This window comes from Kushneria phosphatilytica (assembly GCF_008247605.1).
GTDB lineage: Bacteria > Pseudomonadota > Gammaproteobacteria > Pseudomonadales > Halomonadaceae > Kushneria > Kushneria phosphatilytica.
On record NZ_CP043420.1, the window covers coordinates 2,350,896 to 2,465,319 of the forward strand.

The window sequence follows — 114,424 nt, forward strand, 5'->3', positions numbered from 1 at the left end:
AATACCGTATCGGAACGTATTGACCATATACAGGATCGGGTTGATCAGCGAAACCCCCTGCCAGAAATCGGGCAGCGTATGAATCGAGTAGAACACACCCCCCAGATAGGTCAGCGGTGTCAGCACAAAGATCGGCACGATCGAGATGTCATCGAACTTGTTGGCCAGCAGCGCGTTGATGAAGCCACCAATCGAGAACAGCAAGGCCGTCATGATGACCACACCAGCCGTCAGCAGGGGATGCACCATATGCAAATCGGTAAACAGCAGCGATACGATAGTGACAATAATCCCGACGCACAGGCCTCGCGCCGCACCGCCGACCACATAACCCGACAGGATCAACCAGTTGGGCATTGGCGAAATGATCAATTCTTCAACCGAACGCTGGAACTTGTTACCAAAAAAGGAAGACGCCACATTGGAGTAGCTATTGGTAATCACCGACATCATGATCAGTCCGGGCACGATATAGCTCATGTAATCGACCCCATCCATCTGGCCGACTCGTGAGCCGATCAGATTGCCGAAAATGATGAAATACATCGTCATCGTGATCGATGGCGGCAACAGGGTCTGCGGCCAGATCCTCATGAACCGGCGAATCTCGCGCACGATGATGGTCCAAAGGGCGATGAACAACTGACGCGTACTCATGACCGGATCTCCCCACTCTTCGGTGCCGACCCGCTGCTCTGCTCCACCAGGCTCACGAAAAGCTCCTCCAGTCGATTGGCGCGGTTGCGCATGGACACCACATCCACCCCCTGCTCGCCCAGCTGATTGAAGGCATCATTGAGGTGCTGGCCCTTCTCGATCGACAACATCAGCTGAGAGGCATCGACCTGCTCGAGCTCGAAGCCTGTCAGATTCGGAACAGTGTCGATCGGTCGTGCCAGATCGAGCAGGAAGGTCTCCCGGGTCAGCTGGGTCAGCAGATCCCGCATGGAGGTATTCTCGACAATTTCGCCGTGATTGATGATGGCGATATTGCGACACAGATTCTCGGCTTCTTCGAGATAGTGCGTGGTGAGAATGATCGAGGTACCCTCTTCGGCATTGATTCGCCGCATGAAGGACCACATGCTGCGCCTTAACTCGATATCCACACCCGCGGTCGGCTCATCGAGAATCAGCAGACGCGGCCGATGAATCAGGGCGCGAGCGATCATCAGCCGTCGTTTCATACCGCCGGAGAGCATTCTCGCGGTGGCATTGCGCTTTTCCCAGAGCCCAAGATCCTCGAGCAGCTGGCGACAGCGATCCTTGCATTCACGCATCGATAGACCGTAATAACCGGCCTGCGTCAGTACGATATCCTCGACCTTCTCGAACTGATTGAAATTGAACTCCTGGGGCACGACACCCAACTGATACTTGGCACGGGAAAAATCCCGGTCGATATCAATGCCGTGAATCCTGACTTCACCGGCGGTCTTGCGTACCAGTGAACTGACCACACCCAGCGTGGTCGACTTGCCCGCGCCATTGGGGCCGAGCAGCGCAAAGAAGTCCCCTTGTGGAACTTCCATGTCGATACCCTTCAACGCGTGAAAGCCATTATCGTAGACCTTGGTCAGGCCACGAATGGACAGGGCAGGTTCTGCCATGGGGAACTCCAGTCTCGACGAGCATCACCGATCCGGTGATACCCGATTACAGGCCATCGCCACGATCATCGCGATCATGTGAGGATCAACACCGATCGTGCAGGGGGCACGTAGTCTAGCATGTCATGGCGCGCTTAACGCCGCTGCAGGGAGAAATCGTTAGCAGACCATCCATATCAGGCATGGCGGGATCGAGCGAGGCCGGCCGCATCAGACCCATGTCCTGGATATCGGATCGAACAGGAAGAGAAAAAGGAATGGCGTCCCGTAGGGGGTTCGAACCCCTGTTACTGCCGTGAAAGGGCAGTGTCCTGGACCACTAGACGAACGGGACGCATTGGAGCGGGAAACGAGATTCGAACTCGCGACCCTCGCCTTGGCAAGGCGATGCTCTACCACTGAGCTATTCCCGCGATGCTCACATCGGTGAGATCGGAAAAAGTGGCGTCCCATAGGGGGTTCGAACCCCTGTTACTGCCGTGAAAGGGCAGTGTCCTGGACCACTAGACGAATGGGACGCACTGGAGCGGGAAACGAGATTCGAACTCGCGACCCTCGCCTTGGCAAGGCGATGCTCTACCACTGAGCTATTCCCGCTCTGCACTTCAATAAAGCTTGATTGGCGTCCCGTAGGGGGTTCGAACCCCTGTTACTGCCGTGAAAGGGCAGTGTCCTGGACCACTAGACGAACGGGACGTGATGCCTTCGCCTCATCGAAGTGGCGCGAATATTACCCACCTGACCTGAAGGTGTCAACCCGCACCACCCCCCTTCCAATCCATGCGGGTTGTCCCCATTGTGGCAGGGAAAACATGGTTAATGCCGTTGGGGCGCTTCGCCCGGACATTATTTGACGTAACGGCGCATTATTCTGCTGGAGGCTTGCATGGACAAGGTTACTCGTACCGACGCCGAATGGCGTGAGCAGCTGACCGATGAACAGTATCGGGTCACGCGCCAGGCCGGCACCGAACGCCCCTTTACCGGTGATTACCAGGTCGAACCGGTACAGGGCATCTATCACTGTGTCTGTTGTGGTGCGCCCCTGTTCGAGAACGAGCACAAGTTCGAAGCCCATTGCGGCTGGCCGAGTTTCGATCGTCCGCTGGCCGATGCCGCCGTTGAGGAGCATGAGGACACCAGCCTTGGCATGCGGCGCATTGAGGTCACCTGCCGACGCTGCGATGCTCATCTGGGACACGTCTTTCCCGATGGTCCACGCGACACCACCGGCATGCGCTATTGCATCAACTCGGTAGCACTGACCTTTCATCAGGGCGAATGATCCCGTCACGTCCAGCTGGTATTCTCTGCATCGGCCGGCCTGATGAAGGCCGCGCCGTGACCGGCATTGCTGCCGCTGAAAGCCCCTGAACGGAGATTTCGCCATGCTCGGCTGGTACCCCGGACACATGCACAAGGCGCGTCGCCAGATCAATGAGACGCTGCCGGAGATCGATGTCGTTATCGAGGTACTCGATGCCCGACTCCCCTACTCCAGCAGCAATCCCATGCTGGCAGAACTGACGCGCCACAAACCGACGCTCAAGATTCTTACACGTGCCGACCTGGCTGACCCGGAGATGACGCGCGTCTGGACCGAGCACTTCAATACGCAGGGCGATACCCGAGCACTGGCTGTGGTCACCACGGAGAGCAAACAGCTCAAGCGCATTGCAGGAGCATGTCGGGAACTGGCGGGCCATGTGCGCGCCGACCGCGATGTGCGAGTAATGGTGATGGGCATTCCCAACGTCGGCAAATCCACCCTGATCAACGGCCTGGCCGGGCGTGTGATTGCAAAAGTGGGCAACGAACCTGCCGTCACAAAGCGGCAGCAGAAGATTCGGATCTCCGGTGGCGTCGCCCTGACCGATACGCCGGGTGTACTCTGGCCACGCATCGAGGATCAGGCCAGCGCTTATCGGCTTGCCGCCAGCGGTGCCATACGCGATACCGCGCTGGAGTATACGGATGTTGCCACTACCATTGCCCTGGAACTGGTCGCACGCTATCCAAAAGCACTGAAACAGCGTTATCGGCTGGAAACACTCGGTGAAACCGGTGAAGAGTTCGTGGCAGCCATTGCCGCCAAACGTGGCGGCCTGCGCAGTGGCGGTGAAGTCGACCTGCACCGTGGCGCCGAGGTGCTACTGATGGATCTGCGCAGTGGCAAGCTCGGTCGTCTGACACTGGAAACGCCCGATGACATCATCCCCCCTGAAGTCCTCGCCGAGCGTCGCGATGCCGAGCAGCATCAACAAACCGGAGAAGACGCCAGCAGCTGATGGCCTGTCGCCGGTTTGCCTCTTGCCAACAGCGCGGTATTCTTGACCACTCGCCCTGCGGCGCTGGCGTCGATAGCCGCCTGCGGCCATGATCGCTCTCAACTCCGCGCTGGATAGCCAAACGCATGACCTCACCGATTCATAAATCCCGCAAGCTCGAACACGTCTGTTATGACATTCGCGGCCCTGTCCTCGAACACGCCAAACGCCTCGAGGAAGAAGGACACCGACTGCTCAAGCTGAATATCGGCAACCCCGCCCCATTCGGCTTTGAAGCCCCCGAGGAAATTCTTCAGGACGTGATGCGCAACCTGCCGACCGCCCAGGGGTACTGCGACTCCAAGGGCCTCTACTCGGCACGCAAGGCGATCATGCAGGAGTGCCAGCGCAAGGATATCCCCGGGGTCAGCATCGAGGATATCTACGTCGGCAACGGTGTTTCGGAACTGATCGTGATGGCCATGCAGGCCCTGCTCGATGATGGTGACGAAGTGCTCATCCCTGCCCCGGACTATCCGTTGTGGACGGCTGCGACCAATCTCTCCGGGGGGCGGCCGGTACATTACCTGTGCGACGAGCAGAACGAGTGGATGCCCGATATCGAGGACATGCGCTCGAAGATCACCGCTCATACCAAAGCGATGGTGATCATCAACCCCAACAACCCCACCGGGGCGGTCTACTCGGCCGAGGCCGTCCGCCAGATGCTGGCACTGGCTCGCGAGCATGATCTGATCGTATTCAGCGACGAGATCTACGACAAGATCCTCTACGACGGCACCGAGCATGTCTCTACCGCCGCACTGGCCGATGATCTGCTGATCCTCACGCTCAACGGTCTGTCAAAGAGCTATCGCTGTGCCGGCTTCCGCTCCGGCTGGATGATTCTTTCCGGCGAGCGCCGTCATGCCCAGGATTTCATCCAGGGTCTCGACATGCTGGCCTCGATGCGACTGTGCGCCAATGTCCCGGCCCAGCACGCCATTCAGACGGCATTGGGCGGCTATCAATCGATCAACGATCTGATTCTTCCTGGCGGACGACTACTGGCCCAGCGTGACATGGCCTGGCAGAAGCTCAATGCCATTCCGGGCGTCAGCTGTGTCAAACCGAAGGGAGCACTGTACATGTTCCCTCGACTTGACCCCGAGATGTACGACATCCGCGATGACCAGCAACTGGTACTCGATCTGCTGCTTGAAGAGAAGATCCTGCTGGTCCAGGGAACAGCCTTCAACTGGCCGGATCCGAACCATCTGCGCATTGTGACCCTGCCCTGGGTGGATCAGCTCGAGGATGCCATTGACCGGCTGGATCGTTTTCTCGCCCGACGTCGATGACGCCTAAACCATCCTTAACACATGATTGAAACAAAGCGACACAGGACTTATCTAAGGCGTTAGAAGCGACTTGTGTCGCGACTTCCCAAGCCCTTTCGGAGATCCATCACATGATGAGGATTGTCCTTTTTCTGGCCACCAACCTGGCCGTTGTGCTGGTCGCCAGCGTGACCCTGCGCATTCTGGGCGTGGACAGCTATCTCGACGGTGCCGGCGGCCTGAATCTCAACAGTCTGCTGATTTTCTGCTTCATCTTTGGCATGGCAGGATCGCTGATCTCGCTGCTGCTCTCCAAGAAGATGGCCAAAATGAGCACTCGGGCGCGCATCATCGAGCGCCCGGGCAACTCGACCGAACAGTGGTTGATCAGCACCGTAGGCGAACTCTCCCGAGACGCCGGTATCGAGATGCCCGAGGTCGGCATTTTCCCGGCACGGCAGGCCAACGCTTTTGCGACCGGCTGGAACAAGAATGCCGCGCTGGTCTGCGTGTCCGAAGGGTTGCTCGAGCAGATGCGCCCCGAGGAAGTACGCGCAGTACTGGGTCACGAGATCGGTCACGTGGCCAATGGCGACATGGTCACCCTGGCGCTCATCCAGGGGGTGGTAAACGCCTTTGTCATGTTCTTTGCCCGCATTGCCGCCATGGTGCTCGACAACTTCCTGCGCAGTGACGAGGAAGGGGGTGGACTCGGCTTCTTCGGCTATATCGCCGTCGTGTTCGCCTTCGAGATGGTCTTTGGCATCGCCGCCTCGGTGATCGTTGCCTGGTTCTCGCGCTGGCGTGAATATCGCGCCGATGCCGCCGGCGCCCGACTGGCAGGTAGTGGTGCGATGATCAATGCGTTGAACCGCCTCAAGGCGCAGAAGGATATGCAGGACGAAATGCCGGGCTCAATGACAGCCTTTGCGATCACGACCGGTCAGACTCGTCAGTTCATGGAGAAGCTGTTCGCCAGCCATCCTCCGCTCGATGATCGCATCCGCGCTCTCAAGGAAGCGGCTTACCGTCAGTAAACCGCATCGAATGTGCTTCCTTCCGGCCCGCCCCATGGCGGGCCTTTTCATGCTTTGGTCAGCCCTGCTTGCCTGCCAGCCGCAGCGAGAAGCCGGCACTGACAATGGTGTCACGCAGATCGCCGGCATTGTGTTTGAGACTGACCCGCAACGTCGAAAATTCACGCCGAGGCGGATACTCCTTGCGCATGCGATCAAACCCTTCGGCCATGCCGTAATGACGACGGTAGCGTTCCAGCAGTAGTGCATCGCGACGAATGTCGTAACATGCCCGGGCACAGAGTGTCAGCGCCTCAAGTGGCGGCGCCCAGCCGGTCAGGGTAATCCGGCGCAGCCAGGAATCCGGCTTGAGCTGACCAAGCCGCTTGCGAGCGGGCAAACCGAAGTGCCGGCTCATCGCTTCGTGAATCATGTCAGTCCCCAGCATCTTGCCATCCAGGCTGTAGCCGGCCACATGCGGGGTCGCGATATCCACCAGCCGGCAGAGCGCTTCATCAATATCGGGTTCCTGTTCCCAGACATCCAGAATGACGCGCAGATCGCGCCTGGTTTCCAGTCGACGACGCAAGGCAGAGGTATCGACACACTCGCCGCGCCCCGCACTGATCAGAATCTGATCAGGCCGCAGGGCGTCAATCCGTTCGGCATTCAGCAGATGATGGGTGGCATGATCACCGCTTTGTATCAACGGCGTATGCAGGCAGATCACATCGGCACGCTCGATCAGCGTATCGAGATCAACAAAATCCTCACGCCCTTCTGCCTCGGCCCGCGGCGGATCACAGATCAGACAGGGCATATCCAGCGCCTCAAGCCTGGCCTGCAAGCGACTGCCTACATTACCGGCCCCCACGATCCCCACGGTGCGCGAGTTCAGCGTCTCGCCATCCTGCTCGCTCATCAGCAGCAACCCGGATAGCACATAGTCGACCACGGACTCCGCATTGCTGCCGGGCGCACTGGCGAAGCCAATACCCTGCTCGCGCAGCCAATCGACATCAACATGGTCAACCCCAATGGTCGCCGTACCCACAAATTTTACCCGTGTTCCTGCCAGCAAATCGGCATTGACACGCGTCACCGAACGCACCAGCAGCACGTCAGCCTGCATCAGCTGCTCACGGCACATCTGTCTGCCCGGCAGACGCACGATCTCGCCATGATCGCCAAAGAACTCCTCAATCAGCGGGATGTTTTCATCCGCCACAATACGCATCACGCTCCCCTTTTCCGGATTCCGACATGATTGCTCGATGCACTACAGCGCCATCATACCGATCGACTTTGAGCCCTCTTCCACGGCCTTTACAATCAACGCCTCATGACCGGAGAGCAACATGCCCTGTGGTCTTCTCTCAACGGTGTGGAGTGACGAGTGATCATTCGCTGGGAAAGCGGCCACGACTATGTACTGGTGCATGTCCATCGCGACATGTTTGGCGACTGGATTCTCAGTCGCGCCTGGGGGCAGATCGGCACCGGCTATGGCGGTCTGCGCCATGCGCTGGCCGAAAGCTTCGACCAGGCCATGACCTGGGTCGACAGCATTGACCATATTCAGACCTCCCGCGGTTTCGAAAGGGTATGGAGCAGCGAGGATGACGACACACCCGAAGCCCGCCACGCCCTCGCTCAGCTGAATCAGCTCAGCGAGCAGTAAGCATCCCGCCACTGGCGTCGGGTCGAGCACCAGAAGGGCCAGCCAGCGTCACCAACGTTTGGCATGCTGACTCTCTGCCCGAACAGGAGACGGCCCCGGGCGCTGCTCATGATTCTTTTCGATGGCGAATCAGGAAGACATGATGAATGTCCGGGCGCCGTTCAAAATCCGGATCCAGCATGGCTTTTGAGCGCTCTTCCACATGAAAGCGCTCCCGCAGTGCCCCATCGAGTCGAAAGCGACGCTGATTGTTGGAGAACAACAGCGTGCCCTCCGGCGCCAGGAGCGCCATGCTCAGTTCAATCAACCGGACATGATCACGCTGCACATCCAGCACCTCTTCCATTTTTTTCGAATTGGAGAAGGTCGGCGGATCAAGAAAGATCAGGTCAAAGCTGTCACGTGCCTGCGCCAGCCACTGCAGACAGTCGGCACGTACCAGCTGATGGCGACGCTCATCCAGGTGATTGAGCCTGAAGTTCTCCCGCGCCCAGTCAAGATAGGTATTGGAAAGATCAACACTGACACTTGAACGCGCGCCTCCCAGGGCCGCATGAACGGTTGCCGTAGCGGTATAGCAGAACAGATTGAGAAAGCGCTGTCCTTTGGCATGTGTCCCCAGCCAGCGGCGCACCGGTCGGTGATCGAGAAACAGTCCGGTATCCAGATAGTCGCGCAGATTGACCAACGCCCTGATGGGCGATTCCACTACTTCCAGGCGCTGGCCCGACTCAGCCTGTCGCCCGTACTGCGACCGGCCGCTCTGTCGCTGACGACGTTTGAGATGAATGGCTTCCGGATCTACCTCGAGTACTTCGGGCAGTACCCCCAGAGCCTCCATCAATCTTTTTTCTGCCTGTTGCGGGTCAATCGAGCGCGGCGGCACGTACTCCTGCACATGTACCCGGTCGGCATAGCAGTCGATCGCCAGTGCATACTCCGGCATGTCGGCATCATAGAGCCGATAGCACTGCTCGCCGCTGCGTCTGAGCCATTTGGCGAGCCGCTTGCGATTCTTGCGCAGCCGGTTGGCGAACATTTGCGCGCCGGCAGAGTGACGGGCAGGCGCTTCAACCACTGGTGGTGATGCGCTTTCCTGCTTTTGGGCACCACGCTCTTCTTCGCTGTTTTCCGGCTCATCCGAACGCGCATGGATATCGATCAGCAAAAGCTTGCAATCCAGCTGGCCGTTCTTCAGCGCGTATTGCCGATGCGCTTTGAGCCCGAGCCGATGACCCAGCTCCGGATTACCGGTAAACAACGCCACCGACCAACCCGGGAAGTGGTGACGCAATGCACTGCCCAGCTTCTGATAGAGCACTACCAGAGCCGGCAGTTCACCCAAACGCTCCCCATAGGGAGGGTTGGTCATGATCAACCCACCCGGCAGATCGCGCATACCATGTGGCTGCGTCAGCGTCTCTGCTTCAGCGACAATGAATGACACCTGATCGGCCAGTCCGGCACGCTCGGCATTACTGCGCGCCGACCGGATAGTCCGTTTATCGCGATCTCGCCCCTGCAGTACGCTCTGACAGTCCTGACGTCCCTGCTCGGCACGCGCCTCGGCCTGTCGATGGATCTCCTGCCAGAGTGCTTCATCATGTTGCGCCCAGCCATGAAAACCGAACCGTCGGCGATTCAGATTGGGAGCAATATCACACGCCATCATGGCTGCCTCGATCACCAGTGTGCCGGAGCCACACATCGGATCGAGCAGCGCTTCACCCCGGGCCGCCCGTTCGGGCCAGTCGGCACGCATCAAAAGCGCGGCCGCCAGATTCTCCTTGAGCGGAGCCTGGCCACCTTCGCGTCGATAACCACGTAAATGAAGACTGTCGCCACTGAGATCGATCCCCAGTGTCAGGGTGTCGCGATGAAAATGAGCGTGAATACTGACATCCGCGGTTTTCGGCTCCACCAGCGGACGGCCTCTGCCCGCCGCTCTCATGGCCTCGACCACCCCATCCTTGACACACTGGGCGCCAAAACGGGTATGACGGATGCGCTCACTGGTGCCATGGAAATCCACCCGCAGCGTGACCGTTTCATCCATTTCTTCCGGCCAGTCAAACCCCGCTGACGCCCGGGTAATGGCCACCCCATCCGCCACGCCTTCCACCCGACCGAGCAGGCGAATGATGCGGTTGGCCAGCCGCGACCACAGGCACAGCCGGTAAAGCGTAGCCAGATCAGCTCGGCCCATCACGCGGGCACTGGAGGTCTGTGTCACGCTGGCGCCCAGGGCAGTCAGTTCCTCGACCAGAAGACTTTCCACCCCCCAGGGGCAGGTCGCCATGAAATCCAGCATTGCAACGGTATCGGGTTGTGGGTCAGTAGCGCTCATTGGCTCCGGATCATGTGATGCAGGCAATGGACCTGTCATATTTCTGAAAGGATTAAAAACGGCACATGCTTAGAAGAAAAGAATTTTCGACACCCCGGGGCTACTGGTTGATGATGACAGTGTAGCTACGCAATGCATATGCAGCTGTCATCCGCGGAACGCAGGCTCGCCCGACTGGCCGGGCGGGTGCATAAGTCCCTTATGCAAGAGGCAACCCGATGAAGCGACAGAAACGAAACCGTTCACAAAAAGCTTATATTCATGGTTACAAGGCCGGCATGTCCGGTCGCTCCAGGGACCAGTGTCCCAGTCAGGACATCAATTTGCGCGAGTACTGGATGAGTGGCTGGCGCGAAGGCCGTGAGGACAACTGGTCCGGTATGACGGGGATTGCCGGCATTCACAAGAATCCACGCGTACTCTAGTGTCCTCCGATACCCTGTTGGGCCCCTCGTTATCGCACTGCTCTCTCTTCCCGTGGCCCAGGGGACACCCGCAGAAGCAGTGAAACATCCGATTCAGGGAAGGCTCGAACTCATTCGAGCCTTTTTTCGTTCCATACCCGGACCAGCCCATGAGCAACATTGTGCTTCAGATGTAATTACGCCGGATTACCCGAGCGCTCGGGCACACTCCCCCACCAGCGCTGGCCCACGATAGATCAGTCCCGTATATAATTGTACCAGGTCGGCACCGGCCTCCCGCTTCTCTCTGGCATCCTCGGCATCGAGAATACCGCCAACGCCAATAATGGTCATGGTGGGCAGCCGGTCACGCAGCGCCGCGATCACTCGCGTCGAAGCTGCTTTTACCGGTGCCCCGGAGAGTCCTCCGGTCTCTTTGGCCAGGGGAGAACCCGCCACCGCAGTGCGCGATATCGTGGTATTGGTAGCGATCACGGCTTCCACGCCACTCCCGGCCAGGCAATGCGCTACCAGCTCGAGTTCCTCATCCGCCATATCGGGGGCAATCTTGACCGCCAGCGGCACATGCCTGCCATTCTGCACGTCCAACCGCATGGCAGTCTCCGAAAGTGCACTCAACAAGCGTTGCAGATGATCACCGAACTGCAGGTCACGCAACCCCGGAGTATTGGGTGAGGAGATGTTGACGGTGACATAGTCGGCATGCGCATGCACCACTTCCAGACAACTCAGGTAGTCGCTAGTGGCATCGGCGACATCAGTCGTCAGGTTCTTGCCGATATTGATACCCAGCACCCCATCGAAATGACGCCGACGAACATGCTCAACCAGCTGCTCGACGCCCCCATTGTTGAATCCCATGCGATTGATGATCGCCTGATGCTCGGGGAGTCTGAACAGCCGCGGCCGGGGATTGCCCGGCTGAGCCTTCGGCGTCACCGTACCCACCTCAACGAACCCGAATCCCAACGCACCCAGCGCATCGATATGCTCGCCGTCCTTGTCCAGCCCTGCCGCCAGCCCGACACGATTGGGGAAATGCAGCCCCATCAGTGTTACCGGTGCTTGTACCGCTTCGCCTCCCAGCGCATGGCTCAATCGGCAGCGATAGGCCATATCCAGCGCCGTCATGGTGATGCCATGAGCAGTTTCGGGATCGAATCGGAACAACAGGGAACGGGCAAGCGAATACATCTGGGGTCTCGACAGTAGGGATGCAGCAGTATACGCAGCCGCCATGCTCGCGTCACGGCGGCTGCCTTGCGCTTTACTCCTGTTCGACGCGCAGCGTATAGCTGTCGGTACCGGAACGAGCCGAGCCATATTTCTGACCACTGACACGCACGGTATAAACGCCGGGCTCAAGCTGCTTGCGAATATGGAAGTCGCCATCCAGCCCTTCGCCACTGTCACTGGCGACTACCTGACCATCAGCATTGATCACCTCGGCAGAGAGCCGGTAGCTGCCCTGAGTGGCACCAAAGGAGGAGCTTTCCACTACGACATCTCCCGCCTGCATGACCTCGAACTTCAGCACGTCGCCCTTCTCGCGAATCGAGACATCGCGCAGCAGCCGGTGCCGCATGGGGGTGGCGTCATTCGACTCGGCAGTCGCGGGAGCTTCAGCCTGACGGTTGTGGTTCCTGTCAGTGGCAGATGCTGCTGCGCCAGCGTCGCGGTCAGGTGTCGAACTCTCTGCCACGGCCTGCTCCAGCGCCTGACCACTGGGGCCGGGAGCGTCCGGTAGCGGACTGGGTGACGTTACCTCACTGGCACTACGCTGGGATGCCCCGACACCGGCCGTAGTCGCCTGAGGCGCCAGCCGTGGCGGATTCGAGGCCTGGCGCCGTTCGTCCTCGGCCGTGGTGGCCCCGGCCGGTGCCAACCGCTCGACCCGATTCTGATCTCCAAGGCCCTCTTGCCGGTCGAGATTCATAACGCGCACTGTCACACTCTGATGACCATTGCGAGCGGGCCCGCGACTGCGCCCCGTAATGGTCACCGCATACTTGCCCGGCGCCAGATCTTCACTCATTGCAACGCCGTTGGTACGTTCGCTGCCATCGGCCTGCTCGAGCACCACACCGTTGTCGTTTTTCAGTTCGGCATGCAGATCATAAGCCCCGGTCTCGCCCGGAAAACCACCAACCGCGATGCGATAGTGCCCCTGTTTGCTCACTTCAAAGTGATGCGTCAGTGGTTTGTCGCCCAGAAAGAGACTGCGGCTCTGACGGTCCGAGCTGTTATGAATCGAATCCGAAAAGTCCACCTGTGCTGCGGCCGCCTCGGCACGCTTGAGGGCCGCGCTCTTGTCCGCCAGTGCTGTCTGGCTGACCAGTACGCCCAGACTTACACCAACTCCCAGTACCAACCGAAATGTCCTGCCTGTCATCATCGTTGTCACCGACGGTCCGATTCGCTCCTCGACGCCCGCAGGACCGCTTGTGCCATGGCAAAAAAGCCATCGCTGCCCACGAGGTCTGCCAAAACCGGCCCAGCATACCAGAGCCGAACGCTGCTGCGAGGAATTGATTAGCCGGCGCTGGCGTCGACGACAACATGGGCGGCGGCTTCACCGGGCGCCGTCAGTTCTACCCGATCCCCAACGCTGAGCCGGGCCCCACTGCCCTCGAGAACAACCGCATTCTCGCCGAAGAAGGCCCCCGAGCGCCCGACATGGTGATACCCCATAAGAGTGGCCAGCGGCTCACCCTCCTCAACAATTTCGCCACTGCACTGATCCACGGTCGTCACACGACAGCGCTGACAAGGCTTGCAGAGCCAGAGGACAAAATCACGACCTTCCAGGCGCTGATGATAATGTTCGGCAAAGGCCTCGACGCCAGCGAGTACAATATTCGGACGAAAACGCGACATGGGCACGGGTCTGTGATGATGGGTTCTCAAGCGCGCATTGAGATCCTCGAGCGATTCGCAGGTGGCGATCAGCAGTGGAAATCCATCGGCAAAACCGGTCCGAGCCTCCAGTGACCCCAGTCGCTGCGGATCCACCAGACGGTGATTGTCCTCGGGGACGCGCTTGAGTCTCAGCGTCTCGCCATGCCACAGGCCCAGCACATCGGTCAGCCAGGCGGCGGCTTCATCCCCCTCATCGACACCGGCACAATGATCACGGAATATTTTCAGTGGCTCGGCCGGCCCAGTTGGTCGGCTCAGGGGCACAAACAGATGACGTCGATCAGGGGCACACAGGATAAGATGGTAAGTATCGAGATGTACCTCGATGGTTGCCATGATCGGTAACTCGCGCTGGGTAATGAAACGTCCGCTCTCGGTTGTCACCATCCAGCGGCGATCCAGCGCCAGTCCTTCGCCGGTCAGCTCGACGCTCTCGAGCGCAATGCCGCCCAGCGCCTTGACGGGATAGATGTTGAGCGCAGTGATTTCAGCCATGGTCAGGTCCCGTGATTGTCGTATCGGCGCCTTGCAATGAGCATCCGGCAGCACGTTTTTCTGATACCGTTTTATCAGCGCGGCGAAAGGTGTACAACGCTTCTGCGCTGCGGTCCCTTATCCCTGTTGCGGAAGATCTGACATGACTGATGAAAAGTCCGACACTACCCGAGATCGTTCTCATGACCATCCCCCGGAAGGTCATTCACTGGTCGGCAAGATCGCCGTAGGCGTCGCATTCCTGGGGATCCTGGCTTTTTTTGTATTTGCATTCCTGGTTGGCTGATCGCCATTGAAAAAAAACGCCGTCCCGAAGGACGGCGTTTCCGGCTTGCCTGCAGAGCACGGCGCTCAATTCTGGCTTTCAGCCAGCTCCCCGAGCGCTCGTACAGCTACGGTAAACAGGGCATAACCGGTCTGACTCCCCGAATGCACCTCCTCGAGCAGATCGCGCCAGCGGTTGATGCGGCTGCGATGCGCTTCGAGCCAGTGCTCGACCCGCTCATCCACCTCAAGAGGCGCCGATTCCAGACGCAACACACTGGAGGTCAGGGTGAGCTGCTGCCGATCGAGATCGTCACGTAATGCCTCGCGCGCCTGAGCCTCCCAATTGTCATGGACTTCAAGACGATTGATCTGATCGAGCATCCAGGGCAGCTGCAGTCGCTCACCGATGGCGAAATAGGTATCCGCCACTCGCTCGAGCTTCTCATTATCGTGGCGTGCCGTCTCGATGATGCCGAGCCCGGCATAGAGGCTATCGGTTGCCGCTACCTGGCTGGCCAGCTGCTCCGGTACCCCGGCCTCGATATATTCATCACGCAGCTTTTCCCACTGCTCGCGGGCACCACCACGCAACCGCTCACCGATGCTTTCCTGCAACTGACTGAGCCGTGAGGAAAAGTGCTCGATGGTATCGCGCACACCATGGCTGCCGGTCTGACGCAGAAAATAACGGGTTGCACGGCGTACCAGGCGTACCAGTGACAGCATCATGTCGTACTGCACGTCACTGTCGACCTGATAGTCGAGCGCTTCGATATCGCGCCACAGGCTCGGCAGGCTGAAGCTATCCCTGGCGATGACATAGGCACGCACCACATCGGCACTGCTGGCACCTCCGACATCCATCAGTCGACGTACAAACGGAATGCCCATGTGATCGACCACATCGCCGGCCAGCTGGGTCGCCACAATCTGTGATTTGAGACGATGGCGATACGCCTCATCGCGATAACGATCCAACAGCGTTGCCGGGAAAGCACGCTCGACATGCTGCTGGATATAGTCATCTTCAAGCAGCTCGGTATCTGCCAGGGTACTCTTGAGATCGATCTTGGCATAGGAGATCAGCACCGCCAGCTCGGGATGCGTCAATCCCTCACCATTGCGTTGCCGTTCCGCCAGGGTCTGATCGTCAGGCAGCGCTTCCAGCTCTCTATCCAGCATGCCGATCTCTTCGAGATCCCGCGCGAAACGCCGATAGGGCCCCATGTTGTCCCTCGACAAACGCCGCGACAGTGACAATGCCTGGGTCTGACGATAATTATCATCGATGACCAGATCGGCCACTTCATCGGTCATCTGCGAGAGCAGTTCATTGCGCTGCTTCTCGGTCATGTCGCCACGCGCTACCACATCATCCAGCAGGATCTTGATGTTGACCTCATGGTCGGAGCAATTGACGCCACCGGCATTATCGATGAAGTCGGTATTGACCCGAACCCCCTGATCGGCTGCTTCACGGCGCCCCAGCTGAGTGACTCCGAGATTGCCCCCCTCACCAATTACACGAGCACGCAGGTTGCAGCCATCGATACGCAGATTGTCGTTGGCCTTGTCACCGACATCGGCATGGCTCTCGCTCGATGCCTTGATATAGGTTCCGATACCACCGTTCCAGATCAGATCGACACTGGCACCCAAAAGCGCATGAATCAGTTCCGCGGGTGAAAGTCGGTTGGCACTGATACCGAAGCACTCTTTCATCTGCGGCGTTAGGCTGATCGATTTGGCATCACGCGAGAAGACACCCCCGCCCTCACTGATGATGCTGGTATCGTAATCCGCCCAGCTTGAACGCTTCAGGTTGAAGACCCGTTGACGCTCGGCGAACGAGGCAGCTTCATCGGGATTGGGGTCGATGAAGATGTGGCGGTGGTTAAACGCAGCCACCAGCGCAATTTTTTCCGACAGCAGCATGCCGTTACCGAAAACATCACCGGCCATATCGCCAATGCCCAGCACGGTGAAGCGATCCTGCTGGGTATTGATGCCGATTTCCCGGAAATGGCGCTTCACCGACTCCCAGGCGCCTCTGGCGGTGATCGCCATCGCCTTGTGGTCATACCCATGCTGGCCACCGGAAGCGAAGGCGTCGCCGAGCCAGAAGTGATACTCGTGAGCCAGCGCATTGGCAATATCCGAGAAAGTCGCCGTGCCCTTGTCCGCCGCGACAACCAGATAGGGATCATCGTCATCGCGACGCACCACATCACGCGGCGGTACCACTTCCTTCTCGACAAGGTTATCGGTCAGATCCAGCATGCCGCGAATCAGCGTCTGATAGCAGGCAATGCCTTCCTGCTGAATGGCGTCGCGATCACCGGTATCAGGCAAGCGCTTGCAGATGAAACCACCCTTGGCACCCAGCGGTACGATCACCGAGTTCTTGACCTGCTGGGCCTTCACCAGGCCGAGAATTTCGGTACGGAAATCCTCGAAGCGATCCGACCAGCGAATACCGCCGCGGGCAACCTTCGCATTGCGCAGATGTACCCCTTCCATGCGCGGCGAGCAGACGAACACCTCGTACATCGGCCGAGGCCGCGGGACATCGCTGAGCTGCCGGGTCGCCAGCTTGAACGAGAGGTAATCGCGCGGTGTGCCATCCTCGTTGGTCTGGAAGAAGTTGGTCCGCAGAGTCGCTTCGATCAGCTCGATATAACGCCGAATCAGGCGATCATCATTAAGGCTGGTGACTTCCTCGAGCTGGGCCTCGATCGCTTCACGGGTTTCGCCCTGACGTGTCTCATCGGCAGCCTCTTCCGGATTGAAGCGCTGTCGGAACAGCGTAACCAGCGCCCGGGTGATATCCGGATAGGCGGTCAGGGTATCGGCGATGTACTGCTGCGACAGTCCGAACCGTACCTGCTTGAGATAGCGGGCATAGGCACGCAGCATCGCCACTTCATGCCAGTCCAGGCGAGCGGCAATAACCAGGCGATTGAAGGTGTCGCTTTCGGCTTCACCGGTCCAGATGCGCGTGAAGGCTTCGATGAAGTCATCGCGCATCCGAGGCAGATCGATACCGGAATGACCCGGATATTCCACATCAAAGTCGTGGATCCAGTAGGAGCGGTCACTGCGTTCGATTTCGAAGGGTCGCTCGCCCAGCACGCGCAGCCCCATGTTCTCCAGCAGTGGGAGCACATCCGAGAGCGGGATGGGAGCCCCGCCATGAAACAGCTTGAGCTTGAAGTTGCTGCGATTCTCGACCTGGCGATAGAGGCTGATACCCAAAGGTGTACCGGCTTCCACCTTCTGGATGTAGGCAATGTCGTGAACCGCCGTACGAGGCGAAAACTCGTCGCGGTAGCTGCCGGGGAAGGCATCGCGATAGTGAATCATCAACTGATTGGCGGACTCTTCGCCGAAGCCTTCAACCATGGCTTCATGAAGCGCATCACGCCAGCTGCGTGCCAGCTCGATCACCTTGCGTTCGATTCGCCGGTCGTCGCGTTCAACCGGCTCATCGCCATTGAAACGCAGAATCAGCTGAATACGCGCCAGTACCGACTCCGAGAGATAGGTATTGAAGTCGCCAAAGGTGGCATCGAGCTCTTCGCAGAGCAGATTCTGAATGCGCACTCGCAGGTCGGTGGAAAAGACATCGCGCGGCACAAACACCAGGCAGGAATAGAACTTGCCTGAGCGATCCTCACGAATGAACACTCTGACCCGACGCCGTTCACGAATGCCGAGGATGCCCATCGCAGTGCGACGCAGCTCATCGGTCCCCATCTGGAAGAGATCCTCGCGCGGATAAACCTCGAGAATCTGCATCAGCTGTTTGCCGTTGTGCCCCTTGGGATCCACATTGGCGCTGGTCATGACCGTCGCGATCTTGCGTCGCAGTACCGGTATGTTGCGCGGTGTCTCATTGTAGATCGACAGGGTATAGAGGCCGAGGAAGCGACGTTCGCCAATCACCCGCCCGCTTTCGTCGAAGCGCTCGACGATAATGTAATCCGGGTAGGCCGGCCGATGTACCCGCGCGTGAAAAGCACTTTTGGCAAAGGAGATCAGCTCGGGAACCAGCACATACTCGCCGTTGTTTTCCGCCATGCTGGGCAGACGGTCCGGGCGTTCGTTATAACGTGGCAGATCGAGCCTGAGCACCCCCAGTTCGGAGTTGACGCAACGCTCGAGCTGCGGCTGGCCATCCTGTTCGTCGACGCGATACTCCTCGAACCCCAGGAAGGTGAAATGCTCATCCAGTAGCCAGTCGAGAAAGGCGCAGGCTTCGTCGACATCACGCTGCTCGATCGAGGCGGGACGGTGCTGGCGCAGTTCACTGATCGCTTCGCGTACCTGTTCCCGCATCGGTTCGAGATCGCCCACCGCAGTGCGCACTTCTCCCAGCACCTCGCGCAAGCTCTCGGCCAGCGACCCCAGGGTTTCACTATCGGTATGCCGATCGATTTCGATGTATACCACCGACTCCCGCGCTTCCGGCGCATCCTCGGCATTGGGGGCAGTCAGCCGCTGCAGCTCAAGCTGCTCGTTGCGCTCTACGGCGAAAACCGCGTTGTGAATGGCATGCACCGTAATATTGCGACGATTGAGCTCGATGCGGATGGAATCCACCACAAAGGCCATGTCGCGTCCCAGCACTTCAACAATAGTGTGGGTAGACTGCCAGCCATGCTCCTCGAAGTCGGGGTTGAAGACCCGAACCTTCGGTTGATCGAGCGATTCACGCTGCTGCAGAAAGTGCCAGGTCGACAGGGTCGCTCCATAGATGTCGTCAGGCTGGCGCTCGGCCAGATCATCGAACGATGCCGTAGCATAATAATGTCTGGCGAAAGCAATGACCTGTTCGGCCCGTTCGGCCGGCAGACGCTGCCGAAACTGCTTTTCGAGAGCTTCGAAGAATTCGTTGCGACTCTCGGATGCGACTTTTTGCATCGATCTACACTCCTCCCTGCTTGCGTCACGCGACCCTGGATGGCGCCGATCACATCATGTTGGATACTGCGCCCAGCTTAGCCCAGGAGAGGGGACGGTCCATAATGGGTTGCTCGATCCGTTATTGGTCATGAGCATCCGGCATGAGCTGGCGCGGTTGCCTGATCCCCGCGTCGACGCAGCAGCACACCACACTCGCAATGATCGGTCCAGGGGAACTGATCAAACAGGGCCAGTCGCTCAACGGTATGAGTTTGCGTGAGCTGCTCGAGATTGGCCGCCAGGGTCGCCGGATTGCAGGAGATGTAGACAATCTCGTCGAAACGGGCAATACGTGCGCAGCTTGCTTCGTCCAGGCCGGCACGGGGTGGATCGACCAGTACGGTGGCAAAGTCATGCTCCGTCAGTGCCAGCTCATTGACCCGGTTACCCTCTTTCTCGCCATCCAGCGCTGCGCCGAACTCCTCGCTCGACATCCGTACCACGACTGCATTATCGATCGCATTGCTCGCCAGATTGACCTGCGCCGAAGCGACCGACGTGCGAGATATTTCGGTCGCCGCCACGCGCCGGAAATTTTCCGCCAGTGCGATGGTGAAGTGACCATTACCGCAATAGAGCTCAACCAGGTCCCGTGAACGCCGCCCCCCGTGTCTGGCCCGGGTCACCTCGCGTGCCCAATGCAGCATCGAACGCGCGATTTCGGCATTGGGTTGAGTGAAACTGTTCTCCACCTGCTGATAGTGGAAGACCTGCCCGTCCACTTCGAGGTGCTCGGTGACATGATCCCGGGTCAGGACCCGGCGCTGCTTGCGTGCACGGCCGATAATGGCAGCATCCAGCTGTTGCTCCAGTGCGCGGGCCTCTTCGTCCCAGCGCTCATCGAGTCGGCGGTGATAAATCAGCGTGATCAGCGCCTCGCCCGTCAACGTGGTGAGATATTCCACCTGGAAGAGTCGGTGCCGCAGTATCGGATTATCCCGCACGGCCTCGATCAGCTGTGGCATCAGCTCATTGATCCGACGACTGGCGACCGGGTACTGCGTCAGTCGAATCACCGTTTTCTGCTTCGGATCGGCCGGATCGACTTCAAACATGGCGTGATGGAGGTCATCGCCGTCATGCCAGAGCCGGAATTCGCAGCGCTGGCGATAGTGGCTGGCAGGTGAAGCAAACACCTCGGGTGCGGGGGCATCGAAGCGGGCAAACTGCTCAACGATGCGCTGACGCTTGGCCTCGAGCTGCTCGGGATATCGATCGGGCTCGACGACGGGAACACTCACGGTAACGCTACTCCACAATGGACTGGCAGGAAGCACGTAGTGTAACCGTCGTCAACGTCCGACTGAACCGACAACGCCCGTGGTTGCGGCGTCGTCTTCAGGTCACCGGGGCCGGATTGAAGAGTGCCAGATCGTTTTTCAGCCCCCAGCGCTCGGTCCAGGTCGGCTTCCCACTGGCAGTCGCGATGATGGCTTCGAACATCTGCTGCCCTACTTCCTCGATACTGGCCTCTCCCATCGCTACCTGACCGGCGTTGATATCCATCAGGTCGTGCCAGCTCTGCGCCAGAGCATTACGCGTGGCCACCTTGAGCACCGGTGCCATGGCCAGGCCGTAAGGCGTACCGCGTCCGGTCGAAAACATATGGATATTCATGCCGGCAGCCAGCTGCAGCGTGCCACAGATGAAATCGCTGGCAGGCGTGGCGGCAAAATTCAACCCCTGGACCTTTACCCGTTCCCCGGGTGGTACAACCCCGCTGATCGGGCGGGTACCTGATTTGACGATCGAGCCCAGCGCCTTCTCGACAATGTTGGAGAGACCACCGCGCTTGTTGCCCGGTGTGGTATTGGCACTGCGATCGACACCGCCACCCGCAAGGTAATGATCATACCAGGCCATCTGATCGATCAGTTGTTGCGCTACTTCGTGATTGGCAGCGCGGGCCGTGAGCAGATGGATGCCATCGCGCACTTCAGTGACCTCGGAAAACAGCACCGTAGCCCCCGCCCGCACCAGCAGATCAGTGGCATGGCCGATCGCCGGGTTGGCAGTCACCCCGGAAAAGGCATCACTGCCACCACACTGTACCCCGACCACCAGCCCCGACAACGGGCATGGCTCTCGTCGACGCTCATTGAGTACAGCGAGTTTCTGGCGAGCCATCGCCACAATGGCATCAAGCATCTCGCCGAATCCCTCATGTTCCTGCAGACGCACCACCCATTGCTCGGCATCGCTCTGCTCGAAACCCTCTCCACTCAGCAGCCGATCGGGCTGGAGCTTTTCGCATCCCAGACTGACGACCATGGTTTGTCCGCCAAGATTGGGATTACGAGCGAGATTACGAACGGTACGAATGGGGATCGGCGCATCCGGTGCATCAATGGCCACGCCACAACCGTAGGTATGGTTCAGTGCGACCACATCATCAACGTTGGGGTACTCCGCCAGCACCTCGCGGCGAATACGCTCCACGGCGTGTTCCAGCACGCTGGCCACGCACTGCACGGTCGTGGTAATCCCGAGAATATTACGAGTACCCGTGCTGCCATCGGCGTTGCGATACCCCATGAAAGTATGGCCTTCCAGTGGAGATTGCTCGGGCAGCACCGCCGTCGCCATCGGCAGGTTATCCAGAGTGGGCGATGCCGGCATTTCCATGACGCCTTCATGCACCCAGCAGCCCTGAGCCAGTGGCTGGCGGGCATAACCGATGGCTACGCCATAGCGGATGATCGACTCTTCAATGGCAATGTCCTGCAGGGCCACCTTGTGCCCCTGGGGCACCCATTCGGTCAATTGCAGACCATTGTCCAGCGCGGTACCAGCGGGCAGCCCACCATCGTTGGCCACAATGGCCACATTGTCACGCTCGTTGATGCGAAGGATCAACGGCGCCTGCTGACGGTCGGATTCGATGAGGCGAGTCATCACACTTCCTCCTGTATGCTCGGCGATCCTGTCGTAGTCGAAAGCGCCAGAGCCTGAATGCGATGAATGACGTCATACAGGAAGCGATCCACCAGGACACCTCGGGGCAGCTGGTCACCGACCTGAAGTCAGTCGGATTCGCCGGGGGTTTCCAGTCGGCCGTGGTAGAGCCGCCAGGAGCGCCCCAGGTGATCCTGCATTGCCTGTCTGGCTCGGTCAGGCTCGCAATCGACAATGGCGCGATAAATCGCCCGATGTTCTTCCAGTACATTCTCCAGGTAACGCATCATTTCATCACGCGCCCCGAGGTCTTCAACGTGCGAACGCGGCACCATGGTTTCGCCGAAAAAGTCGTAGAAGCGCAGATAGACATGATTGCGACAGGCGGCACCGATCAGGCGATGGAACTCGAAATCCTCCTGCTTGGCCAGGTGTCGGTCGCCGATACTGCGCGCAAAGCGTGCCAGATTCTCCTCGAGTGCGCTGATGTCCTGCTCAGTGCGGCGCTGCGCCGCCAGCCCGGCCGCCTCGGTTTCAATCGGAATCCGAAACTCCAGAACCTGTACGATCTCGCTGGCCGTTTCCAGGCTCAACCCTTCCGTCATGAAAGACGTTGAGGCATGGCGGCGAATCACGAAGGCCCCGATCCCTCGCCGGGTTTCAACCAGACCGCGGGATTTGAGATGCGATACAGCCTCGCGTACCACCGTGCGACTGACATCAAACATCTCTCCCAGCTGACTCTCCGTGGGCAACCGATCACCAACCTTGAGCTGCTCACGCTGAATCATCTCTTCCAGCGCACCGACCACATAGGCCGACAGGTTCTGACGCCGCCGCGGCGGCGTAAATTGCGAATCAAGCGAGGTCATGAAGGCATCCGCTCAAAAGAAATTGGACTGTTCCCGAGCTGCCAGTATCACCTCCCGTGCAGGGCGGGGTCCAGGTGATGCCCCATGCGTCTGCCACATGATGCCCGTGTTATTGCGTCAATTGCCTGAAAATACCGATCAGCCGTTCCAGCTCTGCGCGTTCCTCGTCGGTTGGCATCACCAGGGGGGTACGCACACTGCCACCGGGATGGCCAATCAATTCGGCACCGGCCTTGATCAGACTGACCGCATAGCCGGGCTTGTGACCACGCAGTTCAACAAAGGGCACGAAGAATTTCTCGACCAGCCGAGACACCTGGGTAGTGCGCCCTTCACGCAACAGTCGATAGAACTTCAACGCTTCTTCCGGCACGAAGTTGAAGACCGCCGAGGAGTAGGTATTCACACCAATTGCCATATACGCTTCAGCAAAAATCTCTGCTGTCGGCACGCCCCCGATATAAACCAGCCGATCACCGACCGTCTTGATGATGCTATTGAGTGCCTGGATGTTGCCGACACCGTCCTTGAAACCAATCAGATTGGGACACTGGGTCGTCAGGCGCAGTACCGAAGCGGCATCGAGCTGACCATTGGCACGGTTGTAGAGCACCACACCCAGTTTTGTGGAAGCACAAACACGAGTGACATAATCGACCAGCCCTTCAGGAGGACACTCGGTCAGGTAGGGCGGCATCAGCAGCAGCCCGTCGGCGCCCTTCTCTTCAGCGATGCGCGCCTGTTCGATGGCATCTCGCACGTTGCGACCGGCACTGGACAGAATCGGCAGGTGACCACCGCAGATACGCACCGCCGAATTCACCACGGTTTCCACTTCTCTTGTGGTCAGTGAGAAGAATTCCCCGGTACCGCCTGCCACAAACAAAGCCGACACCTCATACTGCCTGAGCCACTCCAGACGTGCCTCATAGGAGGGCGCATCGAATTCGCCGGCTGTATCGAAATCGGTAATCGGAAAGGAGAGCAGACCATCGCCGAGAGCTGCGCGCAGTTGCTGATGATCGAAATGCATGTAGGCCTCCTGGGTAGTAATCATGACGGGGTATTCGCCACGAACCGTGACTTATCCTGTCGGCGCTGGATCAACGCACCATCGCCGGCCGCCCGGGATCAAAACGCCAGCCCGGAATCAGATACTGCATGGCTTTGGCATCATCGCGTCGTCCACCCTGCAGTGAGCGATAGCGCTGATGCGCCTGTTCGACGGCCGCCATATCAAGTTCAATGCCCAAACCCGGCATATCGGGAATGGCAATCCGGCCATCGCGAATTTCCAGCGGCGAACGGGTCAATCGTTGACCTTCCTGCCAGATCCAGTGCGTATCGATGGCCGTCGGGCGCCCTGGTGCTGCGGCACCGACATGAGCAAACATGGCCAACGAGATATCAAAGTGATTGTTGGAATGGCATCCCCATGTCAGCCCCCAGTCATTACACAGCTGCGCTACACGTACCGCACCGCTCGGGGTCCAGAAATGCGGATCGGCCAGCGGGATATCGATGGCGCCCTGCATGACGGCGTGGCCAAGCTCACGCCAGTTGGTGGCAATCATGTTGGTCGCCACCGGCAATCCGGTGGCCCGCCTGAACTCCGCCATGATCTCGCGCCCCGAGAATCCCTGCTCGGCGCGACATGGATCCTCGGCATAGGCCAAGGTATCGCCGAGCCCCCGGCAGAGTTTGATGGCCTCATCCAGTTGCCACGCGCCGTTGGGATCGACCGTAATGCGGGCCTCGGGGAAAGCGGTGGCCAGCGCCTGTACGGTTTCGATCTCCTGCTCACCGGATAGCACCCCACCCTTGAGCTTGAAATCCCGGAATCCATAGCGATCACGAGCTGCCTGAGCCAGCCGTAATATGGCGTCGGCATCCAGGGCCGGTTCATTGCGAATTCGATACCACTCGTGTGCGTCTTCAGCGCTTGAGCGATAGTCCAGATCGGTCTGACGTCGATCGCCGAGGTAAAAAAGATACCCCAGCACCGCGACCTCCCGACGCTGCATCCCCTCTCCCAGCAGCTCGGCCACAGGCACCCCGAGGAACTGCCCCAACAGATCCAGCAACGCGGATTCGAGCGCTGCCACGGCATTGATCCGTAGCTCGAATGTCCAGGCACCGTCACCGGTGGCTTCAAAGTCCGCTGCCTGCTGACCTCGGTGGAGTTCGCTGACGATACGGTTCAGCCGCGCGATCGATTGTCCTTCTACTCGACCAATGGCATGACGCAGGGTACGTTCGATGACCTCGCCTCCCGGTGCCTCACCAACGCCCACATGACCGGCGTTATCCTCCAGAATCACCAGATTGCGAGTAAACACGGGACCATGAGCACCGCCGATATTCAGCAGCATGCTGTCCTCTCCGGCGACCGGTATCACCTTCATGCTCGTTACGCGAGGGGCATCGTGAAACGTCGTCATGCAGACTCCTGTCCTGGCACTGACACAAGATCGTCCTGCTGCTTATGTATGATGTCATACAATTTATGGCACATGACGCTTTTCGCCAACCGAAACTTTGGTCGGTATGCCATCAATCACCTCTGAGGCGATAGCAGGCCCCTGCGGGCGTTTCGAGCAATAAACGGGGCACACAGGAGCCATCTGATGTGCAATACGCTACGATGCCTTCAATACTGTATTTAAATACAGTATTTTGGAGAACACCGTTCCTGCCTGCCTTTGGAGACTTTCATGGAGATCACACTGCTGGGGGCACCCCCTGCCAACGCTACCCACGGTTGCCTGCGGCACACCCGAACTACCAGCGGTTTTCCCTCGCCCGCTGATGAGTTTCGCGAGCCACCACTTGGCTATGGCGATCTGTTCGGCGCCGAATCAGCTTCGCTATTCTTCATGCGCGTCCGCGGCGCCTTACCCGAGCAGGGCTGGCACGATAACGACATTATCGCTGTCGAGCGGGATGCCTTTCCGTTCGATGGCGCCCTGGTCGTCATTGCACTGGATGGTGAACTTACCCTTCGTCAGCTGACGTGCCGACAGCAGCAATGGTGGCTATGCGCCCCGGGTGGTCATTATGCCGATCTCCCCATCGCCGGGAATGTACAGGAGCGGTTATGGGGTATCGTTCGTCACCACATTCACAGTTATTTCGATGAACATCAGCGAAGATCGGAGATCCGCATCTGAAAGAAGAGGCAGGCCATGTATGCGCTGATAGACTGCAATAACTTCTACGTCGCTTGCGAGCGATTGTTCGATCCCGCCTTATATGGCAAACCGGTAGGGGTACTCTCCAACAACGATGGCTGCATTGTGGCACGCAGCGAGGAGCTCAAGGCGCTCGGTGTCGCCATGGGGACGCCTGCCCATCTGCTACCACCGGAGCTGGCACACCATGGACTGGTACTGCGCTCATCGAACTACACGCTCTACGGAGATCTCTCCGAGCGGGTCCAGCGAGTGCTCGCCGCCGAAGTCCCGGAAGTCGACCCCTACTCCATCGATGAATATTTCCTCGACCTGAAAGGCGTCACAAAACCGCTCGAGCCCCTGGCCCAACGACTTGCCGGCCTCGTGGAGCGTCGGGTTGGTATTCCGGTCTCGGTCGGCATAGCGCCGACACGCACCCTGGCCAAGCTGGCCAATCATTGCGTAAAGCAAAGAAATCGCCATCACAGCGACATACAGGTCTTTCGCAAGGCCGATGATCCCGGCCTGATTCAGTGGCTGCAAAACATGCCACCAGGTGCAGTATGGGGGATCGGCGGACGGCTGAATGCCCGCCTGATGGCTCTGGGCATTGATACGGCTTTCAAACTGCGTAATGCCTCTCCTGGCTGGTTACGTCATCGTTTCAATGTCGTATTGGCACGCACTGCCAGCGAGTTGAAAGGCGACGATTGTCTGGCACCGGATGGCCTGCTTGCCGCTCGCCACAGCATCCGTTGCTCGCGCTCTTTCGGGCGAGTACTGACAAACCCCGCGCAGTTGGGAGAAGCACTGCGTTTTCATTGCGAACGGGCCGGCGTCAAGCTGCGCCGTGAAGGCCAGCTGGCCAGCCTGATCGGAATCAGCCTGACCCCGGGCCCTTTCGACCGGACACCACGTGGACGCAACGGCCATCGCCATGGCCTCTGTCACTGGCTAACGCTTCCCTTCCCGACAGCCGATACAGTCCGCCTCAACCTTTATGCACAACAGCTACTGAAACACCTTTATCAACCCGGTCAGCGTTATCAGAAAATTACCGTCATGCTGGAAGGGCTTTCACCCCAACAGGGTCATCAGCCCAGTCTGTTCGAGGGCAGCGAATCGGGTCAGCGTTTACAACTGATGAAAACGTGGGATGACATCAACCAGCGCTATGGCGCCACAGCTCTGACCCTGGGGCCACGCACCAGCAAGGCCGACTGGCAAATGCGCAGCGCCCGTCGATCCGGACGTTTCACGACCCATATGGCTGAACTGCCACAGGTCACCCTTCGCTGATAAAGTGTTGTTCATGTTCACTTCAGCATAACGAACTGGTCCTTTTTTCCCTACGCTACCGTCCGAGATGAGCTGGTGGCTGCTACTCTTGATGCTGCTGACCTGGTTCATTTGAATGAAACGATTAACACTCTGATCATGCAGGGAGACGCGCCATGGGAATGAAAGGCCAACGCACGGCTGCCGGCCTGATAGCGGCAGCAATGACCATGACTCCAATGGGGGTTGCAGTCGCACAGCAAACGCAGAATGACACCGGGGACCCATCGGCCGATGCTGTCCATCCGGTGATCAAACATTATGGCGGCGTTATTCCGCGCAGCGATGACAACACCAACCAACCCGATCCTGACAAAACCTATCATGTGATCTTCGATGTCTTTCACGGCGGAGATGATACTTCGAAGCTCAACCCGCAGCTGGATCGTCTGGCACGAGCAGTCAATGTGTTTGCCGCGCATGGTGTCGATCCCGAACATCTCGACTTCGTGGCCATTCTGCATGGTGGTTCGACCCGCAGCGTCATGACCGAAAAGGCCTACCAGCAACGATTTGGTGTAGAGAATCCCGATACCGATATCATTGCTGCGCTGGAAAAGGCCGGCGTACAGGTAGAGGTCTGCGGGCAGGCACTCAGTCGTCGCAACATCAGCGAGGAAATGGTCAATCAGCAGGTCGATGTCACGCCTTCTTCCCTGGTCACACTGGCCATGTACGGTCAGAAGGGCTATGCCTACGAACGGTTCTGAAATCGTTCGATAATATCACTCCGGGGGCATGATATTCCCACCTGACAGGTACTGTCAGGCGCTGGATGGCCCTGATGAGGTTCCACGTCACGGTCCCATGCCCCTTGCTGGCCTGGTAATATATACCAATGAAGCCGATCGGGTCGCATCATGTGCCTGTGACCCGCATTCAATGACCCACCTTGACCTTCAGCCATAAACAAGAGACCACCCCCATGGGAATAACCCGTCACTGGAAGCTTATCGCACTTTTCGGTGCTGCCCTTTTAATGCTATTGGCCGGCCTGATTGCCGCTCAGGAGGTGCAGGATCCCAATCCGCCACTTGAAATGGAGTACCCGGCAATCAGCCAGTATGGTGGAGTGGTCCCCCGAGACGATGACAATGAAGATGTGCCGGCTGTCAATGGCACCTACAAGGTCATTTTCGATGTCGACAGCGGCGCTTCCAGTCCATCGCAACTCAATCCCGGCCTCAAACGGGTTGCCAGAGCCATCAACGTTTTTGCGGCGCACGGCGTCAAGCCGGAACAGCTGCAGTTCGTCGCCATCATTCATGGTGCCGCTACCCGCAGTGTCATAACGGACCAGACCTATCGGGCCTGGTTCGATACGGATAACCCCAATACCGGATTGATCACGGCGCTGAAGAAGGCGGGCGTCAAGGTCGAAGTCTGCGGTCAGGCGTTAAGCCATTGGCGCATCGGGGATAACGACATCAATCGCGAAATCGCTATTGCACCGGCCGCACTGACCACTCTGGCTATTTATGGCATGCGGGGATATGCCTATGAGCGGCTATAACTGAGACTTTCCCGGCATGAAGCCCGACGGGCCAGAGCAGCTTTTGCAGTGGCCTCGGACCGTCGGGTTCAAATGAATGGCAGCGAATTGCTCAGGGCAGGACGATCTGCGCCTCCCTGAATTCGGCATAGAGATCAGGATAATCCTGCTGTAGTTGCTCAAGACGCACCCTGGCCTCGCCCGGGAGCAGAGCACGTAAATGCTGATATTCCTGATCGTCGAAATGACGTTCGATCAGCGGAAAGAGCTGTTCACGCTCCAGACGCAGATAGTGCCGGTGCGCATCGATATAGCCTTTCAGGCTCTCGGCGAACTGGCTGATGGGCACAATGGCATCCATCAGAATCATGTCGAGATCGTTGCTAAGCCGGCTCAGCCGCTCCTTGAGGGCTCGATAAACGTTGGCAGCCTCATAAACCAGCGCACCATTTTCACTGTCACGTTCCACCAGGCGCTCGGAGCACAAGCGTTCAAGTGGGACGATATATTCGTCCATATAGGCCAGAATATAGTCGAGGACCTCCCGCATCATGCGAAAATCGGGGCGTTCTCCCTCGGCCAGCATTCGGTGTCGTTGTAGCAGGACGTGCAGCAGGCGCGCCATGTTGGCGTGATCCTGGCGAAGCTGAGACATATCAAGCATGGCGGCTTCTCCGGAAGACGTCTTGGAAGATTCCAGTCTAGCCCGGTGATGTGACATTGTATTGCCATCGACTCATTCTTTGGTCGATATTCACGTAATGGAAAGTATCACCGGCAAATAGCTACTGCTGCTTCAGGTCAGCATTCTACGCCATCGCCTCAGCTCAAGCTGCTGACGTCGCGTATTGAGCTGCTCGGTCGTGATCTGACCGGGCAGCACGCTGATCCGGCCATTATCATCCTTCTTGAGCTCAAAATGACGACGGGCCCCCACCGGGCGCTTTTCCGAACCGAAAATGGCAATCAGTCGGATCTCGATACCCTGCAGGGTAATATCCCTGTTGGTGACGTTGCAGTCATCGTCAAGTTCGAGATCATGCATGCCGGCTACCTCCCGAATCAGACTGCCAAACGAGCCTCCTTCCATATACTGTCCCTTGTTCAGGGGGCCCTGGCGTGTCATTCGACTCAGTGGGTAGGGCGTATCGGTCTGGTCACTGTTTTGCTGACGCTGATCACCTTCGGAGTGTTGCTTATCCACAACATCGGTAATGTCGCCGAACCAGACGCCTTCAGAGGTTTCAAGCTGAGCGAAGATGGTCTCGACGAAAACCGCTTCCTGGCTCATGTTACTGATCAGACAGAGCGAGTCAGTATCCCGACCCCGCCCCCGGTTGATGATGATCTGAGGCTTGCGCTGCATGCGGAAATTGTGAAGCAGCAACTGAAGATAAACGAACCAGATCACGAACATGCCAAAGGTGCAGATGGCACTGAACAGGGAGGCGTTTGTCGTCAGCCACTGCCAGGAAACTCCAATCCATTCGAACATTCACTGCTGCCTCAATTCCCGGCATTCATGATTCGGTATTCACTGCGAGCGACCGTTTTCAGCATCCAGTGACGCCAGCCAGTCGAGCTTTTCGGCAATGCGCTTTTCAAGCCCACGATCAACCGGATGATAATAGCGTGTTCCAGCCAGCGGTTCGGGAAAGTAGACCTCTCCCGCTGCATAGGCATGCGGCTCATCATGTGCGTAGCGGTACTCGCGACCATGCCCCATCGACTTCATCAGTGCCGTTGGTGCATTGCGCAAGTGTACAGGCACATCGTGGGCGCCCGTCGATGACACATGTTGTCTGGCTGCATTATAGGCCTTGTAGACCGCATTGCTCTTGGGCGCACAGGCAATATAGACAATGGCCTGCGCTACGGCGAGTTCTCCCTCCGGCGTCCCCAGGCGCTCCTGGACCTGCCATGCTTCGAGCGCGAGCGTCAGCGCACGGGGATCAGCGTTGCCTATTTCTTCACTGGCCATGCGCACCACACGCCGTGCGATATACAACGGGTCGGCACCGCCATCCAGCATGCGGCAGAACCAGTACAATGCTGCATCCGGTGCGCTGCCTCGTACCGACTTGTGCAGCGCGGATATCTGATCGTAGAAAAGATCGCCCCCCCGATCGAGCCGGCGGGTACTTTCGCCCAGCACATCCTCAAGAACGGCCTCATCGATATGAGCAGCTTCTCCTTCACTGGTCGCTGAGGCCATGTCAGCGGCAATTTCGAGCAGGTTAAGTGCCCGGCGAGCATCCCCATCGGCCGCAGTCGCCAGCATGTCGCGGATGGTCTCGGGCACGTCCAGTGCCATATCGCCCAGGCCAGCCGACTCCATCAGAGCCCGGTCAATCACCTGACGCAGCTCATCATGGGTCAGTGGCTTGAGCACATGTACCCGAGCGCGTGACAACAGGGCATTGTTGAGTTCAAAGGAGGGGTTTTCGGTAGTCGCGCCAACAAAAATGAACACGCCTTCTTCAACCCAGGGCAAAAAGGCATCCTGCTGCGCCTTGTTGAAACGGTGCACTTCATCGACGAACAACAGTGTCCGGATACCGGACTGGCGACGCTGCTGTGCCTGCTCGGCAGCGCTGCGTATATCCTTCACACCAGCCGAAACGGCCGATAGCGTGGCAAAATGCGCCCGGGTCTGCGCGGCCATCATGCGCGCCAGTGTGGTCTTGCCTACCCCCGGTGGCCCCCACAGGATCATTGAGTAAAGCTGATCGTTTTCCAGTGCCCGACGAAGAGGTTTGCCCTCTCCAATGAGGTGAGTCTGGCCAACGTAATCCTGCAGGGTGAGAGGACGAAGACGCGCCGCCAGCGGCTGACCGGGCGGCGCATCCTTATCGAACAGATCACTCATGATCGGCGAGCCCGGCGCTCAGTGAGCCCGACGATCACGAATGACATCAGCCCCTTCAGGGATCTGGAACTGAAATCGACCGTCATCGATCTGCGGATTGATACTGATATCACTGAAGCTGATGCGTGTTTCCTGGCCAGTGCTATCGGTCAGGTCCAGGCCGGTGAGCCGTTCACCAGTGAACGTCATGTCCAGTGATTCGAACAGGGTTTCATTGGTCTTCGGAGAGAGGGTAAAGATCTCGGTGGTGCCCTGCTGCCGGCGCGTCACGTTATAGCTGCTCGTCAATTCATCCGCGCGCCCGGAAAGCAGCAACGCCGGCGTATGAGTGACCCGCTGGTCCAGGGGCCGAATAGTGACCTGCTGCAGGTCAGGATCATAGAGATAGACCTTCTGTCCATCGGAGACCACTGTCTGGCTGTAGGGGTCGCTCACCTCCCAGCGGAAACGGCCGGGGCGCGACAGCCACATGTGGCCGCTGGCGTTCTGCATGCTGCCGCCCTGCCCTCCCTGACTGAGCACCTGCTGCTCGAAATTCGCCGAATAGGTCTTCAGTGGCTCCAGCAGGTGGGTAAGCCGCTGCGCCGGAGTTACCGAGGAATCACTGGCCGCCCGGGCACCGGGGGCCATGGTCAACGACGCCAGAGTGGCAATCAACAGCGGTATCAGCCAGCGGCAAAACGGCCCTGATAGAATCCCCTGCAATGACCCGATACTCGATACACGACGATGACAACGATTATATGACATGCGCTATCCCTGTAACCTCATTCCTGACTTTCCACGGCCCGGCGTCTTGGCCGGGCCACCATGCGCGTCGACAAGTATCAATGATTTGGCGGAGGCGCAATCACTTCTCGCTGACCATTACTGCCCATGGACGATACCACCCCGGCGCTCTCCATCGCCTCGACCAGCCGGGCTGCGCGGTTGTAACCAATCTTGAAGCGGCGCTGCACTGCGGAAATGGAAGCCCGACGGGACTCGGTGACATAAGCGACTGCCTCATCATAAAGCGCGTCCTGCTCGGCATCACCGCCTTCACCGCCTTCCGCCTCAAGTCCGGTCAGAGCTTCGGCATTGACCCCGCCGGTCAGGATCTCCTCGACATATTCGGGCGTACCGCGGCGCTTCCAATCCTCGACCACCCGGTGGACCTCGTCATCGTCAACGAAGGCACCATGTACACGGGTCGGCATACCCGCGCCGGCCGGCAGATAGAGCATGTCACCATGCCCCAGCAGATTCTCGGCACCGCCCTGATCGAGGATGGTACGTGAATCCACCCGCGAGGAGACCTGGAAGGCCATGCGGGTCGGAATGTTGGCCTTGATGAGGCCAGTCACCACATCGACCGAAGGACGCTGGGTTGCCAGAATCAGGTGAATCCCAGCAGCGCGCGCCTTCTGCGCCAGCCGGGCAATCAGCTCCTCGACCTTCTTGCCGACAATCATGAACATGTCAGCAAACTCGTCGATCACCACTACGATATAGGGCAGTTTTTCCAGCACCGGCGGCTGCTGATGCATCTCCCAGGGCTGTGGCTCCCACAATGGATCGGCCACCTGGGCGCCCGCTCGTTCAGCCTCATCCAGTTTGGCATTGAAACCGGCCAGGTTACGCACCCCCATGGCAGCCATCAGCTTGTAGCGTCGTTCCATCTCGGCGACACACCAGCGCAGCGCGTTGGCCGCCTCCTTCATGTCAGTGACCACCGGCGCCAACAGATGCGGAATACCGTCATAGACGGACAGTTCCAGCATCTTTGGATCGACCATGATCATGCGCACATCTTCCGGCGTGGCCTTGAGCAGCATCGAGATCAGCATGGCATTGACCCCGACCGACTTGCCCGAGCCCGTGGTACCCGCCACCAGCAGGTGCGGCATCTTGTTGAGGTTGGCCACGACAGGGTTCCCGCCGATGTCCTGCCCGAGCGCCACCGTCACCGGTGATTCGGCATTCTGATAGGCATCAGAATCAAACACCTCACGCAGCCGAATCATCGCCCGCTTCGGATTGGGGATCTCGATCCCTACGGTGGGGCGCCCCGGGATCACTTCAACCACACGCACGCTCTTGACCAGCAGCGAACGCGCCAGATCCTTGGCCAGATTACTGATTTTCGAGACCTTCACGCCTGCCGCAGGCTTGATCTCGAACCGGGTGATCACCGGCCCCGGCCAGGTATCGACCACTTCAGCCTTGACGCCATACTCACGCAAGCGCACTTCCAGCAGTTCCGCCATCTCGGCGAGCTGCTCATCAGTGTAATTGGGCTGATGATCATCGGGAGGAGTTAAAAGCGACAGTGACGGCATGGCCCCTATCGGCTCTTCAGGAGAATCGCTTTCAGGACGCTGATTCTGAAGATGCTCTACCGTCCAAAGAGTTGGGCCATTATCAGCCGGTGCCTCCGGCATCTCATTCACTGCTGCCGGTTCAGGATCGACACCCGCACTCGCATGAGACGTTTCCGTATCATCGGACCATGCTGTCAAACCCGGGGGACGCGCATGCTGATCACGTGCCGCAGTCTCATCGGCAGCATTGCTCACTGGTGTATTACCGGCTTCGCCCCCTGCCTCCTGTTCGGGCTCCAGGGATGACGGCGCAGGAGAGCGCACCTCATCCTCCGTTGGCTCATCCCGTGGCTCGGTTGCGGGGCGAGCACTTGGCAGAATGGACGCCTCCTCATCCTCATCGCGTGCACTCAGCGGAGAAGAGGTGGTCGGCTCATCATCCTCGTCACGAGAAGCATACATGCCCGCACGATAGCCCATTGAAGCAACTGTCGCTGGCTCATCCGACGCGCTTTGCGTATAAGAGTGTTGCTGATGGGTTGTCGGCGCCTGCGGCGGTACAGGGCGTTGCGCAGATACCGGAGCCTCAGCCTTGTCATGCTCACGAGCGGACAGCTCGGCGCTCTGCTCAAATCGGCTTGAAGACGCCTGCGCCGAAGGTGATGAGGCCAGAGGCTCATCATCATCAGGCACAATCGGATCAGGAATCACCTCTGGAATACGGCGCCGGGTAACATCCACTCTTGCCGGCCGTTCACTCTCCTCCGATGTTTCCCGGTGTCGGGATGAGGAGGCCATCGCCGAATCATGAGCGTGCTCATCACGGGCATGGCTGACGAACTCATGTCCCTGTACGGAAGTATCCTCCCCCTCCTCATGGATCTGAGAAGCAGACGCAGCCGGCTGTGAAGCGATCGACTCATGATCGTCCGCCGACCGCTGCTCCGAAGCTGGAGTCTGCCGAGTCGTACGGGGAGAATCCTTTTCCGAGGCTTCTTCAGTCGTTGCGCCCGTTACCGACGAAAAGCCCGGTTCAATGCGCTGATGACGTGCAGATGGCGTCTGTGACGGCACCTCCCAGGGGATAGTGTTATCCGTGGATTCGGTCGACTGGAGCGCCGCTTCGGTATCTCGATCATCAGGCGTCGTATCCTGCTGCGACGGACTCGCTGTTTCCAGGTTCGGCCGAGCCGCCTGACGTTCTCCACGCCGCCAGAATCGCCAACGGGAAGTGCGGTCCGGCCTTTCTTCTGCCGCCTCGTCAACATCCTCGGCAACCGGCTCATCCTCGTCACCAAAGTCGAACTCTTCTTCAGCGATAGCGGCACGCTCCGCTCGACGCTCTTCACGTTGCTGACGACGACGTTTCGCGACACGCTCACTGGTGTTACCCACCATGACGCTGAACCAGAGTATCCCACGAAGACCGGTCCGCCCCACCTCGTCAATAATGGCCAGCCATGACATGCCGGTCAGAAGCGGAATACCGCACAGCAACAGACCGAGCGCAATCAGCGTCGTGCCATGTATACCCACCAGGGCGCCCAGCCCACTGGAAACACCCTCGCCGATAATGCCACCGGCCCCATAGGGCAGATCGCTCTCGGGACTGTAAAAATGCAGGGCGCCGATGGTGCAGGTTGCCACCAGCACCAGCAGCATCCCACCACCACGCACGGCCAGCGCCACCGGATCCCAGACCAGATGGGCCTCCTTGAGTCGCATCAATCGCCAGGCCCCGAATCCCAGGATACCCGGCCACCAGAGCGCGCTGGCACCAAACAGTGAATAGAGAACATCGGAAAGCCAGGCGCCCACCGGCCCCATCCAGTTCGAGACACTTTTCTCGGGACCGCTGTACGACCAGCTCGGATCATCGGGTGCGTAGCTGAAAAAGGCCAGCAGCAGGAATAGACAGGCCACCAGCAGCAAAATGACGGTGCCTTCCTTGGAAGCGCCCTGCAATCGGGCGCTCATGCGGCGAGCGCTGGCGCGCGCCTTTTGTGCGCGCGGTCCGGCTGATTTGCGATTACGCTCGTCATGACGCGTCCTGCGCTGACTCGCCTGCTTGCGGTTACTGGAATTTCTGGCACTCAACGGCCATCCCCCTTGCGCCATTTCGGCGTACCTCGTGTTCTGCCATCAGGGGGTATCCCGAATACCGGGCGTCAATCAGGCGCTACCGCGTGCGATCCATGACCCGGGATACCCGCAGACGGGTATCATACCTGGCCTGCCGGGCGCGGCACAGGGCCAGGTAGTGCCTGATTGAAATGCAACCCACGATTTCAGCTCTGCATGGCCTCTTTGTCCTCGCTGGCATGACGCTGACGGAACATGCCGATGCTCTTGAGCAGCGACTGCGACTGCTGATCGAGCTGGCGGGTGGTCTGCGTTGAAGCCTCGACCAGAGCGGCGTTATTCTGCGTCACATTGTCCAGCTCGGCCACGGCCGTATTGATCTGCTCGATGCCCGCCAACTGCTCGTCGGAGGCCTGATTGATATCCCGAACCAGGTGGTTCACAGCCTCGACCCGGTTCATGAACTCACCCATTCGGGCACCGATGGCCTGCACTTCCTCGTTACCAAGCTGAATGCCATTGACCGCATCACCAATCAGACGCTGAATATCCGCTGCCGCTTCGGCACTACGACTGGCCAGGCGTCGGACCTCCTCAGCCACCACGGCAAATCCCCGGCCATGCTCCCCGGCTCGAGCCGCCTCGACCGAAGCATTCAGTGCCAGCAGATTGGTCTGAAAGGCAATGGTGTCGATCACCCCCACAATATCGCGAATTTTTTCGGCATTGTCGTTGAGTGAACTCATGGAGCGCTCGGTGTGGCCGACCTGGGCACGGGTTTCCTCGGCCATGCGTGCCATGTCTTCAGTACGTGCGCGCCCCTGACGGGTGTGCTCGGTGTTCTGGCGCACCGTAGCACTGAGCTGTTCAATGCTGGCAGCAGTTTCTTCCAGGCTTGCAGCCTGGGATTCGGTTCGCCGGGAAAGATCGGTATTACCGTTACTGAGCGAATGACTGCTGGCATGAATGTCTCCGGCCACACCCCGTACTTCTCCTACAATACGATCAAGACCATCACCGATACCGTTCATGGCGGTAATCAATCGCCCGATTTCATCACGCCGACGAGTCGAGAGTCGGTGCCGGAGATCCCCCTCGGCCAATTGACGCGCCAGTTCTACCACGCTGCTCAGTGGGCGGGTGATCTGTCGGCGCATCAGCCAGTACAAACTGCCGGCAATCAGCAGTGACAACACCAGCGCGGCCAGCATGAGCTGCCAGCGTATCCGGGCGATGGCGGCATCGATTTCACTATCATGGGCGGTCGCGGCAATCACCCACTGCCAATCCGGATAGGCCTTGAAGTAAGTGGTCCGTTCGGCGCCAGCCCCACCACCCGGCAATACATACGACAGTGTGCCGCTATTGGCATCGAACATCGCCGACCAGATCTTCTTGCCATCAGCATCAGTCTGATCCAGCAACGACTGCCCCTCCTGCTCTCCTCCTGCGATCACCCGGCCCTGTTGCTTACCCGGTGCCGCATCAACAATCATGAAGCCCCCGGTCTCGCCCACTTTCAACTGACGAATTCGGCTTTTCAGATCATTGAGTTCACTGCGAATATCGATACCGATAAAACTCGCCCCAATTACCTTGCCGTTCTCATTGAACATCGGCTCATAGCGAGTGATATAGGGAATCCCGAACAGAGTGGCAATGCCGGAATAGGGCTTGCCCGCCATCAGCTGGGCGTAGCTGCGCGAATGCCTGTCCAGCAGCGTACCCATGGCACGCTCGCCCTGCTGATTCTTGAGTGAAGTCGCCACGCGAATAAAGTCATCGCCGGTGCGTGCAAAAATGGTGACCGGCGCCCCTGCCATGTCACTGAATGCATCGAGCCTCTCGGTATCCAGCGTCAATACGCCACGACGATCAGCCAGCACCGGCGCCGATTTGCCCTTCACCTCCATACGGCTGGCACTATCCAGTGTATAGGGTGGCTGCAACTGCTGACCTGTAAAGAGTTTCAGAAAATGTACTGTCTGCTGCTGCAGGCTGTGATCAAACAGGGCAATCATCTCGCTGACACGCTGGGTCTGTGCCTGCATGGCACTCTTTTGCTGAGTCCTGAGCATTTGCTCGATACGCGCGGAAAGCCCCCAGGCCAGAAGCAGAAAGCCTGCGATCACCACAATACCTGTCAATAACGCCATTCTGGCGCCTATCGTCATTTTTGACAGGCGTGAACGAAACATGAGTCGGGGCATGGCATGAATCCTTGTCATTAACGGTCAAGCGCCATCAGAAACAGGCGCAATGGTCGTCAATCACGGCATTTCTGCCATTTTCTTTAAGCAAAACTTATTGAAATCCCCTGCATCGAGTGACTCGATCCGGCTCGGCGCAGATGCTGTCATCCCGTATGATAGGGGGTGTCATCAGATCATCACGAGAGACCCATGGTGCCATGGCTGGCAGCCCTGCCGATTCAGTTTCCACCGGTCGATCAGGCCCTGCGCGAACCCGACGGTCTTTTGGCCGCTGGCGGCGCGCTGACGCCTGACTGGCTATTGGCCGCTTATGTGCGCGGCATTTTCCCCTGGTTTGGAGAATCGGATCCTATTCTTTGGTGGAGTCCGGACCCTCGCCTGGTGTTGTTCCCTGCCGAATTACGAGTGCGACGCAGTCTGGCCAAGCGATGGCGCAATGGCGGCTTCAGCGTCACGCTCGACTGCGCCTTTGACAGCGTCATTCATCATTGCGGGGCGCTACGTGCACAGCATGAGGGGACCTGGATCACCGACAGGATCCGCGCCGCCTATTCACGCCTGCATCGACTGGGTTATGCCCACAGCGTAGAGGTGTGGCAATCCGGAACGCTGGCAGGCGGCCTGTATGGCATCGCACTGGGACGGGTTTTCTTTGGCGAATCGATGTTTTCCCTTCAGCCGGATGCTTCCAAGATTGCGCTGGCAGAACTGACCCGCTACCTGCAGGCGCTCGACTTTACCCTGATTGACTGTCAGGTACACACTGATCATCTGGTCAGCATGGGGGCGCGTGAAATCGACCGAAACGAATTCATTCGTTATCTTGAACATGATGCCTGGATCGATCACCCACCTGCGCCGTGGGCACCGATCTGAAACACTTTCAAAAGCCTGTCGTGAGGTCTCGGCCAGTGTCCGACTCCCTTGTCGCTTCCGACACCCCCAGCAGCGCCAATCGTTATGCACTGCGTTTCTATCTCAGCACCGAACATGAGTGTGGGTACCTGAACGGACAGCAATCGACTTCACTGTTTCTCGATCCGGCTCTGCCCATGGACCGGGAAATTCATGGCGCCCTGCTGGTGCTCGGCTTCAGGCGCAGCGGTCAGCATCTCTATACCCCACACTGCCGAAAATGCCAGGCTTGTATATCGGTACGCGTTCCGGTCGAGGATTTCACGCCCGACCGAACTCAGCGGCGATTGATGAGACGCAACCGCGAGCTGACAGCACATGAAAGGCCTGCCAGATTCAACGCCGAGCACTACGCACTTTATGAACGCTACATTCGGGCACGGCATGCTGATGGCGCCATGTACCCGCCCAGCCGCAATCAATACTGCAGTTTTTTAACGCTTGAACATGACTGGGCCCGACTGGTCGAGTTTCGCCATGGCGGACAACTGGTGGCTGTAGCTGCCATGGATCAACTCGAACACGGGCTATCAGCCGTCTATACCTTTTTTGACCCGGATCCGAGCTGGCAGCGACACTCGCTGGGCAGTTGGGTCATCCTGTGGCAGATCGAACATGCCCGAACGCGGGGACTGCCCCACGTATACCTTGGCTACTGGATTCAGCAGAGCCGCAAGATGCGTTACAAGCAGAATTTTCAGCCACTGGAATATCTGCATGGACGTCACTGGCAACGCAGTATTCCCATACAGACATAAGTGTCGACTTTGAAAACGAGGGCACTTGCTTTTGCCCTGCCCCGCCGGATCAGGCAAAATATTACGCCGCACAGACAGCCCTGCCCGATCATGTCACCATGAGCGCAGTGGCAAATACGGCAACGATGCACTATAACCATCGGCATCGCCCCATTACCCCACAAGGAAGGACGCCATATGGCAAGAGAAGACCATATTGAAATGGAAGGTGTCGTAGTCGACACACTCCCCAATACCATGTTCCGCGTCGAACTCGAGAATGGTCACATCGTGACAGCACATATTTCGGGCAAAATGCGCAAGAACTATATCCGCATCCTGACCGGCGACAAGGTCAAGGTTGAGCTGACGCCCTACGATCTCTCCAAGGGCCGTATTGTCTATCGCTCTCGCTGATGCCCTGTGCCGGCGGATGTGTCCGCAGGCTCTTCCCTTCTGCCCCGCTCGCGACTGATCTGATCGGTCATCACGCGATTGCCATCGTACCGGCGCCGAGCTGACTGCCTGCCCATATTCTGTCCATGAAAAATGCCCCGTCCGCAGACAGGGCATGATGGGTTGGAACAGGAGACGCCCGCACGAAATGGCGGGCGCGCCGATCAGGCGACCTCGGCTTCGGTCGCCAGATGCAGCTCTCCCCCTTCAACCGTGACGTGCACGGTACCACCGTTATCGGCCAGATCGCCGAACAGGATCATCTCGGCCAATGGCTTCTTCAGCTTCTCCTGAAGCAGTCGAGCCATCGGCCGGGCCCCCATTTCAGGGTCGTAGCCGTGCTCGGCCAGCCATGCGCGAGCCTCCTCGTCCACATCCAGCTGAACCCGTTTTTCATCCAGCTGCGCCTGGAGTTCCACCAGGAACTTGTCGACCACGCTGCGCACCACTTCCGTATCCAGATGATGGAACTGGATGATGCTGTCGAGTCGATTGCGGAACTCTGGCGTAAAGGTACGACGAATGACTTCCATGGCGTCAGTCGAATGATCCTGAGTCTGGAAACCGATCGACCGGCGCGAAGCCTGCTCGGCACCGGCATTGGACGTCATGATCACGATCACATTGCGAAAGTCCGCTTCACGCCCGTTGTTATCGGTCAAACGCCCGTGATCCATGACCTGCAACAGCAGGTTGAATACATCCGGATGCGCCTTCTCGATCTCATCCAGTAGCAGCACACAGTGCGGCTGCTTGGTCACGGCTTCGGTCAGCAGCCCCCCCTGGTCATAGCCGACATACCCGGGCGGCGCACCAATCAGGCGCGACACGGTGTGACGCTCCATGTACTCGGACATGTCAAAGCGTACCAGGCCAATGCCCATCAGCTGTGACAGCTGACGCGCCACCTCGGTCTTGCCGACCCCGGTCGGTCCCGCAAACAGGAAGCTGCCCACCGGCTTGTCGGGAGACCCCAGACCGGCACGCGAAAGCTTGATCGCGGCCGACAGGCTGTCGATCGCTTCGTTCTGGCCAAAGACCAGCATCTTGAGATCGCGCTCAAGGTTGGCCAGCAACTTGCGATCGGAGCTGGAAACACTTTTTGGCGGAATTCGGGCAATCGATGCCACGATGGCTTCGACCTGCTCGACATCGATGGTGTCGACTCGCGCTTCTTCCGGCAGCAGCCGCTGATGGGCGCCTGCTTCATCAATGACATCGATGGCCTTGTCCGGCAGATAACGATCGTTGATATAACGATCAGAGAGCCGTACCGCGGTCTCTATGGCACCATCGGTGTACTTGAGCTGATGGTGCTCCTCGAAACGACCGCGCAGTCCCTTGAGGATCCGGATGGCATCATCAACCGATGGCTCGAGCACATCGACCTTCTGGAAACGACGGGCCAGCGCGCGATCCTTCTCGAAGATGCCACGAAACTCCTGAAAGGTTGTTGAACCGATGCAGCGCAATTCACCCGACGAGAGCATCGGCTTGAGCAGGTTGGAGGCATCCATGACGCCACCCGACGCAGCCCCTGCACCGATCACCGTGTGGATCTCGTCGATGAACAGGATCGAGTTGGGCTCTTTCTTGAGTTCGGCCAGCAGCCCCTTCAGGCGTTTTTCGAAATCGCCACGATACTTGGTACCCGCGAGCAGAGCGCCCATATCCAGCGAATACACCACGGCATCGCTGATCACATCAGGTACATCTTCTTCAACAATCCGCTTGGCCAGCCCTTCGGCAATGGCAGTCTTGCCAACGCCGGCTTCGCCAACCAGCAGTGGATTGTTCTTGCGACGCCGGGCCAGAATCTGCACGACACGCTCGAGTTCATGATCACGGCCCACCAGCGGGTCAACCTTGCCGATACGAGCCTGCTCATTGAGATTGGTAGCATAACCGGTCAGCGGGTTCGAGCCGGATTCACCCATGCTCTCTTCGGCTTCCTCGCCTTCCTGGCTACTAGGGGTTCCGGACTGCTGACTGTTATGACCGGACACCTTGGAGATGCCATGAGCGATATAGTTCACCGCATCTACACGGGCCACGTTTTGTTGCTTGAGGAAATAGACCGCCTGACTTTCCTGCTCGGAAAAAATCGCGACCAGCACGTTGGCGCCAGTCACTTCCGACTTGCCGGAAGACTGGACATGAAAGACGGCACGCTGAAGCACACGCTGGAATCCCAGGGTGGGCTGGGTCTCGCGATCATCCTGATCTTCGGGAATCAGCGGCGTTGTGGTATTGATGAAATCCTGCAGATCGCTGCGCAACTTGTCGAGGTTGGCACCGCAGGCCTTGAGCACGTCGGCTGCCGAGGCATTGTCAAGCAAGGCCAGCAGCAGGTGCTCGACGGTCATGAACTCATGGCGCTTGGAGCGCGCCACGGTAAAGGCCGTGTTCAGGGTGAGTTCAAGTTCTTTGCTCAACATGGCAGTCCCCTCGTTCCGCCTCGGACGGTTCAGTCCGCCCGGTCGATGTCGCACAGCAGCGGATGCTGGCACTCTCGAGCATACTGGTTGACCTGCTGGCTCTTTGTTTCCGCAATATCACGGGTAAAGATACCGCAGGTCGCCTTCCCCTGAGTGTGGACGGCCAGCATGATCTGGACCGCCTTTTCATGATCCATGGCAAAGAAGGTCTGCAGAACCTCGACCACGAACTCCATGGGAGTATAGTCATCATTGTGCAGTACAACCTTGTAGAGAGGCGGCTGTTCGAGCTCGGGATCGCTCGTCTGTTCCGCCACATCACCATGATCTTCTTCTTCCGGCTCAGGTGGTGGAGTCATGCCCAATCGCACGACCGGCACCGCCAGCGGAAAAACTGCATCGCTGTCTGTCTTGAACATAAGTTGCCGGGCCAGTGAACACAAGCGGGAAAGTGACTGAAGCGCTCGATATCATGGTTCGAGAACGCGTTCAGATGGCTTGGATGTTGTTATCAAGATGGTGGCACGAAAGAGCCGTTGCAACCGCTGCGCAATAAAAAGAACCCCATGACGACCATGATTTTCATCCACAACGAAGCGACCCCCGCCCCGACAAGGGGCGGAGGCCGCTAACCACTCGGCGCACAACCCGGTGGTAGTTACATGTTGGCTGCCACGGCCCGAGCAAAATCACCACTACCCAGCAGTGTGGCGTTATCCATGACGTCATGAAAATCAAAGGTGACCTGCCCCTGGGCAATTGAGCTTTCCATGCCCTTCAGGATCAGATCGGCCGCTTCATTCCATCCCATGTAGCGCAGCATCATCTCGGCAGAGAGAATCAGTGAACTCGGATTGGCCCGATCCTGACCGGCCAGCTTCGGTGCGGTGCCATGGGTCGCTTCGAACATGCCAATGGCATCCGAGCGATTGGCGCCGGGCGCGATCCCGATACCCCCTACCTGAGCAGCCAGCGCGTCGGAGAGATAATCGCCGTTGAGATTGAGCGTAGCCACAACATCATACTCCCGCGGATGCAGCATGATCTCCTGGAGCATGGCATCGGCAATGACATCCTTGATGACAATCTCGCGACCGGTATCGGGATTCCTGAGCACCTGCCAGGGGCCACCCTCGAGCGGTTCGGCACCGAACTCCTGTACGGCGACCTCATAACCCCAGTTTTTGAAGGCCCCCTCGGTGAACTTCATGATGTTGCCCTTGTGCACCAGCGTGACCGACTGCCGGTCATTTTCAATGGCATAGGTGATGGCCTTGCGCACCAGCCGCTTGGTACCCGCCTCGGACACCGGCTTGATACCAATGCCGCACTGCTCGGGGAAGCGAATGTTATCGACCGCCATGTCTTCGCGCAGAAAACGGATCAGGCGATCGGCTTCAGGAGTGCCGGCAGGCCATTCGATGCCGGCGTAGATGTCCTCGGAATTCTCCCGGAAGATGACCATATCGACATCCTGCGGCCGCCTGACAGGAGAAGGTACGCCCTTGAACCAGCGCACCGGGCGTTCACAGACATAAAGATCAAGCTTTTGTCGCAGGGCCACGTTCAGCGAACGGATACCTCCGCTGACAGGTGTGGTCAAAGGCCCCTTGATGGAGACAACATGATCGCGCACCGCCTCCATGGTTTCCTCGGGCAGCCAGGTATCATTACCGTAAACCCGGGTCGCTTTTTCACCTGCGTAGACTTCCATCCAGTGAATACGACGCTCACCACCGTAAGCACGTTCAACAGCCGCATCCACGACAGTCTGCATGGCAGGTGTCACATCCACGCCAATGCCATCACCTTCGATAAACGGCACAATCGGGTTGTGCGGTACATTCAGGGAGTGGTCATTGTTGACGGTAATGCGCGCGCCTTCTTCCGGCACCCTGATGCTCTGGAAACCCATGGTGTCTCCCCTGCAGTGAATTCAACGGGTTCAGGAGTATATCATCGCCCCTCCCCGAACGAGTAGATTCGTGTCGACAATCAGGACTTTTTCATGAGCACACTCTACCTGCTGCACAAACCTTTCAGGGTGCTATCACAGTTTACCGATCCCCGGGGACGCGCCACGCTGGTGAACTATATCGATGTCCCTGATATTTATCCGGCCGGGAGACTCGATTACGACAGCGAGGGCCTGTTACTGCTGACCCGTGATGGTCAACTGGCACACCACATTACTCACCCAGATCGGAAACAGCCCAAGACCTATCGGGTGCAGGTGGAAGGTGAGCCGGACGACCATGCGCTCGAGGCGCTGCGTCATGGTGTCATGCTGAATGATGGTCCCACCCGACCGGCCAGAGTACGGCGGTTCGAATGGCCAAAAGCGCCTCCCCGAGAGCCGCCGATCCGCTATCGGGCCAGTGTGCCGACCTGCTGGCTGGAGCTGACCCTGACCGAAGGTCGAAATCGTCAGGTAAGGCGCATGACGGCCCATATCGGCTACCCTACCCTGCGTCTGATTCGCTGGTCGATCGGCAATTGGGAACTGGCAGGACTCGCACCGGGCGAATGGCGCGAAGAGACCATTCATCTGCCGCGCAGCGGCGCAAGCCACAATCGGCGTCACCAGCGCCCTCGACGGAGACGTTCATGACTGATCGCTTCCTGCCGCATGTCACGGTGGCCAGTGTGGTCGAACACAACGGTGTTTATCTGCTGGTCGAAGAGCCGGCGCGCTCATCATCCCACCGGGGAAGTGTATACAATCAGCCCGCCGGGCATCTGGAAGCCGGTGAGAGCCTCGAAACCGCGGCACGTCGTGAAGCGTTGGAGGAAAGCGGCTGGCAGATCAGCCTGACCGGTTACCTGGGGCTTTATATCAATACGGCTGCCGACGGGATTACCTACCACAGTCATACCTTCCTGGCGCGCCCGGAGCAGCGACGCAATACCCGGCTGGATGCGGCGATCATTGCCGCCCACTGGCTCGACATGGCGACCATCGAACGCCTTGCATCCCAGCAGCGTCTGCGTAGCCCACTGGTATTGCGCCGCCTGCACGATGCCCGTGCCGGCATCTGCCATCCTCTCTCGATAATTCATGACCTCTCGCATCCCTCCCCCGGTTAAGGAGTGCTGCTGCATCGGGTATAATATGCCATCTCAATTTCCTGCCATTGATCCTGCGAGTGTATTGATGACCCTCTCTGCCTCTCATGCCGAAACCGGTCGCAAGGTCATCGTCGGCATGTCCGGCGGTGTCGATTCCTCGGTGACGGCCCTGCTGTTGCTTGAGCAGGGCTATCACGTTGAAGGGTTGTTCATGAAGAACTGGGACGAGGATGACGGGACCGAATACTGTACCGCCCGTGCAGACCTGGCTGATGCCCAGGCCGTCTGTGATCGTCTCGGCATTCGGCTGCACACAGCCAATTTCGCTGCCGAATACTGGGATAACGTCTTCGAACACTTCCTCGAGGAGTACCGTGCCGGTCGCACGCCCAACCCGGATGTCCTGTGCAATCGTGAGATCAAGTTCAAGGTTTTTCTGGAGTACGCTGAAATGCTCGGTGCCGATCTGATTGCCACCGGCCACTATGTGCGTCGTGGTAAAAACGACGGGCATGTGCAGTTGCTCAAGGGACTCGATGGCAACAAGGATCAGAGCTATTTTCTGCATGCTGTCGCCGAGCCGGCGCTGGCGCGCACCCTGTTTCCGATCGGCGAGCTCGACAAGAGTGAGGTTCGAACCATTGCCGAACACCACGATCTTGCCACTGCGCGCAAAAAGGATTCCACCGGTATCTGTTTCATTGGCGAACGCCGCTTCAGCGACTTTCTGCACCAGTATCTGCCTGCTCAGCCTGGCCGGATCGAAACCCCGGAAGGTGATGTCATTGGCGAGCACATCGGGCTGATGTATTACACCCTGGGCCAGCGACAGGGGCTCGGCATCGGCGGGTTGCAGAATTACCCTGAATCCCCCTGGTTCGTGGCCGACAAGGACCTCGAACGCAATGTACTGATCGCCGTACAGGGGCAGCATCACCCGCTTCTTTACAGCCATGCATTGACCACTGAAAACATGCACTGGGTGACCGGTGAACCGCCTGCCCGACATTTTCGGGCACAGGCCAAGGTACGTTATCGCCAGCCCGACCAGCCCTGCGAAGTTGACGTACTTGATGATGGACGCATCATCGTTCACTTCGATACGCCGCAGCGCGCCGTCACTCCCGGCCAGTCCGTGGTGCTCTATGAGGGCGAAGTCTGTCTTGGCGGAGGAGTGATTGCCAGCATCGAACGGGCACTGGAGCAGGCGGCATGAATCGTGAAGCACGACAGGCGCTGGCGTTGGCGGGCGTCTTTCAGGCAGCAGCAGTGGTCGATGAGCTGGCCAGGACGGGGCACGCCGACGAGCGCGCCTGGCAAACCCTGGTTCGAGCCACCATCGATACCCAGCCCGAGACTTTCGAGTCGATCTATGGAGGCAACCACAACAACCTGCGTCTGGGGATCGAAACACTCGACACGGTGCTCAGTCGGGGACAGATGGCCCCCAATGTCATGCGCTACGGCTTCTCGATGGTGCTGCTGATGCAGAAGCTGCGCAAACAGCCACAGATGATGAGCACCCTGAGCGAGCGTCTGGATCGGGTGAACGATCAGGCCCGCCACTTCGGCGATACACATGAAAATGTCATCGCCAGTCTCGGTCAGATCTACCAGGACACGCTATCGACCTTTCGTTACCGAGTGGTCGTCAATGGTGATCCGAGCCTGCTGCAGAGTCGCATGATGCCCGAACGCGTACGCACCGGATTACTTTCCGGTGTTCGCTTTGCCCTGCTCTGGCATCAACAGGGCGGGCGTCGCTGGAAACTGGTACTGGGACGCAGCGGACTACGCCGCGCCCTGGCCTCGATAGACTGAATCACCGTTCGGCCCGAGGCCTTGCCCGGGCGTTCTACAAAATACCATTCGGACATGCCCATGGAACTCTCTGCGCTGACCGCCATTTCTCCCATCGACGGCCGCTACGGCAGCAAAACCGAAGCGCTGCGCCCCTGGTTCAGTGAATTCGGCCTGATTCGTGCCCGGGTGCTCGTCGAGGTGCGCTGGCTACAGCGACTGGCCACGCATCCCGGGATTATCGAGGTACCTGCTCTCTCCGAGTCGGCCAACACCTTCCTGAACACCCTGGTCGCGAAGTTTGATGTTGCCGATGCCGAGCACATCAAACAGATCGAGCGGACCACCAATCATGATGTCAAGGCAATCGAATACTTCCTCAAGGAGCGCCTTGCCGAGCACCCGGAACTGGCAGCGATCAGCGAGTTCGTGCATTTCGCCTGCACCAGCGAGGATATCAACAATCTCTCTCACGCCCTGACGCTGCGCGGCGCACTGGATGAGGTACTGCTGCCCACCATGCGAGACGTGGTCACAGCCGTTGAGCAACTGGCTCACGAGCATGCCGAGCAACCCATGCTATCGCGAACACACGGTCAGACCGCCAGCCCCACCACGCTGGGCAAGGAAATGGCCAATGTCGCGTGGCGCCTGCGGCGTCAGCTGACCCAGCTCGAATCACTGGAAATGCTCGGCAAGATCAATGGCGCAGTGGGGAACTACAACGCCCACATGGTGGCCTACCCGGAAATCGACTGGGCCGAAAATGCCCGTATTTTCGTCGAGGCGCTGGGCCTGACCTTCAATCCCTACACGACTCAGATCGAACCCCACGACTATATTGCCGAATTCTTCGATGCCCTGTGTCGGTTCAACACCATTCTGCTCGACTTCGACCGTGATGTATGGGGCTACATTTCACTGGGATATTTCAAGCAACGCACCGTGGCAGGCGAGATCGGTTCTTCAACCATGCCGCACAAGGTCAACCCGATCGATTTCGAGAACTCGGAAGGCAACCTCGGGGTCAGTAATGCCCTGCTGGAGCACCTGGCTCGCAAGCTGCCGGTCTCGCGCTGGCAACGGGATCTCACCGATTCCACGGTACTGCGCAACCTGGGCGTCGGACTGGCACATGCCCTGATTGCCTGGCAGGCCACGCTCAAGGGGGTGAGCAAGCTCGAAGCCAATCCGACACGACTGGATGAGGATCTGGCCGATAGCTGGGAAGTACTGGCCGAACCGGTACAGACCGTCATGCGTCGCTACGGTATCGAACAACCCTACGAGAAGCTCAAGGAGCTGACTCGCGGCAAACGGATTGACCAGGCTGGTTTTGCCGCCTTTATCGACACGCTCGAACTCCCCGAGCAGGTCAAAAAGGAGCTCAAGGCCCTCACACCGGCTACTTATATCGGCAGTGCCGCCGATCAGGCCCACGGGCTTTGAAAGCAGCAATGAGCCTGGCTACCCGCATATTCAGCCATTTCACTGCGCGAGGTTTTTCATGAGCGCTTCACTGCCACTGGGCGGAATGGACGTTACCACTTTTCTGCATGAATACTGGCAGAAGAAGCCACTGCTGATTCGCGGTGCTTTTCCCGACTTCGAATCTCCACTGGAGCCGAATGATCTGGCCGGGCTGGCCTGTGAGGAAGAAGTGGAATCACGCCTGGTGGAAGTCAGGGGGGATCGCACCCCCTGGCAGCTCCATCAGGGCCCTTTCGACGAAGCGACCTTCAATCGACTTGGGCGACAGGACTGGAGTCTGCTGGTACAGGCGGTCGACCACTGGGTGCCGGAAGTTGCCGAACTGCTTGAGCACTTTACCTTTCTCCCCCGCTGGCGGCTGGACGATGTCATGGTCAGTTTTGCCCCACCGGGCGGTAGCGTCGGTCCACATGTCGACAATTATGATGTCTTTCTGCTGCAGGGCAGCGGACAGCGGCGCTGGCAACTGGGCGGTCTGGTCGATGAACAGGCGCCGATCGTAGAGGGTATTGACCTGCGTATCCTGGCGCACTTCGAAGTCGAAGCCGATCAGGACTGGGTGCTGGAACCCGGTGACATGCTTTATATCCCCCCCCGTATTGCACATCACGGCGTCAGTGAAAGTGAAGATTGCCTGACCTACTCGATCGGCTTTCGTGCTCCATCAATGGACGAAATGGTCACTTCCTGGGCGGACTACCTCGGCGAACAGCTTTCGGAGACCGAACGCTATAGCGACGCTGATCTGCAGCCGGTTTCTCACCCCGGCGAGATTGACCAGGCTGCCCTCGAGCGGGTGCGCCATGCCATGCTCAGTGCGCTGGATGATCCGACAACAATGGCCCAGTGGTTCGGTCGAGTCATGACCCAGGTTCGTTATCCCGATCAACTGATACCACCCGAACAGGCGCCTTCAGTGACGGATGTCCGCACTCATCTAGCAGCAGGAGGTGAGCTGCAGCGTACTCTCGGCTCTCGTTTTGCCTGGCATGGCAGCGGCGATAGCGTCACGCTTTTTGCCGATGGCGATGGCATTGCCTGTTCGATTACCCTGGCTCGCTGGCTTGCCGACACGCGGCCGATCAACGTCGACATCCTGGCCTGTACCGATGCGCCGGAAATCCTTGTGCAGTTACTGGCCAATGGCAGCCTGCAGTGGGTCGAAGAGAGTGACGAGGAAGAGACGTGAACATCACTATTGATGAGGGCAACTGGCATACACTGGGAACTTCATGTCTCGCCATCCGCCGCCGGGTCTTCATCGAGGAACAGGGCGTCAGCGAGAGTGAGGAAATCGACGGCCTTGATCCGGACTGCATGCACTTTCTGCTGTACATGGACGATGCGCCGGCAGGTACCGCTCGTTTACTCCCGGATGGCCATATCGGCCGGGTCGCCCTGTTGCCGGAATGGCGGGGTTACGGTCTGGGTCTGCAATTGATGCAGGCCGTACTTGCCACTGCCACGCGATGTGGTCACGCCTGTTGTGAACTGGCAGCACAAACGCATGCGCTGGCATTCTATCAACGGCTGGGATTTGTGGCGCATGGAGAAGAATTTCTCGATGCCGGACTGCCGCACTATCACATGAGACGTTCACTTGTAGCAGAACCCGGCGGATTGGCCTCGGATAGCAGCCGCTGATTGGTGAGGATCCAGCATGCCGGCTACAGTTCAGGCACGATTTTCGCAGCCATGATACCCTGCTGCGATATATTCAAACACGGCTGACTTTTCCAAAACATTGTTCGATAATGCCCTCATTACACGCTGGCAAGGGGAGTCCCCCGGGAGCGCATTTCATGAAACGCTATCTTGCCGTAGCCCTGTTGGGCGTACTCACTCTTGGCGGCTGCGCCAATAGTGATATTTACTCCGGCAATACTTATACCGGCAACCAGGCCAAGACGGCTCGTAATGTCACTTATGGCACCGTCACGGGCGTTCGACCAGTGACCATCCAGGCCGGTAATCAGAATAATACCGGTCTGGGAGGTATTGGTGGCGCCATTCTCGGTGGACTGCTTGGCAACCAGGTCGGAGGCGGCTCCGGGCGGGTACTGGCCACTGCCGTGGGGGGTATCGGTGGTGCCGTGGCCGGCCAAAAGGTCGAGGACAGTGCCAACCGTGTAGGCGCTTACGAGATCCAGGTCCGCACCGAGTCCGGGCAGGATGTCGTCGTGGTGCAGAAGGCCGACACCCAGTATCAGGTGGGCCAGCGGGTGCGCCTGATTGGCTCGGGCAACAGCATGAGCGTCGCCCCTGCGCAGTAAGCGACTTGTCTGAAGTACCTGTAAAAGCCATCCCTGCCGGGATGGCTTTTCATTTTCATGATGAGTCTTTTGAACCGCAAGGCTTTCCTGTTAGCGAAAAGCCCACAGCCTGGCAGCCAGATACGAGACGATAGGCACAGCCAGCGTGGAAATGGTCAGCGCCACGAAATCAGGCAGTGGCGTGACGGCCAGCATGGAAGCCAGCAGAAAATTGTTGAGTGCAAATCCGGAGAGCGCAACCACGAAGAATTTAACGCCGCTCCCCTGCTGCTTGAAGGTGATGTGTCGGTGACCATGGAGAGACACCAGAAACGCCATCAGAAATGCCACAATATTGGCAATAAAGGGCGAAAGACCGGTAAAAAACCCCAGCAGAGCGCCTGCCGCCAACAGATGAATCAGCGTGGCTGCGCCCCCCACCAGACCAAAGCGGGTCATTCGTCCGGCTTCACCCAGCATCGCCTTCACGAGATGTCTACCTTCACCGCCGGTCTCGCCTGTGGCAACGGCTTCCGATCTGCACCACTGTCATGCTCGATCAAATAGAGCGGTCGCTGCTTGGCCTCTATGAACAGGCGACTGATGTACTCCCCCAGCACACCGACCGAGATCAGCTGCATGCCGCCAAAAAACAGAATGGCTGTCATCAGCGACGCATAACCCGGCACCTGACTTCCGAAGATCATTACTTTTGTCAGCAGAATCACAATATAGAAGAAACTCAGCAGCGCCACGACACCACCGATATAGCTCCAGACTCGCAATGGCCAGGTCGAAAAACTGACCAGCCCATCAAGCGCAAAATTCCAGAGCTTCCAGAAGTTGAATTTGGAATTGCCCACCTGCCGCGCCGGACGATCATAATAGACGCCTACCGACCGATACCCCGGCCAGGAAAACAGTCCCTTCATGAAACGGCTGCGCTCGGGCAACTGACGCAGGGCCTCGACAATACGACGATCAATCAGGCGATAATCGCCGGCATTGCTGGGAATGGTAGTAGTCGAGAGACGATTGAAAAAACTGTAGAACAGTCCTGCTGAGGTGCGCTTTCTGCGAGTATCCTCGTGACGCGACCCCCGCACCCCATACACCATGTCATAGCCTTCATTGCGCCATTTATGAACGAACTCATGAATCAGTTCGGGGGGGTCCTGTAGATCAACGTCCATGGGGACTACGGCATCACCGATGGCATGATCAATCCCGGCCGACATGGCTGCCTCCTTGCCAAAGTTGCGTGTCAGCCTGAGCCAGCGTACACGTTGATCACGTTCTGACGCTGCTGTTAGCGCTTCAGCAGTGCCATCGGTGGAGCCATCGTCAATAAAGAGAATTTCCAGCCTTGGCGCAACATCACGCAGGGTGGCGTCAATGGCGGATAGAAAGGGCTCTACCGCCTCCACCTCATTCATGACCGGAATCACCAGTGAAAGTGTCCAGCCGTCCTTATCTGCTGTCATTCCCTGCCTCTCTGAAACTGGCTTTTCTCAGTAGATTATCTTTTGTCGGACTCATTAGGCTGATTGAATCATTATTGACTTGAAGACGCTGCTGACGTGCCATGCACCTCTGAGCAGAAATGCTTTATGATCAATCAATGAAGAATATTATCGATCCCCATTACCGCGCCCTGCTCAGACAGCATGAACTTGATGACTTTGAACAGCTCTGGGCACTTGATCTGCCTCCCGTCGACGCCCCCAATCTGGAACGTGGCGGTCATTCGGAAGTTGCCATACTGGCACTGGAAGGCCCCCATGGGTCGCAGCGTTTCTTTCTCAAGCGTCAGACCAATCATCTCGGCCGCAGCCTGCAGCGCCCTCTCGGGGAACCTACCTTTGCCCGCGAGATGCGCAATATCCGCGCTTTCGAACGACTGGGCATTCCGGCATTGACAGCAGCCTGGTATGGAGAACGACGCAGACCCGGTCAGTGGCGCGCCATTCTGCTTACTCCGGCGCTGGATGACCACCAGGACATGATGCACTGGCATCAGCAGTGGCCGACCCTCGATCCGGCGACTCGGCAGGCAATTGTCGAAAGCTGTGCGCGCCTGTTGCGTCGACTTCATCAGAAACACTGGCGCCACGGAAGCCTCTATGCCAAACATGTGTTCCTGCGCCCATTGAGCGAGCAGTCGAACTCCTTCGAAGCGCGTTTTATCGATCTTGAGAAATCCCGCCCCCTGATCAATGCACGTCGAGAACGACTGCGCGATCTCGAAGTCTTTGCCCGCCGGCTGCATGAGTGGGATAGCTCTACATGGCAACGGTTCCTGGCGACTTATCTCGACTGTGAGCTGGACTCCAGGCTGCTGAAACGCTGGGAAGGAATGTTTCACTCCAGTCGCCGATGAGTGCACTCGATACGTGCCATATATTTACTTTATGACATTGATTACATTTTTTTTCACACCAGGGGGATGACAAATCGAACAGTGTTTTTTATATTGCATCCATCCTTTAGAGAACAGTGTTCTCTAATCAGAAGAACCATCAGGGTCGAAGCCCGGCTCTTGCAAGGAGATGCATCATGAAAATGTCCCGAATCCTGACTGCTACCATTGTCGCCGGTTCCTGTGCCTTTGCTGCACAGTCTGCACTGGCCTATGGCCAGGGCGATGTCTTCGTCCGTGGCGATGTTACCAAGTCCGAGCCCACCGGCACTGGCAAGTACGACAGTGATCACGGCTGGACGGGTGCCATTGGTGTCATGCCCTTTGACAAGATCGGTGTAGAACTCAACACCAGCAACCGCGCGAAATACGACGCCGACAATGGCGGCCATTTCAAGGCACGCCCTTACAGCCTGCTGGCTCAGTACTATCCGCTGGGCGGTACTGATGCCAGGGTGCAGCCCTATGTAGGTGCTGGTGCTACCTACATGCGCTTCAATGGCGCCGACCTGAATGATCGAAGCGGCGTTGATGACAGCAGCTGGGGCTGGACCGGCCAGCTGGGTGTCGATCTTCAGGTGACTGATAACTGGGCCGTCAACGGCTTTGCCCAGTACACCGATGTTGACGTTGACTACAGCGGTGGCGGTCACGACAAGCTGAATCCGGTTACCGTGGGCGGTGGTGTCACCTACCGTTTCTAAGACGGAAACGATCGGAAGTCATATCACGCCGGCCTTCGGGCCGGCGTTTTTACGTTGGCAGGACGCCCCCGATCAGTGGGACGAACGCTGCCGAATACCGATCTCCTGCAGCGCATCCGCTTCCAGGCCTTCAACACAAGGCTGCTGCCGCAGTGCTTCATAATAACCGGGTGACAGCCAGGGCTTGCCGGCCAGTAAATGAGCCATGTACTCCTGCGCAGGCAGACGCCCGCTCTCAACCTTCTCCGGGAGCGCTACATAGACCCAGCCACGGAGCATTCCATGCTCTGTTTCAAGGGACTCGATACGCCGACGGTACTGGTCCGGATGACCTTCGTAGGGATCCATCAGTTCAATCTGTTCAGGATGTGTCAGTTCGTGTAGAACCCCTTCCACCACTGCCTGACTGTCGGGAGTGACATTGGCATGTGCCACCCCCTCGATTCGGGCCGCCTTGTCAAAGGTCAACCGCCATCCTGAAAGACGCGCGGCCAGCGCAGCCCGCGTTTCTCCTACACGCGCGTTCATGCGTGCCAGATTCATGTTGCTGCCATAAGCAAAATAGTAATGCACTTCACTCATGACGATGCCTGTTCCCGCAGATGCCCGGTATTGAGCACATGATCAATGTCATGCAGCGACTCCAGTACAGGAAGTCGCCGGCCGGTGGAAAGCCCCTGCAGTTGAAGCTCGGCAGCTGGTGCAATCTGCGACTGTTGTGGCAGAGCACTCCCCTGCTCAAGGCTTTCTCGCAGGCGCGCGCAAAGAACAAAGCGCAACCACTGCGGCAGGGTCATGGTATCGATACAGAAGGGTTCCGAACTTTCAAAGGCTTCTTCGGGCGGCGGCTCCTGTTTCCATAGATCGCCGGCCCGCATCGAAGACTCAAGTCGCTCGAGTGCCACGGCAAGCTGTTGATGCTGAGTCATGTTATCTCCTGAAAATCCGTTATCCGATGCCTGAATACGAACTGGTGAAGCGTCCATACACAATAATGCACAGAAAGGCTGAACGAGGCTGTGAACAAGTTTGGGATATCCTTCGCCAGCGCTGATAACACCCGGGCTGTCACAGGACGGTCAAAATCTGACCAGCACCTTATCAGTGGCTGGAAAGCCTGAAGACGACACGTTACATTGCCTGCCCTGTCGACAGAAGACGAAGGGTTCAAGTGAGTGTACCACTGACGCTCGATGCGCTATTTACCCGCACCGGGCAACCACCAGGCTACTATCATGCGGGGCGCCGGGTCATACCCTGCGCTCGGTCACACATGCAGGCTTTTGAAGCGCAGGAGCTGGCCTGGGAGGCCCCCTGGCAGGGGCATGCCCGGCTGGCAATCGTTTTTCCAGGTGTCCGTCATGGCGACCCCAATCTCTGGTGCCTTGGCCTGCCGCTGGATGAACAGGGCATGTTGCAGCCAGGGCCACGCGATGCCCTCATCGAGCGCCTGCTGCACTCCATGAATGCGCCAGACCGCGCCGAGAAGGAGGATCTGACGAGTGAGCCATTGGCCTTTCAGCCGGACACTCTGACCCTGGCCATGCTGCATGCTCGCATCACCCACGATCTGGCACTGCCTGCCAGCAGCTGGTGGCAGCCTGCCCATGAGGCACTGACCATTGCCGATACCGGCCGACACTGGTCCACACTGGGACTACAGGGTGTCGCGGATACCGTGGTACGCCGAACCCGAGAGGAGGAAATGCAGATCGCCGAGCGTCTGCCGCACTTGTCGGTCGAGGCGCTGCACGCACTCTGCTACTGTTTGGAACATGCGCCACCGGCAACCGATGCGCTCGTGACGGCCCTCTGGCTCCGCAGTCAGGCGGAGATCGAGGCAACGGCCTCTTTCCGAGCCTGTCAGCGTGCTGGAATCAGCAGTGAGCTGCCCGACGCCGCCAAATGGGTCGATACTCTGCTGCGTCATGAGCCGGATGACGAGACGCTGGCGGTTATTGCAGCACGCGGCTGGTCTCATCTGGAACATGAAGAACGGCTGAAGCTGTTTCTGGATCACCTGGCCAGGCGTCCATCTGCCAGCTTTCGAGCCCTGATCAGCGATCTTGCTCTGATCCCGCGACTCAGGTTGCCGGTACTGATGCTGATGCGACAGGCCGATCGGGATACACCGCTGGCCCATCAGGTCAGAATGATGCTTGGGAAAACTGCTTCATGACACCATTGCCCTATGAACCGCGCGCCATCCTGGGGCGCCGCGAGATGGTCGAACTGCCAGAGCTGGCATTACGTCTGGCCTGCAAGATCGATACTGGCGCCCGTACATCGGCGCTGCATGCCGAACGTATCGAGCTGATCGAAGACAATGGCGATCAGTGGGTCGAATTCGACACCTGGACTGGCGATGATGGCAGTGCCAGACGCCGCTTTCGAATGCCCTTTTATGATCGTCGACGCGTACGCAGCTCCAACGGTCATATCACGTGGCGCCATGTGATTCGCACGCCCATGGAACTGGGCGAGATGTGCTGGGACATTGAACTGACACTGGTCGACCGCAGCCGCATGCGGCATCCCATGCTGCTGGGACGACGTGCCATGCGCCGAATGCTGGTCGCACCAGGCGCTTCCTTTCTACACGGCGCGCCCTGAGTCATCAAAGACCGGAAGCGACCTATACGAGGTGTTTTCATGCACATTGCCCTGCTCTCTCGCAACCGCAATCTGTACTCATCGCGTCGCCTTATCGAGGCCGCTGAACAACGCGGGCATACGATACGTGTCGTCAATACCCTGCGCTGCTACATGAATATCGCCTCGCACCGTCCTTCGATTCACTACAAGGGCGAAGAACTGGAAACCTTCGATGCGGTCATTCCACGCATTGGCTCCTCGGTGACCTTTTATGGCTGCGCCGTTTTGCGCCAGTTTGAGATGATGGGCACCTACGTACTCAACGATTCGGTGGGTATCACTCGCTCCCGCGACAAGCTGCGCTCATTGCAACTGCTGTCGCGCAAGGGATTGGGATTACCGGTAACCGGATTTGCCCACTCTCCTGACGATATTCCCGACCTGATCAGAATGGTGGGCGGAGCACCACTGGTAATCAAGTTGCTCGAGGGCACCCAGGGCATCGGCGTGGTGCTGGCAGAAACCGTACAGGCCGCTGAAAGCGTGATACAGGCCTTCATGGGATTACACGCCAATATCATGGTCCAGGAGTATATCCGCGAGGCAAAGGGTGCCGATCTGAGATGTTTCGTGGTGGGAGACAAGGTCGTCGCGGCCATGCGCCGTCAGGCCGCTGAAGGCGAATTTCGCTCCAATCTGCATCGTGGTGGTACGGCACATACCATTCGCATTACTCCCGAAGAGCGCTCAACAGCCATTCGTGCGGCACGCGCCATGGGGTTACAGGTCGCCGGGGTCGATTTGCTGCGCTCCCATCATGGACCGGTCATTATGGAGGTCAACTCATCACCCGGGCTGGAAGGTATTGAAACCACGACCGGTCGTGATGTGGCCGGTCTCATCATTGATCACCTCGAAAAGCATGCGGCACCGGTTCAGAAGGTACCGCCCCGACCACGCGGCTAGAAAACAAGCAGCGCACGCCAATGGTGACTAATTCGGCAATGCCAGGTTTCTCGGGACGCGTTAGAATCAGGAGGGTGGCAAACTGCCCGAATTCGCGCCTATCAGCGTCAGCGGAGATGATCGCTCATGTTTCTCGATAATCGCCAGGCGGCGATCGACGGCCTGCTCGAGGCGCTGGCCGACAGCCTCGATTATTTTCAGGATAACGCCGCACGCCTGCCGGGCCATCTTCGTGAGCAGTTCGGTCCCGTGTTCGAGGAGCGCCGCGAGGAAGTGCGCAAGCTACAGAAACTGGCTCGTCGGCATCTGAAGCTGCTGCCGCGCGATGCTGATGTAGAGCGCGATGATTATCTGTGGCTCTGGAGCCGGCTGAAAAGCTTTGTAGGCAATGATGTGCAGGTACTGATTCGTGAACTGCTGGAGCAGGAACGCGTATTGATGCAGGCCCTCTCCAATGCCTTCACCCATCCTCTGCCCGAAGACATGGAAGCGGTCATGGAGCAGCTGTGGCGCAACTGCCGACGGATGATCCAGCTGCTTTACCGTCACCAGGAGCGTCATCAGAAGCGTCGCTGACACCGGTACAAAGTGGTATCAACGGCTTCGGGTGGCCATCGATCAAATCGCCACCCTCTTTCGATGGCATCATCTCCACTCGGGGACCGAGAAAATACGGCTGACGCTGCCAGATAAAAAGATCACCAATGGTCCAGGCGCGAGCCAGCCATTCACGCAGTCTCAATGACCAGTGATAGCTTGGTGGTGAAGTCTGCGCCACGCAGCCTGTGGCCTGCAGTCCGACATGATCGGCGATGTACAGCGCTCGCGGCAGATGCCAGGCCTGGCTGATCAATACTACGTGTCGGGCCCCGAAAATGCGTTGTGCGCGCACCAGACTGTCAAAGGTACTGAAACCGGCATAATCAAGCGTCATGGCTGAGGCAGGCACGCCACGCTTTTTCATGTCACGCCACATGACCACTGGCTCGTTGTAATAGCGGGTGTGATTGTCACCCGACAGGAGCAGATGCTCGACACGATCAAGATGATAAAGGCGCGATGCGGTATCAAGTCTTGCCTGATACCAGGGATTGGTACCGCCCCCTCGCAGCCCCCATGAGGTCCCGAAAATCAGCCCCACAGGTGCCTTCCCACAACTGGCCGGGTTCGAGTGAATGCGATCCCTCGTCACCCACCATATCCAGCCATTGGCGAGGGCGATCATGAGTATTCCCGTCAACAGCAGCCCCGCCAGCACGGCCGCACATTTTCCTGTTACGCCGGTCATGCCTGTCGCTGCTCACTCATGCCCGTTCAGAGTTGCCCATCCTGTGAGCGAGCCAGCTTAAGCGAGCCTCGCAAGTCTCACAACCCGAAGCTCGATTTCAGGAGCCGGCAAAAAGTATTCAGAACATATTGAGTTCGAGTTTGGCCTCGTCGCTCATCATGTCGCGCGACCACGGCGGAGAGAAAACAATCTCGATATGTACCTTCTGCACCTGTGGGGCACTCTCGATCTTGCGCTTGGCATCCTGAGCGATAACATCGCCCATGCCACATCCCGGCGCTGTCAGCGTCATGCGTACATTGACCATCTTCTCGCCGCTGATCAGCGTGTCGATGCGACAGCCATAAACCAGCCCCAGCTCCACAATATTGACGGGGATTTCCGGGTCGTAACAGGTTTTCAACTGCTCCCAGACAAACGCTTCAAGCTCTTCGTCAGTGGCGTTCTCATGGAGGGTTGGACGCGGCGCCGGTTCAAGTCCCAGCGCATCGAGATCATGCCCTTCGATCAGGTACATGCTGTATTCCAGCACCACCGTCACCGCGGTACCCAACGCCTGAGTCACCTGGACCACGGTATCTTCTTCCAGTGTCACAGGCTGGCCGGAAGGAATCGCGACCGCTTCAACACTGCGTTGCAGCGGTAACTGCTGGCCCTTGTAGAGAGACTCGAGTGCCATGCTATCTCCGTTATCGTGTCAGGTAACGCACCGAAGCGGCGCCCTCTCAGCCTCGCACCATGGTCACAACCCGCTCAAGGGCATCAACGAAGTGATCCACTTCCTCCAGCGTGTTATAGACCGCGAAAGAGGCCCGACAGGTCGCCTCGAGCCCGTAATGATTCAGCAGTGGCTGCGCACAGTGATGGCCTGTCCGGATGGCCACCCCGAACTGATCAATCAGCAGCCCGATATCCTGGGCGTGAGCCCCCTCGATGACGAAGGAGATTACCGCAGCCTTGTGTGGCGCGTTCCCGATGATGCGCATGCCCTCGATAGCCTGCATGCGCTCGGTAGCATGCGTCAGCAGCCGCTTTTCCCAATCCTCGATCAGATCGAAATGCAGGTTGGTGATCCAGCGCAGCGCACGGTCGAGTGCAATGACCTCGGCGATGGCAGGCGTGCCGGCTTCGAAGCGATGCGGGATATCGGCAAAGGTCGTGCCCTGATCGAAGCTGACCGTACTGATCATCTCACCACCGCCCTGCCAGGGAGGCATGTCCTCCAGCAGTGCCGCGCGGCCGTAGAGCACGCCCACCCCGGTCGGGCCGTAGACCTTGTGCCCGGAGAAGGCATAGAAGTCCGCACCGAGCGCCTGCACGTCAACACGCTGATGGGGCACCGCCTGAGCACCATCCACCATCATCACCGCATCGTGCTGATGCGCCAGCGTGCTCATCTCGGCGATCGGATTGATGGTGCCCAGCGCATTGGAAACATGGGAAACGGCGACCAGCCGGGTACGCTCACCCAGCAGTTGCCGATAGGCCTGCATGTCCAGTACGCCCTGCTCATCCACCGGAATCACATGGAGCTTCAGATCAAGCTCTCGCGCCAGCAGCTGCCAGGGCACGATATTGGAGTGGTGCTCCATGTGCGAGACCAGAATTTCATCGCCGGGATGCAGCTGACTGCGCCCCCAGCTCTGGGCCACCAGATTGATCGCCTCGGTCGTGCCGCGAGTGAATACGATCTCGCGGGTGGACTCGGCATTGACGAACTCGCGCACCGTATCGCGAGACTGCTCATAAGCGGCGGTTGCCTCATCCGCCAGACAGTGCAGTCCGCGATGGATATTGGCGTTGTAACGGCCGTAATAATCCTGCAGGCAATCCAGCACCGGCTGCGGCGTCTGACTGGTCGCCGCATTATCCAGATAGAGCAATGGCTGATCGCCATGCACCCGGCGCGCCAGAATCGGGAACTGGGCCCGAATGGCCTCGACATCGAGCACGAGTTCGTCTGTCATCATGCTGCGCTATCCTCCACGACACCAGCCAGATTGAAGCGATCCGGCAGTTTGCCGGCCACCGTGCGCTCGACACGCTCGGTAATTGCCGCCAGCGGAATCTGCTCCATGACCTCGGTGGCAAACGCCAGCGTCAGCAATCCACGTGCCATTTCATGACTGATGCCGCGAGCACGCAGCGCAAAGATGGCATTTTCATCCAGCTGCCCGGTGGTCGCTCCGTGGGAACAGAGCACGTCATCGGCGTAGATCTCCAATTCCGGCTTGGTATCGATCTCGGCGCGATCGGAGAGCAGCAGATTGGCATTGTTCTGATAGCCTCGCACCTGCTGAGCATCGCGCTTGATATAAACCCGACCGTTGAAGACGCCTCTCGCACGTCCGCCAAGGATGCCCTTGTAACTCTCGTTGGAGTAGGTTCTCGGCGCGTTGTGATTGACCTGAGTGTGGTTATCGATGTGCTGGCGCTCCTGACCGAAAAACAGACCCCAGAATTCGGCAGTCGCGTTTTCATCGTTGAGCTCGCTGATCAGATCGTTACGGACCAGCGCACCCCCCAGATTCAGGTTATAGGAGGCATAAAAGCTGTCACGATGCTGATCGATGTGCATGCTGGAAACGTGATATTCGCTCTGGCTCGCTTCCTGCAGCTTGTAGTGACGCAGCCTTGCGTTGGCATCAAGGCTGGCTTCACCCACCACGTTGGTGAAATTGGCTGCCGCCTGTTCACCAATGTAATGCTCGATCAGACTGGCCTCACTGCCGCGCTCGGCGCGAACCAACAGGCGCGGATGACTCATGACGGCACGCTCGGCAGTACGCGACACGAAAATCGCGTAAACCGGCTTTTCCAGTACGGCATTGGGGCCCAGATGCAGCAGTACGCCTTCATGTGCAAAGGCCGTATTGAGCGCCGCAAACGGAGAAAAATCCTCACCGGTCAGTCGTCCCAGCTGCTCGCCGAGCACTTCACGACCGTTCATCAGCGCCTGCGAGAGCGGTTCGACCACCGTGCCTTCCGGCAGGTCGCCGATATTGGAGTGCTCGGAGCTGAACAAGCCATCCACAAATACCAGCCGATGGGCATCCATCTGCAGCTGAAGGGCTGCCAGGCGCTCCTCGGTCAGTGCGGCATCGCTGGCCAGCGTGAATTGGCTCTCGGCGATGCGGGAGACATCAGTATACTTCCATGCCTCCTGACGGGGAGTCGGAAAGCCCTGCCGGGCAAAGCTTTCGGCCGCCGCCCGACGCCGGCTGGTCAGCCACTCCGGCGCGCCCTGCTCGACGCGCTCCTGCAGAGGTTGCAGAAACGTTTCGGTACTCATGCCGCGCTCTCCTGATGGATCCATTCGTAGCCTTCGTCTTCCACTCGCAGAGCGAGCTGCTTGTCGCCCGAGCGGGCAATCCGGCCATCGATCAGTACGTGGACCTGATCCGGTTCGATGTGGTTGAGGATGCGTTGATAGTGCGTCACCAGCAGAATCGAGCGATTCTCGCTGCGCAGCGAATTGACACCCTGAGAGACGGTCTTCATGGCATCGATATCAAGCCCGGAATCGATCTCGTCAAGCAGGGCCAGCTTCGGCTGTAACACCAGCATCTGCAGGATCTCGTTACGTTTTTTCTCGCCCCCCGAGAAGCCTTCATTGACCGCACGCTGGAGGAAACTGGTATCCATACGCATGAACTCCAGCTTCTCCTTGACCAGCTTCATGAATTCCGGAGAGGGAATCTCCTCCTCGCCACGGGCCTCACGCTGGGCATTGAGTGCTGACTTGAGCAGATAGATGTTCTTGACCCCGGGAATCTCCACCGGGTACTGGAACCCCATCAGCATGCCGGCGCGCGCGCGATCCTCGACGTCCATTTCCAGCAGGTCCTGTCCTTCGAAAGTGATCGTGCCCTGCGTCACTTCATACCCGTCACGCCCGGCCAGCACCGAGGACAGCGTTGACTTGCCGGCTCCGTTCGGCCCCATGATGGCGTGCACCTCACCGGGATTGATGGTCAGGTTGATCCCCTTGAGGATTTCGGTCCCTTCCACGGTAGCGTGCAGATCCCTGATCTCGAGCATGTTGTGACCCTGCCAAATATTTGAATGGCCGTTTGCCGGCCTGAAGATTGAAAAGAGAAGCCGGGCAGGCAACAGCCCGCCCGATTGCCTGAAATATCCTGCGGCGCTATCAGCCGACCGACCCCTCGAGCGTCACACCCAGCAGTGCTTCGGCTTCAACGGCGAACTCCATCGGCAGCTCCTGAAAGACGTCCTTGCAGAAGCCGTTGACGATCATGTTGACCGCATCCTCTTCGGAGATACCGCGGCTCTGGCAGTAGAACAGCTGATCATCGCCGATCTTCGAGGTCGTCGCCTCGTGCTCCACGGTCGATCTGCTGTTACCGATCTCCTGATAGGGGAAGGTATGAGCACCGCACTGGTCACCAATCAGCAGCGAATCGCACTGCGTGAAGTTGCGTGACCCGGTCGCTCGCGGCGTCATTTTCACCAATCCACGATAGGACTGATTACTGCGACCGGCGGCGATCCCCTTGGAGACAATGGTCGACTTCGTATTCTTGCCGATATGGATCATCTTGGTGCCGGTATCGGCCTGCTGACGTCCGTTGGTAACAGCCACCGAATAGAACTCGCCGACACTGTCGTTGCCGCGCAGCATGCAGGACGGATACTTCCAGGTAATTGCCGAACCGGTTTCCACCTGGGTCCAGCAGATCTTCGAGCGATCGCCACGGCAGTCCCCTCGCTTGGTCACGAAGTTGTATATGCCACCCCGGCCGTCCTCGTCACCGGGATACCAGTTCTGCACCGTGGAATACTTGATGTGTGCGTCCTCGAGCGCCACCAGCTCAACCACTGCCGCGTGCAGCTGGTTCTCGTCACGCTGCGGTGCCGTGCAGCCTTCCAGATAGGAAACCTGCGCGCGCTTGTCACAAATGATCAGCGTGCGTTCAAACTGACCGGTATTGGCGGCGTTGATTCGGAAGTAGGTCGACAGCTCCATGGGGCATTCGACATCTTCCGGCACATAAACGAAGGAACCGTCAGTAAAGACTGCCGAGTTGAGCGCTGCAAAGAAGTTGTCGCCACGCGGCACCACACTACCGAGATAGGCCTGAACCAGCTCCGGATAATCGCGGATGGCTTCCGAAATCGAGCAGAAGATGACCCCTGCCTCGGCCAGCTTTTCCTTGAAAGTGGTCGTTACCGATACCGAGTCAAAAACCGCATCGACCGCCACGCCCGCCAGTGCAGCACGCTCATGCAACGGAATCCCCAGCTTCTCGTAGGTTTCCAGCAGTTTGGGGTCGACCTCATCCAGACTCTGCGGCCGATCCTCGGGCTTTTTGGGCGCGCTGTAGTATGAAATGGCCTGATAATCGATCGGCGGATAGTTCAGATGAGCCCATGACGGCGACTTCATGGTCTGCCATTGACGATAAGCCTCCAGACGCCAGTCCAGCATCCACTGTGGCTCACCCTTCTTGTGGGAGATAAAGGCGATGACGCTCTCATCCAGACCAGGCGGTACGGTATCGCTTTCGATATCGGTGACGAAGCCCTGCTTGTACTCACGCTGAACAAGCTGCTCCATTTCTTCGGTTGCCATGTGCTCTCCCCCTTAACGGGTGCCATTCAATCGGTCGGTCAGAATTATGATTGGTGCGTTTGCTCAACGGACGCCTGATCACGATCCCGAGTGTGCGCAACACTCTGGATCGGCAGGGTCAGTGGTAACCGGATGGGTGCATCGTGGGCCAGATCGGACAGTGTCACGCTATCCAGCAGCTGACGAACCGCCAGCGATACCCGCTGCCAGTTATCCACCACGCCACATGACGCCATCAGCTCACAGTCGCCATCGACATGACCGCATTCGGTCATGGCGATCGGGCCTTCGATGGCAGTAATGATGTCTCGCACCGTGATGAGATGCGCCGGACGAGCCAGCCGATAGCCGCCCCGCGCACCACGGTGTGAGGCCAGCAGTCCGGCCCTGAGCAGTAACTTCAGGGTCTTGCTGACTGTGGGACGAGGCAGGCCAACGCTGTCAGCGAGCTCTGCAGCAGCATGGGATTGTTCCGGATGACGCGCCATTTGCGCCATCACCACAGCGCCGTAGTCACTCATTTTCGACAGCTTCAGCATGTCGCCCCCTTGCCTCCTTGCCTCCTTATTGCGGACCATTTTAGTCCTCATTCATCGGGCTGTGAAGCTGCCTGACCGCCAATCATCCTGATAGTCATCATTCAATGGTATCGAACGATCTACCGTGGACCGCCGCTGCGCTGATCACTTGTGTTTCCCGTATGGCGCAATACGCTGAACGGAGTACTACTGATGTTCATGGATGAAAGGGAGAGCGCAATGAGCCGGAATGTGGCCGAAATCATGGTCGATGTTCTTGTCGAAGCGGGCGCCCAACGCTGCTATGGCGTGGTCGGTGACACCATCAATCAGCTGACTGATGCCGTGCGACGCAGTGATATGGACTGGGTCCATGTACGTCACGAAGAAGTGGGTGGGTTCGCCGCTGGCGGCGAGGCAGCACTGACCGGAGAGCTGGCAGCCTGTGCCGGGACCTGCGGCCCGGGAAGCCTGCACTTCGTCAATGGGCTGTTCGAAACGCATCGCAATGGCGCGCCGGTGGTCTTCATTGCCTCTCAGGTTCCCACTTCAGAACTTGGCGTTGGCTTTCCACAGGATGTGGATCAGAAAAAAGTTTACGAACAGTACAGCGTCTTCTGTGAATACATCGTCAATCCGGAACAGGCGCGACGCATGACCGTTCTGGCGGCCCAGGAAGCCCTGGCCAAGGGTGGAGTCGCCGTTCTGATCGTGCCCGGCGATCTGTTTACCCAGGCGCCGCAACAGGAATTACCGTGGCGGGTTCACCGCTTCGATCCCATTATTCGACCCAGTGCCGAAGAGCTGGTACCGATCATCGAACGCCTCAACCAGGGTGGCAGAATTTCCATTTACGCCGGCTATGGCTGCGCCTCGGCCCGTGAGGAAGTCCTGGCGCTGGCCGATCGGCTCAAGGCCCCTGTGGCATGGACCTCGCGCGCCAAGGATTTTATCGAACACGATAATCCCTTCGATGTCGGCATGACCGGGGTCTTCGGTCTGGACGGCGGTTATCGCGCGGTAGCCGAATGCGACACGCTGATTCTACTGGGTTGCAGCTTTGCCTGGACCCAATTCTATCCTGATAATGCCACCATCATTCAGGTCGATCTCGATGCCGGCCAGATCGGCCGGCGCCACCCGGTTGATATCGGTGTAGTAGGCAGCGTACGCGACACCTGTGAAGCACTGGTTCAGACAGTTGAGGCACACAAGGATACCCGCTGGCTGGATGAATGCCGCGAGGCTTATGCCAAAGCACTGTCACACGCCGCGCATGACTCCCGCGATGATGAGCTCATCCATCCTCAGGAGCTGACCATGGCGCTGGATCGGCTCGCCGATGACAATGCCATCTTCACCGCAGACGGCGGCAGCCCGATGGTCTGGATGCTGCGTCACATTCGCACCAACGGTCGTCGGCGCACCATGGCCAGTCTGGTACATGGCACCATGGCCAACGCCTACCCACAGGCTCTGGGGATTGCCAAGGCGATGCCTGATCGACAGGTGATCGCCATGTGCGGCGATGGCGGCCTTTCAATGCTGATGGGCGATCTGTTAACCGTGGTGCGCGAGCAGCTACCCCTCAAACTGGTGATCTTCAATAACGAGTCGCTGGGATTTGTCGAGATCGAGCAGAAGGTCGAGGGATTGCTGGATGCCTACACCGAGCTCAACAATCCTGACTTCAGTCAGCTGGCCGCCTCGATCGGCATGCGGGGACGGCGGGTCGAGCAAAAGCATGAGCTCGACGGTGCCATCAGCGAACTACTCGCCCATGAGGGGCCGGCCCTGCTCGATGTCCGTGTCAACCGCATGGAGCTGGTCATGCCGCCGAAGGTCGAAAGTGGCGAAGTGGCGTCAACCGCCCTCTACTCGGCCAAGGCCATGCTCAACGGCCGCATGGATGATGTGGTCGATCTGGTGAAGAGTAACTTCCTCAAGCGCTGAAACCAGCACCATCAACAGGACAACGCCCCGATAGCCATGGCTGCCGGGGCGTCTGATAGCGGCTGCATTCAGCCTGTCACTCGGCAAACGGATTGCGCAGCACGATGGTTTCGTTACGGTCGGGGCCGGTCGAGATGATATCGATCGGCGTACCGACCTGCTCTTCCAGAAAGGAAATGTAGGCGCGAGCGTTGTCCGGCAGATCCTCCAGCGCTCGAATACCCAGAGTGGACTCCTTCCAGCCCGGTAGATCCCGGTATTCGGGCTCGATGGTTTCGTAGCCTTCGCTATCCACCAGATTATCGATCAGATCGCCATCCTTGGTGCGATAGCCGACACAGACACGAATATTCTCCAGCCCATCGAGAACATCAAGCTTGGTCAGGCATAGCCCCGACACGGAGTTGATCTGGACGGCATGGCGCAGGGCTACGGCATCGAACCACCCGCAGCGACGGGCGCGACCGGTGGTAGCGCCAAACTCATGCCCTTTCTCGGCCAGATGACGGCCGAACTCATCAAACAGCTCGGTAGGAAACGGCCCCGAACCGACACGCGTGGTGTAGGCCTTGGTAATGCCCAGCACGTAATCCAGATAGAGCGGACCGACCCCTGAACCGGTAGCCGTACCGCCCGCGGTCGTATTGGAACTGGTGACAAAGGGGTAGGTACCGTGGTCGATATCCAGCAGCGAGCCCTGTGCGCCTTCGAACATGATGTTCTGATTGGCCTTGCGAATATCGTGTACCAGCGACACGGTATCACAGACCATCGGACGCAGATCCTCGGCCATCGCCATGGCTTCATCCAGTACCTGCTGAAAATCCACCGGCTCCTCGCCGTGATAGCGGGTCAGCACGAAGTTGTGATAATCAAGCACTTCCCCGAGCTTGCTGGCAAAGCGTTCACGGTGAAGGATATCTCCCAGACGCAGGCCGCGACGCGCCACCTTGTCTTCATAGGCCGGACCGATACCACGCCCGGTCGTGCCGATCTTCGCCACACCCCGTGCTTTTTCCCGAGCCTGATCCAGCCGCACGTGATAAGGCAGGATCAGGGGACAGGCTGGCGACAACCGCAGTCGCTCGCGTACCGGCACGCCCTTGTCCTCGAGTTCACGAATTTCATCAAGCAGGGCTTCGGGCGACAGCACCACCCCATTACCAATGACACAGGTCACGTCGCTGCGCAGAATACCCGAGGGGATCAGGTGCAGTACCGTTTTTTCGCCATCGATCACCAGGGTATGGCCAGCGTTGTGGCCGCCCTGAAAGCGCACGACTGCAGAAGCCGATTCCGTCAGCAGGTCGACGACCTTGCCCTTGCCTTCATCGCCCCACTGGGTACCGAGCACGACTACGTTCTTGCCCATTGCCTTCATCTCTGTAGTGCGGCCCGCCTCCCGTCTCTCGAGGGCAGCAGACCTGAATGAAAAATCGACTCAGCCTTCGAGCGAGCACACCTGCCAGTGGCCATCACGCTCAACGAGTTCGCGATCACAGAAGTGGGTCCGCGCCCCGGTGGTCTGCCCGGAGAGGGCCTGCACCACCCGTTCGCCAGCCAGCCGCAACTCGCTGACGCGAAGTGCCAGCGTTTCGCTCTCGACAGCAGGTGCCCAGATGCCATCATGGCGGGCCTGCTGCTCATCAAGCGACGCCAGCAGTTTAAGGTCCATCGAGCACCCGGTGGCAGGACGAGGGCGACCAAAGGCACGGCCGGTGTCGTCATAACGCCCCCCCTTGGCCAGCGCCTGACCATAACCCGGCACATAGGCGGCGAACACCATGCCGGTGTGGTATTCATAACCGCGTAGTTCAGCAAGATCGAAATAAAGCGACACATGCTCGAAATCACGCCCGATCGACGTGCGCAGCGCTGTCAGTTGCGCCAGTGCTTCGCCCACGGCTGCCGGGGCGCCGGCAAACACTGTGCGTGCACGTTCGAGTACCTCATCGCCACCATGCAGACGAGGCAGTTGCCGCAGCATTTCGGCCAGCGATGGATCCTGCACGTGAGCATCGACAATGTTATCGACCTCCCCCACGGCCTTGCGCTCAAGCGCCTCGAACAGGGCGTGTTCGGCGTCCGACGTCAGCCCGGCCTCGCCGGCCAGGGCACGATAAATACCGATGTGGCCAATGGCCAGATGCACATTACGAGCACCCGCCAGATCGAGGCTGGAAAGCACCAGCTGCATGATTTCCAGGTCCGCTTCCAACCCGGCATGTCCGAACAGCTCGAGTCCCAGCTGCACCGGGCTTCGGCCGCCCTGATACTCGTCGGCCTGAGCACGCAGGACATGGGCGCAATAACAGAGCCGCACCGGACCGTCACGACGCAGCGAGTGCGCGTCCATACGTGCCACCTGGGGGGTCACGTCCGCGCTGGCCCCCATCAGACGCCCGGTTAACTGATCGGTCAACTTGAAGGTCTGCAGATCGAGATCGGTACCAGTACCGGTCAGCAGCGAGTCGAGGAATTCGACCGGCGGTGGCATGACCATGTCATACCCCCAGCGGTAATAGAGATCCAGCAGCGCGCGCCTCAGCGATTCCATGCGTAGCGCCTGAGGCGGCAGCACTTCATCCATGCCGTCAGGCAGCAGCCAGCGGTCAGCGATGGTCATGGCATTCGTCCTGCCAGGAGAGTGAGTGAATCCGGCCGGACCGTTCGCATTGCGGCGCCGGGTAACGCTACGCCAGCGGACGGCCACAAAAAAACCGGGGAGGGTCCCCGGTTATGGGAGTCTATCACGAAACGCCCGTGGAGGAAGCCCACGGGCCTGTTCGATCAGGGAGAAGGCAGCTCTGTGGCACCGCCATTGACACTTTTTCCCTGAGGATCGAGCAGATACCGGAAGAAAGCGTTGTTATGCGGATTGAGCACCAACAGCCCGTTGCCATCACCAAAGCTGTCACGATAGGCGCGCAGCGAGCGGTAGAAGCGGAAGAAATCCGGGCTCTGTTGATAGGCATCAGCATAGATCGCCGCCGCTGAGGCATCACCCTCACCTCGAGTAGTCTCGGCAATCTGATTGGCCCGTGCCAGCAGGACCTGTTTTTCCCGGTCAACGCGAGCACGAATCTTCTCTGCCTGCTCCTGGCCCTGAGCACGATATTCACGCGCTTCACGCTCGCGCTCGGAACGCATGCGATCATAGACCGACTGGGTAACTTCCTGCGGCAATTCGATCTGCTTGACCCGAATATCGAGTACCGCCACACCCAGTTCCTTGCGCATCTGCTTGTCGAGCGCCTTCGTCGGTGCGGACATCAGCTCGTCACGACGTTCACTGACGATTTCCGAGAGCGTATTACGCCCGAACTCGTTACGCAGCGCCTCATCGACACGCGGCTCGATCAACCGTTCGGCGACCTGCTCATCGCCGGTGGTCGCCTCATAAAAGCGTTGCGGGTTGATGATCTTCCATTTGACGTAGGAGTCGACGATGACCGCCTTTTTCTCTGCAGTCAGATAACGGCTGGCACTGGCGTCCAGTGTCAGTACGCGGCTATCGAAGGTGCGCACGGTATTGAGAACCGGCACCTTGACGTGCAGGCCTGGGCCGATATCGCTCTCTACCACTTCGCCGAAGCGCAGCTTGATGGCTCGTTCGGTTTCATCGACCACGTACAGGCTGCTGCTGGCCAGCCAGCCGAGCACAACCAGCACGACAATGATGACCAGGGCACGGTTATTAAACATTAACGGCCCTCCCGAAGACTTTTCTGACGGCTCTGTGTGGCAATCTGCTCGGCAATACGCTGAGAGAGCTGATCTACCTGCTGATCATTCATGGATTGACTACTGCTCGAGCCGCTGCTGTTGGCCGACTGCAGCTGTCCCAGCGGCAGCACGGTCACATTGTTGTTCGATCCCGGGTCAACCAGCGCCTTGCGGGTATGACTCAACACATCACTGACGGTTTCCAGATAGAGGCGTTCACGCGTGACTTCAGGTGCTTTTTCATATTCGCGGGCCAGCGATGTGAAGCGATTGGCATCCCCCTGGGCCTGAGCGACGACAGACTCCTTGTACCCCTGGGCTTCTTCCTTGATGCGCTGGGCCTTGCCCTGAGCTGCCGGCATCACCGCATTTTCGTAGGCCATGGCCTGGTTAATGGTACGCTGACGCTCCTCCCGAGCCTTGATGACATCATCAAAAGCGTCCTGCACCTGATCAGGCGGCGAAGTGGACTCCACGTTAACGGTCTGCAGTTGCAGGCCGATGTGATAGCTATCAAGGTAGGATTGCAACCGTTCGGTCACCTGAGAGGCCACCAGTTCACGGCCCGAAGTCAGAATATCGTTCATTTCGGTGCTGCCAATGACATGGCGCAACGCTGAATCCATGGCGTTCTGCATGCTCACTTCGGGCGAGCGTACATTAAGCACGTAATCACGCGGGTCGGAGACCAGATACTGCGAGGAAAGCTGAACCTTCACGATATTCTCGTCCTTGGTCAGCATCGAATCCGTCTGGCTCAGCGAACGCACCTGAGTGACATTTACCCGATGAACATTATCTACCAGTGGCGGGTTCCAGTGCAGTCCGGGCCCTACGGTATTCAGATACTTGCCAAAACGCAGTACGACGCCTCGCTGGGACTGATCCACCAGATAGAATCCGGAACCGGCCCAGACCACAAGTGCGACCACGATGACGATCAGCGGCAATACCAGGGTATTACGGCGCTTCTCACCGTTACCGTTGCCATTACCACCGTCATTGCCATTTGCCCGCTGGGGGCGCTGTTGCTGACCCAGCAGGCCATTGAGGCGATTCTTCAGCTTCCTGAGCAGCTCATCAAGATCCGGCGGGCCCTGGTTATTACCGCCCCCGCCACCGCCGCGGCCCCCACCACTCCAGGGGTCCTGCTGGTTGTTATTACCACCTGGCTCATTCCAAGCCATACATCGTCTCCAAAAGGGCAGGAAGTGCTGGCGCTCGACGCACGGCCGACTCACGAACCGGGGCATTCCGCTCGAATGCCCCGTAACAGGTTGCGCGTTGTAACATACCCCGAAACAGGATGTCCTGAAACCGGTCTGATCCATTGGGGTAGCCGAGGATATTCACTTCGGCAGGATCAGGATGAGGAATCGGGCAGCACCCTGGAATCGTCACGTTCGTGACTCTCCAGATAATCGGCAGGATCCTCATCGGCACGCGCCAGCAATTGCATGAAATCACGGCGCGGCAACCTCACCGCAAGATGCGAGCGACCCTCATCGTCAAAAACCTCTTCACGCACCGAGCCGAGTTCGAACAACTGGGCTCGCAGCCAGCCCTGGGCCGGCGACAGCGTCAACTGCGTATCCAGTACATCGACTGCCAAACGCTCGGACAGCGCCTGCTCCAGCAGATCGAAGCCCTGTTGCTGCTGGGCAGAGAGCCACACTACCGTGGGCAGGCCCTCATCATTGCGTTCCAGTCGAGGCGCCATATTCAGTAGATCGGTCTTGTTCATCACCAGCAGTCGAGGCACTTCCTCGGCGCCGATTTCCGCCAGCACCGCGTTGACCTGTTGAACATGGCTCTCACGCTCTTCATCGGCAGCGTCAATGACATGAACCAGCAGGGTAGCCTCGGCCGCTTCCTGAAGGGTGGCCTGAAAGGCTTCTACAAGCTTGTGTGGCAGATGCCGGATGAAGCCCACGGTATCCGCCAGCACTACCGGGCCGACATCCTCCAGCTCAAGTCGCCGCAACGTCGGATCGAGGGTGGCAAAGAGCTGATCGGCGGTAAACACCTCCGAGGCCGTCAACGCATTGAACAGCGTCGACTTGCCCGCGTTGGTATAGCCTACCAGGGAGACCGAGGGAATTTCCGCACGCGCTCTGGCACGCCGGTTCTGGTTGCGCTGACTGCGTACCTTGTCAAGACGCTTGTGAATCGACTTGATACGTGCGCGCAATAAGCGACGGTCGGTTTCCAGCTGGGTTTCACCGGGACCACGCAGCCCGATCCCCCCCTTTTGTCGTTCAAGGTGGGTCCAGCCGCGAACCAGTCGCGTGGCCATGTATTCCAGCTGAGCCAGTTCGACCTGCAGCTTGCCTTCATGGGTACGCGCCCGCTGGGCGAAGATATCGAGAATCAGACCGGTGCGATCAAGCACCCGGCACTGCAATTCACGCTCGATATTGCGCTCCTGGGAGGGAGAGAGGGCATGATTGAAGATCACCAGCTCGGCCTTGTGCTCACGCAGCATGGCGCGAGCCTCTTCGAGCTTGCCTTCTCCGATCATGGTCTTCGGACTGGGCTTGCGTCGACTGCCCGTCAGCAGGGCAGCCGGCTCTGCGCCGGCACTACGTACCAGCTCCAGGAACTCCGAAGTATCCTCCCGTTCGGTGCTGTCCTCGAAATCGACATGCACCAGAATCGCGGTCTCACCGCTTTCAGGACGCTCGAAAAACAATCAGCGTCTCTCCTCAGCTTTCCTGGCCATTCTGCAGCCCCGGGTCCTGGGCAGGCAGACGCACATTACGAGAAGGCACGACAGTGGAAATGGCGTGTTTGTAAACCATCTGACTGACCGTGTTGCGCAGCAGAATCACGAACTGATCAAAGGACTCAATCTGACCCTGCAGCTTGATGCCATTGACGAGAAAGATGGAGACCGGAATGCGCTCCTTGCGCAGAATGTTCAGATAGGGGTCCTGAAGAGACTGTCCTTTGGACATGTAGTTCTCCAAAATTATTGCATGGTGTTTATCGTTTATTGCAATGCGCCGTTTGATGCCTGAACTCAGGCTTTCATCCGCCGCATTCCGGGTCCGCTGTACCGAATGGCTGCTTCTGAGGGCAGCGCTCGGCAGGCTGGCGTGCCACATTGAAATGTGACCACTTATATTACGCTAAGTGCCGTTATCGCGCACGATTTTCAAGGCCTGAGTCAGGATGTCAGACGATAGGGCATCAATGGTGTAGCACTCCGGCCAGCCTCGAAGCCAGGTCATCTGGCGCTTGGCCAGCTGACGCGTGGCGACAATACCCTGCTCACGCATTGCGTCCAGACCCAGGCCCTGGTCCAGGCCCTGCCAGAACTGGCGGTAACCGACACTCCTGATCGAGGGAAGCTCGGCATGAAGATCACCCCGAGCCCGCAACGCTTGAACTTCATCGACAAAACCGGCTGCCAGCATACTGTCGAAACGTCTGGCAATACGCTCGTGCAGTACGCGTCTGTCTCCCGGTACAAGCCCGATGTTCAATGGCCTGAACGGAAGCGCCGGGGGCACCTGAGCCCGCCAGTGTTCTCCCATCGGGCGGCCGGTAGCCCGAAAAACTTCCAATGCTCGCAGCAACCGCTGGGGATCGTTGGGATGCAACCGCGCAGCTGATTCCGGATCAACCCGAGCCAGCTCCGCATGCAGCCCGGCACTGCCTCGTTCGGCCTGCAGGTCTGCCAGCGCCTGACGTATTTCCGGCTGCGCGGCGGGCATTTCGGCAACACCCCGGGTCAATACCCGGAAATAGAGCATGGTACCGCCTGCCAGCAGCGGTATCCGCCCCCGCGCGGCAATCTCATTGATATGGGCAAGGGCATCGTTGCGAAACTCCACCGCCGAGTAGGGTTCGGCAGGGTCCCGGATATCGATCAGCCGATGGGGTGCACGCGCCTGCTCCTCGGCGCTCGGCTTGGCTGTGCCGATATCCATGCCTCGGTAAACCATCGCCGAATCGACGCTGATCAGTTCACAACCCAGGCGTTCGCACAACTCGATAGCCAGATCAGTCTTGCCCGAGGCAGTCGGCCCCATCAGCAAAATGGCTGTCGGAAGTGTCTCCCCGAAACCGGGCTGTACCATGGCTACTGCCCCCGGGCAAAAAGGCGATCAAGTTCACGCATCGACAACTCCTTCCAGGTCGGTCGACCATGATTACACTGACCGCTGCGCTCGGTGCGTTCCATATCACGCAACAACGCATTCATTTCCTCGATCGTCAGCCGACGATTGGCCCGTACGCTACCATGACAGGCCATGGTGGAAAGCAGTTCCAGCAAATGTGCCTCGATCGCCTGACTGCGACCATAGCGTTCGAGTTCGGCCAGCATTTCGCGAATCAGTCCTTCGCAATCGGCACCGGCCAGCAACGCCGGCAGCTGGCGCACCAGCACCGTCTCCGGCCCACCCGGCTCGAGTATTACGCCTACCTGTTCGAAGGCGGCATGCTCACGCTCGATCAGCTCTACCTCACCCTCGCTGACCGCCAGCGAGATGGGCACCAGCAGAGGCTGTGACTCAACCCCTCCCGCCAGATACTGCCCTTTCAGGCGCTCATAGGTGATCCGCTCATGGGCCGCATGCATATCCACGATAATCATGCCCCGCGCGCTCTGCGCCAACACATAAACACCATGCAGCTGAGCAACGGCATATCCCAGCGGAGGCACATCACTTTCCTGCGGACCACGCTCGGCCACCTCGCCACCTGCAACAGGCGTATCCGAGGCAGTCGGCACGGTCGTACTGTTACCACGAGGCTCAAGCAGACGGGATTCATGCTCGGGATGCAGGGCTCGATAGCCGGCCATGAACTCGCGTATGCGCTGTTCACCGGGACGCTCCCCCTGGGAGGGGCGATACTCATGCCCTCCCCCGTTTCCGGGGTCTGACGCGGCATGCCTTGCCAACGCCATGCCCTGCTGCTGCCAGCTGGCGCTATCTTCCCGGGCACGCTCGGACGGTACGCTCTGCGAATCCTCGGCAGGCACCTCAGCTGATACCGATTCCGTATTGGGTCTGACATCTGCCAGTGCACGATGGAGACTCGAAAAGAGGAAATCATGCACCAGACGGGCGTCGCGAAAGCGCACCTCATGCTTGGTAGGATGGACATTGACGTCCACACCACCGGCATCGAGCTCCAGGTACAGTACGAATACCGGATGACGCCCGTGAAAGAGCACATCCCGATAAGCCTGTCGTACGGCGTGGGCCACGAGCCGATCGCGGATTGCCCGGCCGTTGACAAAGAAATACTGTTGATCAGTCTGGGCGCGCGTATGCGTGGGCAACCCCACCCAGCCCCAGAGGTGCAACCCGCTGGCTTCAATATCGACATGCAGTGCATTGTCGAGAAAACCGCGCCCCAGCAGCCGACCGATACGCTTTTCCATCGTCAGCTGATCACTGCCTGCGCTCAGTTGATGGACCACCTTGCGATTGTGACTCAGCGTCAGATCGATTTCGTGATGCGAGAGCGCCAGTCGCCGAAAGGCCTCCTCGGCGTGGCCGAATTCCGTTTTCTCGGTACGCTGAAACTTGCGCCGTGCCGGCGTGTTGAAGAACAGATCACGTACGGTCACGGTGGTGCCCCGGGGATGAGGCGCCGGCGAGACGCGCGGTGTCATTTCGCGCCCTTCGGCGACGGCCCGCCAGCCGTCGCTATGCTCTTCACTGGTATTGGAAAACAGCTCCAGCCGCGACACGGCACTGATCGCTGCCAGCGCCTCGCCGCGAAAACCGAGGGTGGCTACCCCTTCAAGATCATCGAGCGTACCGATCTTGCTGGTCGCATGACGTGACAGCGCCAGCCCCAGATCATCGTGATCGATGCCGCCACCGTTGTCGCGTACCCGAATCAGCTTGCTCCCCCCGGCCTCAAGCTCGATATCGATACGGTTGCTACCGGCATCGATGGCATTTTCCACCAGCTCCTTGATGACCGAGGCCGGACGCTCCACCACTTCACCGGCAGCAATCTGGTTGGCCAGGCGGGGGGCCAGAACCTGAATGCGGCGTTCGCTCACACGGCCTCCTGATGCTTGACGGGGATGAATGATCAAGCCCGTATTGTAACCTGAATGCTTCCCCGGCGGGATGCGCTCAGGGCAATGTCAGTACCTGGCCGACACGCACTACATCGCTGTCGAGATTGTTGACCCGACGCAATGCACCCAGCGATATATCGTGACTATTGGCGATTCCGGACAGGGTATCGCCCGCCCTGACCCGATACTCATCGGCCGCCCCACCCCGGCGCTGATCGCGCTGCCAGGCCAGCAGGCTATCGGGCGGCGGACTGTTTCTGAAATGTCCCCGGATGCCTTCGAAAATCGCATTGGCAAGTTTCTGCTGATGCGCCGAAGAGTTGAGCAGCCGCTCTTCGGTAGGATTGGTAATAAAACCTGTTTCAACCAGTAGAGAAGGAATGTCCGGTGACTTCAGCACCACGAAAGCGGCCTGTTCGACTCTGGAGCGATGCATGCGATTGAACTGGGCAATCTGGCGAATGACATCACCACCGGCAGCCAGTGAATCATTGATGGTCGCCGTCATGCTGAGATCCAGCAGAACTCCACGCAGCATGCGATCCTTGTCTTCCAGACTCAGATCGCCGCCGGAGCCGCCAATCAGATCGGAGCGATTCTCTGTCTGGGCCAGCCAGCGGGCAGTCTCCGAGGTAGCGCCATGCTGCGACAGTGCATATACAGAAGACCCTCGCGGGCTACTGGAGCCAACGGCATCGGCATGAATCGAGACAAAGAAGTCGGCATGACGCTCACGTGCGATACGCAAACGGCCTCGTAACGGGATGAAGGTATCATTGTCCCGGGTCATGTAGGCGCGAAAGCCGGGCGCAGCATCGAACTTCGCCTTCAATTTCCTGCCAATCGCCAGCACTACATTTTTTTCCTTGCTGCGATCGCCAAGCGCACCGGGATCCTTGCCGCCGTGGCCGGGGTCGATCACAACCACGATATCGCGCCTGGGGTGCGGTTTGGCCGCCCGATGGGCGGCAGAGGTACCGCCTTGCCCGGCAACCGCGGTATCGGCTGCTGGCGAATTTCGCCCCAGCTTGCGTCGTGCGTCACGCTCCTGCTGACGAATCAGCGCCTCGATGGGGTCGCCATCGCCCCCTGCGGCCAACTCGTCCGCCTCCCGATCCTTCGATGACCCGCCCAGATCCACGACCAACCGGTGTCCCTTGCCGCTACCGGGGGCAAGTTTGAAGGCGTGGGGAGTTATCGGTCTGGCAAGGTCCATGACCACCCGAAGGTCGTTGCCCTGGCGAATACCCGAACGAATACTGCGGATCAGAGTACTGCCACTGATGGCACTCCCCAGCTCGGTATCCAGTGCCGTATCGGCAAAATCAATGACCAGACGATCAGGTGTATCGAGTGTAAAAACATCCGTCTTTACCTCACTCGATAGATCGAACACCAGTCGCGTACGTTCGCCATTGTCCCATGCCCGCAGATCATCAAGCTCGGCGGCCTGCGCCATCGCAGGCAACAGGACCAGTAACAACATCAGCAGGCAAACCAGCCCGCCCGAAAGGGAATAACGCTTCATGAACCGCCTTCGAGGGAAATACGAATCTGCTCAAACAGTGACGGCAGACTATTCAATGCCTGCATGCCATACGGCGACAGGGCTTCTACATCCGCCTGACGCCCCTGCCCGGCCAGTGCCAATCGGATTCGCAGATCGGGCGAAGGTAGTCGATCACCACCGTGGGAAGGCCACTCGACAAGGCTGAGCGCATCGCTATCCAGCCATTCCCGCGCACCGATGAACTCCAACTCTTCCGGATCGGCAAGACGATAGAGATCGAAGTGATACACTTGCCGCTCACCAACCTCATAAGGCTCAACCAGCGTATACGTCGGACTCTTCACCGCGCCCGTGATACCGAGTGCCCGCATGACACCACGCGCCAGTGTGGTCTTGCCGGCCCCCAGTTCACCTTCGAGCCAGACATGACCACTGAATGCCATGGCCTCGGCCAATGCCCGTCCGAAAGCGACCTGAACGTTTTCGTTGTCGAGTGCAAATCTCTGCATATCCGACTCATGCCATGCCGGTCAGGGGTTGACCAGCTGCCGCGCAAAGCATGCCAGATCAGTTGCCAGCAGGCCACGTTCGCCACCTGAAGCCGCCGCCCGATCAGCCGCCATGCCATGCACTGCCACACCCGTCGCTGCTGCCTGCAAGGGCGGCAAGCCCTGCACCAGCAGCGAAGCGATCATGCCGCCCAGCACATCACCCATGCCGCCGGAAGCCATACCGGGATTGCCAAATGGGCTGAGCAGGCACTCATCCCCCGATTGACCTCCGACCACCAGCGTTCCCGCACCCTTGAGCACGATAACACCGCCATACCGGTCCTGCAGGGCGCGCGCTGCCGCCCGACGATCCTGCTGCACCTCACCTGTCGAGCAATCCAGCAGCCGTGCCGCTTCACCCGGATGAGGGGTCAGAATCCAGTTATCGCGCCAGGCACCTGACTCTCGAGAGGCGAGCAGATTCAGGCCATCGGCATCCACGACACACGGTCTGTCGGTATTCAGCACCGCCTGCATCAGCCCCTCGCCCCACGCCTGTTGGCCCAGACCGGGACCGATCAGTACGCCGCTGGCAGCTTCAAGCAGTTCCTTGAGATCGAGTCCGTTACGCACCGGCTTGACCATCATCTCGGGACAGCGTGTCAACGCAGGCGGGATATGCACCGCCGAAGTCGCCAGACTGACCAGCCCGGCCCCCAGACGTGCAGCTGTTTCCGTTGCCATGATAGCCGAACCGCCGAACCCTTCGCGTCCACCCACCACCAGCAGATGGCCACACTGCCCCTTGTGGGTCGTCGGCTGCCGTTGTGGCAAAGTCCGTGACGGCAGCGCCTCATCCATCAGCCATCCGACGTGTTCAACATTCGACCGCCGCAAGCGGGTCAGTGAAAGTGGTGCATAATCGATGCTACCGGTGTAATCGGGGGCCTGGCCGGTATACAAACCGAATTTGCGACCGATGAAAGTGACCGTGCGCGAGGCCCTGACGGCACAGCCCAGTACAGCTCCGGTATCGGCATCCAGCCCGGAGGGCAGATCGATCGCCAGCACCGGCAGAGCACTCTGATTGATCGCCCTGATAGCGGCGTCATAAGGCGCACGCACTTCTCCGGTCAGCCCGGTACCCAACAGGGCATCGACGAGCACCTCTCCACGAGGCGTCCACTCTGCCTGCCAGGGTGTTATCGCCACCCCTGCCTGCTGCGCCATGGCCACAGCTTCAGCGGCCTCCCCGGAAAGGGTCTGCGGCTCCTTGAGTGCCACGATTTCAACCTGCCAGCCTGACTGAGCCGCCAGCGCTGCCACCACGTAGCCATCGCCGGCATTGTTACCGGCCCCACACAGTACCGATAGACGCTGGCAGTGTGGCCAGTGACGCTGCAGTGAGGCCCAGGCCGCTTCACCGGCCTGACTCATCAGCTCAAAACCCGGCGTACCGGCATCAATCAGGGTGCGATCCAGCGCACCCGCCTGCTCACGACTATATAGCGCCAGCGCTTCATCGTTTATCATAAAACGCTTCCCTGAAATCATCGTCATTCGATGCTGCCGGCCATTCATGAAATGTCCGCCAGCGCTGTATTCATCAATATCCGCCGTCTGCGGCGTTCGCTATCATGACCGACTCCGCTCTGACAACGGCCTTGCATGATCATGGCGATCCCGATTTCGCCGCCATTGCCGAACGACTCAAAGTGTGGGCGCGCGAGCTGGGTTTTGCACAACTCGGGATCACTGATACCGATCTGTCCAACCACGAAGCCTATCTGGAGCGCTGGCTGGCAGCCGGTTATCAGGGCGAGATGGATTACATGTCGCGCCACGGCACCAAACGCACGCGCCCGGAAGAACTCGAGCCCGGCACACTCCGAGTGATCAGCGTGCGCATGGACTACCTGCCCCCTGAAGTAGAAACCACTCGGGTGCTCAGTCAGCCGAATCGCGCTTATATCTCACGCTATGGCATCGGACGCGACTATCACAAGCTGATGCGCAAGCGCCTGACGCGGCTGGCTCGCCAGCTGGCAGCTGAAATCGGGCCATTTGGCTATCGAGCCTTCGTCGATTCTGCCCCGGTCATGGAGCGCGCCCTGGCTCAAAAGGCCGGTCTGGGCTGGTTCGGCAAGAACGCCATGATTCTGCATCCGCAGGCCGGCTCGCTGTTTTTCCTGGGCGAGATCTATACCGACCTGCCCTTACCGGTCGACAAGCCCTTCGAGGGCGAACACTGCGGCTCCTGCAATCGCTGCCAGACCTGGTGCCCGACCGGTGCCATCGTCGATGACCGGGTGATCGACGCACGCCGCTGCATTTCCTATCTCACCATTGAAAAACATGGCGAGATTCCACTGGAGTTTCGCGAAGCCATGGGCAATCGCGTCTTTGGCTGCGACGACTGCCAGCTGGTCTGTCCCTTTACCCGTTTCACCCGGGCAACGCGTGAGCAGGACTTCACCCCCCGTCATGCGCTTGATCGTGCCGAGCTGGTCACCCTGTTCAACTGGAGCGAAGAGGAGTTTCTTGCCCGCACCGAGGGCAGCCCGATTCGCCGCATCGGCTATGAGCGCTGGCTCCGCAACCTCGCTGTGGGTCTGGGCAACGCCCCTCATGATCCGGCCATTATCAGCGCTCTGCGCGCCCGCCTGGCCTGGCCCTCGGACATGGTACGCGAGCACGTGCGCTGGGCACTGGCCAAACAGTACGAACGTGCCCGGCCTGAAAACCCGGTCGATGCGCGCATCACACCGGTGGATGCCGGCTATCGTGACATCATCGCCCGAGAGGCGCGCTGAACGACACCAGCCACGGCGGAATATCGCAATTCGCGACTGAAGTCGCTCCTACACCCCCAGGAATGAGCAACCCTGTAGTCAATCAACCAGCGGACCGCTCCTTGCAGGAGCGCCTTCAGTTGCAAAAGAGAACCATCTCATCGCCGCCGAAACGCTCCTGCCAACGTCACGAACAGAACGCTTCCAGCCTCACTCCATCAGCAGCCTGCCATGCAGGAGCGACTTCAGTCGCGAAAGCCAACCATTGACGTATCGCAGCCACCACTCCCCCACGTCATCAGATCTTCAGGAAATGCTCACGGTAATATTTCAGCTCTTCGATCGAGTCACGAATGTCGTCCAGCGCCAGGTGAGTCCCTTTTTTGGTCAGGCCAGCCAGTACTTCCGGCTTCCAGCGCCGAGCCAGTTCCTTGAGGGTCGAGACATCGAGATTGCGATAATGGAAGAAGGCCTCCAGCTCAGGCATCTCCCGCTGCATGAAACGTCGATCCTGGTGCACGCTGTTACCGCACATCGGTGAGGCACCACTGGCCACATGCTCGGCCAGAAAGTGCAGGGTGCGCCGTTCGGCCTCACGAGTGTCGATATCGCTCTGACGCACCCGCTCGGTCAACCCGGTATGACCATGGGTTCGCGTATTCCACTCATCCATGGCGTTCAGCAGCGTATCAGGTTGATGCACGGCCATGACCGGCCCCTCGGCGATCACGTTCAGCGCATTATCAGTCACGATGGTGGCAATCTCGATAATACGCTCGTGCTCGGGATCCAGTCCGGTCATCTCCAGATCGATCCAGATCAGGCGTTCATGCTCAAAAGCCTCGGACATGGTGTTGATTCCCTATGACAAAAATGACAATGGCGCAGGATGAAAGCACGACTCTCGGCAGCGTACAATCGCCTCCGGCGTTTCTCCACATTGCCGCTGCCCCATGCCTTCACGCCAATTGATTACGGAGCCTCATGAGCCCACGCAAGCTCAGCCGCCAGCAGCGCTGGCGCATCGAAAAAATTCAGGCTGAACGCGCCCGACGCGCAGAGCGTCGCGAAACCAACGATCATCATCGGGAAGCCGAAGGCGCTCTGGAAGACGAACGCCCCGGCCGGGTGATGGCCCATTTTGGCCACCGACTGGAAGTGGCAGATGAAGCAGGCGAGCGTCATCTCTGCCATCTGCGTGCCAATCTCGATGCGCTGGTCACCGGTGACCGGGTCAGCTGGCGGCCGGCCTCGGATGGCAGCGGCGTGGTCGAGGCCAGACTCGAGCGCAGCTCAACGCTGGAACGCCCTGACAGCCGAGGGCGGTTGCGACCGGTAGCCGCCAATATCGATCGGATCATGATCGTCTTCGCTGCCGAACCCGAACCGCATCCCAACCTGATCGACCGCTATCTGGTCGCTGCAGAGGCGACCGGCATTACCCCCGCACTGATTCTCAACAAGGTCGATCTGCTACCGGAGCGTGCCAGCCGGCTGCATGAGTTGCTTAACGACTATCAGCGGCTGGGGTATGACGTAATCAGCGCTTCGGTACGCAGCGATCATGGTCTGGAAGACCTTCATCAGGCACTGCTTGAACGGACGGCCGTGTTTGTCGGCCAATCGGGGGTGGGCAAATCCTCACTGATCAACGCCCTGTTACCCGACGAGCAGCTGCGCATCGGAGAACTCTCCGGCGAACATCGCAAGGGAACACACACCACGACCACGGCGCGCCTCTATCCGCTACCGGCCGGCGGCCAGCTGATTGACTCACCCGGCATCCGTGAATTCGGACTCGGCCACCTCGACGAACACCAGGTCGCCGAGGGGTTTATCGAGTTTCGTCCCTATCTGGGACACTGCCGTTTCCGCGACTGCCACCACGATCGCGAACCGGGCTGCGCCCTGCGCGAGGCAGTCGAGCGCGGCGAGATCGCGTCTTCACGCTTTGAAAGCTTTCAACACATTATCCGTGAACTGGCCACTTCCACGCGCTGATTCAAGGCTCATGCCGTCGCTCCCCTGCCCTTAGTACTGAAACAACAACAAAATCGACAGTACGAACAATACCCACATGGCCGGACGCACTTCGCGAGCCTTGCCAACGCCGACCTTGACCACCACGAACGAGAGAAAACCGAACACCACCCCATGCGTGATCGAATAGGTCAGAGGAATCAGGATCATCGCTACAAAGGCCGGAATGGCGTCATCCAGCTGATCCCAGTGGATGTTGCGAATCGGTGCCAGCATGAACACCCCTACCATGATCAGTGCCGGCGAGGTGGCAATCGAGGGCACCAGCGACAACAGCGGTGAGAGGAACAGAAACGGTAGAAACAGCAGGCCACAGATGACTGCGACCAGCCCGGTTCTTCCGCCCTGACTGATCCCGGCCGCGGATTCGACATAGGCACTCGCCGGACTGGTCCCCAGCGGCCCGGAAATCAGTGCCGACAACGCATCGATGACCATCGACTGGCGGATGTTGCGCGGCTCGCCCTGCTCATCGAGCAGATTGCCCGCCTGACAGATTCCCATGAAAGTGGAGAGTGCATCAAAAAAGGCGGTGAACAGGATGACGAAGATGAACGGCCAGTAGGCCACTTTCAGCGCACCCAGCAGATCGAGCCGGCCGATCAGACTGAAATCGGGCCAGGCCACCAGCCCGTGATAATTGACCAGAGTAGCGGCCTGATCCGGAGTGACACCGCTGGCATCCCCCCACCAGCGCCCGATCGGGACTGCCAGCAGAGTCGTCACAACGATCCCGATAATCAGAGCCCCCTGCTGTCGGCGAGCCACCAGTACTGCGGTCACCGCCAACCCGATCAGAAAGGTCACCAGCATTGGCGTCATTTCCCCCAGGCCCACCACGGTATCGGGATTGCCGACCAGAAAACCGGCATTGACCAGACCGATGACCGTAATGAAAAGACCGATACCACAGGCAATGGCATGCCGCAGCTGGGCGGGAATGGCATCGATGACATACTGACGGGCATTGAAGACAGCCAGCACGGCAAACAGTACGCCAGCCCAGAACACACAGCCCAGCGCGGTTTCCCAGGGCAGCCCGGCCCCCATCACCATGGTGTAGGTGAACAGGGCGTTAATGCCCATGCCCGGCGCCACCAGTACCGGGTTACGGGCATAGAGCCCCATCATGAGGCTGCCGAAAAAACTGATCAGTACCGTTGCCGTCAGTGCCCCGGGAAAGGGCACACCAGCGCTGGAGAGAATCGAAGGATTGACCACGATGATATACATCGCGGCCAGGAAGGTGGCGATGCCGGCCAGGATTTCTCGTCTGACCGTACTGCCGGCCGCTTCAATACTGAAGTAACGATCGAGCACGTCTCGTCTCCGCCGATTTATTGTGGATCCGCTCGGGCGCCACTGCCCGGCCGAGCCGCTTGCAGCGGGCGATTATAACCAAAGGCTCCCGCCATGCGCAGCGATCATGATACTCGCGGCAGCGTTGCCGGTATGCGATGCTGTCAGCAGAAGTTCGATCAACGACCGGGACGAATCGGGAAACACGCTTCGTCTTTTCAGGAGAGGTCCCCATGACAGAGCACAACACGCTGCCACTGATCATCGAACCCGAACAGCTGGCACGCCACCTCGATGATCCGAAGCTGCTGATCATCGATGTGCCGGCCCGCGCTGACAGTTACCGCGAAGGCCACGTCCCGGGGGCGCTCTTTCTTGATCACACCCGGCTGCTGCGCGGTGAAGGGCCCGTGGCCAATGATGTGCCCTCCGAGGCCCAGCTTTCCGAACTGTGGTCGTCGCTGGGCCTGACCGAACAGACCCATGTCATTGCCTACGACGATGAAGGTGGCGGCTGGGCCGGTCGCCTGCTCTGGACACTCGAGCTGCTGGGGCATCCGCACTACAGCTATCTCAATGGCGGCATCCAGGCCTGGCGCAGCGACAATCTTCCGCTCTCAACCGATGATGTCGCACCACAGCCCAGCGACTATCACGCCGAAATTCGTCATCCTCACATGCTGATGACACGCGAGGAGCTTCAGTCACGACTGGAAGATACCGGCCTGGCCATCTGGGATGCCCGCAGCGCCGAGGAGTACGCCGGCCTCAAGGGACAGAATCGCCATCTCGGTCATATCCCCGGAGCGGTCAATTTCGACTGGCTGGATGTCATGGATCGAAGCAATGGCGCCCGCCTGCGCGATCTCAGCGAACTGCTCACGGAGCTCAATGCCCGTGGCATTACGGCCGAGCATGAGATTGTCACTCACTGCCAGAGCCACCATCGCAGCGGCCTCACCTGGCTGGCCGGCCGGGCGCTGGGGTTCAACATTCGCGCCTACCCCGGCTCCTGGCAAGAGTGGGGCAATCGCGACGATACGCCGGTGGAGCACTGAGCGCTGCATCGAGAGTTGAGCGGGCCGCAGCTTCGGGATAAGGTGCGGCCCCCTGTCCCGTCGGAATGATGACACCATGGATCGCGAGCAGCTTTTCGCCTGGCTTCAGTACCCGATTCCCCACCACACCCTGTCACGCCTGATCGGCCGGGTGGCCGACAGCCGCCAACCGTGGATCCGGGACACTTTTATCCGGCGTTTTGCCAGCCATTACAACGTCGACATGAGTCAGGCCGAACAGCCCGACCTCGGTGCCTATGAAAACTTCAATGCCTTCTTCACCCGAGCGCTGAAGCCCGAGGCAAGGCCACTGGGGGCCGGCATTCTATCCCCTGCCGATGGCGTACTCTCACAGTTCGGTGCCATCAAGCACGGCACGCTGATCCAGGCCAAGGGCCACGCCTACTCGCTCACTGCGCTACTGGGGGGTGACGAAGCGCGCGCCGAACCGCTTCGCCGTGGCCGTTTTGCCACCGTCTATCTGTCTCCACGTGATTACCATCGCGTCCATATGCCGTGCACCGGCACCCTGCGCGAAACCGTCTACGTGCCGGGCCGACTGTTTTCGGTCAATCAGGCTACCACCCGTCAGGTGCCGGCACTGTTTGCCCGCAACGAGCGGCTGGTCTGTCACTTTGATACCGAGCATGGCCCCATGGCGCTGGTACTGATTGGCGCCATGATCGTCGCCGCCATCGAAACCGTCTGGGCGGGTCGCATTACGCCCATCCCTCGCCAGCCACGTCACACACTTTTCGATGCGCAACCTGTCACGCTTGAGCGCGGCGCCGAAATGGGACGCTTCATGCTCGGCTCATCGGTCGTGATGTGCTTTCCGGAGAGTATCGAGTTCAACGAGCCGCTGACCCCGGGTCAGATGGTCAGCATGGGCCAGTCACTGGCCACGCCAAAAAGCTGAGGCTCTGCCGGATTGCGCAACGCTCAACAGCGCGATGTCGGGAAGGCCATGACCTCGGCAATCGAATCCCTGCCAAGCGCCAGCTGAATGAGCCGGTCGATGCCCAGCGCTACACCGCTGCTTTCGGGCAGGCCGGCTTCCAGGGCCGCCACCAGTTGCCGATCACTTTCAACCAGCGGCTTGCCAAGGCGCGCGCGTGCGCGATTATCTTCGGCAAAGCGTTCGGCCTGTTCGCTGGCATCGACGAGTTCGTCATATCCATTGGCGAGCTCCAAACCATCGACATAGACCTCGAAGCGCGCGGCGACCCGATCCCCTTCGACATCGGTGACATGACGGGCCAGCGCAGCCTGACTCGGTGGATAGTCGATAACTATATCAATACCGTCTCGGCCCAGCTGCGGCTCAATGGCCATGCTCATCAGCAGATCAAGGCAGCCGTCACGCTCGATATCATCCATGGCAATACCGCCCCACTCTCCCGCCAGATGCTGAAGTGCCGCCAATGAGGCAGTGAAAGGGTCAACATCGAGCATTTCACGAAAGAGGCTGCGATAGCGACGCAGTCGACGTACGCCGGCTGAGGGCAGCAGCGTTCGGATCAATGCCTCGGTCTCATCAACAAGCGCCTTGAGGGACCATGCCGGGCGATACCACTCCAGCATGGTGAACTCGAGATTGTGGCGGCGCCCCACTTCACCATTACGAAAACTGCGTGCCAGTTGAAAGATCGGTCCGCTGCCAGCCGCCAGCAGTCGTTTCATATGAAATTCCGGTGAAGTCTGCAGCCACAGCCGCTCACGCCCAGCCGGCGTAGTAGCTTCGGTTGAGAGCGAATCAAGATGCACCTCGGTACTGCCTGCGTGACCCAGCACCGGTGTCTCGACTTCCAGTACACCACGCTCGGCAAAAAAACGCCGCACCTCGGCCAGCAGCCGGGCCCGCTCACACAGTGTCTCGATGGCTGCCGAGGGTCGCCAGCTCTCTACCGATTTATCCATCACCTTGTATCCGGAAACAATAACGCGACCACACCATGAGTGTGATCGCGTCAATCAACACGACACTGCCGCCCTCTTCGAGCGCAACAGATCTGGCAATGATCGCTCAGGCGCGACCGACGTATTCACCCTTGCGCGTATCCACCTTCAGTTTCTCACCCTCATTGATGAACAGCGGCACCCGCACCACGGCGCCGGTAGAGAGTGTAGCCGGCTTGGAGCCCCCGTTGGCGGTATCCCCCTTGACGCCGGGGTCGGTCTGGGTCACTTCCAGATCGATGAAGTTGGGCGGGGTCACAGCGATCGGATTGTCATTCCACAGCGTAACGGTGTAGGTCACCTGCTCCTTGAGCCACTTCTCGGTATCACCTACCGCTTTTTTATCGGCGGCGTACTGCTCGAAGGAGCCATCGGTTTTCATGAAGTGCCACATCTCGCCATCATTGAACAGATACTCCATGTCGAGCTCAAGAACATCGGCGCCTTCGATCGATTCACCGGACTTGAAGGTACGTTCCCATACCCGACCGGTCATCAGATTGCGCAGCTTGACACGATTGAAGGCCTGGCCCTTGCCGGGTTTGACGAACTCGTTCTCGACGATGTTGCAGGGATCGCCATCCAGCATCACCTTCAGACCGGCCTTGAATTCGTTGGTAGAATAACTCGCCATGTTGCCTCGCTCTGTAAGCGGCGCCGTTGCCAGAACCGTGACGCCGATGTAAAACACTGCGGAATTTGAAGTGTGCCGATGATAACGCGAACCTCAGACGGTGTGCAGGCCATTGCTGCACATACGCCCAATGCCGACTGGCAGACCCAGCTACGCGAGGTGATCCGCGACCCGGCCACCCTGCTGGATGCGCTGTCGCTGCCGCACGATCTGCTGGCAGGCGCCAGGGGAGGGCACGCCCAATTCTCGGTACGTGTGCCACGCGCCTATCTGAATCGCATGACCCCGGGCGATCGCGATGATCCACTGCTGCGCCAGGTACTGCCCCTGACGCAGGAAACCGACAGTGTCACGGGCTTTGTCACCGACCCGCTGGCCGAAGCGGACCATACGCCGCGAGCCGGACTGATCCACAAATATGCTGGCCGGGTACTGCTGATCGCCAGCGCCGGCTGTGCCATCAACTGCCGCTACTGTTTTCGGCGCCACTTCCCCTACGAGGATCATACGCCCTCGATGACCGAGTGGCAGGAGACCCTCGACTATCTGCGTAATGACACCTCGATTACGGAAGCCATTCTCTCGGGCGGCGATCCACTGGTTTCAAGTGATCGGCGGCTGGCCTGGCTCTGTGAAGCACTGGCCGAAATTCCGCATCTTCGACGGCTACGCATTCATACCCGGCTGCCAGTAGTGATTCCGGACCGGATCAATGAGGCGTTGCTTGAATGGCTTGGCAACACCCGATTGCAGCGGGTGATGGTATTGCACATCAATCACCCGCGCGAGATCGATGAGCACGTAAGTGCCGCCTGTCAGCGCCTGAGGCAGGTCGGCGTCACGCTGCTCAACCAGAGCGTGCTGTTGCGTCATGTGAACGACAGCGTGGATACGCTGGCAGAGCTCTCCGAACGGCTGTTCGAGGTGGGCATCCAGCCTTACTATCTGCACGTTCTTGATGCCGTGGCCGGCGCCGCACATTTTGATGTGCCCGACGATGAAGCGAGATCGCTGGTCGCCCGACTGCGTACCCGGGTATCCGGGTTTCTGGTGCCACGACTGGTCAGGGAGATTCCCGAGGAAGCTTCGAAAACCCCGCTTTAGAGCGGGGTCAGAATGCATCAGCTGTTTTCGGGACCATCGCGCCAGAGCGTAACCAGCGCCTGCGGAGCATGGCTCTCCGGGACTTTGAGCTCATCACGCGGGGCATCATCATCTTCTGCCGTACGCTGCAAGCCACGCCAGATCAGTACCCGGTAGAAGCGCTGATCACCCCGCCCGGGCGGTTCACCCAGCGGCAGGCAACGATCAGCTTCATCAAGAATGGCACAGATCCGCTGACGTTCAGCGCTTGAACAGCCCTGAAAATCGATCTGCCGCGGCCGGGACAATCCCGGCGCAGCGACCACACCGCCCTCCCGGGCGAGCCGGATCGAAGCGTGCTCATCCAGATCAGCAAAGCGGCTCATGGGTTGATCCCGACACCCTGCCAGCCTTCACGCACGGCACTGACCACTTCCTCATCGAAACGACGCTGGGCGTTGTCGATGGTCAGGCGGGCAAAAGTGGCAAAATCGGCATCCGGGGTCAGACGCTCATCAAGCAGCGTGTCATACCAGACATGGCCGGCGCGTTCCCAACTATAACCTCCCAGCGCCGTAGCGATGAGATAGAAGGCATGATTGGGAATCCCCGAGTTGATATGCACGCCACCGTTGTCCTCGGCAGTATTGACGTACTCGTCCATGTGACCGGGCTGCGGGTCACGTCCCAGTACCGGATCATCATAAGCCGAACCGGGTTGGGCCATGGATCTCAATGCCTTGCCCTGAACACTCTCGGTGAGCAGCTCGGCGCCAATCAGCCAGTCAGCCTCACCGGCTGTCTGATTGGCCGAATACTGCGCCGTCATTGCCCCGAAGACATCAGAGATCGATTCATTCAATGCACCGGACTGATTGGAATAGGCCAGCCCGGCGGTGAGTTCGGTCACACCATGAGTCAATTCATGGGCGACAACATCCAGTGCCCGTGTAAAGGGACGGAATATTTCACCATCACCATCGCCGAATACCATCTGCTGACCATTCCAGAAGGCATTCTGATACTCCTGGCCATAGTGGACCGTGCCCAGCAGCGCCATGCCGTCATCATCGATCGAATCACGATCAAAAATCTCCCGGAAGAACCGCCAGGTGGCCCCAAGGTCATCATAGGCCTCGTTGACCTCGCGATCATTGACCTCCGGGTCACCCTCCGAGCGCACTTCTTCGCCCGGCAGCTGCATGCCGTGTCGGGCATCGAAAATATGCCGCTGTGGCGTCTCGCCGTCATCGGTGGCGTGATACTCATGCACGGTGTCGGCCTGACGTCGGGCAGCATGGCCACGAAAGCCGTCATCAAGATTGAGCGTCGTCAGGGCTCGACGGCGCTGCTGCTCGTTGCCGTGCTGAATGACCCGGTTGAGCAGATGGGGCGGGATAATGCCATAGGGATTATTGCTGGCTGCCAGCGCACGCATTGAAACGACTCCTGTCGACGCGGTAATGAGCCTGTACAGGTAACGCCGACTCCATTCAGCCTAGTTGATATGACGGCATGATGATTTAACCCTGATCATCCCTTTTCTTCGACCTTGGTCGTAGAAAAGCATCCCCCTGGCAATACATCGCTGCTTTTCTACACTGGCGCCATCAGACCGGGAGCAGCCATACCATGTCCGAAAATGCAAAGAAGGATGCCACCACTGACTGCCGCGCCCATCCCGAGTGTTATCGGGTTGGCCGCGGTGAACAGGGGGTACTGACAATAGAACCCTACAAGAGCGAACTGCTGCCGCACTGGCGCTTTCGTACTCCCGAGATTGCCCGAGAGTCTTCACGCACCCTGCACGACATGTTCGAACAGTATCGTCAGGACAACGATTTCGTTGGTATGGACATGGCGCGCAAGTTCATCCAGATGGGCTATACCCGGGCAAGACGCTATGCGAACTATCGCGGAGGTCGCAAATATGATCGCCAGGGACGCATCAATGAACGCAAGATCGATGAAACCAAGGCCGAGGCTGCCCGCATTTTCGAAGCGGTCTGGAAACAGGTTCGCGAGGACAGCGATTATCTGGCGCGCAAACGCGAGCATCAGCGCCGTTACGGTTAGCGGCCGGTGACAGGTCGACCGGGCATGCGTTCGTCGTGCGCTGAATCAATGATGGGTACCGTCTCAGCGCCCATCGTTGGGTGCCAGGCCCCGGCCTGGTGATCGCTCGCCAATTGTCAGTGGGTATTAGTGCGCATAACGGCGCAGGGTCTCCAGCGGTACTCGCTCCAGCGCTTTTTCATGAGTGGCCTCAAGACGCACCGGAGGTGCCACGCCAGCCCGAAAGGCTTCACTCCAGCGTTGCAGACACAGACACCAGACATCGCCGGGCGCCAGGCCGGCAAAACCGAATTCAGGCCGCGGCGTACTCAGATCATTGCCGCGAGAGCGCGAATAACTCAGAAAGGATTCGGTCATGACGGCGCAGACCACATGCTCACCAGCATCTTCACTGCCGGTATGACAAAAGCCATCACGATAGAATCCGGTTACGGGATCGTGACAGCACTCCTGCAGCGGTTCTCCCAGCACATTGAAAGCCCGATCACTCGGCATACGAGACTCCTTCAAAGCGGATTCGATACGCCTTTCGGCCGCATCATTCGAAGAAGAATCTGGCAGCTGTCACGCCATCCTGCAAAGTCAATCCTCTGCAAGCCCTGTCAGTCTGACCCGGTATCATCCGAGGTGATCTGAAACAGCCGTGAGGGTGCCAGTGGTCGTGTTTCGGAGGGCGTCCGCCGCTGACGCACGCTCTCCCGCTCTATCTCGCGGACATAGAACCAGACCCGCCGCTCATGCTCGGCCATACCGATGTCGAAACGGACGCCCATCTGCATCGTATCGCCCTCGCCGGCCTGAATGTGGCGAAGCCGACTATTGGCCTTGAATACTTCTCCATTGGGAAAACGTGCCCGCAGCTGCAACTGAGCATCCAGCTCCGGCAGGGGCTGTGAAGCAGGCAGCGCCAACAGACAGCCTCCGATTGACAGATCACACAACAGAGCCTGCCAGCACTGGCCATCAGGCGCTGCCAGTTCCACTGTCACTGTCATGCCATCGCTCAGCGCCGCCCGGAAGTAGCCACGGCGGCGGGCATAACGCAACTGCTGTGGAAAATCGCAGTGCAACCCCAGCCGACCCGAGCGGCTGACCACCCGCCTGATCTGCATCGTTGAACTGCGTAGTGACGCCGATTCCTGCCGAGCGTGAAGAATGAACTGATATCGTCTGGCAAGGAGCTCGTCGATGTCTCCCAGGCTGGTGATATCCAACAGACAGCTGGCAGAAATCCGATCAACGGAGACCACCGACACCGGATAATGGACCGGCGTGGCATCAAAACGAAGGGTGACCTCGTGGGCATTGTGAGTCAGTTCGACAAAAACATCGGCAATGGCGTCGACATCCTCGACGACTCCGTGACACGGCTGGGACATGGCAGCATCCGTTCAGATAGCGAACACACCGGTAACAGGTGTTTTCCCTCTATCGGCAGGAGCTGACAGCGTCTTGAGTGCTACCGACTCACCGGGCTCCGAGCACCTCATCCCGGTCATCGTCCCGATAACCGAGCAGATAGAGCACACCATCAAGGCCCAGGGTAGAGATCGACTGGCGTGCCTGCTCACGCACTGTGGGCTTGGCCCGAAAGGCAATGCCCAGACCTGCGACCGCCAGCATTTTCAGATCGTTGGCACCATCACCGACGGCCACGGTCTGTTCCAGTCGAATGCCCTGACGCGCTGCCATCTCCTCGAGCAGCTGAGCCTTGCGATCAGCATCGACAATCGGCTCTCGCACCTCACCGGTCACCACACCATTTTCAATCACCAGCTCATTGGCATGGACTTCATCAAAGCCCAGCCGACGCTGCAGATATTCAGCAAACCAGGTGAAGCCGCCCGACAGGATGGCCGTGCGATATCCCAGGCGACGCAACTGTTCAAGCAGATGTTCAACACCCGGCATCAACGGTAGCTCTTCGGCAATATCGGCCAATACCGACTCCGATAGCCCGGCCAGTTTGCTCATGCGTTCACGAAAACTCTGCTGAAAATCGAGTTCCCCACGCATGGCGCGCTCGGTAACTTCAGCCACTTCTTCGTACACGCCGTGGCGACGCGCCAGCTCATCAATGACTTCAGCCTGAATCAGGGTCGAATCCATGTCGAAACAGATCAGTCGCCGATGGCGCCGCCAGATACTGTCCTGCTGAATGGCCAGATCGACCCCGTGATCGGCACCGATGGCCAGCGCCCCCTTGCGCAAGGCATCCAGATCGACCGATTCGCCACGCAGCCAGCACTCGATACAGACACCGCGCTCCGGCGCCTCTCCATCCAGCGGTTCACGCCCCGAAAGGCGATGAATCAGCTCGATGGTCAGACCAAAGGCCGAAGTCAGTCGTCCCAGTTCCGCCAGCACGGTGGCCGGCAACTTCGGCGCCAGCAGTGTCACGATCAGCCGGGTGTGACCATCTCCTCGGCTCCAGCGCTCATGATCTTCCTCGCTGACATCGACGGTCTGAATGACCAGAGCATGGCGGTCACCCGCCTCTTCAAGCGATTGCTCAAGGCGGGTACGTTGCTCTTCACCCGCCTCGTCCAGCGCCACCAGCGTTTCGAAGGCCACCATATCGAAGGTGACACTCTGATTGATATCCAGCAGCCGGGCACCAGCTTCTGCCAGCGCCTGCCCCAGGCCGCCCAGTTGCCCGGGTCGGGCACTACCGGTCGCCCGGACAAGCACACGCCGGGTCATTTGCCACCTCCGCCAGCGCCGTTATTGCCGGGCAGTTCAACTTCCAGCCGCGAGACTTTCTGAAAGCCCTGGGGCAGCTTGTGGCCACGCCGTCCGGGCTCTCCGACATGATAGTCGAGCTCTTCGCCGGTCAGCCGCTTCTTGCGCTTGCCTGCATGCACCACCAGGGCAGCACCAGGTGGTAACAGCGCCCAGTCGCGCACGAACTCATCACGTCCTGCTGCACGGGCCGAGGGAATGTTGATCGTGCGATTGCCCTTGCCCCGGCTCATAGCAGGCAGTTCGGCTGTATCAAGAATCAGCAGCCGTCCTTCATTGGAGACCACAGCCAGCCGGGCATCAGGGGCTTGCCCTGCCTCGCCGGGTGGCAATGCCAATGGCGGTAGTACATCGCAACCCTTGGGCACGGTCAGCGCACTTTTACCTGACTTGCTGCGCCCGGTGAATTCTTCAAGCGTACCCCGGAAGGCATAGCCGCCATCGCTTCCCAGCAACCACTGGCCATCCCCGGGACCCAGCATCACACCGCGTATGCGTGCGCCGGCGGTCAGATTGACCCGACCCGAAATCGGCTCCCCCTGCCCTCGAGCCGAAGGCAGTTGGTGAGCGGCCAGGGTATAGGCACGTCCGCCATCATCCAACAGCACCAGAGGTTGGTTGGACTTGCCGCGCGCCGCCAGTGCAAAGCTGTCACCAGACTTGTAGGAGAGGCTTTCGGGATCGATCTCGTGGCCCTTGGCGGCCCGAATCCAGCCCTTCTGGGAGACCACTACGGTAATCGGGTCGGCACCGATCAGATCGACCTCGGAGAGCGCTTTCGCCTCGTCGCGCTCGACCAGCGGACTACGCCGCTCGTCGCCGAATTTCTCGGCATCCTCACGCAACTCCTTTTCAATCAGATCGGTCATCGCGGCATCACTGCCCAGCAATGCCTTCAACTGCTTGCGCTCGGCCTCGAGATCACTCTGCTCGCCTCGCAGCTTCATTTCTTCGAGACGCGCCAGATGCCGCAGTCGCAATTCGAGAATTGCCTCGGCCTGGCGCTCGCTGAGGCCGAAGGCGTTCATCAGCGCCGGCTTCGGCTCATCTTCCTCACGGATGATGCGAATCACCTCATCGATATCCAGATAGGCAATCAGCAGCCCCTCGAGAATATGCAGGCGATCCTCGACCTTGCCGAGACGGTGCTCAAGCCGACGCCGTACGGTCGTGCGCCGGAAGCTCAACCATTCATCAAGCAGCCGATCAATCGACATGACCTGTGGCCGACCATCCAGCCCGATCACGTTCATGTTGACGCGGGCATTCTTCTCGAGATCGGTCGTGGCGAACAGGTGCGCCATCAGCCCTTCGACATCGGTGCGTCCCGAGCGAGGCACAATGACCAGTCGGGTCGGCTCTTCATGCGTCGACTCATCACGCAGATCGGCCACCATCGGCAGCTTCTTTGCCTGCATCTGAGCGGCAATCTGTTCCAGTACCCGGGCACCACTGACCTGCCAGGGCAGCGCCTCGATGATCACTTCGCTGTTTTCGACCCGATAGCGAGCCCGCATTCGTACCGAGCCACGCCCTGCGGTATAGAGTTTTACCAGATCGGACTTTGGCGTAATGATTTCCGGCGACGTCGGGAAATCAGGTGCCGGCAAATAGCGACACAGATCAGTCACGGTAGATTGCGGATGACGCAAACGGTGGATGGTCGCCTCGATCACCTCACCGACATTGTGCGGAGGAATATCGGTCGCCATGCCCACGGCGATGCCCGAGCCGCCGTTGAGCAACACGTGCGGCAGCCGCGCCGGCAGCACCGCCGGTTCGTTCATGGTGCCATCAAAATTGGGCACCCAGTCGACCGTACCCTGCCCCAGCTCGGCCAGCAGCACCTCGGAAAAACGGGTCAGACGCGCTTCGGTATAACGCATCGCCGCAAACGACTTGGGATCGTCCGGGCTGCCCCAGTTCCCCTGCCCATCCACCAGCGGATAGCGATAGGAGAAGGACTGAGCCATCAGCACCATCGCTTCATAACAGGCACTGTCCCCATGAGGATGAAACTTGCCGAGCACATCCCCCACGGTACGTGCAGACTTCTTGTACTTGGCACTGGCCGTCAGCGACAGCTCTCTCATGGCATAAACAATGCGTCGCTGCACCGGCTTGAGGCCATCGCCTACATTGGGCAGTGCGCGGTCGAGGATGACGTACATCGAGTAGTCGAGATACGCCTTCTCGGTATAACGGGAGAGCGACAGACGCTCGACATCGCCCTCTTCGACATGAATGTCCATCGTCAGACTTCTACCTCAGCCATGTTGCCGTAGCGTTCCAGCCAGCCGCGCCGATCGGCAGCGCGCTTCTTCGCCAGCAGCATATCCAGAATATCGAGCGTGTCGTCGCCGGTTTCCCGCGTGAGCTGTACCAGCCGACGCGTATCCGGAGCCATGGTGGTTTCGCGCAGCTGTACCGGGCTCATTTCGCCCAGCCCCTTGAAACGCTGTACACCAGGCGTCCCCCGCTTGCCTTCGAGTCGCTTGAGAATTGCCGCCTTTTCACTCTCGTCGAGGGCGTAATACACCTCCTTGCCGAGATCGATGCGATACAACGGCGGCATCGCGACGAACACGTGGCCGGCATCAACCAGCGAAGGGAAGTGTCGAACGAACAGCGCACACAGCAGCGTGGCGATATGCAAGCCGTCGGAATCGGCATCAGCAAGAATACAGACCCGGTTGTAGCGCAGCTTCTCGAGATTGTCGCTGCCCGGGTCCATACCCAGCGCCACGGCAATATCATGAACTTCCTGTGAGGCCAGTACTTCCTGAGGGTCAACTTCCCAGGTATTGAGAATCTTGCCACGCAGCGGCAGGATCGCCTGAGTCTCGCGGTTGCGCGCCTGTTTGGCACTGCCACCGGCGCTGTCCCCCTCCACCAGGAAAAGTTCGCTGACCGCCGGGTCCTGACTGGAACAATCCGCCAGCTTGCCTGGCAGCGCCGGTCCCTGGGTGACCTTCTTGCGCGCCACCTTCTTTGAGGAGCGCTGACGGCGCTGCGCGGCGCTGATCACCAGTTCAGCCAGTTGCTCAGCCTGATCGGTATGCTCGTTGAGCCAGAGCGAGAAGGCATCCTTGACCACCGCCGATACAAAGCCGGCCACGGCGCGCGACGACAATCGCTCCTTGGTTTGTCCGGCGAACTGGGGTTCGAACATGCGCACTGATAGCACGAATGAAACCCGCTCCCAGAGATCATCGCCGGTCAGCTTGACGTTCTTCGGCAACAGGTTGCGGTAGTCACAGAACTCGCGCAGCGCTTCCAGCAAACCGCTGCGCAGGCCGTTGACATGGGTGCCACCAAGTGGCGTGGGGATCAGGTTGACATAGGATTCAACCAGCGCATCGCCGCCTTCGGGCAGCCACTGGATGGCCCAGTCCACGCCATGTTCTTCATCCTCGAAGCGCCCGACAAAGGGAGTTGCCGGTAGCGGCTCAAAGCCATCGGTTGCCTGGGCAAGATAGTCCCGGAGACCATCCTCGTACTGCCAGCGGGTTTCGCTGCCGTCGCTTTCGATCAGCACCATTTCCAGACCGGGGCACAGCACGGCCTTGGCCCGCAGCAGATGACGCAGTCGCGAGACCGATACACCCGGAGTATCGAAATAGCTGTTTTCAGGCCAGAAGCGCACCAGAGTACCGGTCATCTTCTTCGGACAACTATCGATAACCGACAGGTCCTCGACCTTCTCCCCCCGGGCAAAAGCCATGGCATGACGTTCACCGCCCTTGCACACTTCGACCTCAAGCCGCTCGGAGAGCGCATTGACGACCGAGACGCCGACGCCGTGCAGGCCACCGGAGAAACGATAGTTCTCCTGTGAGAACTTGCCGCCGGCATGCAGCCGGGTCATGATCAGCTCGACCCCCGATACGCCATGCTCGGGATGGTGATCGATCGGCATGCCGCGACCGTCATCGGTCACCTCGATACCGCCATCATCCCGCAGACGCACGACAATACGATGAGCGTGACCGGCCAGGGCCTCATCGACGCTGTTATCGACCACCTCCTGAACGAGATGGTTGGGACGCGAGGTGTCGGTGTACATGCCGGGACGCTTGCGCACCGGCTCCAGGCCGGAGAGCACCTCGATGGAACTGGCGCTGTATTGGCTCATACCACCTGTTATATCCGTCAGAGAGTAGGAACGGCCGGGATTTGCCGGCCCCGGCCGGGGCGCTAACCGCGCGGCTGATCGTCGGGCAATTCCGGCGGCTCGGCCTGCAGTCCGCGGCGCACCGACGCCGGTAGTGTCAAACCACCATGGGCCAGCACTTCCGGTAGAAATGCGGGATAACGACTCAGCCCGTGATCGTCGTCTTCGCTGAGCAGAAAGCGGCTACCCTCGAAGGCGCTCATGGCCTCACGGTAATCGAGCACTTCATCCGCGGTACCCAGCAACACCAGGCTGGGCGCAGGCGAAGCGAATACCGTTTCAAGTGCTCGTGCCTGCTGCTCGTGCGAGGCATCGATCAGAAATGTTTCGCCGGTCCAGGTATTTTCAAAGGACTCACCCTGATAAGCCATGGCAATCCTCGAGGGATGGATGGCCGGATTGATGACGGCGATGGCGGCTACTGGCTCATGGCGTGCCAGGCACGCAGCCAGAAAGCCCCCCATCGAGCTGCCAATAACCAGGGTACGGCCTCTCAGCGAACGCAACGCATCAAGCGCCGCATCGAAGGCCTCCTGCGGGCGATGCGATAGCCAGGGCGCATAAAATCGAACTTGCGGCTCGGCCCATGCACAGACCCGGCGAGTCATTTCTGCCTTGACCGAAGTCGGGTGGCTATTGAAGCCGTGCAGGTAAAGCACATTGTCGACCGGGCGGACTTGATCACTCATGACGCCAGCATAACTCAAAAACTGTATATATAACCAGCATCCTGTTAATGGGGTTCGGCCTGCCAGCCGAACCCCGGGCAACACGCCATGATGCGATCATGCGTTATGGCTACCGGCCCAGACGGCCTCGATCAGAGCACGACTGGAGTCATCAAGCCGGTCAGCGCCACTGCCGCTTTTGAGGATGCCATCGGTTTCATTGGCAATCTGCTTGCCCAGTTCAACGCCCCACTGATCGAAGGAATCGATATCCCAGATAGTGCCCTGAACGAAGACCTTGTGCTCATAGAGCGCCACCAGGGCCCCGAGCGATTCCGGCGTCAGCTGCTGGAGCAGCAGCGTGGTCGAAGGCTGGTTGCCGGCATAACGCTTCCACGGCGGCCGCTCCTCACCTTCCGGCAAAGCATCATCACCCAGCATCAGCACGCGTGACTGGGCAAAACAGTTGGCCAACGCCAGACGGTGCTGATACTTGAGGTCCGCCCGCAGGGTATCGTCTTCAACATTGCTGTAGCGATCGATCGGTGCGATGAAGTCACAGGCCACAGCCCGAGTACCCTGATGAAGCAGCTGATAAAAGGCATGCTGCCCATTGGGGCCGATTTCCCCCCAGATGATCGGGCAGGTGGCGTAATCGACCTGCTCACCCTCATTGGTAGTCGACTTGCCATTGGACTCCATTTCGAGCTGCTGCAGGTACCCCGGCAAATGGCCGAGACGGCCGTCATAGGGCAGCACGGCCAGCGAAGGAATATCGAGGAAGTTGGTATTCCAGATGCCCACCATGGCAAACAGCACCGGCAGGTTCTGCTCCAGCGGCGTATTGCGGAAGTGCTCATCCATCTGATGGGCACCGTCCAGCATGCGCCGGAAGTTATCCATGCCGACTTTCAGGGCGATCCCCAGACCGATACCGCTCCAGAAGGAGTAGCGCCCACCGACCCAGTCCCAGAACAGCAACTGGTGTTCACGATCAAAGCCCCACTCGTCCATTTTTTCGGACTTGGTAGAAACACCGATGAAGTGCTGGCGTTTGATGGAAGCTTCGCTCTCACCCAGTCCCTCTTTCAGCCAGTCCAGCGCGGTGGCGGCATTGGCAGCGGTGTCGATGGTACCGAAGGACTTCGAAGAGTAGATGAACAGCGTGGTCTCCGGATTCAGCTGCGGCAGGATATCGGCCAGCTGGGAGCCATCAATGGTCGAGGCAAAATGCAGTTCGACCTGGTGGACATCGGTCGGCGCGAACTCTTCGAGTGCCGTCGAGACCATCAGCGGGCCGAGATCCGATCCACCCACACCGAGGTTGACCACATCGGTGATTGGCCGGCCACTGGTGCCACGCCACTGCCCGGCGTGCAGCTTGTTTACCATGCGCTCCATGGCATCGAGGCTGTCATGCACTGCTGCCACGACATCGGTTTCGTTGACATGCAGCCGTGCATCGCGGGGCATGCGCAAAGCACTGTGCAACGCCGGACGATCCTCGGTGCGGTTAACATGCTTGCCTTCCAGCAGGCGCGGAATAGCCTGCTCAACGCCGGCTTCGCGAGCCAGGTCCAGCAGCAGCTCCATGGTCTCGCCGCGAACGCGCTGCTTGGACAGATCCATGCGCAGACCTGCCGCTTCATGCGTCAGTGCGCTGGCGCGCCCACCCTCACTGAACAGGGAACTCAGGTGAACATCGCGCATACTGTCGCGATGCTTTTCGAGTGCCTGCCAGGCGCGGTTTTGACGAATCGACATCCGAACTCCTCCTCGAACACGTGCAGCTGAAATGATCAAAGCGTAGAATGGCTGCGTCCTGCTGTCCCGCCGGGCGAGCATCGCGACAGCACCCCGCACCCATGCCTTTCCGAGTTGACTCGATGGCCAGAGCCCGATGACTGACGCATCTTACCGTGACGCACTCTTTACAACACCCCTGGACCGAGTTGCCAGCTTCTCCTTCGATGAACAGGTGGTGCGCTGTTTTCCTGACATGATTCGCCGTTCGGTTCCCGGCTATGGTCAGATCATCGGCATGCTGGGCGTCATTGCGGCCCGCCATCTGCGTCGAGGCGCCCATGTCTACGATCTCGGCTGCTCGCTGGGCGCGTCCACACTGGCACTCTGCCAGCAGTTGCCTGCCGATGCATTTACCCTTGATGCCGTCGATCTCTCGCCCGCCATGGTCGAACGGGCGCGTGAAGTGCTCACAGAGCACTGTCCCGGCTACACCGTCAATGTGCATGAAGGCGATATCCGTCACTTCCCGTTGCGTTCTGCAGGGCTGATCATGGTCAATTTCACCCTGCAGTTTCTCGATCCCGAAGATCGTGAAGCGGTCATCGACCGGCTCTACCGGACACTTGAGCCCGGGGGCATGCTGATTCTGGCAGAAAAGATCACTTTCGCAGATCCAACCCGTGCCGCACTGATGATCGACTGGCATCATGATTTCAAGCGGGCCAACGGCTACAGCGAGCTGGAAATCTCGCAGAAACGCAACGCGCTGGAACATGTCATGATCCCCGACACCCTCGAGACGCATCATGACAGGCTGGCCCGCTCCGGCTTCAACCGTCATTACACCTGGTTTCAGCATCTCAATTTCGCCGCCATGGTGGCTTTTCGCGACTGACTCGAATCTGCCCAGCAATGTCGACCCGAAACTATCAGCAGGCACTCTACCATGCTTTTGTCGATGCCGGCCTGACCACCTGGCTGTCACGACTGCCTGATCAGCTCGCCCGTGGGCTCGATCGTCAGCGCTTCGGCGATCTGCCGCAGTGGGAAAAGGCGGTACACAAACTGCCAACACCCGGCGGAGAATGCCACGTCGAGCTTAACGCCGATACCGTGGCCATCGATGCCGGCATGAGCGACGCCGATCGACGCCGCAGCCGCAGCCTGCTCGCCTTGCTCGCCCCATGGCGCAAGGGGCCGTACCGCATCGATGACATCGACATCGATACCGAATGGCGATCCGACTGGAAGTGGCAGCGCGTGGCCCCGCACCTGAGCCCGCTGAAGGGTCGACGCATTCTCGATGTTGGTGGGGGCAACGGCTATCACGGCTGGCGCATGGCGGGCGCCGGCGCCGGGCTGGTGATCGTGGTCGACCCCTCGCCGCGCTTTTACTGGCAGTTTCTTGCCATGCGCCACTTCATCGGCAGCGCACCGCCGGTTCACTTCGTGCCGGTCGGACTGGAAGATGTCCCTCCTGAGCTCGAATACTTCGATACAGTCTTCTCGATGGGGGTGCTCTACCATCGTCGCTCACCCATCGATCACCTGCTGGCACTGCGCGATACCCTGCGTCCGGGCGGCGAGCTGGTACTGGAGACACTGGTGGTGGAAGGCGATGAACATACGCTGCTGATGCCCGGCGATCGCTATGCACGCATGCCCAATGTGTGGTTCCTCCCCTCCTCTGCGGCATTGAGCCACTGGTGCCGACGTTGCGGCTTCGAGGACGTTAAAGTGGTCGATGAAGCCCCTACTACCCTGGATGAGCAGCGCGCCACCGAGTGGATGACCTTTCAGTCACTGCGCGACTTCCTCGATCCCGATGATCCCACACGTACCGTGGAAGGGTATCCGGCCCCTCGCCGAGCCGTGCTGATCGCTCGACGGCGCTGACGTCACTCAAAAGGCTCTCCTGCACAGCTCAGCAGTATCGCGAGGCTTGTTGATGGCGCCATAATCGATAATAATTATCATTCATTAAATTTCGATACCGGCCAACACCACACGCCTGTGCGGGAGCCCTGCCATGACGCTATCCGCCGTACTGTTCGAAGCCTTTGAGGAAGCACGCCTGCGCGCCCCGCAGCTGGACAGCCAACAGCTGGCCGAACTGCTGGGCATCAGCGAAGGAGAACTACAGGCTGCCAGACTGGGCCACGGAGTTCGGTCGCTGTGCCTGACCGCCTGCGATCTGGCAATGATGCTGCCACGACTGGGACCGCTTGAAATCGTAACCGAGGCCCATCACGCCTCCCTGAGCAGCCGCATCGAACACTGCCGAATCGATGTAGGGGCACGCCACGCCCATCTTGCCCAGGGCAATACGCTAGCCATTGAAATGCTGCTGCCCGGCTGGTACTGGGCCTGCCTCTCTCATGAGCGCCGCCCCGGGGAAGAAGACACCGCCCCCTGCGTACAGATTTTCAACCGTTTCGGACAGGCCATTCACAGGCTGTATGCCCTGCAACCGGCGCATCCGGCCTGGCGCGCCCTGCGTTTTTATACTTCGCGGATCACACCAGGATTTACCCGCTGTATCGACTTATTCCACCAGGCCACCCCGCCATCGCAGTCATCGCTGATCGAGCAGTGGCAGCACCTGCGCAACGAACTGGATCTGCGCCAGCTACTGCGCCGCCACCGTTTGCGTCGTATCGATGCCAACCGCGCGGTAGCCGGGCACTTCAGCCAGCGCATCAATACCAACCGTTTCATCATGGCCATGGCGAGCACCTGCCATGACAGCCGGCTGACACGTCTTCGCATGTGCCACACCGGGTTACTGCATCAGCACTGCGATCGGTTTACCTTCCTGAGTCCGGGGGCAAACCAGTGGCTGCAGCTTGAAGGCAGTACGCTGAGCCTGAGCCTCGATACGCTGGCACTGGCCGAAGCCTGGGAGGTCATCCGCCCCGGGGCTTCAGGCTCACAAACCGTACTGGAAGCCTTCGATCAACAAGGCCATCTGATGGTTGCGCTGGAAGCAGCTCAGCCTGTGGCGTAGCCCTTCGCACCTGCGCAAACGCCCCCGCCCCTCGGCTGAGGGGGCGGGGGCGTTATTGTTTGAGCGAAGCGAAACACCCGCTTGATGCAGGATATCAGCGCTGCCCAAACAGCTCCTTCACATCCCGGGCTTCCCAGTGCGGGAAGTGGCGACGAATGAGGGCATTGAGCTCGATTTCGAAGGCCTCCCAGTCCACCGTGGTACTGCCACCGCTTTCACTCAGTGCCTCACGCACCATGCCAGCGCCCACGGTCAGGTTGGTCAGACGATCGATGATGATGAAGCTGCCGGTCCCCGGACTGACATCGTAGGCATCCACCGGCACTGCCTGGGTCAGCTCGACCCGACAGCGTCCGATCTCGTTGAGCCCCAGCTCGCCGGCATCGTGATGGGTCAGTGTATTGACGTCGATGCCGTAGTCGATATCGCTGATCTGTCCGCTCGCGTCACGGGTGGCCAGCTTGAAGTCGTAGCCACGACCGGGCACCAGCGCCCGTTCGTGCATCCAGACGATATCCGCGGTAAAGCTGTTCGACAGCGGCAGCTCGGCATCACCGCCCACCAGCCAGTCACCGCGAGAGACATCCACCTCATCGGCGAGTGTCACGGTGATTGCCTGGCCGGGGTACGCCTCGGCCAGATCGCCATCGAAGGTGACGATCCGTTCGACCGTCGATGTCTTGCCGGAGGGCAGTACCTTCACCCGCTGACCGGGGCGCAGAATACCGGCCTGCAGGGTGCCGGCGTAGCCGCGGAAGTCGAGATCGGGACGATTGACGTACTGCACCGGAAAGCGCAGATCGCTGAGGTTCTGATCCTCGGTAATCTCGACGTCTTCGAGCAGCGACAGCAGCGCCGGGCCCTCGTACCAGGGCATGTTGTCACCGCGGTTGACGACACTGTCACCTTCCAGCGCCGACATCGGCACGAAGTGAATATCCCTTGCCGAGAGGTTATCGGCAAACTCGAGATAGTCGCGCCGGATCTCCTCGAAGCGCTCCTGCGAGTACTCCACCAGATCCATCTTGTTGACGGCGATCACGAAGTGCCGGATGCCCAGCAGATCACAGATGAAGCTGTGACGACGGGTCTGCACCTGCACGCCATAGCGGGCATCGATCAGGATCACGGCCAGGCTGGCGGTCGAGGCGCCGGTTGCCATGTTGCGGGTGTACTGCTCGTGCCCCGGCGTGTCGGCGATGATGAACTTGCGCTTGTCGGTCGAAAAGAAGCGATAGGCCACATCGATGGTGATGCCCTGCTCGCGTTCGGACTGCAGGCCATCGACCAGCAGCGCCAGATCGACCCGATCGCCGGTGGTGCCACGGGTCTTCGAATCCCGCGACAGCGCTGCCAGCTGATCCTCGTAAATCATCTTCGAGTCGTGCAGCAGTCGACCGATCAGGGTCGATTTGCCGTCATCGACGCTACCGCAGGTAATGAAACGCAGCAGATCCTTGGCCTCGTGTTCCTTGAGATAGGCCTCGATATCCTCGGCGATCTTGGGAGATGAGTGTGACATGTCGGACACCCTGAATATGAAAAACCTGTATCGGCGCGTATCCAGTCGGATGCGGGTCGATCTCAGAAATACCCTTCGCGCTTCTTGCGCTCCATCGAGCCGGCCTGATCGTGATCAATGGCACGACCGGAGCGTTCCGAGGTGCGGGTCAGCAGCATCTCCTGGATGATGTCCGGCAGCGTGTCGGCCTCGGACTCTACCGCTCCGGTAAGCGGATAGCAGCCCAGGGTCCGGAAGCGTACCGACTTCATCTCGGGCTCTTCGCCCGGCTCCAGCGGCATGCGCTCGTCATCGACCATGATCAGGGTGCCATCGCGCTCGACGACCGGACGCTTTTTGGCGTAATAGAGCGGCACAATGGGAATCGATTCGAGATAGATGTACTGCCAGATATCCAGCTCGGTCCAGTTGGAGAGCGGAAAGACGCGAATCGACTCGCCCTTGTTGACGTGACCATTGTAGAGGTGCCACAGCTCGGGGCGCTGATTACGCGGGTCCCAGCGATGATAGCGGTCACGAAAGGAGTAGACGCGCTCCTTGGCCCGCGAGGCTTCCTCGTCACGTCGTGCGCCACCGAAGGCCGCATCGAAGCGGTAGTGATCCAGCGCCTGCTTGAGCGACTGGGTCTTCATGATGTCGGTGTATTTGGCACTGCCGTGGTCGAAGGGGTTGATACCGGCCTCGCGCCCCTCCTCGTTGATGTGCTCGATCAGCTCCATGCCGGTTTCGGCCGCCATGCGGTCCCGAAACTCGATCATTTCCCGGAACTTCCAGGTGGTGTTGACGTGCATCAGCGGGAACGGCGGTATCCCCGGATAAAAGGCCTTACGGGCCAGATGCAGCATCACCGAAGAGTCCTTGCCGATGGAATAGAGCATCACCGGGTTACGGAATTCGGCAGCCACTTCCCGGATGATGTGGATCGACTCGGCTTCGAGCTGCTTCAGATGGGTCTGTCGCTCGGCGGAAAGCATGCGATCGGCAACCTCTTCATGACAGGCGTGCGCAGCCCGTCGGGCGGCGCGGAAACAATAGACGGCCGCTGCAGACAAACACAGCAGTCGGCGGTCATCGGCAACGAGCGGTCCGCAGCGTACAGGACCGCGATAATGCAGCCACGTTAGCCACCCATCGTCATAACGTCAAAGAATCAACTTCTATCCAGTTAGACGATAATGGCATAAAGCGTGAATCAGGAGACCTCGACTCGAACGACGCGCGACTGCCAGGCGCCGCTATCGGCCAGCTCGATGATTCGATACCCGGGGCGTGCGGTATCATCGAGGGTAAATTCGGCAGAGGCAGGCGCAAACTGTTGCGACACCGCGGGAACGGTCTGCACCGCCACCTCCTGCTGGCGTGTTTCAAAGACGTGATGTACATGGCCGGCGATGACCAGCTGCACCTGGTCATACAGCGCCAGGGTTTGCCAGAACGCATCGCGGTCGGCCACACCTGCACCATCCATCCAGGCCGAGTTGACCGACACCGGAGGATGGTGCATGGCGATCAGTGCTGGTCGCGAATCGGCCAGCAGCTGCTCGGAGAGTTGCTCAAGCGCTGCCTGGCCGACTCGTCCGCCCACCTCACCGGACACTCGCGTATCCAGCAGCAGGAGTTGCCAGCCTTCAATCGTCAGTTGCCCGGGCAAGGCACGTACCTGCGCCATGGCAGAGCGTTCGTCATGATTGCCGGGCAACCATGCCCAGTCACAGCCGAGGCGATCCAGGCAATCGGCGGCCACGCGATAGGAAGCCACACTGCCATCCTCGCTGATATCACCGGTGACCAGCACCAGCTCCGGATGGTGGGCTTTGATGTCTTCCAGTATGGCTTCGCAGTGGCGGCGGGCATGAACGCCCCGATACTCGGCTTCGGGATCGGCACTCAGGTGCAGGTCGCTGATCTGAATCAAACGCATGGCAATCAGGGGGTCTCGGGCTGGTTCAGGGCCTGACCGTGCGCCAGGGTGTGATCAAGCCACTCGCCGAGGAAGCGATTGAGCTGCAGCTTCTCGTCAGGCTGATGCATGTGCGCATTGGGATAGCGATAGCGCCCCTGGAAGTGGCGACGGCGCTGAAAGTCCGTGACCTCAGCCATGCGCACATCGTGATAGAGATGCACGACCATGCGTGGCGTATCGATCATCTCATCGAGCACACCGCTCTGAGAGACCTTCAGCATGGTGGTATAGGGCGCACGCTCCCGCACTTCCAGATGCAGCGAGCCGAAATGCCCGGTGCGTCCGGTAAGTGGAATCTCGATGTGTTCGCCGGCCTCGGCGTCCCCCAGCAGGCGACACAGGCGCACATAGTTCGCCGTGCATTCGCCCTGCAGGGTCTTGAGATCTGTCACGTACGCATTCTTGCTCAAGATTATCTCCTTGCCCTCAGACTGGCACGCTCACGCGCCAGCCAGTACATGGCGATCAGCGCCATGGCATTATCCAGATGGCCCTCTTCCAGAAGTTGCCATGCCTGCGTAAACGGCAGGACATGCACCAGAATATCCTCGTGCTCGCTATCGAGCCCGTGTACCCCCCCCAGCTCACGGCTATCCACCAGCGCACAGTAAAGCGTGACATATTCGCTGCAGGCGCCAGGGCTGGGAAAATAACGCTGAATTTCAATCAGTTCATCAACGCGACAGCCGGCCTCTTCTTCTGCCTCACGGCGGGCCACTGCCTCGGGAGATTCATTGCTGTCGATCAACCCCGCCACCGGCTCGATCAGCCAGGGCGTACGCGGGCGATCCAGCGCCCCGGCACGACACTGTTCGACCAGCACCACCGCATCGCGTTCGGGATCGTAAAGCAGTACGCCGACCGCATCATGGCGCACATGGACCTCGCGGGTCACCGTTTCGCTCCAGCCGCCGCCGAATCGTCGATAGCGCAGCTGGCGTCGGTAGAGATCAAAAAAGCCGTCGTAAAGACACTCATCAGCGACCCGTTCAACGTCCTCGCGGCCGAAACGGCTCGCGGGTGGTTCCTGCTGCGTCATGACACCCGTTCCCATCGCATTGTTCCGATTAGCGTCACAGTATCGACAAGCCAATGTCCGTTTGCCAGCCGGAAGCCTGTGCTGAGCCAACATCGGGGCCCGACACACCTTTGTCGACCCCATTCCGGCTATCTATGCTGCCGATGTCGTGGTCGCACTTCAAAGGCCACCCTATGTTCCATGCATGATGTTTCATGGAGGAGAATCATGGCTTCCACCAACCGCTACAACGAGTGCATCGAAGCAGCTCAGCGCTGCGCCATTGCCTGTGATAACTGTGCTGCCTCCTGCCTTCGGGAAGAAAACGTTGCTCACATGGCAGAGTGCATCCGCAGTGACATGGATTGCGCTCAGATCTGTCGTACTGCAGCGGCCTTCATGGCGCGCGACAGCGAGATGGCACCGCAACTGTGTGCACTGTGTGCCGAGATCTGTCAGCGCTGCGGCGATGAATGCGCCCAGCATGATGCCGATCACTGCCAGCAGTGTGCCAAAGCCTGCCACGAGTGCGCTGAAGCCTGCCGACGCGTAGCTGCCTGATAGCAGCCCCCATTACTGAAATGGCCTGTTACAGAGCGCCCTTTTCGACCGACCTGCGGGTCGGTCGTCGTACTTTCCACCTTGCCTGTCACCCGCTTGGCAAGGGCCGGACTCCCGGCTAAGGTAGCGGCTTTTCCTACTTCGCAACTCTCGGGCAGGCGCCATGAAAGGACGCAACATGACGCGCTGGCGCGATCCTGCAAAGGACCCGCGCCAGGAGAAAAAGACCAACCTGATTACCGCCAAAGGCTATGCGGACATGCAGGGGCTGCTCGATCATCTGGTGCGCGAACGCCGCCCCGAGCTCTCGCGCAAGACCGGTGAAGCAGCCGCCCAGGGCGATCGCAGCGAGAACGCCGATTATACCTATAACAAGAAAGCGCTGAACGCCACCATCTCGAAGATCGCCTGGCTGCAGCGACGACTGGACGATCTGACCGTGGTCGATCGACTGCCGGAGGACCTTGAACGCATCTTCTTCAGTGCCTGGGTCACCCTGGAAGATGATGATGGCGAAGAGATGACGGTGCGTATTGTTGGCCCGGATGAAACCGACAATCGCCGCCACTGGATCAGCGTCGATGCCCCGCTCGCCCGCGCCCTGCTGGGCAAGCGGCTGGATGATGATGTCACCGTTGATGCCCCCGGCGGCGAGCAGCACTATATCGTGACCGAAATCGACTATTTCAAGGATGACCACCGCCGCTGACGGTGGCCGAACCCATCACGCCCTGGCCCGATAGACCCGGAAGCGACGATCCTCGCTGAGAACCTCAACCCGACCGAAGTGCGCCTCAAGCATCGCGCGGTACGGCAGAAACGCATTCGCCACCAGATAGAGCGCGCCTTCCGGCTCGAGATGCACCGAGGCTGATGCAATCAGCTTGCGCGTCGGGTCGGTATCGACCTGACGCTCCTGATGAAATGGCGGGTTGGTGACGATCGCCTCGAACTGGCCTTCAATGTCATCGAGCATATCGCTGGCACGGACCTCGCCTGCCAATCCGTTGGCCGCGAGCGTACGCCGGGTCGCCTCAACCGCCAGATGGTTGCTGTCGACCGCCGTCACCTCGGCACCACCCCGGGCCAGCGTGGCCGCGATAACACCATCGCCACAGCCGGCATCCAGTACCCGGCCATGCAGCTCGGGCAGTGCTGCCAGCAGCATCTGCGTACCCTCATCCACCTTGCCGTGCCCGAAAACACCGGGATGACTCACCAGCGTCAGCCCCAGCGCCTCGAAGCTCATCCACTGCTCATCCTCGGCGGTCGCCACGGTCGCGCTCTCGAACAGTGAACAGCGACGGGCGTTATCGATACGCTGGCACGCCATGCCGAGCTCTTCCAGAATCTTCGGCACGCGTCGCGCTCCGCCATGATGCTCACCGACAATCATCAGTGGCGTGCCCAGCGGCAGCTGGCGGCACAACTCTTCCACCCACCAGCGCCCCAGTGCCAGTGTTTTCGGCCAGAACAGCAGCACGCCAGCCGGCGTCTCGGGCAGCTCGAATGTCAGCCCTTCGCAGACCTCATGACCGGCACGACGCCACATCGACGCCCGCGCATGATCGAGAGTCAGAATGCGCCGGGGCTGACCGCTCAATAACCCCTCATCAGCGGGCGGGGCTACCAGCAGCCAGTCGGCAAAGCGGTTTTCCGGCTGGCGTGCCAGCAGCTGGCCCATGGGCGTGGTCATGGTCATGACAACAGAACATCCTTCAGAACGAGGCATCGGCGCTGTGGTCAGGTCGATGCAGGGTATAATGCAAATAGCGCCCCAGGCGCCAGTAAGGCTCGCAGCGGCAAAAGCGCCGCTCCAGTTCGAAGAGTTTATCAAGCGTGGCCGCATCGGGGTGGCGTTCGCGCAGATAGTCATGAAAGACCCGAATCCCCGTCACGCCCCGAACTTCCAGCCCGGCCGCCTGCACCCAGCGCATTATCTGCTCATGGGTAAGCGGTGAAATCGGTGTCAGCCGTTTGCCCTTGCCCATCCCGGCCAGACGATCGGCCAGCACCCGATCGAGATTGCCCTTGACGATGTTCGACAGCCTCAGGGCATCGGCATTGAATACCATCAGCGACACCCAGCCACCCGGCGCGACCAGTTCGGCCAGCCGTGGGATAGCGGCCTCCGGCGCTGCCAGCCACTCGAGTACCGCATGGCAGAATACCAGCGGCCACGGATGAGGCGCCTGATAGCCCTGCAGATCGACCGCGTGATAGTCGATTTTCAGCCCGCCCAACCGCTCGCGCGCTGCCGCCAGCATATCCTCGGCGGGCTCCAGCAGCGTGACCGAATGGCCACGCTCGGCGGCCCACTGCGCCATATGCCCCAGCCCACCACCGACATCCAGTATCGGCTGATCGTGCAATGGCAGCTCGCGCTGCAACGTCTCCTGCAACAATGCCAGGCGCAACTGACCGCGGCTGGCGCTATACATCGACTGCGCGAACTTCTCGACCATGCCGTTGAAGTGGCGATCGCCTAGCGGAGATTCACTCATGGCGGTAAAACACTCCGATCAATGACAGGGGCTTCAATAACGCGATTACCCCCTGTTGAACAAGTCGGGTTTATCCGCCGGAACAAAATGCCTATAATGCGCCCGCTCCGCCCCCGTAGCTCAGCTGGATAGAGCGTCCCCCTCCTAAGGGGAAGGTCTCAGGTTCGAATCCTGACGGGGGCACCACCGACGCTTCCTAACAGGGCTTACACGTTCCAAAATTAGTCCTTAAAGCCCTGAAAATAAGCACTTTTTATACCCCACCCTTCCTGAGCAATCTTCCAGAAGCCAGCCAAAAAATGGTATAGAACTGGGTATATACCCAATTCGAAGAATGTCGCTATACCACATGTCGCTGACGATCAGGCAAATCAAGGCTTCCAAGCCCGGCAAGAAAGAAATCACCTTATCCGATGGTTTGGGACTCGAACTCAGGATTTCCCCTTCTGGTCGCAAGGGGTGGCGTTTGCGCTATACCAGACCCAACGGCAAGCGCAACATGATGAGCCTTGGCAGCTATCCCGAAGTTACCCTGGCTGAGGCCCGAGAGAAGCGCACGGACATGCGCCGGTTACTGGCACAGGGCATCGATCCCGTTGAGCATCGCAAGGAAGAAAAGCGCGAGCGGCTTTATGCCAGTGGAAACATCTTTCAGGTGCTGGCCAAGGAATGGCACGACACCATGGTGCCCCGCTGGAAAGCCGGGACCAAACGTGCAGAGCAAAGCTGGTCCGCGCTGGAAACTCATGTTTTCCCAATGGTGGGCGATCAAGCCATCGATACCATCAAACCACTTGAATGGCTCGATGTGCTCCGACGAATGGAAGCTGTCGGCAAATTTGAACAAAAGCGCAAGGTTCACTCGTTCTGCCGTGATATTTATCGATACGCCATTATCACCGGACGAGTTAACTATAATCCGCTGACCGATCTGGCGGGTGCCCTGCAACGTCAGCCGCGCACGCATTTCTCGCATGTCTCTCAGGCCGAAATACCAGAGCTGATTCACGCCATTAACCAGTATGACAAGAGCAAGCTGGTTCAAACCGGCCTTAAGCTGCTGACGCTGACAGCAGTTCGCCCGGGTGAACTCCGCTGGGCTCGCTGGGACGAATTCGACCTCGAAGCCGCTATCTGGAAGATCCCTGCCGAACGCATGAAGATGGCGCGCCCTCACAGCGTCCCACTACCCTGTCAGGCACTTCAGTGTCTGAGGGAGTTACGCAAGGTGACCGGTCAATACCGCTTCCTGTTTCCCGGGCGCAATGATTCAACGAAACCCATTTCGGATGCCTCTTTCGGCATGGCCTTTAAGCGGATGGGCTTTGAAGGAAGGCACGTACCGCATGGCACCCGCCATATGGTAGCCACCGGCCTCAAGGAGATGGGATACCCCGGCGAGTGGATCGAGGCACAGCTCTCGCACAAGCTGCCGGGGATTCAGGGGGTATATACCCATGCCGAACACATGGCGCCGGAGCAAAGGCCGGCCATGATGCAGGCATGGGGAGATTACATTGCCTCTCAGCTTAATTTGTAACCATTGCTCTGAGCATTTCTCGCATTTCAATGATTTCAGTAATCAGATTTCTTACAGTTTCTTTTCTGAATTCTAGCTTTTCATTATGAGATTGGTCTTCTCTCCATGTGAAAATAAAATTGTTGCCAGCAAGGTGATACTCAGAAAGGTCGATTTCTCTTTGGATTTCACTGATATTAGATGCGATTTGCATTTGAATATCGTAAATGTCTTTTGAGAAGGATAGTAGATTGTTAGAGCTGACATTATAGTTATAAAACTCCAGCTCTATTTGAAGGTCTGAATCTAAGCAGTAAGCTATTTCCCCACCTTCAATCCTTAATTTTTCAAACATTTCAGGCATCAGGCTAAGGTAGTCTATGACTCTTTTTATTTCTTGTGGATCGTAAGAATAGGTCTGGTTTTGATTGTACAGTTGGTCTCGATGATGCTTTATCTCATTGCAAGTGTAATTTTTACTTTGGCTGGTAGTTGAGTCAAAAGTATCGTGATGGTC

The 114,424-nt window shown here is 59.1% G+C and carries 106 protein-coding genes and 6 tRNA genes (2 of these 112 only partly in view); 42 read left to right on the forward strand and 70 right to left on the reverse strand.

Annotation, left to right across the window (positions count from 1 at the left end; genetic code table 11):
- The 7 genes from FY550_RS10850 to FY550_RS10880 form a co-directional block, all read right to left on the reverse strand.
- Positions 1-657: the 5' portion of an ABC transporter permease gene (locus tag FY550_RS10850; RefSeq protein WP_070978945.1), read on the reverse strand. 117 nt of this gene lie to the left of the window's left edge; only the first 657 of its 774 coding nucleotides appear in the window; the start codon lies at positions 655-657; the stop codon falls past the left edge of the window.
- Complete coding sequence (locus FY550_RS10855; protein ID WP_070978947.1) at positions 654-1,610, reverse strand: ABC transporter ATP-binding protein; 957 nt, start codon at positions 1,608-1,610, stop codon at positions 654-656. Before FY550_RS10855 ends, FY550_RS10850 begins: the two co-directional genes overlap by 4 nt.
- 258 nt (positions 1,611-1,868) lie before the next feature.
- Positions 1,869-1,944, reverse strand: a tRNA-Glu gene (locus FY550_RS10860).
- A gap of 4 nt (positions 1,945-1,948) precedes the next feature.
- Positions 1,949-2,023 (reverse strand) — tRNA-Gly (locus FY550_RS10865).
- A gap of 29 nt (positions 2,024-2,052) precedes the next feature.
- Positions 2,053-2,128 (reverse strand) — tRNA-Glu (locus FY550_RS10870).
- Between the two features lie 4 nt (positions 2,129-2,132).
- Positions 2,133-2,207: transfer RNA gene (locus FY550_RS10875), tRNA-Gly, on the reverse strand.
- Between the two features lie 23 nt (positions 2,208-2,230).
- Positions 2,231-2,306: transfer RNA gene (locus FY550_RS10880), tRNA-Glu, on the reverse strand.
- A 190-nt stretch (positions 2,307-2,496) separates the two neighbouring features.
- Between FY550_RS10880 and msrB the strand changes: the two genes are divergently transcribed.
- The 4 genes from msrB (at position 2,497) to htpX (ending at position 6,254) form a co-directional block, all read left to right on the forward strand.
- Positions 2,497-2,895 carry a peptide-methionine (R)-S-oxide reductase MsrB gene (gene msrB / locus FY550_RS10885; RefSeq protein WP_070978961.1) on the forward strand — a complete coding sequence of 133 codons (399 nt, stop codon included), beginning with the start codon at positions 2,497-2,499 and terminating at the stop codon, positions 2,893-2,895.
- A gap of 103 nt (positions 2,896-2,998) precedes the next feature.
- Positions 2,999-3,898 (forward strand): ribosome biogenesis GTPase YlqF, encoded by a 900-nt coding sequence (gene ylqF / locus FY550_RS10890; protein WP_070978963.1) that lies wholly within the window; start codon positions 2,999-3,001, stop codon positions 3,896-3,898.
- A gap of 125 nt (positions 3,899-4,023) precedes the next feature.
- Positions 4,024-5,238 carry a pyridoxal phosphate-dependent aminotransferase gene (locus FY550_RS10895; protein ID WP_070978966.1) on the forward strand — a complete coding sequence of 405 codons (1,215 nt, stop codon included), beginning with the start codon at positions 4,024-4,026 and terminating at the stop codon, positions 5,236-5,238.
- A gap of 110 nt (positions 5,239-5,348) precedes the next feature.
- Complete coding sequence (gene htpX, locus FY550_RS10900) at positions 5,349-6,254, forward strand: protease HtpX (protein WP_149054527.1); 906 nt, start codon at positions 5,349-5,351, stop codon at positions 6,252-6,254.
- Positions 6,255-6,312: 58 nt separating this feature from the next.
- Here htpX and pdxB read toward each other — a convergent pair whose 3' ends face one another.
- The gene (gene pdxB, locus FY550_RS10905) at positions 6,313-7,470 is read right to left on the reverse strand and encodes a 4-phosphoerythronate dehydrogenase PdxB (protein WP_070978972.1); all 1,158 of its coding nucleotides are present in this window, start codon (positions 7,468-7,470) and stop codon (positions 6,313-6,315) included.
- Positions 7,471-7,629: 159 nt separating this feature from the next.
- Between pdxB and FY550_RS10910 the strand changes: the two genes are divergently transcribed.
- A complete protein-coding gene (locus FY550_RS10910; protein ID WP_070978974.1) occupies positions 7,630-7,914 on the forward strand; it encodes a hypothetical protein in 285 nt (94 codons plus the stop codon).
- A gap of 106 nt (positions 7,915-8,020) precedes the next feature.
- Here the strand turns inward: FY550_RS10910 and rlmKL are convergent, their stop codons facing one another.
- A complete protein-coding gene (rlmKL, locus tag FY550_RS10915) occupies positions 8,021-10,261 on the reverse strand; it encodes a bifunctional 23S rRNA (guanine(2069)-N(7))-methyltransferase RlmK/23S rRNA (guanine(2445)-N(2))-methyltransferase RlmL (protein ID WP_070978976.1) in 2,241 nt (746 codons plus the stop codon).
- Positions 10,262-10,479: 218 nt separating this feature from the next.
- On the opposite strand from rlmKL, the gene rmf reads away from it, so the two are divergent.
- Positions 10,480-10,686 (forward strand): ribosome modulation factor, encoded by a 207-nt coding sequence (gene rmf, locus FY550_RS10920; protein ID WP_070978978.1) that lies wholly within the window; start codon positions 10,480-10,482, stop codon positions 10,684-10,686.
- Positions 10,687-10,872: 186 nt separating this feature from the next.
- Here rmf and FY550_RS10925 read toward each other — a convergent pair whose 3' ends face one another.
- The 3 genes from FY550_RS10925 to FY550_RS10935 form a co-directional block, all read right to left on the reverse strand.
- Positions 10,873-11,880 (reverse strand): quinone-dependent dihydroorotate dehydrogenase, encoded by a 1,008-nt coding sequence (locus FY550_RS10925; protein WP_070979244.1) that lies wholly within the window; start codon positions 11,878-11,880, stop codon positions 10,873-10,875.
- Positions 11,881-11,953: 73 nt separating this feature from the next.
- Positions 11,954-13,081 carry a hypothetical protein gene (locus FY550_RS10930; protein WP_149054528.1) on the reverse strand — a complete coding sequence of 376 codons (1,128 nt, stop codon included), beginning with the start codon at positions 13,079-13,081 and terminating at the stop codon, positions 11,954-11,956.
- A gap of 137 nt (positions 13,082-13,218) precedes the next feature.
- Positions 13,219-14,100, reverse strand: a complete 882-nt coding sequence (locus tag FY550_RS10935; protein ID WP_070978983.1) for an MOSC domain-containing protein — start codon at positions 14,098-14,100, stop codon at positions 13,219-13,221.
- A gap of 142 nt (positions 14,101-14,242) precedes the next feature.
- On the opposite strand from FY550_RS10935, the gene FY550_RS16890 reads away from it, so the two are divergent.
- Positions 14,243-14,386 (forward strand): hypothetical protein, encoded by a 144-nt coding sequence (locus FY550_RS16890; protein WP_168169328.1) that lies wholly within the window; start codon positions 14,243-14,245, stop codon positions 14,384-14,386.
- Positions 14,387-14,451: 65 nt separating this feature from the next.
- Here the strand turns inward: FY550_RS16890 and FY550_RS10940 are convergent, their stop codons facing one another.
- From FY550_RS10940 to FY550_RS10965, 6 genes are all read right to left on the reverse strand, one after another.
- Positions 14,452-19,290, reverse strand: coding sequence for an NAD-glutamate dehydrogenase (locus FY550_RS10940; protein WP_070978985.1), 4,839 nt, complete (start codon positions 19,288-19,290; stop codon positions 14,452-14,454).
- Between the two features lie 128 nt (positions 19,291-19,418).
- Positions 19,419-20,573, reverse strand: a complete 1,155-nt coding sequence (gene trmA / locus FY550_RS10945; RefSeq protein WP_070978986.1) for a tRNA (uridine(54)-C5)-methyltransferase TrmA — start codon at positions 20,571-20,573, stop codon at positions 19,419-19,421.
- Positions 20,574-20,670: 97 nt separating this feature from the next.
- A complete protein-coding gene (gene garD, locus FY550_RS10950; protein ID WP_070978988.1) occupies positions 20,671-22,227 on the reverse strand; it encodes a galactarate dehydratase in 1,557 nt (518 codons plus the stop codon).
- A 128-nt stretch (positions 22,228-22,355) separates the two neighbouring features.
- On the reverse strand, positions 22,356-23,099 hold the full coding sequence (locus tag FY550_RS10955) for a FadR/GntR family transcriptional regulator (RefSeq protein ID WP_070978990.1): 744 nt from the start codon (positions 23,097-23,099) through the stop codon (positions 22,356-22,358).
- 109 nt (positions 23,100-23,208) lie between these two features.
- On the reverse strand, positions 23,209-24,132 hold the full coding sequence (gene kdgD, locus FY550_RS10960) for a 5-dehydro-4-deoxyglucarate dehydratase (RefSeq protein ID WP_070978992.1): 924 nt from the start codon (positions 24,130-24,132) through the stop codon (positions 23,209-23,211).
- 70 nt (positions 24,133-24,202) lie between these two features.
- Positions 24,203-25,540, reverse strand: a complete 1,338-nt coding sequence (locus FY550_RS10965) for an enolase C-terminal domain-like protein (RefSeq protein WP_070978994.1) — start codon at positions 25,538-25,540, stop codon at positions 24,203-24,205.
- A 273-nt stretch (positions 25,541-25,813) separates the two neighbouring features.
- Here FY550_RS10965 and FY550_RS10970 point away from each other — a divergent pair, with 273 nt between their 5' ends.
- The 4 genes from FY550_RS10970 (at position 25,814) to FY550_RS10985 (ending at position 29,123) form a co-directional block, all read left to right on the forward strand.
- Entirely contained in the window at positions 25,814-26,269 is a 456-nt protein-coding gene (locus FY550_RS10970; RefSeq protein ID WP_070978997.1) for a LexA family protein, read from the forward strand.
- A gap of 15 nt (positions 26,270-26,284) precedes the next feature.
- A complete protein-coding gene (locus tag FY550_RS10975) occupies positions 26,285-27,571 on the forward strand; it encodes a Y-family DNA polymerase (RefSeq protein ID WP_149054529.1) in 1,287 nt (428 codons plus the stop codon).
- 155 nt (positions 27,572-27,726) lie between these two features.
- Complete coding sequence (locus FY550_RS10980) at positions 27,727-28,320, forward strand: DsrE family protein (RefSeq protein WP_084388128.1); 594 nt, start codon at positions 27,727-27,729, stop codon at positions 28,318-28,320.
- 215 nt (positions 28,321-28,535) lie between these two features.
- A complete protein-coding gene (locus tag FY550_RS10985) occupies positions 28,536-29,123 on the forward strand; it encodes a DsrE family protein (RefSeq protein WP_149054530.1) in 588 nt (195 codons plus the stop codon).
- A 91-nt stretch (positions 29,124-29,214) separates the two neighbouring features.
- Here the strand turns inward: FY550_RS10985 and FY550_RS10990 are convergent, their stop codons facing one another.
- The 6 genes from FY550_RS10990 to FY550_RS11015 form a co-directional block, all read right to left on the reverse strand.
- A complete protein-coding gene (locus FY550_RS10990; protein ID WP_070978999.1) occupies positions 29,215-29,766 on the reverse strand; it encodes a hemerythrin domain-containing protein in 552 nt (183 codons plus the stop codon).
- Positions 29,767-29,898: 132 nt separating this feature from the next.
- A complete protein-coding gene (locus FY550_RS10995; protein ID WP_070979001.1) occupies positions 29,899-30,597 on the reverse strand; it encodes a hypothetical protein in 699 nt (232 codons plus the stop codon).
- A gap of 39 nt (positions 30,598-30,636) precedes the next feature.
- Positions 30,637-31,971 (reverse strand): replication-associated recombination protein A, encoded by a 1,335-nt coding sequence (locus tag FY550_RS11000; RefSeq protein ID WP_070979004.1) that lies wholly within the window; start codon positions 31,969-31,971, stop codon positions 30,637-30,639.
- Positions 31,972-31,989: 18 nt separating this feature from the next.
- Positions 31,990-32,721, reverse strand: coding sequence for an outer membrane lipoprotein chaperone LolA (lolA, locus tag FY550_RS11005; protein ID WP_084388130.1), 732 nt, complete (start codon positions 32,719-32,721; stop codon positions 31,990-31,992).
- Positions 32,722-32,798: 77 nt separating this feature from the next.
- The gene (locus FY550_RS11010) at positions 32,799-36,251 is read right to left on the reverse strand and encodes a DNA translocase FtsK (RefSeq protein WP_325062986.1); all 3,453 of its coding nucleotides are present in this window, start codon (positions 36,249-36,251) and stop codon (positions 32,799-32,801) included.
- A gap of 311 nt (positions 36,252-36,562) precedes the next feature.
- Positions 36,563-38,566: a methyl-accepting chemotaxis protein gene (locus tag FY550_RS11015; protein WP_070979008.1), complete on the reverse strand. Its 2,004-nt coding sequence runs from the start codon at positions 38,564-38,566 to the stop codon at positions 36,563-36,565.
- A 192-nt stretch (positions 38,567-38,758) separates the two neighbouring features.
- Here FY550_RS11015 and aat point away from each other — a divergent pair, with 192 nt between their 5' ends.
- The 3 genes from aat (at position 38,759) to infA (ending at position 40,638) form a co-directional block, all read left to right on the forward strand.
- Entirely contained in the window at positions 38,759-39,445 is a 687-nt protein-coding gene (gene aat, locus FY550_RS11020; RefSeq protein WP_070979011.1) for a leucyl/phenylalanyl-tRNA--protein transferase, read from the forward strand.
- Between the two features lie 35 nt (positions 39,446-39,480).
- Positions 39,481-40,242, forward strand: a complete 762-nt coding sequence (locus FY550_RS11025) for an arginyltransferase (protein WP_070979013.1) — start codon at positions 39,481-39,483, stop codon at positions 40,240-40,242.
- Positions 40,243-40,419: 177 nt separating this feature from the next.
- Complete coding sequence (infA, locus tag FY550_RS11030) at positions 40,420-40,638, forward strand: translation initiation factor IF-1 (RefSeq protein WP_025732678.1); 219 nt, start codon at positions 40,420-40,422, stop codon at positions 40,636-40,638.
- 203 nt (positions 40,639-40,841) lie between these two features.
- On the opposite strand, the gene clpA is transcribed toward infA, so the two are convergent.
- The 3 genes from clpA to icd form a co-directional block, all read right to left on the reverse strand.
- Entirely contained in the window at positions 40,842-43,115 is a 2,274-nt protein-coding gene (clpA, locus tag FY550_RS11035; protein WP_149054532.1) for an ATP-dependent Clp protease ATP-binding subunit ClpA, read from the reverse strand.
- 29 nt (positions 43,116-43,144) lie between these two features.
- Positions 43,145-43,474 (reverse strand): ATP-dependent Clp protease adapter ClpS, encoded by a 330-nt coding sequence (gene clpS, locus FY550_RS11040; protein WP_233350201.1) that lies wholly within the window; start codon positions 43,472-43,474, stop codon positions 43,145-43,147.
- Between the two features lie 299 nt (positions 43,475-43,773).
- Entirely contained in the window at positions 43,774-45,030 is a 1,257-nt protein-coding gene (icd, locus tag FY550_RS11045; protein ID WP_070979018.1) for an NADP-dependent isocitrate dehydrogenase, read from the reverse strand.
- Positions 45,031-45,123: 93 nt separating this feature from the next.
- Between icd and FY550_RS11050 the strand changes: the two genes are divergently transcribed.
- The 8 genes from FY550_RS11050 (at position 45,124) to FY550_RS11085 (ending at position 51,748) form a co-directional block, all read left to right on the forward strand.
- Complete coding sequence (locus FY550_RS11050; RefSeq protein WP_070979020.1) at positions 45,124-45,726, forward strand: pseudouridine synthase; 603 nt, start codon at positions 45,124-45,126, stop codon at positions 45,724-45,726.
- A complete protein-coding gene (locus FY550_RS11055; protein WP_149054533.1) occupies positions 45,723-46,202 on the forward strand; it encodes an NUDIX domain-containing protein in 480 nt (159 codons plus the stop codon). Before FY550_RS11050 ends, FY550_RS11055 begins: the two co-directional genes overlap by 4 nt.
- Before the next feature lie 67 nt (positions 46,203-46,269).
- A complete protein-coding gene (gene mnmA, locus FY550_RS11060) occupies positions 46,270-47,400 on the forward strand; it encodes a tRNA 2-thiouridine(34) synthase MnmA (RefSeq protein WP_070979253.1) in 1,131 nt (376 codons plus the stop codon).
- Entirely contained in the window at positions 47,397-48,005 is a 609-nt protein-coding gene (gene hflD, locus FY550_RS11065; RefSeq protein WP_070979022.1) for a high frequency lysogenization protein HflD, read from the forward strand. The genes mnmA and hflD overlap by 4 nt, the downstream gene beginning before the upstream one ends.
- A 60-nt stretch (positions 48,006-48,065) precedes the next feature.
- Entirely contained in the window at positions 48,066-49,433 is a 1,368-nt protein-coding gene (gene purB / locus FY550_RS11070; protein ID WP_070979025.1) for an adenylosuccinate lyase, read from the forward strand.
- Between the two features lie 58 nt (positions 49,434-49,491).
- A complete protein-coding gene (locus FY550_RS11075; protein ID WP_070979256.1) occupies positions 49,492-50,664 on the forward strand; it encodes a cupin domain-containing protein in 1,173 nt (390 codons plus the stop codon).
- Positions 50,661-51,119, forward strand: coding sequence for a GNAT family N-acetyltransferase (locus FY550_RS11080; protein WP_070979027.1), 459 nt, complete (start codon positions 50,661-50,663; stop codon positions 51,117-51,119). Before FY550_RS11075 ends, FY550_RS11080 begins: the two co-directional genes overlap by 4 nt.
- Positions 51,120-51,277: 158 nt before the next feature.
- The gene (locus tag FY550_RS11085) at positions 51,278-51,748 is read left to right on the forward strand and encodes an outer membrane lipoprotein (protein ID WP_070979029.1); all 471 of its coding nucleotides are present in this window, start codon (positions 51,278-51,280) and stop codon (positions 51,746-51,748) included.
- 90 nt (positions 51,749-51,838) lie between these two features.
- Here FY550_RS11085 and FY550_RS11090 read toward each other — a convergent pair whose 3' ends face one another.
- Together FY550_RS11090 and FY550_RS11095 are read right to left on the reverse strand one after the other, a co-directional pair.
- Positions 51,839-52,207: a GtrA family protein gene (locus tag FY550_RS11090; RefSeq protein ID WP_070979259.1), complete on the reverse strand. Its 369-nt coding sequence runs from the start codon at positions 52,205-52,207 to the stop codon at positions 51,839-51,841.
- Positions 52,208-52,212: 5 nt separating this feature from the next.
- Positions 52,213-53,211, reverse strand: coding sequence for a glycosyltransferase family 2 protein (locus FY550_RS11095; RefSeq protein ID WP_070979032.1), 999 nt, complete (start codon positions 53,209-53,211; stop codon positions 52,213-52,215).
- Between the two features lie 137 nt (positions 53,212-53,348).
- Here FY550_RS11095 and FY550_RS11100 point away from each other — a divergent pair, with 137 nt between their 5' ends.
- The gene (locus FY550_RS11100) at positions 53,349-54,107 is read left to right on the forward strand and encodes a lipopolysaccharide kinase InaA family protein (protein WP_070979261.1); all 759 of its coding nucleotides are present in this window, start codon (positions 53,349-53,351) and stop codon (positions 54,105-54,107) included.
- A gap of 176 nt (positions 54,108-54,283) precedes the next feature.
- Positions 54,284-54,850 carry an OmpW/AlkL family protein gene (locus tag FY550_RS11105; RefSeq protein WP_070979034.1) on the forward strand — a complete coding sequence of 189 codons (567 nt, stop codon included), beginning with the start codon at positions 54,284-54,286 and terminating at the stop codon, positions 54,848-54,850.
- 72 nt (positions 54,851-54,922) lie between these two features.
- Here the strand turns inward: FY550_RS11105 and FY550_RS11110 are convergent, their stop codons facing one another.
- Together FY550_RS11110 and FY550_RS11115 are read right to left on the reverse strand one after the other, a co-directional pair.
- Positions 54,923-55,432 carry a gamma-glutamylcyclotransferase family protein gene (locus FY550_RS11110; protein WP_139148706.1) on the reverse strand — a complete coding sequence of 170 codons (510 nt, stop codon included), beginning with the start codon at positions 55,430-55,432 and terminating at the stop codon, positions 54,923-54,925.
- Positions 55,429-55,779 carry a YqcC family protein gene (locus tag FY550_RS11115; protein WP_070979036.1) on the reverse strand — a complete coding sequence of 117 codons (351 nt, stop codon included), beginning with the start codon at positions 55,777-55,779 and terminating at the stop codon, positions 55,429-55,431. The genes FY550_RS11110 and FY550_RS11115 overlap by 4 nt, the downstream gene beginning before the upstream one ends.
- Before the next feature lie 242 nt (positions 55,780-56,021).
- Here FY550_RS11115 and FY550_RS11120 point away from each other — a divergent pair, with 242 nt between their 5' ends.
- From FY550_RS11120 to FY550_RS11135, 4 genes are all read left to right on the forward strand, one after another.
- Positions 56,022-57,029 (forward strand): DUF3549 family protein, encoded by a 1,008-nt coding sequence (locus tag FY550_RS11120; protein ID WP_168201486.1) that lies wholly within the window; start codon positions 56,022-56,024, stop codon positions 57,027-57,029.
- Complete coding sequence (locus tag FY550_RS11125) at positions 57,026-57,463, forward strand: ATP-dependent zinc protease family protein (RefSeq protein WP_070979040.1); 438 nt, start codon at positions 57,026-57,028, stop codon at positions 57,461-57,463. Before FY550_RS11120 ends, FY550_RS11125 begins: the two co-directional genes overlap by 4 nt.
- A gap of 39 nt (positions 57,464-57,502) precedes the next feature.
- On the forward strand, positions 57,503-58,411 hold the full coding sequence (rimK, locus tag FY550_RS11130; RefSeq protein WP_070979042.1) for a 30S ribosomal protein S6--L-glutamate ligase: 909 nt from the start codon (positions 57,503-57,505) through the stop codon (positions 58,409-58,411).
- 126 nt (positions 58,412-58,537) lie between these two features.
- Positions 58,538-58,987 (forward strand): hypothetical protein, encoded by a 450-nt coding sequence (locus FY550_RS11135; protein ID WP_070979044.1) that lies wholly within the window; start codon positions 58,538-58,540, stop codon positions 58,985-58,987.
- Here FY550_RS11135 and FY550_RS11140 read toward each other — a convergent pair.
- The 7 genes from FY550_RS11140 to FY550_RS11170 form a co-directional block, all read right to left on the reverse strand.
- Entirely contained in the window at positions 58,905-59,636 is a 732-nt protein-coding gene (locus FY550_RS11140) for a SanA/YdcF family protein (protein ID WP_168169330.1), read from the reverse strand. The genes FY550_RS11135 and FY550_RS11140 overlap by 83 nt on opposite strands.
- Positions 59,637-59,817: 181 nt before the next feature.
- Positions 59,818-60,378, reverse strand: a complete 561-nt coding sequence (sufT, locus tag FY550_RS11145; protein ID WP_070979047.1) for a putative Fe-S cluster assembly protein SufT — start codon at positions 60,376-60,378, stop codon at positions 59,818-59,820.
- A gap of 46 nt (positions 60,379-60,424) precedes the next feature.
- Entirely contained in the window at positions 60,425-61,669 is a 1,245-nt protein-coding gene (locus FY550_RS11150; RefSeq protein ID WP_407657367.1) for an aminotransferase class V-fold PLP-dependent enzyme, read from the reverse strand.
- Positions 61,666-62,991 carry a Fe-S cluster assembly protein SufD gene (gene sufD / locus FY550_RS11155; protein ID WP_070979049.1) on the reverse strand — a complete coding sequence of 442 codons (1,326 nt, stop codon included), beginning with the start codon at positions 62,989-62,991 and terminating at the stop codon, positions 61,666-61,668. Before sufD ends, FY550_RS11150 begins: the two co-directional genes overlap by 4 nt.
- Positions 62,988-63,740 carry a Fe-S cluster assembly ATPase SufC gene (gene sufC / locus FY550_RS11160; RefSeq protein WP_070979051.1) on the reverse strand — a complete coding sequence of 251 codons (753 nt, stop codon included), beginning with the start codon at positions 63,738-63,740 and terminating at the stop codon, positions 62,988-62,990. Before sufC ends, sufD begins: the two co-directional genes overlap by 4 nt.
- A gap of 109 nt (positions 63,741-63,849) precedes the next feature.
- Positions 63,850-65,292, reverse strand: coding sequence for a Fe-S cluster assembly protein SufB (gene sufB, locus FY550_RS11165; protein ID WP_070979052.1), 1,443 nt, complete (start codon positions 65,290-65,292; stop codon positions 63,850-63,852).
- 44 nt (positions 65,293-65,336) lie between these two features.
- Positions 65,337-65,831, reverse strand: coding sequence for an SUF system Fe-S cluster assembly regulator (locus tag FY550_RS11170; RefSeq protein ID WP_070979054.1), 495 nt, complete (start codon positions 65,829-65,831; stop codon positions 65,337-65,339).
- 219 nt (positions 65,832-66,050) lie between these two features.
- On the opposite strand from FY550_RS11170, the gene FY550_RS11175 reads away from it, so the two are divergent.
- Positions 66,051-67,763, forward strand: coding sequence for a thiamine pyrophosphate-dependent enzyme (locus FY550_RS11175; RefSeq protein WP_149054535.1), 1,713 nt, complete (start codon positions 66,051-66,053; stop codon positions 67,761-67,763).
- A gap of 76 nt (positions 67,764-67,839) precedes the next feature.
- Here the strand turns inward: FY550_RS11175 and FY550_RS11180 are convergent, their stop codons facing one another.
- The 11 genes from FY550_RS11180 to FY550_RS11230 all read right to left on the reverse strand — a co-directional run bounded on the left by FY550_RS11180 (position 67,840) and on the right by FY550_RS11230 (position 81,075).
- Positions 67,840-69,135, reverse strand: a complete 1,296-nt coding sequence (locus FY550_RS11180; RefSeq protein WP_070979057.1) for an adenylosuccinate synthase — start codon at positions 69,133-69,135, stop codon at positions 67,840-67,842.
- A gap of 69 nt (positions 69,136-69,204) precedes the next feature.
- Entirely contained in the window at positions 69,205-70,389 is a 1,185-nt protein-coding gene (locus FY550_RS11185) for an ATP phosphoribosyltransferase regulatory subunit (RefSeq protein WP_070979059.1), read from the reverse strand.
- Between the two features lie 164 nt (positions 70,390-70,553).
- Positions 70,554-71,468: a protease modulator HflC gene (gene hflC / locus FY550_RS11190; RefSeq protein ID WP_070979061.1), complete on the reverse strand. Its 915-nt coding sequence runs from the start codon at positions 71,466-71,468 to the stop codon at positions 70,554-70,556.
- A complete protein-coding gene (gene hflK, locus FY550_RS11195; protein WP_070979063.1) occupies positions 71,468-72,676 on the reverse strand; it encodes an FtsH protease activity modulator HflK in 1,209 nt (402 codons plus the stop codon). The genes hflC and hflK overlap by 1 nt, the downstream gene beginning before the upstream one ends.
- A gap of 176 nt (positions 72,677-72,852) precedes the next feature.
- A complete protein-coding gene (gene hflX / locus FY550_RS11200) occupies positions 72,853-74,181 on the reverse strand; it encodes a ribosome rescue GTPase HflX (RefSeq protein ID WP_070979066.1) in 1,329 nt (442 codons plus the stop codon).
- A 13-nt stretch (positions 74,182-74,194) separates the two neighbouring features.
- The gene (gene hfq / locus FY550_RS11205) at positions 74,195-74,446 is read right to left on the reverse strand and encodes an RNA chaperone Hfq (RefSeq protein ID WP_070979068.1); all 252 of its coding nucleotides are present in this window, start codon (positions 74,444-74,446) and stop codon (positions 74,195-74,197) included.
- A gap of 174 nt (positions 74,447-74,620) precedes the next feature.
- Positions 74,621-75,574: a tRNA (adenosine(37)-N6)-dimethylallyltransferase MiaA gene (gene miaA, locus FY550_RS11210; protein ID WP_070979070.1), complete on the reverse strand. Its 954-nt coding sequence runs from the start codon at positions 75,572-75,574 to the stop codon at positions 74,621-74,623.
- 2 nt (positions 75,575-75,576) lie between these two features.
- On the reverse strand, positions 75,577-77,520 hold the full coding sequence (mutL, locus tag FY550_RS11215) for a DNA mismatch repair endonuclease MutL (RefSeq protein ID WP_070979072.1): 1,944 nt from the start codon (positions 77,518-77,520) through the stop codon (positions 75,577-75,579).
- A 76-nt stretch (positions 77,521-77,596) separates the two neighbouring features.
- The gene (locus tag FY550_RS11220) at positions 77,597-79,069 is read right to left on the reverse strand and encodes an N-acetylmuramoyl-L-alanine amidase (RefSeq protein WP_070979074.1); all 1,473 of its coding nucleotides are present in this window, start codon (positions 79,067-79,069) and stop codon (positions 77,597-77,599) included.
- Positions 79,066-79,560 carry a tRNA (adenosine(37)-N6)-threonylcarbamoyltransferase complex ATPase subunit type 1 TsaE gene (gene tsaE, locus FY550_RS11225; RefSeq protein WP_070979076.1) on the reverse strand — a complete coding sequence of 165 codons (495 nt, stop codon included), beginning with the start codon at positions 79,558-79,560 and terminating at the stop codon, positions 79,066-79,068. The genes FY550_RS11220 and tsaE overlap by 4 nt, the downstream gene beginning before the upstream one ends.
- A 21-nt stretch (positions 79,561-79,581) precedes the next feature.
- Positions 79,582-81,075, reverse strand: coding sequence for a bifunctional ADP-dependent NAD(P)H-hydrate dehydratase/NAD(P)H-hydrate epimerase (locus FY550_RS11230; RefSeq protein ID WP_070979078.1), 1,494 nt, complete (start codon positions 81,073-81,075; stop codon positions 79,582-79,584).
- A 104-nt stretch (positions 81,076-81,179) separates the two neighbouring features.
- Here FY550_RS11230 and queG point away from each other — a divergent pair, with 104 nt between their 5' ends.
- Positions 81,180-82,355 (forward strand): tRNA epoxyqueuosine(34) reductase QueG, encoded by a 1,176-nt coding sequence (gene queG, locus FY550_RS11235; protein WP_070979080.1) that lies wholly within the window; start codon positions 81,180-81,182, stop codon positions 82,353-82,355.
- A gap of 277 nt (positions 82,356-82,632) precedes the next feature.
- Here the strand turns inward: queG and orn are convergent, their stop codons facing one another.
- A complete protein-coding gene (gene orn / locus FY550_RS11240; RefSeq protein ID WP_070979082.1) occupies positions 82,633-83,184 on the reverse strand; it encodes an oligoribonuclease in 552 nt (183 codons plus the stop codon).
- A 134-nt stretch (positions 83,185-83,318) separates the two neighbouring features.
- On the opposite strand from orn, the gene rsgA reads away from it, so the two are divergent.
- Positions 83,319-84,335, forward strand: a complete 1,017-nt coding sequence (rsgA, locus tag FY550_RS11245; RefSeq protein WP_070979085.1) for a small ribosomal subunit biogenesis GTPase RsgA — start codon at positions 83,319-83,321, stop codon at positions 84,333-84,335.
- A 30-nt stretch (positions 84,336-84,365) separates the two neighbouring features.
- Here the strand turns inward: rsgA and FY550_RS11250 are convergent, their stop codons facing one another.
- Positions 84,366-85,694, reverse strand: a complete 1,329-nt coding sequence (locus tag FY550_RS11250; protein ID WP_149054536.1) for an NCS2 family permease — start codon at positions 85,692-85,694, stop codon at positions 84,366-84,368.
- A gap of 212 nt (positions 85,695-85,906) precedes the next feature.
- Here FY550_RS11250 and FY550_RS11255 point away from each other — a divergent pair, with 212 nt between their 5' ends.
- Positions 85,907-86,731 (forward strand): sulfurtransferase, encoded by an 825-nt coding sequence (locus FY550_RS11255; RefSeq protein WP_070979090.1) that lies wholly within the window; start codon positions 85,907-85,909, stop codon positions 86,729-86,731.
- 76 nt (positions 86,732-86,807) lie between these two features.
- Complete coding sequence (gene asd / locus FY550_RS11260) at positions 86,808-87,650, forward strand: archaetidylserine decarboxylase (RefSeq protein ID WP_070979092.1); 843 nt, start codon at positions 86,808-86,810, stop codon at positions 87,648-87,650.
- 23 nt (positions 87,651-87,673) lie between these two features.
- Here asd and epmA read toward each other — a convergent pair whose 3' ends face one another.
- Together epmA and efp are read right to left on the reverse strand one after the other, a co-directional pair.
- Positions 87,674-88,651 carry an EF-P lysine aminoacylase EpmA gene (gene epmA, locus FY550_RS11265; RefSeq protein WP_070979094.1) on the reverse strand — a complete coding sequence of 326 codons (978 nt, stop codon included), beginning with the start codon at positions 88,649-88,651 and terminating at the stop codon, positions 87,674-87,676.
- Positions 88,652-88,757: 106 nt separating this feature from the next.
- On the reverse strand, positions 88,758-89,324 hold the full coding sequence (gene efp, locus FY550_RS11270) for an elongation factor P (RefSeq protein WP_070979097.1): 567 nt from the start codon (positions 89,322-89,324) through the stop codon (positions 88,758-88,760).
- Positions 89,325-89,402: 78 nt separating this feature from the next.
- Here efp and epmB point away from each other — a divergent pair, with 78 nt between their 5' ends.
- Entirely contained in the window at positions 89,403-90,428 is a 1,026-nt protein-coding gene (epmB, locus tag FY550_RS11275) for an EF-P beta-lysylation protein EpmB (RefSeq protein ID WP_070979099.1), read from the forward strand.
- Positions 90,429-90,445: 17 nt separating this feature from the next.
- Here epmB and FY550_RS11280 read toward each other — a convergent pair whose 3' ends face one another.
- Together FY550_RS11280 and FY550_RS11285 are read right to left on the reverse strand one after the other, a co-directional pair.
- Positions 90,446-90,793, reverse strand: a complete 348-nt coding sequence (locus FY550_RS11280) for a protealysin inhibitor emfourin (RefSeq protein WP_070979101.1) — start codon at positions 90,791-90,793, stop codon at positions 90,446-90,448.
- The gene (locus tag FY550_RS11285) at positions 90,790-91,845 is read right to left on the reverse strand and encodes a M4 family metallopeptidase (protein WP_149054537.1); all 1,056 of its coding nucleotides are present in this window, start codon (positions 91,843-91,845) and stop codon (positions 90,790-90,792) included. Before FY550_RS11285 ends, FY550_RS11280 begins: the two co-directional genes overlap by 4 nt.
- 194 nt (positions 91,846-92,039) lie before the next feature.
- Between FY550_RS11285 and FY550_RS11290 the strand changes: the two genes are divergently transcribed.
- Positions 92,040-92,483, forward strand: a complete 444-nt coding sequence (locus FY550_RS11290; protein ID WP_070979103.1) for a DUF4385 domain-containing protein — start codon at positions 92,040-92,042, stop codon at positions 92,481-92,483.
- Positions 92,484-92,609: 126 nt separating this feature from the next.
- Here FY550_RS11290 and FY550_RS11295 read toward each other — a convergent pair whose 3' ends face one another.
- The 7 genes from FY550_RS11295 to pgi form a co-directional block, all read right to left on the reverse strand.
- The gene (locus tag FY550_RS11295) at positions 92,610-92,978 is read right to left on the reverse strand and encodes a DUF2237 family protein (RefSeq protein ID WP_070979105.1); all 369 of its coding nucleotides are present in this window, start codon (positions 92,976-92,978) and stop codon (positions 92,610-92,612) included.
- 107 nt (positions 92,979-93,085) lie between these two features.
- Positions 93,086-93,862: a flagellar brake protein gene (locus FY550_RS11300; RefSeq protein WP_070979111.1), complete on the reverse strand. Its 777-nt coding sequence runs from the start codon at positions 93,860-93,862 to the stop codon at positions 93,086-93,088.
- A gap of 88 nt (positions 93,863-93,950) precedes the next feature.
- Positions 93,951-95,186 (reverse strand): phosphoserine phosphatase SerB, encoded by a 1,236-nt coding sequence (gene serB, locus FY550_RS11305; protein ID WP_070979113.1) that lies wholly within the window; start codon positions 95,184-95,186, stop codon positions 93,951-93,953.
- Positions 95,183-97,477, reverse strand: a complete 2,295-nt coding sequence (gene parC, locus FY550_RS11310; protein WP_070979116.1) for a DNA topoisomerase IV subunit A — start codon at positions 97,475-97,477, stop codon at positions 95,183-95,185. Before parC ends, serB begins: the two co-directional genes overlap by 4 nt.
- 2 nt (positions 97,478-97,479) lie before the next feature.
- Positions 97,480-99,360, reverse strand: coding sequence for a DNA topoisomerase IV subunit B (parE, locus tag FY550_RS11315; RefSeq protein WP_070979119.1), 1,881 nt, complete (start codon positions 99,358-99,360; stop codon positions 97,480-97,482).
- Positions 99,361-99,422: 62 nt separating this feature from the next.
- Positions 99,423-100,088 carry a YqiA/YcfP family alpha/beta fold hydrolase gene (locus tag FY550_RS11320; protein ID WP_070979271.1) on the reverse strand — a complete coding sequence of 222 codons (666 nt, stop codon included), beginning with the start codon at positions 100,086-100,088 and terminating at the stop codon, positions 99,423-99,425.
- Between the two features lie 96 nt (positions 100,089-100,184).
- Entirely contained in the window at positions 100,185-101,831 is a 1,647-nt protein-coding gene (pgi, locus tag FY550_RS11325) for a glucose-6-phosphate isomerase (protein WP_070979121.1), read from the reverse strand.
- 136 nt (positions 101,832-101,967) lie between these two features.
- Between pgi and cmoA the strand changes: the two genes are divergently transcribed.
- The 3 genes from cmoA (at position 101,968) to FY550_RS11340 (ending at position 104,820) form a co-directional block, all read left to right on the forward strand.
- Positions 101,968-102,708: a carboxy-S-adenosyl-L-methionine synthase CmoA gene (gene cmoA, locus FY550_RS11330; protein ID WP_070979123.1), complete on the forward strand. Its 741-nt coding sequence runs from the start codon at positions 101,968-101,970 to the stop codon at positions 102,706-102,708.
- A 17-nt stretch (positions 102,709-102,725) separates the two neighbouring features.
- Positions 102,726-103,709 (forward strand): tRNA 5-methoxyuridine(34)/uridine 5-oxyacetic acid(34) synthase CmoB, encoded by a 984-nt coding sequence (gene cmoB, locus FY550_RS11335; protein WP_149054538.1) that lies wholly within the window; start codon positions 102,726-102,728, stop codon positions 103,707-103,709.
- Positions 103,710-103,842: 133 nt separating this feature from the next.
- Entirely contained in the window at positions 103,843-104,820 is a 978-nt protein-coding gene (locus FY550_RS11340) for a ChuX/HutX family heme-like substrate-binding protein (RefSeq protein WP_070979127.1), read from the forward strand.
- A 94-nt stretch (positions 104,821-104,914) separates the two neighbouring features.
- Here the strand turns inward: FY550_RS11340 and cysN are convergent, their stop codons facing one another.
- The 5 genes from cysN to FY550_RS11365 form a co-directional block, all read right to left on the reverse strand.
- On the reverse strand, positions 104,915-106,342 hold the full coding sequence (gene cysN, locus FY550_RS11345; RefSeq protein WP_070979129.1) for a sulfate adenylyltransferase subunit CysN: 1,428 nt from the start codon (positions 106,340-106,342) through the stop codon (positions 104,915-104,917).
- A gap of 62 nt (positions 106,343-106,404) precedes the next feature.
- Positions 106,405-107,316 carry a sulfate adenylyltransferase subunit CysD gene (gene cysD, locus FY550_RS11350; protein WP_070979132.1) on the reverse strand — a complete coding sequence of 304 codons (912 nt, stop codon included), beginning with the start codon at positions 107,314-107,316 and terminating at the stop codon, positions 106,405-106,407.
- Positions 107,317-107,534: 218 nt separating this feature from the next.
- Complete coding sequence (locus FY550_RS11355; protein ID WP_070979134.1) at positions 107,535-108,263, reverse strand: metallophosphoesterase; 729 nt, start codon at positions 108,261-108,263, stop codon at positions 107,535-107,537.
- A gap of 5 nt (positions 108,264-108,268) precedes the next feature.
- The gene (locus tag FY550_RS11360) at positions 108,269-108,715 is read right to left on the reverse strand and encodes a DUF1249 domain-containing protein (protein WP_070979136.1); all 447 of its coding nucleotides are present in this window, start codon (positions 108,713-108,715) and stop codon (positions 108,269-108,271) included.
- Positions 108,716-108,717: 2 nt separating this feature from the next.
- A complete protein-coding gene (locus FY550_RS11365; RefSeq protein WP_149054539.1) occupies positions 108,718-109,344 on the reverse strand; it encodes an NUDIX domain-containing protein in 627 nt (208 codons plus the stop codon).
- A 207-nt stretch (positions 109,345-109,551) separates the two neighbouring features.
- Between FY550_RS11365 and FY550_RS11370 the strand changes: the two genes are divergently transcribed.
- Positions 109,552-109,884: a four-helix bundle copper-binding protein gene (locus FY550_RS11370; RefSeq protein ID WP_070979139.1), complete on the forward strand. Its 333-nt coding sequence runs from the start codon at positions 109,552-109,554 to the stop codon at positions 109,882-109,884.
- A gap of 163 nt (positions 109,885-110,047) precedes the next feature.
- Positions 110,048-110,593 carry a transcription elongation factor GreB gene (greB, locus tag FY550_RS11375; RefSeq protein WP_084388137.1) on the forward strand — a complete coding sequence of 182 codons (546 nt, stop codon included), beginning with the start codon at positions 110,048-110,050 and terminating at the stop codon, positions 110,591-110,593.
- Between the two features lie 15 nt (positions 110,594-110,608).
- Here the strand turns inward: greB and FY550_RS11380 are convergent, their stop codons facing one another.
- Complete coding sequence (locus tag FY550_RS11380) at positions 110,609-111,586, reverse strand: class I SAM-dependent methyltransferase (protein ID WP_070979143.1); 978 nt, start codon at positions 111,584-111,586, stop codon at positions 110,609-110,611.
- Positions 111,587-111,602: 16 nt separating this feature from the next.
- Positions 111,603-112,388 (reverse strand): methyltransferase domain-containing protein, encoded by a 786-nt coding sequence (locus FY550_RS11385; protein ID WP_070979145.1) that lies wholly within the window; start codon positions 112,386-112,388, stop codon positions 111,603-111,605.
- Between the two features lie 109 nt (positions 112,389-112,497).
- Between FY550_RS11385 and FY550_RS11390 the strand changes: the two genes are divergently transcribed.
- Positions 112,498-112,574: transfer RNA gene (locus FY550_RS11390), tRNA-Arg, on the forward strand.
- Positions 112,575-112,737: 163 nt separating this feature from the next.
- Complete coding sequence (locus FY550_RS11395; RefSeq protein ID WP_070979147.1) at positions 112,738-113,928, forward strand: tyrosine-type recombinase/integrase; 1,191 nt, start codon at positions 112,738-112,740, stop codon at positions 113,926-113,928.
- On the opposite strand, the gene FY550_RS11400 is transcribed toward FY550_RS11395, so the two are convergent.
- Positions 113,918-114,424, reverse strand: partial view of a hypothetical protein gene (locus FY550_RS11400; RefSeq protein WP_149054541.1) — the 3' portion only. Its footprint extends 177 nt past the window's final position; the window shows 507 of its 684 coding nt (coding positions 178-684); its start codon lies beyond the right edge, outside the window — the gene reads right to left on this strand; its stop codon occupies positions 113,918-113,920. The two genes, FY550_RS11395 and FY550_RS11400, sit on opposite strands and share 11 nt — an antisense overlap.

What these genes read in the sequence shown, in the direction of transcription:
- lolA (WP_084388130.1), bottom strand. Translation starts at nt 32,721, where the DNA reads ATGTCATATAATCGTTGTCATCGTCGTGTATCGAGTATCGGGTCATTG.
- pgi (WP_070979121.1), bottom strand. Translation starts at nt 101,831, where the DNA reads ATGTCGATTCGTCAAAACCGCGCCTGGCAGGCACTCGAAAAGCATCGC.
- FY550_RS10895 (WP_070978966.1), top strand. Translation starts at nt 4,024, where the DNA reads ATGACCTCACCGATTCATAAATCCCGCAAGCTCGAACACGTCTGTTAT.
- hfq (WP_070979068.1), bottom strand. Translation starts at nt 74,446, where the DNA reads ATGTCCAAAGGACAGTCTCTTCAGGACCCCTATCTGAACATTCTGCGC.
- FY550_RS10970 (WP_070978997.1), top strand. Translation starts at nt 25,814, where the DNA reads ATGGAGATCACACTGCTGGGGGCACCCCCTGCCAACGCTACCCACGGT.
- cmoA (WP_070979123.1), top strand. Translation starts at nt 101,968, where the DNA reads ATGACTGACGCATCTTACCGTGACGCACTCTTTACAACACCCCTGGAC.
- rimK (WP_070979042.1), top strand. Translation starts at nt 57,503, where the DNA reads ATGCACATTGCCCTGCTCTCTCGCAACCGCAATCTGTACTCATCGCGT.
- FY550_RS11280 (WP_070979101.1), bottom strand. Translation starts at nt 90,793, where the DNA reads ATGAGCCGCTTTGCTGATCTGGATGAGCACGCTTCGATCCGGCTCGCC.
- kdgD (WP_070978992.1), bottom strand. Translation starts at nt 24,132, where the DNA reads ATGCATTTCGATCATCAGCAACTGCGCGCAGCTCTCGGCGATGGTCTG.
- FY550_RS11380 (WP_070979143.1), bottom strand. Translation starts at nt 111,586, where the DNA reads ATGACCATGACCACGCCCATGGGCCAGCTGCTGGCACGCCAGCCGGAA.
- FY550_RS10930 (WP_149054528.1), bottom strand. Translation starts at nt 13,081, where the DNA reads ATGATGACAGGCAGGACATTTCGGTTGGTACTGGGAGTTGGTGTAAGT.
- rmf (WP_070978978.1), top strand. Translation starts at nt 10,480, where the DNA reads ATGAAGCGACAGAAACGAAACCGTTCACAAAAAGCTTATATTCATGGT.
- FY550_RS11385 (WP_070979145.1), bottom strand. Translation starts at nt 112,388, where the DNA reads ATGAGTGAATCTCCGCTAGGCGATCGCCACTTCAACGGCATGGTCGAG.
- FY550_RS11000 (WP_070979004.1), bottom strand. Translation starts at nt 31,971, where the DNA reads ATGAGTGATCTGTTCGATAAGGATGCGCCGCCCGGTCAGCCGCTGGCG.
- FY550_RS11170 (WP_070979054.1), bottom strand. Translation starts at nt 65,831, where the DNA reads ATGCTGAAGCTGTCGAAAATGAGTGACTACGGCGCTGTGGTGATGGCG.
- sufC (WP_070979051.1), bottom strand. Translation starts at nt 63,740, where the DNA reads ATGCTCGAGATCAGGGATCTGCACGCTACCGTGGAAGGGACCGAAATC.
- serB (WP_070979113.1), bottom strand. Translation starts at nt 95,186, where the DNA reads ATGACCCGGCGTGTGCTTGTCCGGGCGACCGGTAGTGCCCGACCCGGG.
- htpX (WP_149054527.1), top strand. Translation starts at nt 5,349, where the DNA reads ATGATGAGGATTGTCCTTTTTCTGGCCACCAACCTGGCCGTTGTGCTG.
- FY550_RS11285 (WP_149054537.1), bottom strand. Translation starts at nt 91,845, where the DNA reads ATGCGTGCGCTGGCAGCCAGCAATAATCCCTATGGCATTATCCCGCCC.
- FY550_RS11125 (WP_070979040.1), top strand. Translation starts at nt 57,026, where the DNA reads ATGACACCATTGCCCTATGAACCGCGCGCCATCCTGGGGCGCCGCGAG.
- rlmKL (WP_070978976.1), bottom strand. Translation starts at nt 10,261, where the DNA reads ATGAGCGCTACTGACCCACAACCCGATACCGTTGCAATGCTGGATTTC.
- FY550_RS11085 (WP_070979029.1), top strand. Translation starts at nt 51,278, where the DNA reads ATGAAACGCTATCTTGCCGTAGCCCTGTTGGGCGTACTCACTCTTGGC.
- FY550_RS11135 (WP_070979044.1), top strand. Translation starts at nt 58,538, where the DNA reads ATGTTTCTCGATAATCGCCAGGCGGCGATCGACGGCCTGCTCGAGGCG.
- FY550_RS16890 (WP_168169328.1), top strand. Translation starts at nt 14,243, where the DNA reads ATGACTGATGAAAAGTCCGACACTACCCGAGATCGTTCTCATGACCAT.
- greB (WP_084388137.1), top strand. Translation starts at nt 110,048, where the DNA reads ATGAAAGGACGCAACATGACGCGCTGGCGCGATCCTGCAAAGGACCCG.
- hflC (WP_070979061.1), bottom strand. Translation starts at nt 71,468, where the DNA reads ATGTTTAATAACCGTGCCCTGGTCATCATTGTCGTGCTGGTTGTGCTC.
- cysN (WP_070979129.1), bottom strand. Translation starts at nt 106,342, where the DNA reads ATGTCACACTCATCTCCCAAGATCGCCGAGGATATCGAGGCCTATCTC.
- FY550_RS10985 (WP_149054530.1), top strand. Translation starts at nt 28,536, where the DNA reads ATGGGAATAACCCGTCACTGGAAGCTTATCGCACTTTTCGGTGCTGCC.
- FY550_RS11370 (WP_070979139.1), top strand. Translation starts at nt 109,552, where the DNA reads ATGGCTTCCACCAACCGCTACAACGAGTGCATCGAAGCAGCTCAGCGC.
- parE (WP_070979119.1), bottom strand. Translation starts at nt 99,360, where the DNA reads ATGAGCCAATACAGCGCCAGTTCCATCGAGGTGCTCTCCGGCCTGGAG.
- FY550_RS11075 (WP_070979256.1), top strand. Translation starts at nt 49,492, where the DNA reads ATGAGCGCTTCACTGCCACTGGGCGGAATGGACGTTACCACTTTTCTG.
- epmB (WP_070979099.1), top strand. Translation starts at nt 89,403, where the DNA reads ATGATAACGCGAACCTCAGACGGTGTGCAGGCCATTGCTGCACATACG.
- miaA (WP_070979070.1), bottom strand. Translation starts at nt 75,574, where the DNA reads ATGGTACAGCCCGGTTTCGGGGAGACACTTCCGACAGCCATTTTGCTG.
- FY550_RS11355 (WP_070979134.1), bottom strand. Translation starts at nt 108,263, where the DNA reads ATGCGTTTGATTCAGATCAGCGACCTGCACCTGAGTGCCGATCCCGAA.
- efp (WP_070979097.1), bottom strand. Translation starts at nt 89,324, where the DNA reads ATGGCGAGTTATTCTACCAACGAATTCAAGGCCGGTCTGAAGGTGATG.
- rsgA (WP_070979085.1), top strand. Translation starts at nt 83,319, where the DNA reads ATGAGCCCACGCAAGCTCAGCCGCCAGCAGCGCTGGCGCATCGAAAAA.
- FY550_RS11090 (WP_070979259.1), bottom strand. Translation starts at nt 52,207, where the DNA reads ATGCTGGGTGAAGCCGGACGAATGACCCGCTTTGGTCTGGTGGGGGGC.
- FY550_RS11140 (WP_168169330.1), bottom strand. Translation starts at nt 59,636, where the DNA reads ATGATCGCCCTCGCCAATGGCTGGATATGGTGGGTGACGAGGGATCGC.
- FY550_RS11300 (WP_070979111.1), bottom strand. Translation starts at nt 93,862, where the DNA reads ATGTCCCAGCCGTGTCACGGAGTCGTCGAGGATGTCGACGCCATTGCC.
- FY550_RS10940 (WP_070978985.1), bottom strand. Translation starts at nt 19,290, where the DNA reads ATGCAAAAAGTCGCATCCGAGAGTCGCAACGAATTCTTCGAAGCTCTC.
- icd (WP_070979018.1), bottom strand. Translation starts at nt 45,030, where the DNA reads ATGGGTTTCCAGAGCATCAGGGTGCCGGAAGAAGGCGCGCGCATTACC.
- FY550_RS11110 (WP_139148706.1), bottom strand. Translation starts at nt 55,432, where the DNA reads ATGAGTGAAGTGCATTACTATTTTGCTTATGGCAGCAACATGAATCTG.
- hflD (WP_070979022.1), top strand. Translation starts at nt 47,397, where the DNA reads ATGAATCGTGAAGCACGACAGGCGCTGGCGTTGGCGGGCGTCTTTCAG.
- epmA (WP_070979094.1), bottom strand. Translation starts at nt 88,651, where the DNA reads ATGGATAAATCGGTAGAGAGCTGGCGACCCTCGGCAGCCATCGAGACA.
- tsaE (WP_070979076.1), bottom strand. Translation starts at nt 79,560, where the DNA reads ATGCAGAGATTTGCACTCGACAACGAAAACGTTCAGGTCGCTTTCGGA.
- FY550_RS11050 (WP_070979020.1), top strand. Translation starts at nt 45,124, where the DNA reads ATGAGCACACTCTACCTGCTGCACAAACCTTTCAGGGTGCTATCACAG.
- queG (WP_070979080.1), top strand. Translation starts at nt 81,180, where the DNA reads ATGACCGACTCCGCTCTGACAACGGCCTTGCATGATCATGGCGATCCC.
- sufT (WP_070979047.1), bottom strand. Translation starts at nt 60,378, where the DNA reads ATGGCACTCGAGTCTCTCTACAAGGGCCAGCAGTTACCGCTGCAACGC.
- ylqF (WP_070978963.1), top strand. Translation starts at nt 2,999, where the DNA reads ATGCTCGGCTGGTACCCCGGACACATGCACAAGGCGCGTCGCCAGATC.
- FY550_RS11100 (WP_070979261.1), top strand. Translation starts at nt 53,349, where the DNA reads ATGAAGAATATTATCGATCCCCATTACCGCGCCCTGCTCAGACAGCAT.
- purB (WP_070979025.1), top strand. Translation starts at nt 48,066, where the DNA reads ATGGAACTCTCTGCGCTGACCGCCATTTCTCCCATCGACGGCCGCTAC.
- FY550_RS11180 (WP_070979057.1), bottom strand. Translation starts at nt 69,135, where the DNA reads ATGGGCAAGAACGTAGTCGTGCTCGGTACCCAGTGGGGCGATGAAGGC.
- FY550_RS11055 (WP_149054533.1), top strand. Translation starts at nt 45,723, where the DNA reads ATGACTGATCGCTTCCTGCCGCATGTCACGGTGGCCAGTGTGGTCGAA.
- hflK (WP_070979063.1), bottom strand. Translation starts at nt 72,676, where the DNA reads ATGGCTTGGAATGAGCCAGGTGGTAATAACAACCAGCAGGACCCCTGG.
- FY550_RS11255 (WP_070979090.1), top strand. Translation starts at nt 85,907, where the DNA reads ATGACAGAGCACAACACGCTGCCACTGATCATCGAACCCGAACAGCTG.
- msrB (WP_070978961.1), top strand. Translation starts at nt 2,497, where the DNA reads ATGGACAAGGTTACTCGTACCGACGCCGAATGGCGTGAGCAGCTGACC.
- FY550_RS11150 (WP_407657367.1), bottom strand. Translation starts at nt 61,669, where the DNA reads ATGATGACAGACGAACTCGTGCTCGATGTCGAGGCCATTCGGGCCCAG.
- asd (WP_070979092.1), top strand. Translation starts at nt 86,808, where the DNA reads ATGGATCGCGAGCAGCTTTTCGCCTGGCTTCAGTACCCGATTCCCCAC.
- orn (WP_070979082.1), bottom strand. Translation starts at nt 83,184, where the DNA reads ATGTCCGAGGCTTTTGAGCATGAACGCCTGATCTGGATCGATCTGGAG.
- pdxB (WP_070978972.1), bottom strand. Translation starts at nt 7,470, where the DNA reads ATGCGTATTGTGGCGGATGAAAACATCCCGCTGATTGAGGAGTTCTTT.
- FY550_RS11295 (WP_070979105.1), bottom strand. Translation starts at nt 92,978, where the DNA reads ATGCCGAGTGATCGGGCTTTCAATGTGCTGGGAGAACCGCTGCAGGAG.
- FY550_RS11175 (WP_149054535.1), top strand. Translation starts at nt 66,051, where the DNA reads ATGAGCCGGAATGTGGCCGAAATCATGGTCGATGTTCTTGTCGAAGCG.
- FY550_RS11365 (WP_149054539.1), bottom strand. Translation starts at nt 109,344, where the DNA reads ATGACGCAGCAGGAACCACCCGCGAGCCGTTTCGGCCGCGAGGACGTT.
- FY550_RS10975 (WP_149054529.1), top strand. Translation starts at nt 26,285, where the DNA reads ATGTATGCGCTGATAGACTGCAATAACTTCTACGTCGCTTGCGAGCGA.
- FY550_RS11395 (WP_070979147.1), top strand. Translation starts at nt 112,738, where the DNA reads ATGTCGCTGACGATCAGGCAAATCAAGGCTTCCAAGCCCGGCAAGAAA.
- FY550_RS10925 (WP_070979244.1), bottom strand. Translation starts at nt 11,880, where the DNA reads ATGTATTCGCTTGCCCGTTCCCTGTTGTTCCGATTCGATCCCGAAACT.
- FY550_RS11010 (WP_325062986.1), bottom strand. Translation starts at nt 36,251, where the DNA reads ATGAGCGCCCGATTGCAGGGCGCTTCCAAGGAAGGCACCGTCATTTTG.
- FY550_RS10855 (WP_070978947.1), bottom strand. Translation starts at nt 1,610, where the DNA reads ATGGCAGAACCTGCCCTGTCCATTCGTGGCCTGACCAAGGTCTACGAT.
- FY550_RS10965 (WP_070978994.1), bottom strand. Translation starts at nt 25,540, where the DNA reads ATGACGACGTTTCACGATGCCCCTCGCGTAACGAGCATGAAGGTGATA.
- FY550_RS11115 (WP_070979036.1), bottom strand. Translation starts at nt 55,779, where the DNA reads ATGACTCAGCATCAACAGCTTGCCGTGGCACTCGAGCGACTTGAGTCT.
- FY550_RS11015 (WP_070979008.1), bottom strand. Translation starts at nt 38,566, where the DNA reads ATGCCCCGACTCATGTTTCGTTCACGCCTGTCAAAAATGACGATAGGC.
- FY550_RS11105 (WP_070979034.1), top strand. Translation starts at nt 54,284, where the DNA reads ATGAAAATGTCCCGAATCCTGACTGCTACCATTGTCGCCGGTTCCTGT.
- FY550_RS11340 (WP_070979127.1), top strand. Translation starts at nt 103,843, where the DNA reads ATGACGCTATCCGCCGTACTGTTCGAAGCCTTTGAGGAAGCACGCCTG.
- FY550_RS11185 (WP_070979059.1), bottom strand. Translation starts at nt 70,389, where the DNA reads ATGACCATCGCTGACCGCTGGCTGCTGCCTGACGGCATGGATGAAGTG.
- FY550_RS10995 (WP_070979001.1), bottom strand. Translation starts at nt 30,597, where the DNA reads ATGTTCGAATGGATTGGAGTTTCCTGGCAGTGGCTGACGACAAACGCC.
- FY550_RS10935 (WP_070978983.1), bottom strand. Translation starts at nt 14,100, where the DNA reads ATGGCTGAAATCACTGCGCTCAACATCTATCCCGTCAAGGCGCTGGGC.
- cysD (WP_070979132.1), bottom strand. Translation starts at nt 107,316, where the DNA reads ATGCTTTCCGCCGAGCGACAGACCCATCTGAAGCAGCTCGAAGCCGAG.
- aat (WP_070979011.1), top strand. Translation starts at nt 38,759, where the DNA reads ATGGTGCCATGGCTGGCAGCCCTGCCGATTCAGTTTCCACCGGTCGAT.
- FY550_RS11290 (WP_070979103.1), top strand. Translation starts at nt 92,040, where the DNA reads ATGTCCGAAAATGCAAAGAAGGATGCCACCACTGACTGCCGCGCCCAT.
- FY550_RS10980 (WP_084388128.1), top strand. Translation starts at nt 27,727, where the DNA reads ATGGGAATGAAAGGCCAACGCACGGCTGCCGGCCTGATAGCGGCAGCA.
- FY550_RS11095 (WP_070979032.1), bottom strand. Translation starts at nt 53,211, where the DNA reads ATGACAGCAGATAAGGACGGCTGGACACTTTCACTGGTGATTCCGGTC.
- clpA (WP_149054532.1), bottom strand. Translation starts at nt 43,115, where the DNA reads ATGTTGAGCAAAGAACTTGAACTCACCCTGAACACGGCCTTTACCGTG.
- FY550_RS11320 (WP_070979271.1), bottom strand. Translation starts at nt 100,088, where the DNA reads ATGAGTGATCAAGTCCGCCCGGTCGACAATGTGCTTTACCTGCACGGC.
- cmoB (WP_149054538.1), top strand. Translation starts at nt 102,726, where the DNA reads ATGTCGACCCGAAACTATCAGCAGGCACTCTACCATGCTTTTGTCGAT.
- sufD (WP_070979049.1), bottom strand. Translation starts at nt 62,991, where the DNA reads ATGAGTACCGAAACGTTTCTGCAACCTCTGCAGGAGCGCGTCGAGCAG.
- FY550_RS11220 (WP_070979074.1), bottom strand. Translation starts at nt 79,069, where the DNA reads ATGAAGCGTTATTCCCTTTCGGGCGGGCTGGTTTGCCTGCTGATGTTG.
- FY550_RS10955 (WP_070978990.1), bottom strand. Translation starts at nt 23,099, where the DNA reads ATGACCTCGCTTGATTCGCAATTTACGCCGCCGCGGCGGCGTCAGAAC.
- FY550_RS10990 (WP_070978999.1), bottom strand. Translation starts at nt 29,766, where the DNA reads ATGCTTGATATGTCTCAGCTTCGCCAGGATCACGCCAACATGGCGCGC.
- clpS (WP_233350201.1), bottom strand. Translation starts at nt 43,474, where the DNA reads ATGACTCCACCACCTGAGCCGGAAGAAGAAGATCATGGTGATGTGGCG.
- mnmA (WP_070979253.1), top strand. Translation starts at nt 46,270, where the DNA reads ATGACCCTCTCTGCCTCTCATGCCGAAACCGGTCGCAAGGTCATCGTC.
- parC (WP_070979116.1), bottom strand. Translation starts at nt 97,477, where the DNA reads ATGGACATTCATGTCGAAGAGGGCGATGTCGAGCGTCTGTCGCTCTCC.
- garD (WP_070978988.1), bottom strand. Translation starts at nt 22,227, where the DNA reads ATGACTCGCCTCATCGAATCCGACCGTCAGCAGGCGCCGTTGATCCTT.
- FY550_RS11230 (WP_070979078.1), bottom strand. Translation starts at nt 81,075, where the DNA reads ATGATAAACGATGAAGCGCTGGCGCTATATAGTCGTGAGCAGGCGGGT.
- infA (WP_025732678.1), top strand. Translation starts at nt 40,420, where the DNA reads ATGGCAAGAGAAGACCATATTGAAATGGAAGGTGTCGTAGTCGACACA.
- sufB (WP_070979052.1), bottom strand. Translation starts at nt 65,292, where the DNA reads ATGGCAACCGAAGAAATGGAGCAGCTTGTTCAGCGTGAGTACAAGCAG.